The following is a 114,928-nucleotide window of genomic DNA, read 5'->3' on the forward strand; positions in this document are numbered from 1 at the left end:
CCGGAAGCTCATAGCCACGCTGAATCAGCTCATCAAGCATGGCATTGATGAGATCGACTCGCTGCTCAAGAACTACAGCGCAGTCACGTGCGATCTGCTCAGTGACCGCTAGCCCGTCGCTGCTGTAGAAGGGGGTAACCTGCAGGTACTGCCGTACCGCTGCTTGGTGCCGGTAAAGGGTGCGGGGATTGCTATAGCGTGGAGCTATTCGTGCGCCGTAGCGGAGGCATTGCCGGACATGACTGATGAGTTCCTGAGGAAGCTCCTCGAACGGAACGAAATAGTGCAGCTGCTGAAACACCTTTAACTGGATTGCCAGCCCAATCGAGAGCGCTGGACTCTTAGCGGTGTTGTTGACCCATTCGATCTCTGAATCAGACAGGGAATAGCTTCGATGAAGCTCCTTGGCCGGTAGCTGACTGGGCAAGATAGGGTAGGCTGTTCTTTCCACCGATGCCATTGAACACATCCCCCAAGCGAGGCAAAAGCATCAGCATAGACGGCTAGCCAGACGGTGGATGACCAGCAAGCCACGGCCTCTCGAATAACCTTTTAAATCATATATTTACAGAACGAATGTCCTAATTTTTGCCTTATCTCGGCATAACCCCAGATACACCCACGGCCAGCAGTACCGACAACCAGAAAACCGCACCCAGCACAGGCTGCTGTCGCGCGCGCGCAAACCAGAATCGCCAGAGCACCGGATTGGCCTCCGGCGGGCTTGGCTCAATTGGCGGTGGGGCCATGGGTAACCACTCCAAGCAACAATAATTTTGTGGCAAATTCCGCTACGCTAAGGCACAGAGCAAGCCGCTGCCTGATTTACCAGGCCTTTTGGCGAATGCACTACTGCAATGGGCAACAGAGCGGCAGATTGCTGTGGCAGCAAAAGCCTCTAGAAAGCCGCGAGCCACCCTGCCCGGCTTCCGCCATTCAACCAGGTGCCCCGAACGAGGCTACAGCAGTTGACTCCCGGTTACTTCCTGGCTTCGGTGTCCGGTGTTGCAGATCGGCTTAGAAACGCCTGGGTCAACTCCGGAAGATGCTCGCGTAGCCAATCTGCCATGGCTATTTCCTCCGGCAGAATCTGCTCGCACACCTCTTGGGTTTGCGTATCACCCACCTGTTTGGCTGCTTCGATCAGAATGGTATAGGAGGCAATCTCGAGATTTTCGAATACATAGCCACTCATCGCACCCTTTACCACTTCATCTGTCATCATCATGCCACCCATTGCCTGACCGAAGGCCATTAACTTGCCGGTCATATCCTTCAGCGTTGACGGCCTTGCGCCCAGCCGATTCAGACAAGCTTCGAGCAACCTGCGCTGCCCCTGCGTCTCGGTAATGTGTTGCTCGATACGCCTTTTCAGCTTCGGGTAGTGCTCCAACCGCTTGGCCTGCGCTTCAAGCATTTGTTCGGCTTGCTGCTCCATTGCATGGGCATCGCGGAGCCAATCCAGCAGGTGTTCCTCAGCTTTGGTCATGGCGCACCTCCAATAAGTAAGCATTCATCTCTTGGAGGCAAGCAAAAAAATAGAAGTTCAGAGTTTCTCTTGTGGCTGTCGGGCCAACCTCAGATCGCCGTTGCAGCGGCTGGCAAGGTGTCGGGGCGCGGCGTGAAATAGTTGAAACTTCGCGCCGGAACGAAAGCTCAACCGTTCGACGCTGACGACTTTTTGCCGGCATCGCCTTCTACACGACTGATGAGGATCTCGATCATGTTCGTACACAACAAGCGATTGCAATATACCGTTCGGGTGGCTGGTCCCAATCCGGGCTTGGCGAATCTTCTATTGGAGCAGTTTGGCGGCCCGCAGGGCGAACTTGCCGCTGCCATGCGCTATTTCACCCAGGGGCTTGCCGAACTGGACCCCGGCCGTAAGGACCTGTTGATGGATATCGCTACCGAGGAACTCAGCCATCTGGAGATTATTGGCTCGATCGTTGGCATGCTCAACCGCGGCGCCAAAGGCAAATTGGCCGAAGCGGCGGAAGAAGAAGCGGACCTGTATCGCTCTCTTACCGGCGCGGGTAACGACTCCCACATCACCTCCCTGCTCTACGGTGGCGGACCGGCCCTGGTGAACTCCGCCGGCGTACCCTGGACTGCCGCCTACGTCGACAGCATTGGCGAGCCAACGGCCGATCTGCGCTCCAACATCGCCGCCGAGGCGCGGGCCAAGATCGTATACGAACGCTTGATCAATGTGACCGACGACCCTGGTATCCGCGACGCGCTGCAGTTTTTGATGACGCGCGAGTTGGCGCACCAGGTTTCCTTCGAGAAAGCGCTGCACTCAATCCAGCCCAACTTCCCACAGGGCAAGCTGCCGGGTAACCCAAAATACACCCGCACCTACTTCAACCTGTCGCAGGGCGACGAGCCCGCGCCCCGAGGCCCCTGGAACCAAGGTGACGGCTGGGACTACGTGGCTGATCCGCAGCCGGCTATAGATGGCGGCGACGGTTCAGCGTCGGTCGAGCTGCCCAGCGAAGATGAAAACGTGGTACAGGCTCTCAAGCAGCGCACTGCATCCGACCCGGATAGCAACCCCTTGACTGGCGCAGATCTGGGTTCCGGTATGGCCGAGCAAAAGAAGTAACTGTTTGACCTGCGTAAAGCGGAGGGCCAAGGAGGCCCTCCGTCGGCGCGAGTATCCTGAGCATCAGCCAGCCGCGCTTTGTTGTATCCAGTCGCCAAAGGGGTCGTCAATCTGCTCCCAATGTTGCTGACCCAGCTGCATTTCCAGCTCAGTTAGCAGGCAGGCTTCGAGCTCACGGTGTATGCGAGGGATGTCCATGCCCTGGCCAATGAATACCAGCTCCTGACGGCAATCGCCGGCCTGCGGATCCCAGTGCTTCATTATTTCCTGTAGGGTTTCAGCATCCTGGGGCCACTGCTTGCGATCGACGAAGCGCCACCAGCGGCCAGCCAGCCCATAGCGCATCAGGCTTCCGGCCTGCGACCAGCTGCCGGCGACTGTCCATTGGCTGGCCAGCCAGAAGAAGCCTTTTGAGCGCAGCAGCCTGCCGTTACCCCATTCACTGCTGATGAAGTGGTGAAAGCGCTGCGGATGAAAAGGTCTTTGCGCACGATAGACTGTGGAGGCGATACCGTACTCCTCCGTCTCCGGTACGTGCTCTCCGCGCAGTTCCTGTAGCCAGCCGGGCGCCTGGGCAGCGCGGTCAAAATCGAAGCGATGGGTGTCGAGTATCTCGTTCAGCGCTACTTCGCCCATCACCATGGGAATGATGTTGGCGTGGCGGTTCAGGCCGCGCAAGATGGCGGTCAGCTCTTCACGCGCAGCGCTTGAGATCAGATCCGCCTTGCTGATCAGCAGGACGTCGGCAAATTCCACCTGCTCGACCAATAGATCGGTGATCGATCGCTCGTCATCCTCGCCCAGGGTCTCTCCCCTGCTCTGCAGGCTTTCCGAGCGCTGATAGTCCTCCAGAAAGCTCAATCCGTCGACCACGGTCACCATGGTATCGAGCCGGGCGATATCTGCCAGAGCGGTGCCATCTTCATCGCGAAAGGTGAAGGTCTCGGCTACCGGCAGCGGTTCGGAGATGCCGGTGGATTCGATCAGCAGATAATCAAAACGGCCGTCCTTTGCCAGGCGCCCCACTTCTTCGAGCAGATCTTCGCGCAGCGTGCAGCAAATGCAGCCGTTGCTCATCTCCACCAGCTTTTCTTCGGCACGGTTGAGGCTCACATCGCGCTGCACCTCACTACCATCGATGTTGATCTCGCTCATATCGTTGACGATGACCGCAACCTTCAGGCCATCGCGGTTTTTCAATATCTGGTTGAGCAAGGTACTTTTGCCGGCGCCGAGAAAGCCGGATAAAACGGTTACGGGAAGACGGTCAGTCATCAGAATAATCCAGGAGAATCGTTATTGGCTTGATTAAGAGTTATAACATAACATTAAGTGGTTGTTAATGCTTCTGCTGGTGTAGCTCGCGAATGCCGCGAAGCTTCCGCGCAGGAAGATCGCGCACTTGACCGCAGCCAGACCTCTGGGTTACTAGAGAGTCCGCCCGCTTCACAACAACAAGGAAGGCCGATGTACAGCGTTGACGATATTTCCCTGCAAAACTGGCAGATCACCGACTTGCAAACCCGCGTAGCGACGCTCGGCCAGGGCCCGGTTGCGCTGTTCATTCATGGCTGGCCTGAGTGCTGGTATTCCTGGCGCCAACAGATGGTGGCTGTGGCCAATCTGGGCTACACCGCAGTTGCCCCGGACATGCCCGGCTTCGGCGAAACCCAAGCGCTGCCTGCTATCGATGACTATAACGTGGAGCGAATCTGCGCCTTCATGCTGGGGCTGGTCCAACGCGCCAGCGGCGGCAAACCTGTGTTGCTGGTTGGCCATGACTGGGGCGCCATCAACTGCTGGCAGTTCACGCAGCGACATCCGCAGTACGTGGCACGGCTGATCAACATGAGTGTGCCGCTGCGCCCGGTAGCCGATGTGCCGCCGATCGAGTTTTTGCGCGGCTACTTCGGTGAGAACTTTTTCTATCAGATCTACTTTCAGGAGCCAGGCCAGGCCGAAGCCGAGTTCGATGCCAACCCAGAGGGAATCTTGCGGGCGCTATGCTGCTCGCCAGATACTCCGCGCGACCCTCCCCTGCTGGGACGCTCGACGCACGAGGGCGGCGGCTGGATCGACCGTCTGGGCAAACCGCAAGTGCAGCCGCAGTGGCTGTCCGACGAAGACCTGGCCTATTACGTCAATGCCTACCGGCACAGCGGTTTCGCTGGCGGCATCAACTATTACCGCAATCTGGACAGGAACTGGCAGCTGATGCTGCCCTACCGGGATACCGTTATCGGTTGCCCGGTACTCTTCATTGTCGGCACCGGCGACAGCACTATACAGGGAGCCAGTGAGGAGAAACTGCGCGCCATGATGAGTGACCGCGTGCCGCATCTGCAGATCGAGATGCTGCAGGGCAAGGGGCACTGGATCCAAAGTGAAGCAACCGAGGAAGTAAACGCATTGCTGCGAGCCTTTCTGGCTGAATAGCCGTTGCGCACATGACAGGGTCCCGAAGTCCGGGGCCCTGTCATGTGCAACAGTAATTCAGAGCGCGGCGAATAGCGCCTGCGCGGGCAATAGCCGAAAGTCTATCGACATCATGAGGCTTAGCGCGGTGATCGCGATGATCGAGAAGCCGAACAGCTTGCGCGCCCATATCTGATCATCTACTTGCCGTCGATAACCCGAGAGTGCTATTACCAGCCACCAGATGCTCACCAGCAGCGCAATCAGCAGATAGCCGTAACCGGTAAAGCCTGACACTGCCAGCATCAGCGCTGCGGCCGCAAAAGCAATGATGTACCAGACGATATGCTGCTTGGCGACGCGGATGCCTTCCTTGACTGGCAAGACCGGAATCCCGGCGGCGCTGTAGTCATCAAAGCGAAAGATGGCAATGGCGTAGGAGTGCGGCATCTGCCACAGGCAGAAAATCAGCAACAGCAAGGCGGCGCCGGTATCGAACTGCCCGGTTACCGCACAATAGCCCACCACCGGCGGCATGGCACCGGACAGGCTACCCACCAGCGTGCCGTACACCGAGCTGCGCTTGAGCCACAGGCTGTAAAACCCGACATAGATGACAAAGCCGACCGCCGCCAGCGCGGTAGCCAACGGGTTGGTGAACCACCACAGCATGCCGAAGCCGGCAAAGCCCAGGACCGCGCCATGGGTCAGCGCGGCCAACAGCGAAATTTGCCCGGTCACCAGTACCCTGCCCCGGGTACGCTGCATGTGGCGATCGATATCGCGGTCAATGCAATTGTTCATCACGCAACCGCTGGCCACCACCAGCGACAGCCCGATCACGGTAGCCAGCAACAGCACCGGATCGATCTGCCCCTGGGCGGCAAGAAAGTAGCCCCCGGCGACCGCGATGAGGTTGCCGAAAATGATGCCGGGTTTGGTGATCAGCAGGTAGCGTTTCAGCTTCACTTGAACATCCACGGCATCATCAGCATATCGGCATTGACCATGATCCAGATGGCCAGACCCACCAGCATGATGATGATCAGTACGGTGAACAGAAAAGCCACCAGATTCCAGCGACCCTCGGACGAGGTGTTCATGTGTAGAAAGCACACCAGGTGTACCACCACCTGCACCACGCCCATCGCGAGCATGCTGATCAGCGCGGTCTCGCGGCTGAAGTTGCCGCTCATCACCATGGCGAAGGGGATCACCGTGAGGATCACCGACAGCACAAAACCTATCGCGTAAGAGCCGTAGCTGCCGTGACCGGCACCGGCGTCAGTAGATGCATGGCTCATGCGGCCACCCCCATCAGGTAAACAATGGTAAATACGCAAATCCAGACGATGTCGAGGAAGTGCCAGAACAGACTCAGACACATCAGACGCGTATTGTTCTGCGCGGTCAGACCGCGCGTACTGATTTGCGCCATCAGCACCAGCATCCACACCAGACCGGCGGTTACGTGCAGGCCGTGCATACCCACCAGCGTAAAGAAGGAGGACAGAAAGGCACTGCGATCAGGCCCGAAACCCTCGACGATCAGGTGATGGAACTCATTGATCTCCATGCCGATGAAACCGGCACCCAGCACAAAGGTCGCCGCCAGCCAGCCCAGCGCCTGACGCTTGGCACCGCGGTGCGCCGCCAACATCGAGAAACCGTAGGTGCAGCTACTGACCAACAGCAGAAAGGTTTCGCCCAGCACGTAGGGCAGTTCAAAAATCTCCTTACCGCTGGGCCCACCAGCGGTGTGATTGACCAACACCGCATAGGTTGCGAAAACGCTGGCGAAGAGGATGCAGTCGGTCATCAGGTACAGCCAGAAACCGAATACGGTATTGCCGCCGCTGTCGTGCGCGTGTTCATGGTCATGCGCTGCGGCGTGATAGGAATGCATAACGTCCGTCGTCATGGATTAAACCTGCTCTGCAAGTGAATGAGTGGACTGGGCACGGTGGTGGGCGGCAAAGCGTGCATGGTGGCGATTTTCGATGCGCTCGATTTCTTCCGGCTGCACGTAATAGTCCACATCCTGGTTGTAGCTGCGCAGTACAAAGGCCACGACCATGCCGATAAAGCTGAGGCCGGCCATCCACCAGATATGCCAGACCATGGCAAAGCCGAAGACCGCACCCAACAGCCCGATCACCACGCCAGCAGCGGTGTTCTTTGGCATGTGAATAGGGCTGAAGGTGTCCGGGCGGTCGTACGCGGTGCCCTCTTCCTTCATCGCGTAGAAAGCGTCGATGCTGTGCACAGTGGGAAGTTCGGCAAAGTTGTAGAACGGTGGTGGCGAACTGGTCGACCACTCCAGTGTACGGCCGCCCCAGGGGTCGCCGGTCAGGTCGCGCAGTTGCTCGCGATTCTTGAAGCTGACGATCAACTGGGCGATCTGGAAGCCAATGCCACAGAGAATCAGCGCAGCGCCGCAGAATGCAACGATCAGGTAGGGCTGCCACAGGGGGTTGTCGTAGTGATTCAAGCGGCGCGTCATGCCCATGAAGCCCAATACATAGAGCGGCATGAAGGCGACAAAGAAGCCACTGAACCAGCACCAGAAGGCGCCCTTGCCCAAGCGTTCGTCGAGCTTGAAGCCAAAGGCCTTGGGGAACCAGAACGTGAGGCCGGCCAGGTAACCGAATACCGCACCGCCAATAATGGTGTTATGGAAGTGCGCGATCAGAAACAGGCTGTTGTGCAGCACATAGTCGGCGCCGGGCACCGCCAGCAGCACGCCGGTCATTCCACCAATGGTGAAGGTGATCATGAAGCCCAGGGTCCAGAGCACCGGGGTGGTGAACTGCACGCGGCCGCGGAACATGGTGAACAACCAGCTGAACAGCTTAACCCCGGTGGGCACCGAGATGATCATGGTCGCCACACCGAAGAAGGCGTTGACGTTGGCACCTGAGCCCATGGTGAAGAAGTGATGCAACCAGACCACAAAGCCCAGCAGGGTAATGGCGCCGCTGGCCCAGACCATTGAGGTATAACCAAACAGCTTCTTGCCTGAAAACGTGGATATCACCTCAGAAAATATACCGAACGCTGGCAGAATCAGGATGTACACCTCGGGGTGACCCCAGGCCCAGAACAGGTTGATGTACATCATGGCGTTGCCGCCAAGCTCGTTGGTAAAAAAATGCATGTCCAGATAGCGATCCAGCGTCAGCAACCCCAGGGTTGCGGTGAGGATCGGAAAGGACGCCACAATCAGAATATTGGTAAAGGTGCAGGCCCAGGTAAAGATCGGCATCTTCATCAACGTCATGCCGGGCGTGCGCATCTTGAACACGGTCACCAGGAAGTTGACACCGGTCAGCAGCGTGCCCAGCCCGGATAACTGCAAGGCCCAGATGTAATAGTCGACCCCCACGCCCGGACTGTAGCCAAGCTCGGCCAGCGGCGGATAGGCCACCCAGCCGGTGCGCGCGAACTCCCCTACTCCCAGCGACACGTTGACCAGAATCGCACCGGCAGCAAACAGCCAGAAGCTCAGCGAGTTGAGGAACGGAAAGGCCACATCGCGGGCGCCGATCTGCAAGGGTACCGCAATGTTCATCAGGCCGACCATGAACGGCATGGCCATGAAGATGATCATGATCACACCGTGGGCGGTGAAGATCTGATCGTAATGTTCCGGCGGCAGAAAGCCCTGGGAGGCGCCTTCAGCCATGGCGAGCTGGCCGCGCATCATGATGGCGTCGGCAAAGCCGCGCAGCAGCATGATGAGCGCGACCAGAATGTACATCACGCCAATCTTCTTGTGGTCGACCGAGGTCAGCCATTCAGTCCACAGATAGCCCCACTGGCGGTAGTAGGTAATGGCAGCCGCCACCGCCAACCCCAGTACCGCCACCACGGCAAGCGTGACCATGATGATGGGTTCGTGAAAGGGCACAGCGTCCAGAGTAAGTTTGCCGAACATCTTAATGAGACTCCTCGGTATGGGCATGCATGGTCATGCCGGCCATGGCCGCATCAGCGTGCGCAGGATGCTGCATTGCGTGATGTCCGCCGTGGGCGTACTGCATGAGAATGTGCTGATAGAGCGTGGGGCTGACACTGCCGAAATAGCGCACCGGGTTGGCCGTGCTGGGCTCAGCCAGCGCCGGATAGGTGGCGACATCGAGAGATTCGGGCGTAGCGCGGACCTTGGCGATCCAGTCCTTGAAGCCCTGTTCCGAGGTGGCAATGGCCTGGAACTTCATATCGGAAAAGCCTTCGCCGCTGAGGTTTGCCGAGATGCCATCGTAGCTGCCCTCATGGTTGGCAATCAGGTGCAGCTTGGTCTGCATGCCGGCCATCGAGTAGATCTGGCTACCCAGCTGCGGAATGAAAAAGGAGTTCATTGCCGACTGCGAGGTGATTTTGAAATTGACCGGTGTGTCCGTCGGAAAGGCAATCTCGTTGACCGTGGCAATGCCCTGCTCGGGGTAGATGAACAGCCATTTCCAGTCCAGCGACACCACCTGAATCTCAATGGGCTTGACGTCGGAGTCGAGCGGCCGATAAGGGTCCAGCTCGTGGGTGCTGGTCCAGGTAATGGTGCCGAGTATGGCGACGATGACGCAGGGCACCAGCCAGACCACCAGTTCAATACGGTTGGAGTGTGCCCAGTCCGGCCGGTAGGTCGCGGCGGTATTGCTGGCGCGATATTTCCAGGCGAATGCCAGGGTCATCACTATCACTGGAATGACCACGATCAGCATCAGCAGCGTAGCGGTGATGATCAGCGACTTCTCGTCCATGCCGATCTGGCCCTTGGGGTCCAGTAGCACCATCTTGCAACCGCCCAGTAGCAGCAAGGGTAGCCAGGTCAGTTTTTTCAGGTATCCAGAGAACTGCTCTATTTTCATGTTGCGGCCTTGTTGAATGAACTGACGCCGCGCCGCGAGCCGGGCGACGGCGCCGATATATCGCCCGCTGCTATCGGACGATGCTTGAAAGGATCCGCCGTAAAATCCAGGCGCGCCGGAATACGCGACTATCGCTACGGCGACATCGATTCGTCTGCTGTTGGAATCTTTGTTAGTCAGCATGAATACTGCTGCGCACTGTCCTGACGGGCGCTCGTCACTAACGGTTTGGCGGGAGCAGCATTGCTGCCACGCGGTGGACCAGTCGGCCCGCATACAGGAGTACAATCTGTTGCGGTCAGCATCCCTTTGGCTTGGCGCCAGGCTGACTCAAGGCGAAGTTATTACAAGATATTTCACGAATTACTGCAAACTCAAGAAGGCTCTGAGATGGGCTTTTCAACCCGTCAGCCGGGGCTTCTCGGGGTCAGGCGGCAGCGCTGCCAGGCAACCCCGCCCCGCGTAAAAGCGCCGAATTTGCTGGTCTGCAGCCATGCACAAGGCGAAGAGGAAATGTACTGGACCCGCCCGCGACATCGTGCGACCACATGTCGCGTCGGTATTCGGCACATAAGGTGGTTTATTGATCCAGATCACAACCTGTACAGGCGCAAACTGCTAAAGCTGCCCGCAGGCGAGGCCTGTTGGGCTCGGCAATTGCAAACTCCACTTTGAGGTAGCAGAGGTATTTATGGTCGATGCAGCACCACCGCTCTTTGGCACGGCCGACGCGTCCTATCGGGCCGCCGGGGAGCTGGCAGGGATTCGCCGTCTGGTAGCCGATTTCTATCAGATCATGGATAGCTGGCCGCAGGCGGCCACGATCAGAAGCATGCACAAGCCCGACCTCAGCAGTTCTGAAGACAAGCTTGCCTGTTTCCTGTCGGGCTGGCTGGGTGGACCGCGTCTGTATCAGGAACGCTACGGCTCGATCAGCATTCCCGGTTTCCATGCGCAATGGCCGGTCGACATCCACGCGCGAGATGCGTGGCTGGGCTGCATGCAACAAGCAATCGAGCGACAGCCCTACAGCGTGGAGTTCAAGCGCTATTTGCTGGCACAGCTGAGCATCCCCGCCAACCGGGTGGTCCAGGCCAGTCAGGCGCGCCAACAGGCGGCGCAGTAGCTATGAGTGGTTATGCTGCGGTTAAAGCGGCTTGTGCCAGAACAGGGCCTTGCCCATTGCCGGGTCGAGCTCATAAGGCGCAAAACCGAGCGCGCGATAAGCTGACTGCGCCAGTGTATTGCCTTCCAGTACCTCCAGGGTGAGTTTGGCGCAGCCGCGTTCAAGCGCCTGAGCCGCGACGGCTTCGAGCATGCGTCGGCTAACGCCGCAGCCACGCCATTGGCCCTCGACAATTACGTCATGAATATTCAACAAAGGGCGGCAATCAAATGTAGAAAAGCCTTCAAAACAATTCACCAGCCCGATGTATTCGTTGTCTTTTTTAGCCAGTATCCCAAGATAGTCCGAGCGCTTTGCGAGCGCGTCAGGCAAGGCTTCACGCACTTCTTCGGTCAATGCTTCAGCGCCGCCCATGGGATCTAGCGCGTAGCTGTTGAGCAACGTCACCAGGGCCATTCGATGCTCGGAAACGGTCAGATCAATCGATACTATCTCTATGTTTTCTATCACTATTTACTCCTGTCCGGCTTGCAGCTGTGCTTTCAGGCCGCTCAATTGCTGGTTGCCCGGCGATAACACCAGACCCGCCTGTATCACTTCAAGTGCCTTGCCACGCTGCCCCACGGAATTCAGTGCTACTGCGAATACGTAGCGATAGCGCTGGTTGCCCGGCTCTAGCGCCACGGCCTTGCCCAACGGCGCCAGCGCCTGTTCTACCTGTTTTTGCCGCACCTGCAGCAACCCGAGACTGAAATGCACCGAAGCAGCCTGCGGAATACGCTGCAGTGCGGTAGCCAGCAGCCTTTGTGCTTCAGGATCGCGCAGCGAGGAGCGATACAAATCGGCAAGGTTGATGTACGCCGCCTCAAAATAGGGATCAAGCTGCAGCGCCTGCCGATAGCTCTCCTCGGCCAAGGCTATCTCGTTGCGCGCCTGGTGGTAGCTCGCCAGGTTGAGCAACGCCGATGGGTTGTCAGCATTGCTCTTCTGCACCGCAAGATATTCATCGAGCACCTGCTGCAACAAGGCGCGTTTGTCTTCCGGTGCCTGCTCGGGCGGTATGTCCAGTAACTGCCCCACTGCCTGTATGCGCACGCTGCGAATGGGATCATTCAGTAGCGGTGAGGCCAGTTGCCAGCGGGTGATCGGCGGCAAGGGCGTTATCGCTTCCAGCGCGCCCAGTCGCACCTGTGGGCTGTCGTCGCGCAGCGCCAAGGCGATATCGCCGAGCACTTCCGGCTGCGGCCAGTTCTGCAGCAGACTGGCGGCAGTGGCGCGGGCAATCGCCGGCTGAGACTCGTTGCTCAGCAGATCCAGCAGCGCCTGGGGTGATTGCAGAGTGCCGTTGCGCGCGTCATGCAGGGTCTGGGCATATTGCTGGTGTCCCTGCGGCACATGGCCGTACCACTTTTCCACCTGGTCGGCAGCCCATTGCGCGCTCTGGTCTTCATGGCAGCCGTTGCAGGCGTTGGGCACACCCAGGGTTACGCTCTGGTCCGGGCGTGGAATGCGCAGGCTATGGTCGCGCCGCGGATCGACGCCCATGTAGGTGGTGGCCGGCATATGGCAATCCACACACTGTGAACCGACAGTGGTCTCATGGAAATGATGTTTCGGCGTTTGATACTGGTCGGCCACGTGGCACTGCAGACACACGCCGTTGCCTGGGGCGCGCAGCTCCAGACTGTGGGGGTCGTGACAATCGCTGCAGGTCACACCGGCATCGTACATCTTGCTCTGAACGAATGAGCCGTGCACAAAAACCTCGTCCTGAATCTGCCCGTCGGCGTGATACAAACCCTGGTCCAGATTGGCGAGCAGATAGCTTTCCACCAGTTGCTGCGCCGGTGTGTTGTCATCAAACAGCTGGGCGCGGCGTGAGTGGCAGCCTGCGCAGGCCTGAATCTCCGTCTCGGCGGTCTTGGCCACGCTGCGTTCGGGCTGTCGCGTTTGCGGACTGAGTTGCCAGATAGCGTTGCGGCGCTCGTCGAAATTCAGCGTCAGCCCCTTGCGGCTTAGCTGTTCGGCGCTGAGCCCGCCAGCATCGGCGGCCCATTTCAGATGCAAGGAACCGGGTCCGTGGCAAGCCTCACAGGCGACGTCGATATCGTCCCATTGTGTGTTGTAACTGGTGCTGACCGGATCGTAATTGCGCTGCAAGTTGGTGGAATGGCATTCGGCGCAAGTCAGGTTCCAGTTGAAGTGGCGCCCGGTCCAGTGGAACGCCTTGTCGGCTTCATCGCCGTTGAATTCGGGATTGAGCTGAAACCAGCGCTGCCCCCCCTCCTCCTTTGGACGCGCGTCCCAGGCGACGCTGAACGCCTGATAGCGCCCGCCGGGCAAGGCCAGCAGATACTGCTGCAACGGGTAAACGCCAAAGGTATAGCGAGCAATGTAATCCTGATAAGCGCCCTGATCATCGGCGGTACTGACCATGAAATCAGCGCCACGACGAAAGAACCTGGTGGTCACGCCACCGAACTCGAACACGGCATCATCGAAATCGCCCAGCACGCTGTTTTCGGTGCTTTCCTGCATGGCCAGGTCATGGTGCGAGCCAGTAAAGCGCTCGGCCTGCTCGGCATGACAACCTACGCAGTTCTGCATACCGATAAACTCTGCGGTGGGCTCGTTCTGCTCTGCCGCCGCTGGCTGCGGCATGGCTGAAAGCTTGGCTGGATCGGGAGCGGCAGCAGCGGGCGATACTTCACTGCGCTGGGTGGCAGGGTTTGCGCTTTGCTGAGTCCACCACCAACCTGCCACTGCAACCAGCAGCAAGCCAAACGCAAGCACCAGATAAAGGCCGCTGGTCCTCCGCCTGACAGGATCAGCTTGCGTTCTCTTGCCAGTCTCGTCGTTGCGTGTTGCTTTATTGTTCTGCTTGCTGGGCATTGCTTGTTATACCTTGTTTCGTCCTGAACCAAATTCCGCGTCGCGCTGATGATGCTTCAATCTGGCCTGCTGAGCCGCGTGCCCAAAGTGTGGCTCTGCCCCGGCTGAATTTGCCGAGCATCCGGGCCGGCATTGGCTGCTTCTATGCACAACATTCCCAGATACCCCTCTGCCGGGAACTCGCTCAGACGCAGGCTTTTCGCTTGCCAGGGGTTCCATACCACCACTGACTCGCTGCCGCGGCGCTCGACAACCACCGGGTAACGCGAGTCATGCAGCCGAACTGACGCTGCGTGGCCATGGTAGATACGGTCAAGCTCGCCAGTAAAGTCTATATCGCCGGTCTGACTCTTTTGCTTCCAGCCATCGACTGCATCAATGTAAGCGGCTTGATCCAACCCGCTGATGCGCACCCGGTGAATATCACTCACCGGCAGGTAAGTATGTAGCGCCTGGGTCAGTCTCATCGGCTGCTGGCCCGCGTTGGTGGTAGTCAGTCGCACATCAATTGCCGAATTCAGGCGGTACTCCACATGGACCTGCCAGGGCTCATCAGGCAGTGCCTCGGCAATCCGTTCAGGCGGCAGGTCAAATCGCAGGTAAACGCCCTGCTCGTCCTCGGTTGCCGCGGTCAATTGCCAGAGCAAGCGCCGGGCGATGCCATGCGCGCCAGTTGGACGATCGCCACCAAACCAGGGCCAGCACAGCGGAATGCCACCGCGCAGCGCCTTGCCGGGAAGTTGCGGATCATCCGGGCTGACCCACAGCAGAGGCCGTTGCCCGGCAGGAACACACTGCAGCAGGTGGGCTCCCTCCAGGGCTATGCGCGCCTCCACAGCCGGGTGTTGGATATCAATGAAGGCCTTGCCAGCGGGGTTGGAAGTGTGGCGCATGCAATCAGGCAACACAGTCGACATGATGGAAATCCCTGGTCCAAAAAAGCGACGTTAACACGCCGGAAGCGACAGTAGTTCGACGCGGTTGCGGCCCGCCCCTTTGGCGCGATAGGCGGCCTTGTCGGCCTGCGACATCAGTTGTTCAAGGCTCGCCTGCCCATTGTCTGAAGCCGTCACGCCAAAACTGCAACTAACGCTGATATGCTTGCCCTGATGCACGATATCCAGCTGCGCTATAGCCTGCCGCATGCGCTCGGCCATTCGGCACGCTGCCTCAGCATTGGCTCCGGGTAGTAATAGCGCAAATTCTTCACCGCCGATACGCGCCAGCGTATCACCGGCGCGCACTTGCGCGCTGGCTGCCTGAGCCAGATGCCTGAGCACGATATCGCCGCCGGCATGCCCATGATTATCATTGATGCTTTTGAAATGATCGGCATCAAACACCACTACCGCAACCGCGTGCTGCAGCCGGTTCGCCTGCGCCACTGCGCTGTGGCCCGCAGCAATAAACGCCCGGCGGTTGAACAGGCCCGTGAGCTCATCCTGGTGTGCCAGTTCCTCAGCGCGGCGCTTGGCGGCCTTGAGCTCGGCTTGCGTGTCCTTGAGCTCGGTTATGTCGGTGGCGATCTCCATCCGTACGAGCCGCCCATCCGGCCACTGGATGGCCTGATCCCGGCACTGGTACCAGCGCTGGGTTACGGTATTGCGAAATTCCCAGACATGAACCCCCGCCGCAGCGCCCCCGGCGTCCAGCAGTCTGGCGTTGGTGCAGAAGCTGCAAGGACCGGTCTGTCCCTGCTGCAGCACCTGCCAACACTTGCGCTTGTTCGGTACGCCCCAGTACTGCCTGCCGTAGGCATTGAGGAATATCAATTCGTGAGTCTGCATGTCAGCGACATAGACAAGTGCATCCAGGCTATCGAGAACGGTATCTACGGCCTGCTGACTGACCGGCTGAGTTTGCTCACCGGGGGTGATATTGAACGGCATGGTACACCTGTTGCGCGTGGCCTGGTTCGGCGTGTCGCAACATCCAGCCGGATAGCCGCGCTTCGCCCACAGGGTTGCTTGCATTATCGGCCTTGCGGCAGATAGCTTGAAGGTAGATTTTCGTCGATGTGTTGGCTTCGCTGGCCTGGCGATATATGACATCATGTTGCAGTTATACACCCATTCTATTCGTCGCCAGGGGAGCTCCGTCACGTTCCATACGTGCAGAGCTGAGAATCCGTTGCTCATTGAGCACTAAACCCTGGAACCTGATCCGGATAATACCGGCGGAGGAAGCGCGACATGTCTTACCTGAGTCTGGCCGCCGTCGTGGCGGCGTTGTTGCTGTTCGTCTGGGTCGGCCTGCGCGCAAGGCGGCCGGAGAGCGGCCTGGATGACTATATTACGGCCCGCAACAGTCAAGGGGCGCAGGCCCTGGGGCTGTCATTTCTGGCTTCGGGAATGGGTGGCTGGATACTCTTCGCGCCGCCGGAAGTAGGTGCTCTGGTCGGGCCTGTGGGTCTGGCCGGCTATGCGCTAGGCGCCGCCCTGCCCTTTATCGTTCTGGCGTTCTGCGGCCCGGCGATTCGCCGCGCGTTACCGCAAGGTCGCAGTATTGGCGAGTTTGCCCAGAGTTGCTTTGGTGGTGGCGTGCGCCGCTGGGTAGCGCTGATCTCACTGTTGTACATGAGTTGCTTTCTGATCGCCGAATTGACTGCCATTGGCGCTATCACCAGTATGCTTTCGGACATCAACCCCGCACAGGTGATTGTCGGTGTGGCATTGGCCACCCTGGCTTACACCGTAGGCGGCGGACTGCGTGCCAGTCTGGTGACCGACCGTTGGCAGGCATGGTTGCTATTGGGACTGATTTTTCTGGTGGGTTATGTGGCGCTGCAGCGATTGCCCGAGATGGATGTCAGCGCTCCCGTTCCTGGAATTCCTACCGACGCGGCCTTCGGGGTCGCGTTGACACTGGTCATCGCGGTGACGGCCGCCAACCTGTTTCATCAGGGTTACTGGCAGCGGGTCTGGGCGGCGCAGGACGCTGGCGCACTGGGCAAGGGCGCTCTGCTGGGCGGCGCGGTCACAGTGTTGGTGGTTGCCATGGTGGGCGGCATGGCGATATTGACGGTCATGAGCGGCGCGGACATAGGCTCGCCGCCCATTCCCTTTTTCGCCATGTTGAACAATGCACCGGCTTGGCTCAACCTGCTGGCCCTGCTGCTGGCCATGACCTTGGTCGCTTCGTCGGTAGACACGCTGCAGAACGCCATTGCTTCACTGGCGGTAACCGAGAAAAAAGGCTTGTCGCTGACAGCTGCGCGCGTGTTTACGGTGCTCTTGATGGTGCCGGTGGTACTGATCGCCTTGCAGGGGATCTCGGTGCTGCGCCTGTTTCTGATTGCAGACCTGCTGTGCGCAACGGCGGTAGTGCCGGTGCTGATGGGGTTGTGGTCGAGGATGACGCCGGCTGCGGCTATCGCCGGAGCTCTGGCGGGCCTGATAGGTGCTCTGCTGCCCGGTTGGTTCAGTACTGGCAGTTTGTTGCAGGGACTGTTGATTGCCAGCTTTCCCGGCGGGGTGCCCAGCCTGGGGCCATTTTTGGGCGCTTTGCTGGCCTCGGCTCTGGTGAGTCTGGCGGTCGCCTTGCTGATACCGCGCAATCAGCAGCTGCATTCAACTGGCTGATTTGCCAGGCCGTGGCATGAGCCACGGCCTGGGCGAGCATGTGTCAGCCAGTCATTTTCAACCCTAACACTCCCAAGGTTATCAGGCCCAGACTGGCAAGGCGCAGCAGGCTCATGCTGTCTCCCAACAGCAGCCCCAGCACGGCAGTACCGAGCATGCCGATGCCGACCCATACGGCGTAGGCCGTGCTCATTGGCAGTGTTTTCATCGCCACGCCCAGCAGTGCAAAGCTGATCAGTAGCGCGCTCAAGGTCAGCAGGCTTGGCCACAGACGACTAAAGCCGTCGGTGTACTTCAGACCCACGGCCCAGCCAACCTCGAAAATACCCGCCAAAAACAGAATAACCCAGGCCATGACTAGCCCCCTTCTTGCTGGCGGGGTCGTCCCCGATAACGGAAGTGGGCAGCAGGGTCGTCCCTGCCGGGTAACGCCTGCAGCCTAGCACGCGGCCAAGCCGAGGTGAACGTGCAGCCGGATTAGCGCGTGGTCAACCGTCTCAACTTGCCACCGTGGCCGGCATCACTTGGCGGATATCGATACTGCCGAGGCAACCCTTGCTTCGCTTGGCGGTTCAATCAGCCAGAGTACAAACAACGCCAGGGCAGGCATTGCGGCGCCTATGAGCGCAGCCACGAGCCAACCACCGTGGGTATAACCCCAGACTCCCACTACGCTGCCGATGGCTCCGCCGATGAAAAAAGTCGCCATATACAGGCCGTTCAGGCGACTGCGCAAATCGGCACTCAGGCCGTAGATCGCACGTTGCCCCAATACCACATTGCCAGAGACGCCAAAGTCGAGCAGCACGGCAGCGGCCACCAGTACGGCGAGGGACGCGGTTGAACCCAGGGGCAGCACCAAGGTAGCGAGGACGGAAAAAATTGCCAGCAACATGGCTGCGATAGTGGCCACCCGGGTCCACCCGGCATCCGCCACGCGGCCCGCCAGAGGGGCTGATATCGCACCCGCCACCCCGGCGAGCGCAAAGAGCGCGATATCCGATTGCGACAGGTTGAAAGCCGGCCCAGCCAGCACCAAGGGTGTGGTTGTCCAGAAGAGACTGAAAGCGCCAAACATCATCGCCTGATAGAACGCGCGGCGCTGCAGCACCGGGGTGCTGAGCGCCAGGGTGCCCATTGAGCGCAGAAGCTCAGCATAACTCAAGACTGAACTGGGCCTGCGCACCGGCAACATCCAGCGCATGGCGAGCCCCAGCACGCCCATCACTGCAGCGGAGAATATAAAGACCGCGTGCCAGTCATACAGCTCGGCCAGGAAACTGGCGACGGGTCGCGACAACATGATGCCAAACATCAAGCCGCTCATCACGTTGCCCACCACCTTGCCGCGGGTCTGTTCGCTGGCCAGGTGCGCTGCCAGCGGCACTATTACCTGTACCGCTACCGCACCGACACCAATCAACACTGACGCGGCAAGAAAGATCAGCGCGCTGTTGGCCAGCGCAGCTCCGATCACTGCCACTACGGTCAAGACAAGCATAATAAGGATCAGCTTGCGATTCTCGATCAGATCAGCCAGTGGCACAACCAACAACAGACCGAGGACATAACCGATCTGCGTCAGGGTGACTATCAGCCCGGCTGACTCCGGCGCCATGCCCAGCGCCTGGCTGATCGGACCAGCCAGAGGCTGTGAGTAATAAAGGTTGGCTACCAGGAAGCCACAACACAAAGCCAGGAAAAAAGTCATCCCGGCAGAGATGTGACGTTCAAATTGCGGCAAAGACATGCGGGCTCCTGAAAAGCGATAACCAATAAAGAGGCCTATTAACGCATAGTTGTTCGATATTAGCCGAACTAATATAGCAAGGCAGGGTGCAAATATTGCTTACCGGCGGGGAACACACCGGGCGCTGCGGGCCTATCAAACTGCGAGAGAACAACAGCCAGGGATCATCCCATACTCATCTTGAGAGCTGTCATTTTCTGCTCGTCGCTGAGGCTGTCATCGTCCAGCGCCTTGGCGAGACTCATGTAGGCGCTGGTCAGCGCGCTCATCAGACCACTGATCTGCTGTTGCAACTGTCGAAGCTGATCAGGGTCCGCGTTCGGCCCTTGCAGCGCCGCCAACTCTGCCTGTTTCTCGGCGATCTGCGCTCTGAGTTCACGTATCTGTTCCAGCAGTTTGCGGATATGCGTGGGTAGGTCGGCGGATTCGGTTTGAGCGCTTTCGGCACTGCTTTGCGCACGCGAAGAAAGGGTCACCACTATACCCTCAGCAGCCTCGCGCACGCTCGGCGGCGACTCCCCGACTGGCGGCGACTGGGGCGCGGCCACGGCTGGCTGTCGAGACGCCACCATTGCAGGCACGGAAGTGGAGTCGATGCGCATAACAGCAACCAGAAAGTGGGTTTATGCGTTTGTATCGGCCTGTTGGCGCAGTACTTGAGCCAAGGTAGTTTTGACGCCTCCCGCCAGAACCCTTATATTGCTGCCCGCTGTGCAAAACAGCTTCGTTCTCGGGGCGGGGTGCAATTCCCCACCGGCGGTGATGGGACCAGGTCCCCAGCCCGCGAGCGCTCAGGCGGCTGTTTCTGCGCCTGAGGTCCAGCAGATCTGGTGAGACTCCAGAGCCGACGGTGATAGTCCGGATAAGAGAGAACGCGTCAGTAGCGGTGGCAATGCGTTGATTCGCGTGGCCCTGCCCTGCCCGTTCGCCCTGATTCACCTTTGTCCAGGATGTAACTGATGAATCAGAGCTCGACGAATTTCACTTTTGACCGCCGCAATCAGCGGGTGGCCTTTATCCATGCCTCCTGGCACGCAGAGATCGTCCTGCGTTGCCTGGAAGGTTTCAAGAATCAGTGGCAGCAGCGTGGCTACGATCTCGAGCAGATCGACGTCATTGCGGTTCCTGGCGCTTACGAGATCCCGTTGCAAGCCAAGCTGATGGCAAAAAGCGGCCGTTATAGCGCCATTGCCTGTAGTGGCCTGGTGGTGGACGGCGGTATTTACCGGCACGACTTTGTCGCCAATGCCGTCATCTCCGGATTGATGCAGGTACAGCTGGAAACGGAAGTGCCCGTACTGACGGCGGTGCTCACCCCACATCATTTCCATGAGCATGATGAGCACCAGCAATATTACAGCCGTCACTTCGTGCAGAAAGGCGAAGAGCTGGCCGCTGCCGCAGACGGCGCCATAGCGCTCACATTGGCAAACAAGGCCGCCTGACTGTCAGCCTGCCGGTATCAGCTGCCTTCGATACGAAAGCCCACTTTCAGCACGACCTGATAGTGGGCGACCTTGCCGTCGACCACATGCCCCCGGGTTTCCGATACCTCGAACCACTCAACGTGCTTGACGTTCTTGCTGCACTCGGCAATGGCCACCTGAATGGCATCATCGATGCTTTTGGCGGATGAGCCTACCACTTCGACTTTCTTGTATACGTGATGGTTTGACATTGCATTCTCCATTTGGCTTGTGTGTCCACAGTACGGCTGACAGTTGCCAACGCCGAGGGTTCAGCCGGATTCTTTTCAGTGTAGAGCAACTACCGGCAGCCGCGCGTTGCAATATGTGGCGTGAGCCCTATAATCTCAAATGCAAATCAGTATCATTAATTGACACACTTGACTAACACAGGGAGTACTACATGGCCGTGCGTTTTCCTCTGCAGGCGCTTGCGCTGGCAATATCAACCACTTTTCTTCTCAGCGCGTGCAGCGACGAGGAAAAATCTGCTCAGTCCGCTGCTCCGGAACAGAACGCCGCGGCCCCTGAAGTGGCTGAAACCGCTCCAGCCTCTGACGAAGCCGCGCCCAGTAGCGACGTTTCTGCGGTAGCCCCTGAAGCCGTAGTAAGTCATTACGCTGACCTGGCTCACGCCACCTATGAAGATGCGCTCAACACTGCCAAGGCACTGGATGAAGCTGTCGACGCCTTGATTGCCAACCCCACGACAGAAACGCTGGAAGCTGCCAAGCAAGCCTGGCTCGCCGCGCGCGTACCCTATCAGCAGTCCGAAGTCTTCCGCTTTGGCAACGCAGTAGTGGACGACTGGGAAGGCCAGCTCAACGCCTGGCCGCTGGACGAAGGTCTGATCGACTACGTCAAGACAGACGGTTACCAGCACGCCCTGGGCAACGATGGCGCCAATGCCAACATTATCGCCAGCACCGAGCTGACGATCGGCGGCGAAACCATGGACCTCAGTACCCTCACTCCCGAGCTGCTTGCCAGCCTGAACGAAGTGGGTGGCTCTGAGGCCAACGTTGCAACCGGCTATCACGCCATCGAATTTCTGCTCTGGGGCCAGGACCTGAATGGCTTTGAAGCGGGTGCTGGCGAACGTCCGGCTACCGACTACGCCAAAGGTGACGACTGCACCAACGGCCATTGTGACCGCCGTGCAGCCTACCTGGATGCGGTTACCGATCTGCTGGTAACCGATCTGCAGTGGATGGTCGGGCAATGGGCGGCCGACACTGAAGGCAATTATCGCGCCGAGTTCGTTGCAATGGAGCCGCAATCGGCCTACCAGAAAATGCTCTTCGGCATGGGTTCGCTGTCGCTGGGTGAGCTGGCTGGTGAGCGCATGAAGGTGGCGCTGGAAGCCAACTCCTATGAAGACGAGCACGATTGCTTCAGCGACAACACGCACAACTCGCATTATTACAACGCCCAGGGCATCATGAATGTCTATACCGGCACCTACCAGCGCGCCGACGGCAGCGAACTGGATGGCCCTTCCCTGTCTGATCTGGTGGCGGCGCAAAATCCCGAGCTGAACAACACCCTTATAGCGCAGCTGGATGCCAGCATGGCCGCCTTGGGTGAAATGAAGAGTACTGCCGAAGCCGCGGAAAACCCCGTCAAATTCGACATGATGATTGCGCCCGACAATGCTGAAGGTGCGCAAACCATCAACAACGCCATCGCGGCGCTGGTTGAGCAAACCGGTTCCATCGAGCAAGTCGCAGCAACAGTGGGTGTCGATTCCCTCAAGCCCGACGACGCTGGCCACAACTTCTAAGCCAAATGTCGTAACAATAAAAGCCGGTGGTGCGGGCGTTCCGCTACCACCGGCTTTTTTGAGTGAGTATGATTATCCCTCGCAGTTGCTCCTCTAGCACACGGTAAATAGGTTCTATGTCCTGCCTCCCTGTACGTATCACTAAATTGCTTGCTCCGCTAACGCTATTCTCTGGTGTGGCCTTCGGCGCACAGTCCGCGCCACCGTTGCAGGAAACGCCGATGAGCGGCGGCGCCGGCAGCGTGACGCAGCACGATCACAACGCGTTCTCCCTGCCGCAGGGCAATCTGCCCATCACCAAACGCCTGGACTTCAGCGTAGGTAACAGCTTTTTCCGCAACCCGTGGGTGGTGGCGCCAGCCAGTACCGACGCACGTGACGGCCTGGGCCCCTTGTTCAATACCAATTCCTGCCAGGGCTGCCACATCAAGGACGGCCGGGGCCATGCCCCGCCGTCAGTGGATGAGCCGTCCGTTTCGCTGTTCCTGCGTCTGGCAGTACCGGCCGACGCGGAGCGCGACGCCGCCATACTGGAACGGCACGGCTTTGTGCCAGCGCCGGTCTATGGCAGTCAGTTGCAGACCTCTGCCATACCCGGTATGCAGCCCGAAGCGAACATGATTGTTGAGTGGCAGCCGGTTGAACAGAAACTTGGCGACGGCACCGTCGTCGAGCTACGCCAACCGATCTACCACATAGAGTCGCCGAACTACGGGCCACTACCGGAAGATCTGTTGATTTCACCGCGGGTTGCGCCACCCATGATAGGGCTCGGGCTGCTGGAATCCATTGCCGAGGCCGATATTCTCAGCCGAGAGGACGCTACCGACGAAGACGGCGACGGCATTTCAGGGCGCGCCAATCGCGTCTGGGATATACCCAAGCAGGCTACAGTCGTGGGCCGCTTTGGCTGGAAGGCTGCCGAACCCACGGTATTGCAGCAAGCCATGGCGGCTTTCGCTGGCGACATGGGACTGACCTCCGAGCTGTTTCCCGGTACCGATTGTACCGTTGAACAGAAATGCGACGCCTTCCCCAACGGCGGCGCACCCGAGGTCAGCGACAAGGTGGCCAACTTCATCGAATTCTATTCCACCAGTCTTGCAGTGCCGACGCGGCGCGATATGGATGTGCCTGAAGTACAACAAGGCGCAAAGCTGTTCAACCAGCTCGGCTGTGCCAGCTGCCACACGCCCACCCATACTACGGCCAAGGTGGAACGTGAAGATCTCAGTGAACAAGTTATCTGGCCCTATACCGACCTTCTGCTGCACGACATGGGGCCCGGGCTGGCCGACGGCCGTGACGAATTCATGGCTGACGGCAACGAATGGCGCACACCGCCGCTCTGGGGTATCGGTCTGGCGCAACAGGTCAACCCGAGTGCCGGCTTCCTCCACGATGGCCGCGCCCGCACGCTGGAAGAAGCCATTCTGTGGCACGCCGGTGAGGCCGAAGCTGCGGCAGACCAGTATCGATTGCTGCCGGCGCCTGAACGCGCGGCCCTGCAGCGTTTTCTGAACTCTCTTTGAGCGAGAAACTAATCATGACCCTACTCCCCCGTATCGGCTGCTGTGCGCTGTTGGCCTTGGCAGGCATCGGCAGCGCCCACGCGGAAACACCACGCGCGGCTTGGCACGCGCAGATCGGCCACGGTTACAGTCAGTTGGCCGACGCCACCGACGCGCTACAGAAATCCGCTGCGGATTATTGCGCAACGCCAGCTCCAGCCAGTCTGCAGCAATTGCAGGAAAACTGGCTTGCCGCCTTCAGCGCCTGGCAGGCGGTTCGCTTCGTCAGCTTTGGCCCTATCGAAGAAAATACTCGCGCCTGGAAATTTCAGTTCTGGCCCGACCCCAAGAACCTGACCGCCAGCAAGGTGAATTACTGGCTCAATGGTAAAAAGCCCATCAGCAGCGAAGCCATAGGCAAGGACAGCGTGGCAGTTCAGGGGTTTCCCGCCGTCGAGTATCTGCTTTACGACGAAGATATGCGCGACACCGAGCAGGCCCTGCCAGCAGCGCGCAGTTGCGCCCTGCTGAATGCCATCAGCGACAATCTGGCAGCCAACGCCAGCGCGCTCAACAGCGATTGGAGCGCCCTGCAGGAGCGTTATCTCAGTGTTGATAACTACAACAACGGAACCTTGCAGGCGGCAATGCAGGCCCTGGAACTGCTGGCTGATTGGCGCTTGGCAGGCCCCATGGGTGAGCGCGGCAACGGCAAGCCCAACCCCTATGTAGCTGACGCCTGGCGCAGTGGCCAGTCGCTCAATACGGTAGAAGCGTCGCTTCAGGGACTGGCTAGCTACTTCGTGCCCGGCCTGAATTTGCTGCTGGCCGAGCATGACCAGAGCGCCCTGGCGGAGCAGTTCAGCCAGCAACTGAACAAGACCCTTGCGCATTTCGAGCAACTACCCGCCGATATTGCCCCGCTGATGGAGACCGAAGCCGGCCGCAAGAGTCTCAAGGCACTGCTGGATGACGTCAACGCGACCAGGGCAATGCTGGTCGGCCCGGTTGCCGAGGCGGTTGGCGTGGTTCGGGGCTTCAACTCGAGTGATGGAGACTGAACCGTGATGAATCGACGCCAACTTCTGCGCGCTGGCCTTGCCAGTGCCGCCCTGTTGGGGCTCAGTGGCTGTGCCGCGCGAAAACTGGACAGCGGTTCCACGGCCCTGCAACTGCTCAGTGCAGTGGATGATGACCAGGGTCAGCACTACATCACCGCAGTGAGTAAGACCGGCGAGCAAGCCTTCATGGTGCCGGTGAATGAACGCTGCCATGGTGGCTGCGCGCAACCGCACGGTGACCACGTAGTGATCTTCGCCCGGCGGCCGGGGCGGCAAATGCACGTGATCGATACGCGTCGCGGCAAACTGGAACACAGCATCGATGCCGGCGATGGCTTCCACTATTACGGCCACGGCGTATACAGCCCCGACGCCCGTTACCTGTATGTCACCATGAACCGCTACGGTGACGCGGCGGGTCTGATTCGCGTGTATGACGCCCTGCATGGCTATCGCGTCCTGCAGGATTATCCGCTGCACGGCATCGGACCGCATGAGCTGCGTCTGCACCCTGATGGGCAAACGCTGGTCATCGCTCTGGGCGGTATTGAGACCCATCCCGATTATGATCGCCTGAAGCTGAATATCGCCAGCATGCAGCCCGCGCTGTTGCTGATGAACCGTCACAACGGCGAGATTACCCAGCGCTTTGAGCCATCACACCACCAGCTCAGCTGCCGCCACCTTGACGTCAGCCCGGAAGGAATAGTGATTGCCGGTTACCAATATGAAGGGCCGGAATGGGATACGCCACCGCTGATCGCCCGACTGGACACCCGCGACATGCAGTTCAGCGAGCTGGACTTGCCGCTGGAAGAGGTCATGGGGCTGAAGAACTACACCGCCAGCATCGCCGTTAGTCCCACCAGCCCCTACACCGTGGTAACCGCCCCGCGCGGCCATCGCGCGGTGATCATCAATCACCACACCGGCGAACTGGTGCGGCGCGTTGCGGTCACTGATGTGGCCGGCGCCCTGCCCTACGGCGACGACGGTTTTCTGGTCTCTTCCGGCATGGGCGGCCTGTTCCTGCTGAATGCGCACAGCAGCGAAGCCAGACCCCATGGCGAATACGCCGTACACTGGGATAATCATCTGACGCCAGGCGTCATCCGGTACGCCTGAACGGACTCGCGCGCGGCGCAGCCATTGCGACGCGCGCGAGTATCATCAGCCCGACTGATTCAGCGCCTTGACCGGCGCGGCAAGGCCCAGGAAATCAAGGCCGCCAGCATTACCAGGCCGCTGGAGACCCACAAGCAAGCCGGCAGGCCATAGGCCTGATAGACCCACCCGGACAACAGCGTTCCCAGCAATCTGCCCATGGCATTGGACATGTAGTAGAAACCGACATCCAGAGATACGCCGTCGGCTTTGGCGTTGCTGACAATCAGGTAGCTGTGCAGCGATGAGTTGACCGCAAACACCACGCCAAACAACATCAGCCCAACCAGCAACATCGGCTGTACCTGCCAGCCGGTTGCGAGGGCTATAGCGATGGCCGCCGGAATGCCGGCCAGCAACGTTGCCCAAAACGCAGCAGCGCGCCCATCAGGCACCTGACCATCCGCGCGCCGGGTAATGCTCGGCGCTATTGACTGCACCATTCCGTAGCCAATCACCCAGGCCGCCAGAAAGCCTCCAACCAGCCAGAAATCCCAACCGAATACACTACTGAGGTACACCGGTAACGCCACGACAAACCAGACATCGCGCGCGCCGAACAGAAACAGTCGCGCAGCGGACAGTACATTGATCGTCCGACTCTTTGACAGCATGTCGCGAAATTTCGGCTTGGCGCTGGCCTTGCCCAGATCCTTCTTCAGCAAGACCAGGCTGGCGACCCAGACCAGCGCCAACGCAGCCGCCATGGCCAGCACCGCGCCGGCAAAGCCCAGCAACGCCAGCAATGCGCCGCCCAGAAAAAAGCCCACGCCCTTGAGTGCATTCTTGGAGCCGGTGAGAATCGCCACCCACTTGTACAAGGTACCCTGTTCGCCTTCAGCTACCAAAAGCTTGATCGAGCTTTTGGCGCTCATCTTGTTCAGGTCCTTGGCGATACCCGATAACGCCTGTGCGGCCATTACCCAGGGCACGGTCAAAAAGGCCGCCGGCAGGGTCAGCATGAGCAACGCCGCCACCTGTATGCCCAGACCTATGTTCATGGTGCGATTCAGGCCGATGCGCGCGCCCAGATAGCCGCCCACCAGGTTGGTGACCACGCCGAATATTTCGTAAAACAGAAACAGCGCCGCAATCTGCAGCGGCGTGTAACCCAGGCTGTGAAAGTGCAGCACCACCAACATGCGCAAGGCGCCGTCGGTGAGTGTAAAGGCCCAGTAGTTTCCCGTGACCACCAGGTACTGACGCACCTGGGGTGGTAGCGCAGACAAAGCCCGCATGCTGTGCTCCTCAGCCGGCGTGGCCAACCAGTCTGGCCAGCTCGACAGCACGGTTGGCGTAGCCCCATTCGTTGTCGTACCAGGCATAGATCTTCACCTGGGTCTGGTTGACCACCATGGTCGACAAGGCGTCGACAATCGAGGAGCGCGGGTCGCTACGGTAGTCGATGGATACCAACGGGCGCTCTTCATAGCCCAGGATATCCTTCAGCGGACCGCTCGCCGCAGCCTTGAAGAGTGCGTTGACCTCATCCACGGTAGTGCTGCGCTCAACCTCGAACACGCAATCGGTCAGGGAAGCATTGGCCAGCGGCACACGCACCGCGTGACCGTTCAGCTTGCCACGCAGCTCGGGGAAGATCTCGGCGATGGCGGTTGCCGAGCCGGTGGACGTCGGGATCAGACTCATGCCGCAGGCGCGCGCCCGGCGCAGATCCTTGTGCGGCTGATCGAGAATGCTCTGGGTATTGGTCAGGTCGTGAATAGTGGTAATGGAACCGTGGCGAATCCCCAGGGCTTCATGAATGACCTTGACCACCGGCGCCAGGCAATTGGTGGTGCACGAAGCGGCAGTGACAATGCGGTGCTGAGCCGGGTCGAACAATTGCTGGTTCACGCCCATAACCACATTCAGTACGCCCGGCTCTTTCACCGGTGCACAGACCACCACCCGTTTCACGCCCTGATCCAGATAGCCTTGCAGCAGGCTGGTGGTTTTCATCTTGCCGCTGGCCTCGATCACCAGATCACAGCCGCGCCAGTCGGTCTCGGCAATCGCCCTGTTGGCGCTGAGCCGCAACCGCTTCCCCTCGATCAGGATATTGCCGTCGTCGCTACTCGCCTCATGCTGCCAGCGACCATGTACAGAATCGAAATTGAGCAGATGTGCGTGAGTCGCCGCATCGCCAGCAGGATCGTTCACCTGCACAAACTCCAGTTCCGGCCAGTCCCAGGCTGCGCGCAAAGCCAGACGGCCAATACGGCCGAATCCATTGATGCCCACTTTGATAGTCATATCCGAATACTCAGGTCAGGTTAAGGTGAATAAAGCTTATGAAACCCACTCAGATGGATGCCTGGTTAACGCGTCGAGACAGCTCATCGGCCGACTCCTTGCGCTCCGAATAACGGTCAACCAGATATTCCGACTGCTCGCGCAGCAGCAAGGTGAACTTGATCAGCTCCTCCATCACGTCCACCACCCGATCATAGTAGGGCGAAGGTTTCATTCGTCCGCCCGCGTCGAACTCGAGAAAGGCCTTGGGCACCGACGACTGATTGGGGATGGTGAACATGCGCATCCAGCGGCCCAGCACGCGCAGTTGGTTAACCACGTTGAACGACTGCGAGCCTCCGCACACCTGCATGACCGCCAGCGTTTTCCCCTGGGTCGGGCGAACAGCGCCAATCGACAGCGGTACCCAGTCTATCTGCGCCTTGAACACCGCCGTCATGGCGCCGTGACGCTCCGGAGAACACCACACCTGGCCCTCCGACCATTGCATCAGCTCGCGCAGCTCCTGCACTTTCGGATGGTCCGCGGGTGCGTCATCCGGCAGCGGCAGTCCGGCGGGATGATAGATGCGCGTTTCCGCGCCCAACCCTTGCAGCAAGCGCGCCGCCTCTTCCGTCAACAACCGGCTGAAGGACAGCGGCCGATTGGAGCCATAGAGCAGCAGGATGCGTGGTTTGTGAGTCAAGGATGGGGCATTGCCAAAGTGCCTGGCGCTTGGTGCTTCGAGCAGATCGGCTTGCAGATTGGGGGTGCTATTCTCTTTCATGATTCCTGCTCCTGGGTAACTCCGGCCGGGCGGCCACCGAACCAGCGCTCGCGTAGCCACAACGCGACGCCAACCAGTGAAATCAGCACCGGCACCTCCACCAGTGGGCCTATCACAGTGGCGAAAGCCACGGGTGAAGCCAGGCCAAAGGTGGCGATGGCAACGGCTATGGCCAGTTCGAAATTGTTGCTGGCGGCGGTAAAGGCCAGCGCCGTGGTGCGCGGATAGTCAGCCCCCAGGAACCTGCCCATCCAGAAACTGATAAAGAACATCACCACAAAATAGATGGTCAGCGGAATGGCAATGCGCAGCACATCGAGCGGCAATTCGAGCACTCGGTCGCCCTTGAGACTGAACATGGCGACTATGGTCAACAGCAGTGCAACCAGGGTCAAAGGGCTGATGCGGGGAATAAAATACTGGTTATACCACCGCTCGCCCTTGCGGCTGATGAGCACTCTGCGGGTCAGAAAGCCCGCCAGAAAAGGCACCCCCAGATAGATCAATACCGACTCGGCGATACTGAGAAAACTCACATCGATCACGCTACCCTGCAAACCGAAAAGCGGTGGCAAAAAGCCCAGAAAGAACCAGGCATAGAGACTGAAAAACAGAATCTGGAAAATACTGTTGAACGCCACCAGACCGGCCACGTACTGGTTGTTGCCTCCAGCAATCTGGTTCCACACCAGCACCATGGCTATGCAGCGGGCCAGACCAATCAGAATAAGCCCCGTCATGTACTCTGGATGATCGCGCAGAAATACCACCGCCAACGCAAACATCAGCACCGGGCCTATTACCCAGTTCTGCACCAACGACAGGGTCAGGATGCGCTTATCCTTGAACACCTCGGGCAACTGTTCGTATTTCACCCGTGCCAGGGGTGGATACATCATCACGATCAGGCCGATAGCAATCGGCAGATTGGTGGTCCCCACCGAGAGCCCGTCAAGCCATAGCGGCAGGCCCTCAAACAGGCTACCCAGGCCTATGCCAAGGGCCATGGCGAGGAATATCCATACCGTCAGGTAACGGTCAAGAAAGGAAAGGCGTCCCGCTTTCATCACAGTTCCTCCGTGCCAATGGTGCCAATGCGGACCATCTCGGCTTTGAGCTGGTCGGTGCCAAGCTGATCAAAGGGCAGAAGCAGAAAGGCTTGTATTCGCGCCCTGATCTGCGCCAAGGTTACGGCGAAGGCGGCCTCCATCGCTGCCTCGCTACCGCGGCATTCAGACGGATCGGCCAAACCCCAATGCGCTTTGATTGCCCTGCCGAAAAACACCGGACACGCCTCGCCTGCGGCCTTGTCACACACGGTGATGACAAAGTCCGGCGCCAGGTGATCGTAAGCCTCGCTAGGTTCGCTCTTCAGGTCCACGGTGGAAATACCAGCCCTCTCCAGCATTTTCAGACTCATCGGGTGCACCTGCCCTTTTGGATGACTACCCGCGCTGTAGGCGGTCATCCCGGCCGGAGCGAGATGGTTGAACACGGCTTCGCAGAGGATGCTTCGGCAGCTATTGGCGGTACAGAGAAAAAGTACTTTCATTGGCCTGTTCTCTATCAGTTCAAACTGGCATTCAGCAGCAGGTCGCCAGCCGTTCCGGACGATCGCCCATAACACCAAGACGCTTGAGATCGGGGCTGAGCCAATGCCGATTGGCAGCCATGGTGGTGTGCAGGATGTCAACCACCCAGTCCGGTAGATGGGGGTGCAAGCGATAGTAAACCCACTGCCCCTGACGCCGATCTTCCAGCAGACCGCAGTTGCGCAATTGTGCCAGGTGTCGGGAGATCTTGGGCTGACTTTGCTCGAGCGCACAGGTGAGCTCGCACACACAAAGCTCCTTTTCATTTGCAATCAGCAACATCAGCCGCACGCGAGTGTCGTCGGCGAGGCACTTGAATACGGCTGTGGGTGTCAGGTGATGGGTCATGAAGGTCTCGAATGTTGCCGGCGCGCGGTGTTGGTTCTGGTCACGCCCTGAGACAGCAGTATATACGCAAAAACGCATATGAGAGGATGAAACTTTTGTTACGTGCGAAATTTCAGCGCTGTAACAGGTGAAAAAATGGTTAATTACGGCAAAAAAACGGCAAAATAGCTACTTTCAGCGTCCATTTCAGCCAGCGCAAAACATATGAATTTAAAGATATAACCTGCCAGATGTTATTGCCGGAGCCGTCCCTATTGTCAGGTGGCTCAAGCAAGTCGAGCCACTGCGCAGATGCGAAAACGGGCAGCTGAGCTGCCCGTTTTTCATTAAAACTGCACTGGTCTTTCAGCGGCTGGCCACCATGCGTTCAATGCACTGACGCGACTCTTCCGGCAGATTGGTAAAGTGGAGCCCGGTCCAGTACTGCTGGCCACTGATACTCTCACGGTTCCACAGACTTTCTGCGTCGAGCAGAAACTCGGTCATGCCGTTGAGCGTCATCGGCAGATTGACTTGCAGTGCAAAGGAGCGGAACAGATCCAGCGGGCGCTCGCTAAGCAGCATCAGACCCTCTGCGTGCAAGTCCACAACCCGTCCCAGATGGTCTCCGGTATCCAAATCGAAAACTTCAAGGCTCGTGCTCACTGAGTGGCGCTCCAGTCGTCTGCGTTCTTTTGATTTTTGTTCGTCTACCACGGCAGGCACCCTCGGCCACCAGACTGTTTGTGTACCCAGAGTGTGGGCCAAATTCATGCTGGCGAACAGCCATCTTCAGTTGAGATTTGTATAGCAATCGACATTTTCAGCATCTTTCGCAGCTGACAATGGGCTTCCTGAGGCGGGGGAATACCGCCAACCTGCCCTACCCAGGGCAGCAGGATGAGGTTAGGCTTGTTTGGCTGCCAATCACAAGGACCTGCCATGTCATTTCAGAAAATTTTAGCCTCGCTCATCCTCTCCTGCCTGATACCACTGGCAAATGCGCACGAGTTCGACGTCGGCGCGCTGCACATAGATCATCCCTGGGCTCGCGCTCTGCCACCGGTAGCAGAGACCGGCGCGGCTTATCTGACCATCATCAATCGTGGCGAGCAGGCCGATACCTTGCTGGCCGCCACGACGCCGGTTGCCGATAAGGTGGAAATTCACGAGCATCTGCATGAACAAGGTCTGATGAAGATGCAGCAGGTAGAAGAGGTTTCTATTGCTCCCGGAGCAAGGCTGGCCTTTCAGCCCGGCGAATATCACTTGATGTTGTTCAACCTGAAACAGCCGCTGAATGCCGGCTCGGAGTTTCCGTTAACCCTGCGTTTTGCCGAGGCGGGTGCAGTAGAGGTCATGGTCAAAGTGCAGGCCGAGGAGCCAGCAGACGCCACTGACGATCCCCACTCGCATCATTGATCGGGATCGCGTGGTTCTCGGTCGAGCAGGTGAAAGCGCGGCAGCTCCAGATGCCAGCGTATGGCAGCCAGGCGAATCGCCAGCACAGCGGCCATGGCGATGGCGGAGGCCAGATCGGTCACCAGGTTGATGCGCTCCAGGGCAATATAGATCAAGGCGCCGGCAATACAGGCGGTAGCGTAGATTTCCCGGTGAAAAATCAGCGGTATCTCGTTGCAGATGATATCGCGCATCACCCCGCCGGCGACTCCCGTCATCACGCCCATGATGACTGCGGCGCTGACCGGCACTTCGTGCGCTAGCGCGACTTGGGTACCCAGCACGGTAAAGACCGCCAGGCCTACCGCATCGGCAATCAACAAACCGCGCTCGTTGATCGGTTGCGTGAAGCGAACCCAGAGAACTGTGCCAACGGCGGCGAGACTGGCAACCAGAATATACAGATCATTGCCAATCCAGCTGACCGGATGACGGCCCAGAATGACGTCGCGCAGCGTGCCTCCCCCGAGCGACGTCACTATCGCGATAACCAGCACGCCGAACAGGTCCATGGATTTGCGCCCGGCCATCAGCGCGCCGGTGATGGCAAACACCGCGACGCCGAACAGATCGAACGCATAAAACCAGCTCATGTAATGACTCCGCAGCGGACCGCGATCAGTCCTCGCGGGTGGGGGTGCGCATGGTAACAAACTCCTCCGCCGCCGTGGGGTGAATCCCCAGCGTGGCATCGAACATCGCCTTGGTCGCGCCCGCCTTTATCGCTACAGCCAGGCCCTGCAACATTTCGCCAACGTCCGGACCAATGAGGTGAATACCCAGCACGCGGTCGCTGTCCTTGTCGACCACCAGCTTCATGAAGCTCTGCTCACTGCGTCCGGCCAGCGTATTGCGCATCACCCGAAAACGGCTTTCAAAAATACGCAGCTTGTGGCCCTTGGCTCTAGCGCTTTCCTCGGTCATGCCCAGCGTCGCGATGTTGGGAATACAGAATACCGCAGTCGGGATATCGTTATAGTCGACCGGTACGTAGTCTTCCGGCTTGTACAGCCGCCGCGCCAATGCCATGCCTTCAGCGAGGGCAACCGGCGTCAGCTGCAAGGTGTCGGTGACGTCGCCAATCGCATAGATCGAGGGCTCGCTGGTCTGGTAGTGTTCGTCGACCGCGATGAAGCCCTTTTCATCCAGTTTGACCCTGGTGTTTTCCAGGCCCAGGCCATCCAGATGCGGCCGGCGGCCGGTGGCGTATAGCACCAGATCGGTCTCCAGCGTCTCGCCGTTGTTCAGCGTGACCCGCAAACTGCCATCGGCGTGTTTGTCTATACGCTCTACATCGGCATTGAAGGTCAGCTGCAACCCCTTGGCGTTCAGCGTATGCGCCATATGTTCGCGCACGCCCTGGTCAAAACCGCGAAGGAAAAGATCGCCACGGTAAAGCAGACGAGACTCGCAGCCCAGCCCTTCGAAGATGCAGGCAAATTCCACCGCAATATAACCGCCGCCAACCACCAGGGTGCGTTTTGGCAGCGCCTCCAGGAAAAAGGCTTCATTTGAGCTGATCACGTGTTCGCGGCCCGGAAAATCCGGAATAAAGGGCCAGCCGCCGGTGGCTATGACAATACGCTCGGCGCTGTAGGTCTTATCACCTACTACCACGTGATGGGCGTCCTGCAGGCGGGCGCGGCCGTTGATCAGCGTTGCCCCGGCAGCGGTCAGCAAGTTGTGATAGATGCCGTTGAGGCGGGTTATTTCCTGGTTCTTGTTCTGCAACAGCCGTGACCAGTTGAAGCTTGGATCGGAAATATCCCAGCCATAGCCCTGCGCATCGCTGATGTCTTCGGCAAAATGCGCCGCGTAGGCAAACAGCTTTTTCGGCACGCAGCCAACATTGACGCAGGTACCGCCCAGATAACGGTCTTCGGCCACGGCGACTCTCGCGCCAAAGTCTGCTGCCATGCGACTGGCACGCACGCCACCGGAACCTGCGCCTATGACAAAGAGGTCAAAATCGTAGTTGGACATAGGAACCTTGCTGCTGAAAAGTGAAGGCCTCAGCATACCGCAAAGCTCCGCCCCAAGGCAGTCCGAGCGCTGACTAAACCACCCGACGCAACTCGGCCACAGCACTCTGGGTAGAGCCGCGCCCTACCCCCACATACTTCAGGCCCGAGCGCGCGACCACGGTCGGGTCGTACTGGTTACGTCCATCAAGCAACAAGGGATGGCGCAGCAAAGCATGCATCCGGGCAAAGTCGGGCTGACGGAATTGCTTCCACTCGGTCATCAGAACCAGCGCATCGGCGTCATGCAAAGCCGCGTAGGGCTCATCCACCAACTGCAGCTGACCTGCCAGGCAGGCTTGCGCATAACAGGCCTGAATATTGCCGTTGGCAATAGGATCGAAGGCACGAATGTGGGCACCTGCGGCCAGCAGTGATTCGATCAGCACTCGACTGGGGGCATCCCGGACGTCATCCGTGCCCGGCTTGAAGGCCAGCCCCCAGATGGCAATGGTGCGTTTGCTCAGATCAGCGCCAAGTTGCTCCTGCAGATTGCGCATCGCCCAGCCCTTCTGCTGCTGATTGCGTGCTTCTACCGCCTCCAGAATGGGCATGCGCGCATTCCCGATTGCGGCCATGCGCAACATGGCGCGGATGTCCTTGGGGAAACAGGACCCGCCATAACCACAGCCGGCGTAGAGGAAATGATGCCCGATACGCTGATCGGCCCCGATTCCCTTGCGCACCTGCTCTACATCCACGGCAAAGTGCTCGCAGAACGCTGCCATTTCATTCATGAAGGAAATCTTGGTAGCCAGAAAAGCATTGGCTGCGTATTTAGTCATTTCCGCGGCGCGGCGCGGCATGAACATGATGCGATCGTGGTTACGCACAAAAGGCTCGTACAACTGGTGCAAAATGCGCTGCGCCAGCGCATCCTCAGTGCCGATTATGATGCGATCAGGACGCATGAAATCGTTCAGGGCATCGCCTTCCTTGAGAAACTCCGGGTTGCTGACCACCCGGTGTTGCCAGGGCATCTGCCGCCGCGCACAGGCCTGATCCAGAATACCTTGCACCCGGCATGCGGTGCCTACTGGCGCGGTTGATTTGCATACCACGATAGTCGGACGTACAAGCTCGCGGCTCAATTCTGCTGCCACCGCCAGTATTTGCGAGACGTCAGCCGAGCCGTCGTCAGCTGAGGGGGTGCCCACGGCAATGAACACCAGATCAGCCTGACCTACCACTGCCTTGAGATCGCTGGCAAAGCGCAACCGAGCGCCAGCCAGATTGCTCTGCAACAGGGCTTCGATTCCCGGTTCAAAGATAGGTGAACGGCCTTGCTGCAATAGCTGTATTCGCTCCGCACTGCTATCCACGCATGTGACGCTGTTGCCCATTTCGGCAAAACAGACCGCCGTAACCAATCCAACATAGCCGCAGCCAATGACGCAAATCTGCATGATGTGCTCTCCTTGAGTGAACACATCCGATTGCGCCACCTCTGGATGACCTGCAGATGACGCATAGATGAATGCTTCATGACCTACGCAGCCGCTATGCCCCGGGCGCACATACCGCTACTATTGGGGCCACCGGCAAACACCGTCGTTCTCTCGAACTCAAAAAAGTAACGAGCATGGCAACTGCAAGCCCCAGCGGATCGCACTGGATAGTGCAATTGAACCACCGCAACCGCTCTGCGTCCTTTTTTGCGCTCTTTGCAGCGCTGGGAATTCATTTACATGCACTCGGCCACGGGTGGTCGATGGTATTTCTGCTTGCCCTGCAGTTCCTGCTTTACCCACAGCTGCTATACTGGCGCGCGATCCGCTCCCCTCAACCCTTGGCTACCGAACTCAATCATCTGTTGCTCGATGCCCTGCTGTTTGGCGCCTGGGCCAGTTGGATGGGGTTTCCCCTGTGGCTCAGCTTCACCATGTTCATTGGCGTGTGCATCAACCTGATGGTTTTTCGCGGTCCGCGGGGCCTGGCACAGGCGTTGGTGGCGCTCTCGCTCGGCGCAGCGCCAATCTGGCTGTTCGGCGATGGGCGCCTGTAGCTGGAAACCAATTCGCTATCGACCTTTCTCAGTATTGCAGCCCTGACCCTCTATCTGCTGATGGTGGGCAACGTAGCCTATACCCGCAACATCCGCGTTCGAGAGGCGCGCGAGTTACTGCGCGTCAGCCAGAGCGCACTACAGGACGCCAACCGCGAACTGCAATTGCAGCTGGACGAGATCAGTCAGTTACAGACCCAGCTCAAACAGCAGGCAGACAGCGATCCGCTGACCGGGGCCTACAATCGTCGCTACTTCGACGTCAGCATCAATCGAGAACTCAGCCAGTGCGATCGAAAAAATCAGCCTCTGAGTCTGATACTGGTCGATATCGACCATTTCAAAGCCATCAATGACGGCTTTGGCCATCAAGCGGGGGATCAGATACTGATTGCGCTTGCCGACATCCTGCGCCTCAACTCCCGAGCCAGCGACATCGTTTGCCGTTATGGTGGTGAAGAGTTTCTGATTGCCTTGCCCAACACCGACCTGGATACCGCAGTACAGCGAGCAGAACAATATCGCTGTGCTTTCGCCGACGGCGAGGTGTCATGGCAACAGCATCGTTTGCAGAGCACTATTTCTCTCGGTATCGCCTGCTACCCGGACCAGGCCGCAGAGGTGGATTCCCTGTTGCGCTGCGCCGACCTGGCCATGTATCGGGCCAAGCGCGATGGGCGCAATCGTAGCGTTGCTTATAGCCCCGAGCTGCAGGAACACAGCCCTGTCAGGCCTGTGACAAACAGATAGCAGCCCCTGGCCCGACAGTCAGGTCAGGTGCAGCAGCTTGGGGATATGGTAGAAGACCAGACCTAGCATACAGGCCGCCCCAACCCAGAGAAGCGCGATGCCCAGGCCGTCCTCACGCCGGGAAAAGCCCGCACAAATGAACAGCACTCCGGTTAGAAAAATGGCCAGACTGGCCCAGAACAGCTCGTGCTGCATAGCTTTACTCCCTTAAAAAGAGCCCACGGTGCACGCCCAGTATAGGGCGAAAAGGCGCGCAGCACCGCGCACACAGCCGATTGCGCCGCATCCTGTATTCACCCATGCAGCCGGCGCCAACATCCTGCCCGAGATCAATAGTCGGATCATTTTCCGGCAACAGGGGTCATAAAAATCACTATGACAAGCAACAGGGTGCACCCATGTCCAAGAAAAAAATGTTCGAATGCGCATCTGAATGGCTCGCCGAAAAGGCCGGTAGCGCCACCACCTTTACGGTCGCCATTGCCGGTATCGCCGTGTGGGCAGCAACCGGGCCACTATGGGGCTTCAATGACACCTGGCAGTTGATCATCAACACCAGCACGACCATCATCACCTTTCTCATGGTGTTTCTGATCCAGAATACGCAGAACCGCGATACCGACGAGATACATATCAAGCTGGACGCTCTGCTGCATGCAACCAAAGGCGCACATGACAACCTGTTAGCGCTGGAAGATCGGAATGCGAAGGAACTCAAGGCGCTCAGAAGGAAGTACGCCGAGCTGGGGCGCAAGACTCAGACGCAACCATGACCGAGGCGCAGGAAAATGCGCTGCCGGAGGACGGGCAACTTCGATTTTGCGGCGCAGGTATGAAATGTGCTGACTAACAGAAACCCGCATGCTAATTGGTGCCCGGAGCCGGGGTCGAACCGGCACGATCTAACGATCGAGGGATTTTAAGTCCCTTGCGTCTACCAATTTCGCCATCCGGGCTAGCGATAGCACTTAAGACAATTACGTAAAGATGGAGGCCGAGGTCGGAATCGAACCGGCGTACACGGATTTGCAATCCGCTGCATGACCACTCTGCCACCCGGCCTCAAAAGGGGACTATCACGCTGTGGGGTGACGTCAGCGCAACATTGAATCTGGAGCGGGAAACGAGACTCGAACTCGCGACCCCGACCTTGGCAAGGTCGTGCTCTACCAACTGAGCTATTCCCGCAATATACATCTACTTCATCTGACCCACCGGGTCGCGAGACCTCGCGAGGCTATGCGCCCCACCCCGACCTCGGAAGGTCGTGCTCTACCAACTGAGCTATTCCCGCAATATACATCTACTTCATCTGACCCATCGGGTCGCGAGACCTCGCGAGGCTATGCGCCCCACCCCGACCTCGGAAGGTCGTGCTCTGCCCACTGAGCTAATCCCGCAATTTGCTTCTATAACTGTTCAACTTGAGAAGTGCAACATCACCCAGGGCAAATGCGCTTCCAGCGTTGGAACGGCGCTCATTCTATCTCGCTGCGCCACCCTGTCAAGTCATTGATTCAAAAAAACTTATTTGTTGCTATTTTGATCAGCATCCGGGCGCAAGTGCGGCCAGGCGGCCTTCAGATAGACAATCATCGACCACAGCGTCAGGGCGGCGGACATGGCCAGCAGCACGTAACCCAGTATTACCCATCCGGTCAGCAGCGGTGGATTCGCCAGTAGCACGACCAGGGCGACCATCTGCAGCGCGGTCTTGTACTTGCCCAGTTGCGATACTGCCACCTGAGCGCGAGCGCCCATTTCGGCCATCCATTCGCGCAGCGCAGAGATGACCAGTTCCCGGCCGATGATGATCGCCGCCGGCGCCGTCACCCAGAAGTTGGCGTGATGCTGTACCAGCAATACCAGGGCAATCACTACCATCAACTTGTCGGCTACCGGATCAAGAAAGGCGCCAAAGGGTGTGCTTTGATGCAGCTTGCGCGCCAGGTAGCCATCCAGCCAGTCCGTCACCGCAGCCAGCGTGAAGATCAGCGCGGCTGCTACGTAGCTCCAGTGATAAGGCATATAAAACAGCAGAATGAAAATCGGGATCAGCCCGACGCGAATGACAGTAAGGATATTCGGAATATTCATGTGTTTGCGGCCTCGTCTAAGCGGGCATTCTAGTCGCTATGCAAGGCCGCATAAATCTGTTCCGCAAGTTTTTTGCTGACACCGGGCACTTTGGCGACTTCTGCGGCGCTTGCGCGCTTGAGTTCCTGTAGACCACCAAAATGTTTAAGTAGCTCACGTCGGCGTTTGGGACCTACTCCGGCAATCCCCTCAAGCGATGAGGTGGTGCGAGCCTTGCCGCGCCGCGCACGGTGGCCGGTGATGGCAAAGCGGTGCGCTTCGTCACGAATATGCTGAATCAGGTGCAGGGCTGGCGAGTGTCCAGGCAGCACCAGCTCGTTGTGGGGATCATTCAGATAGAGTGTTTCCATGCCGGCCTTGCGGGTGACGCCCTTGGCTACGCCCAGCAGCGTCAGGTCGTGAATGGCCAGCTCTTGCATGACTTCCAGCGCCATTTTCATCTGGCCCTTACCGCCGTCCACCAGGAGGATATCGGGCATCTTGCCCTCCCCATCCTTGATGCGCCCAAAACGTCGGGTCAGCGCCTGACGCATGGCGGCGTAGTCATCCCCAGCGGTAACCCCTTCGATATTGAAGCGGCGGTAATCGCTTTTCAGCGGTCCCTCTGGGCCGAACACCACACAGGAGGCAACCGTGGCCTCGCCACTGGAATGGCTGATGTCGTAGCACTCGAGGCGGGTGGGCACCTCGTCCAGGTCCAGTGCTTCCTGTAACGATTCGAAGCGTGCCTGAATATGCTGCCGGTTAGCCAGGAGGCTGGCGAGCGATTGCTGCGCGTTGCTCTCGGCCAGAGTCAGCCAGCGCTTGCGGTTACCGCGCACGCGATGACTGATAACCAGATTGCAACCGCGCGCCTGGCTCAGCGCCTGCGCGATGACGGCAAAGTCCTCGTGCTCGGCATTGACGATGATCTCTGGCGGCACTTCCCGCTCTGCTGCGCCCAGATAGTACTGCGGCAAGAAGGCGGCCAGCACCTCGCCCGCGCTTTGCTCGATCGGCACGCGCGGGAAGTGGTTTTTGGTACCTAGGACCCTGCCCTGGCGCACCATGACAACATGCACGCAGGCGCCGCCGGGCGTGACCTGGGCGGCAACTATGTCCACATCGCCCTGCTCGGTGTCCATGCTCTGCTGATCCTGCACGCGGCGCAGCAGCGCAATCTGGTCGCGCAATTCAGCAGCGCGCTCGAAGTTGAGCGCCATCGATGCCTGCTCCATGGCCTCGTTCAGCTCGGTGGCCAGGGTATTGCTGCGTCCTTCGAGAAACATGACTGAATGTCGCACGTCCTCGGCGTACTCCGCCTGATCCACCAGGCCCACACAGGGCGCCTTGCAGCGCTTTATCTGATACTGCAGACAGGGGCGCGTGCGATTGCGGTAATAGCTGTCTTCGCATTGCCGCACCATGAAGGCTTTCTGCAGGAGGGCCAGACTTTCTCGAATGGCGCCAGCGCTGGGATAGGGGCCGAAGTAGCGACCTTTCGCGCGCTTGGTGCCGCGGTGCAGACCCAGGCGGGGAAAGTCATCGTTGCTGGAGAGAAACACGTAGGGGTAGGACTTGTCGTCGCGCAGCAGAATATTGTACGGCGGCCGACTGGCCTTGATCAGACTCTGCTCCAGCAGCAGCGCCTCGGTCTCGTTGGCGGTAATGGTGGTATCTATCTGCGCGATACGAGCGACCAACGCCTCGGTCTTGGGGCTGAGGCCGGTTTTGCGGAAGTAGCTCGCCAGACGCTTTTTCAGGCTCTTGGCCTTGCCCACGTACAGCAGCTCGCCCTGGGCGTCGAACATGCGATACACGCCGGGCTTGTTGCTGGCCGCAGCCAGAAAGGCCTTGGGGTCAAAAACGGGGTTGGTCATGCTCACTGTTGCGAGGTATCTACCATACCATTGCGCACCGCAAGCAAGGTCAGTTCCACGTCACTGGTAACGCCCAGCTTCTCGAAAATGCGGTAACGATAGGTGTTCACGGTCTTGGGGCTGAGGCAAAGCTTGTCGGAAATGCTGTTGACCTTCTCGCAGCCTACAATCATCAGGGCAATCTGGATTTCGCGCTCCGACAGGCAATCGAATGGTGATTCGCCACCGGGGTTCAAATGCTTGAGCACCAGTAGTTGCGCGATGTTGGGGCTGATGTAGCGCTGCCCCGAGTGCACCTGCTTGATGGCAGCAACCATTTCTTCCAGCGCAGCGCCCTTGGTCACATAACCGGCAGCGCCGGCCTGCATCAAACGGGACGGGAATGGCTCTTCATTGCAGACGGTCACCGCGATAACTTTGATGTGCTTGTCGTGCTGCACCAGTTTGCGGGTGGCCTCAAGGCCACCAATGCCCGGCATACGCACGTCCATCAGTACCACGTCCGGGCGTAGCGAGCGGCCCAGAGTCACCGCAGTTTCGCCGCTGTCGGCTTCGCCAACCACGGTAAGGCCGGGCACGTCACCCAGCATCCGACTGATGCCCATGCGAACCAGGTCATGGTCATCAACCACCAGTACCTTGATCAAGTCCCACCCCTTGCGCAGAAAACCGTACGTTATTATTCCACCGAATTGTGACGGTGGCGGCATCCTAGCTCGTTGCCTTTTCTATAGTCAGTAGGCGTTGGAGATGTTGCTTTGAACGGCACAATCAAAAAGCTGTCCGAACGCGTCTGCAGCCGCCACAATAGCAAAATGGCCGGGCAGATGAAATGACTAGAGTGCCCAGGTCGCGCCGCTGGCGAGCGCCCATACTTAGGTAGCATGGGCAGCTTGCAGGCGGCGCGGCACACTGGCGAATAACCACAAGGTTGGCCGAGATGACCCGAGAAGACCGCTTTGCGCAGGCGGGCAAAGCCGCCATCATGCAGAATATTCAGGGCACCATCAGCTTTCTGCTGGCTTATCCGCCGTTCAATCAGATGGAGCAAGCCCACCTTGCCTGGCTGGTGGAACACGCCCAGCTGCGCTTCTATGCCGCAGGCGAACAGATACTGCATCCTCAGGACGGGCCGGCTCAGCGTTTCTTTATCGTCAAGCAGGGTCTGATTCGCGGCGAGCGCTTGATTGCCGGCCAGGCCAAGCCCGATACCACTTTCGAAATCAGTGCTGGCGAGTGCTTTCCCCTGGCGGCCCTGATCGGCGAGCGCGCCACCCGCACTATCCATCTGGCTGGCGAAGATACTTTTTGCCTGACGATTGATCGCGAGCACTTCGTCAGCCTGTTTCGCCGTTCTCTGCCGTTTCGTGACTTTGCCCTACGCGGCGTCAGCAGCTTGCTGGATCAGGTCAACCATCAAGCGCAACAGCAGGCCAGTGAAAGCCTGGGCTCACACTACTCATTGGATGCTCGCCTGAGCGAACTGAGCGACCGTCAACCGGTAACCTGCTCTCCCGTCACGCCCATTCGCGCAGCCGTGCGGCTGATGCACGAAGCCAGCGTGGGCAGTATCGTGATTACCGACCCGCAGCAGACCCCACTAGGCATATTTACCCTGCGCGACTTGCGCGGTCTTATTGCCATTGCCGAAACCGATCTCGAGCAGCCCATCAGCCAGGTAATGATCACCAACCCCAGTCATCTGCCCTCCTCAGCCAGCGCCTTTGACGCCGCCATCGCCATGACCGGGCAGCACATAGCTCACATTTGTCTGGTGGACCGGGGCCGGCTCACCGGCGTGGTCTCCGAGCGGGATCTGTTTTCGCTGCAGCGCGTCGACCTGGTGCACATCGCCCGCGCGCTGCGCGAGGCACCGGAGCTGGAAGCCCTGGTCGCCCTGCGCCGGGATATACGCCGGCTGGTCGACAGCATGCTTGCGCACGGCGCATCCTCCACCCAGGTGACGCGCATTATCACCCTGTTGAACGATCACAGCGTATGCCGTGCCATCGAGTTGTGCATAGCCGAAATGGGCGATCCCGGCATGCCGTTCAGCTGGCTGTGCTTTGGCAGCGAGGGCCGGCAAGAGCAAACCCTGCATACCGATCAGGACAACGGCATCCTGTTCAATGCACAGACGCCGGCGCAGGCCGAAGAAACCCGCCGGCGCTTGCTGCCCCTGGCGCGACGCATCAATCAGGCGCTGGCTGACTGCGGCTTTACCCTGTGCAAGGGCAACATCATGGCTGGCAATCCCGAGCTTTGCCTGTCCACCAGCGAGTGGGCCGAACGCTTCGGCAAGATGATTGCCAGCACCACGCCGAAAAACCTGCTGGCCTCCTCCATCTACTTTGATTTTCGCGTGGTCTGGGGTGTCGCCTCGGCAGCGCAGAGGATGTTCGACTCGGTGTTGCAACGGATCGCCGGCAACACCCTTTTCCAACAGCAAATGGCGCAGAACGCCTTGCTGCACCGTCCGCCCATTGGCCGCCTGCGCGAATTCATTCTGGCGCGCAGCGGCAACGATAAAGACACCCTTGATCTCAAGGTGCAAGGCCTGGGCCCCTTTGTCGATGGCGCACGGCTCCTGGCACTGTCCAACGGCATCACCAGCAGTAACACCCTTGTACGTCTGCAGGCGTTGCGTGACGCCAGGCTGATTGAACCGCTGGACGCCGACGCCTATGTCGAGGCGTACCAGTTCATTCAACTGATACGCATGCAGCAACATCAGCTGCAGGATCGTGAGGGCCGGGCGCTGAGCAACCGCATAGATCCTGATCAGTTGAACCACCTGGACAGGCGCATCCTGCGCGAGTCCTTTCGCCAGGCAAAACGTTTGCAAGCCAGTCTGGCACTGAGATACAACCTGTGAACCCGTTGCACTGGCTGCCCAAGCGCAGAGCGGAGCGGCTGAGCGAACCGCAGCGGCAACGGTGCTTCAACCTGCCCAAGGCGCAGTTACTTGATGGCAGGGCGTTGGACGCCACGCGGCTGGTCGTGGTTGACCTTGAAACCAGCGGCCTGAATGTGCACCGCGATCGCATCCTGTCGGTGGGCGCCGTGGTAATCGAGGACCGCTGCATAGATCTCGGCAGTCAATTCGAATGCACGCTCTATCGCGACGATCACCAGGTCACCGAATCGGTACTTATCCATGGCATCGCGCCCAGCGCCATCGCCCAGGGAATGGACGCCGCGGACGCGCTGCTGGATTTCATGGAGTTCGCTGGAGAGTGCGTGTTTCTTGCCTTCCACGCTCCCTTCGATCAGCGCATGCTGCTGCGAGGGCTGCGCCAGGATCTGGGCTACCGGTTACGCCACCGCTTTATCGACGTGGCCGAACTCGCCCCCATGCTCTGCCCAGAAGCCAAGCTGCCGCACGGCAGTCTGGATGAGTGGCAGCAATACTTTGGTTTGCGCAACAGCCAAAGACACAACGCCGCTGCTGATGCGCTGGCTACGGCAGAAATCATGCTGATACTGCTGGCCAAAGCAAAAGCCCAGGGGCTGGTGAGTCTCGCAGAGGTCAAGAGCCGTTTGGGACAGTGGCGCAGACTGCGACGTGCGCGAGTTGGCAGCTTTTGATTGAACTTCGCCTTTTATCCGCAAACTAAGCTGATAAGTCCGAATTTAACCGCCATTGTGTCCAATTCATGCCCGTCAAGTCTGGCACGAAAAGACAATGCCTGTTAAGTTGCGCGCCCTCAATTACAACTCACCGCGCTGGAGTACCGCCCTGATGAGAAAACACGCCTGGCTAAAGGCCCCCCTTGCTGTTGCGATCTGCACTCTCACCCAACCCGTTCTGGCCAACGGCCTGTCAATCAATGAGCAGAGCGCCAGTGGCATGGGCACCGGTTTCGCCGGTCGGGCGTCCTCAGCGGAAGATGCCAGCACGTTATTTGGCAACCCCGCCGGCATGTCGAAACTTGACCGCGCAGAAGTCAGCGGTGGCTTTGCAGTGATCAAGGCCGACACCGATATCAGTAATGCCAGCGGCACCTTCCCTGGCAGTAATGAGGGTGACATGGTCCCGCTCGCGGCCGTACCCTTCGGTTATTACGTCACACCGCTGAACGAAGATTGGCACTTTGGCTTGGGCATCTATGCTCCATTCGGGGTGATAAGCGATTATGAAGACAGCTTTCAAGGCCGCTATCATGGCGTTTATAGCAAGGTACAGGTTGTCAGCCTGCAGCCTACGCTGAGCTACCGCGTGAATGATCGGGTCGCCGTTGGCTTTGGCCCGACCATCAACAAGATTGACGGCAAACTCACCAGCGCGGTACCCAACGCCCTGGCCCCCGGTGTAGGCCCGGATACCAACGTCAACATCAAGGGTGATGACGTCGGCTATGGCTTCAATGCTGGCGTACTGGTGGACGTCACTGACTCGTTAGCCTGGGGGCTGACCTACCACTCCAAGGTCGATTACACCCTTGAAGGCCGCACCCGCGTCAGCAACGCACCGGTAATCCCGTTACCCGGAGTGCCTGATCTGAACGGCAGCTATGACGCCAGCCTCGACTTTACCTCGCCAGAGTCAGTGGATACCTCGATCACTTATCAGCTGAACAACCTGTGGACCCTTTACGCTGGTGCCACCTGGACGCGTTGGAGTCAGTTGCAGCAAATCACAGTTGAAAACAGCGGCGTCCCTGCGCTCTATGCCAGCCAGCTGGGCACCGTGACCGAAGAACTGAAATGGAAGGATATCTGGTCATTTGCGGTAGGTGCGTCCTATCAGGTCAACCCCAGCTGGGTGCTGCGTGCCGGCTTTACTGTTGACCCATCACCCACCGATGACAACGACCGCACCGCGCGCATCCCCGTCTCTGACCGCAAGATCTTCTCGCTTGGCGCCGGGTGGGATGTCAACCAGGATATGACGCTGGATATGGCCTATTCCTACCTGCATGAAAGCAAGGGTGAGGTCAATTATGACGAGGCGCCCACCTACAATGCCGAGTATCAAAACAGCGCTCACGGCTTGTCAGCCCAGTTGACCTATCGTTTCTGATAGCCAGTTGCAGTAGCACGCCGTAAAAAAACGCCCCGAACCAGTCGGGGCGTTTTCGTCACATTGCTGACAAGCTTATTGCCTAATGATCGATAGCGGCTCCGGCACCACGGGGTACGCGGATATCTTCAATCATGTGCTGGATGTGCTCCGGCGGTGCCTTGGTGAAGGATGCAACCGCCACCGAGGCAATGAAGTTGAAGACCATGCCCAGGGTACCAATGCCCTCAGGTGACACACCAAACCACCAATGCTCAGCGGTGTTCAGTTCAGGGCTGATGAACTTGAAGAACACGATGTAGCTGAAAGTGAACGTCAGACCCACCGCCATGCCGGCGATGGCGCCTTCCTTGTTCATCTTCTTGGAGAAAATCCCCATGACGATGACCGGGAAGAACGACGCTGCCGCCAGGCCGAAGGCAAAGGCCACCACCTGAGCCACGAAGCCCGGCGGGTAGATCCCGAACAGACCGGCAATCGCAATCGCCACCCCTGCCGCTACCCGAGCCGCCAGCAGTTCATTCTTCTCGGTGATGTTGGGTGCGATGTTGCTCTTCAGCAGGTCATGCGATATCGAAGTAGAGATGACCAACAGCAAGCCCGCTGCAGTAGAGAGCGCCGCAGCCAGACCACCGGCCGCAATCAAGGCAATAACCCAGCCTGGCAGACCGGCAATTTCCGGATTCGCCAGTACCATGATGTCGCGGTCTACGTACAACTCGGTTGCCGCGTCCGTAGGTGCATTGCTGAGCAGACGCTCGCCACTGGCACCGCGCTCACCGGTATAGCTTGGGCTGCCGGCAAAGGGCGCACCCGGGCCATACTGAATAACGCCGTCGTTGTTCTTGTCCTGCCAGGCGATAAGGCCCGCGTTTTCCCACGTCTGCAGCCAGGCGGGCACCTCTTCGTACTGCGCATCAACCACGGTATTCAGCAGGTTGGTACGGGCAAAAGCGGCAACAGCCGGTGCTGTAGTGTAGAGAATCGCAATGAAGAGCAGTGCATAACCTGCTGATTTCCTTGCATCCCGTACGGTAGGAGTGGTGAAGAAACGAACAATTACGTGGGGCAAGCCTGCCGTACCCACCATCAACGCCATGGTGATAAAGAACACATCAGTGGTCGACTTGGAACCGTCGGTATAGGCCCCGAACCCCAACTCGGCACCTATCCCATCAAGCCGCTCAATGACCGACTGCCCGGTGCCTATCACCTCACTACCGAAGCCGAGTTGCGGAATCGGGTTGCCAGTGATCAGAATCGAGATGTAGATGGCCGGCACCATGTAGGCAAAGATCATCACGCAATACTGCGCCACCTGGGTATAGGTGATGCCCTTCATGCCGCCCAGAACCGCGTAGAAGAACACGATAGCCATGCCGATAACCACACCGGTGGCAATGTCGACTTCCAGGTAACGTGAGAACACGATACCCACGCCACGCATCTGGCCAGCCACATAGGTAAAGGAGATGAAGATCACGCAGATCACCGCCACTACACGTGCAGTCTGGGAGTAGTAACGCTCACCAACGAAATCCGGCACGGTGAACTTGCCGAACTTGCGCAGATAGGGTGCCAGACACATCGCCAGCAACACGTAGCCACCCGTCCAGCCCATCAGGTAGACGCTGCCGTCGTACCCGGCGAAGGCGATAATCCCGGCCATGGAGATGAAGGATGCGGCAGACATCCAGTCAGCGCCGGTGGCCATACCATTGGCAATCGGGTGTACACCTTTGCTCGCGACATAGTACTCGCTGGTACTGCCGGCGCGAGACCAGATCGCGATCCCTATGTAGAGCGCGAAGGTCGCCCCTACAAAAAGATAAATCAGAGTTTGGGTATCCATTGCAGGACTCCTGTTCTTATTCTTCGTGGACGTCGTATTTGCGATCGAGCTTGTTCATCTTCCAGACGTACAGGAAGATGAGCACCACGAAGGCATAGATGGAGCCCTGCTGGGCAAACCAGAACCCGAGCGGGAAGCCAAAGAACTGGATGGTGTTGAGTTGATCGACGAACAGAATGCCGGCACCGAAGGATACCGCGAACCAGATGACCAGCAAGATCATCATGAACCGCAGGTTTTCCCGCCAGTAGCCGCGCGCTGCGTCTTCTTTTGACAAGGACATAACCGTCTCCAATTTTTGTTGTTATTGCATTGAACAAGGTAGCACCCGGCCCGGCAGCAAGAGACTAAGACTTTGGTAGAGTGCCGTGGCTCAGCCATGCAAAAAAGCTCGATCAGAAATAAGAAAACCCGCACAAGCCATTGATAAAAAAGGCTTGTGCGGGTTTTTATGACTTACCGGTTTGCGCCGTTAGACTAAAGCCTCATGCGCCCGCCGCTCAGTCCGCGAGGGTATTGCCGTTGGCTTCTATCACCTGCTGGTGGGAGTAGTCGGCGCGCAACGGCGGGCTGACCGTATTGATTTTCAGCAGGTAGTCCACCAGGCTCTGGGTATACAGGAGGAAGGTATTGGTCGAGCGACCATCTGCGCTCACCTCGCCCAGGGTGCTATAGCCGTCGCGGCCTTCGGCGATAAAGTCATTGGTGACCATCACATAGTTGCGCGCTGGCTCGATAGCCACCCAGTTGCCCGCCCCGTCACGTACCTGCACATTGCTGAAGCGAGTGCCCTTGGGTTGTGACATGTCCAGATCCCAGCGCAAACCCGCCGCGTAGGGCTGAGAGCCGGTAGACTCAGCAGCGTCCAGATGGTTGCTCACCGCATCTTCCAGCGCATTCACTACTTCCTCGCCGGTGATATCCAACTCGACCAGCACGTTGGTGAACGGCAACAGCGTGAAGGCCGTGTTGTAGCTGATGTCGCCAGCAGCTACCGGTACGCGCACACCACCGGCGTTCTGCAGCGAAAAGTCAGCGCGCAGGCTGGCATCCAGGAAAGCCTCGGCCACCAGTTGCGCGGCATCGCTACCCTTGGCCAGCAAATTGGCGTTCTCGCAACCGGCTACGCCGGCACTGCGGTTGGTGGTCTCGCCTGGCACCCGCACCAGGCAAAATGCCTCATTGGCAAAGCCGATCACTTCAGCCTTCTTCTCGTCAATCTGGCTCTTGAAGGTGTTCAGCACCGCTTCAGCATTGGCATCGGGCGTGGCCACGACGACCTGCGGCAGGTCATCCAGCAGCGCCAGCAGATCGGCCTTCTCATCTTCACTTACGGGTACAAAGGCATCCGCTCCGTCGGATTTCTCGAAGCTGTCGCCGATCACCAGAGATGCCTGTCCGGCGCAACTTTCCACTACGCCAGCGGCATCAAACTTCACTTGCATCAGACCGAACACCTTGGAGTACTCCCAGGCCTGACCGATACAGACCTTGTTGCCGTCCAGGTTCGTGACTTCGGTTGGGTACGGGCCGGATGAGGCATAACCCACTGATTCGAAATCACCCAACAGGCTATGCGAATCGCCACCGATAATCACGTCAACCCCGGACAGGTCAGCCGCCAGCGCCTTGTCGTTCTCGTAACCCTGGTGGGTCAGCAGGATGATGTGCTCAACGCCTTGCTCTTTCAGATTGTCTATCGCCTCCTGCGCAGCCTGTTTTTCATCCAGGAATAGCGTGGTCTCCAGCGGGCGTGACGAATTTTCCGTCTTGCCCTTGATGTCGATGCCCACGATACCTACCTGGCGGCCATCGACCTCCTTGATGATATAGGGCTTGATGTAGTCGTCCTGGGCAACCGGTGCCAGCGGCGTGCCGACAGCGGGTTTGACGTTGGCCGCCAGCACTGGCGTGGCGCAGTCATCGGTAGCCAGGGCATCGAGAAAGACCTTCAGACCGGCATCGCTGTCATCAAACTCGTGATTGCCCAGGGCAAAGGCGTCAAAACAGACGGTATTCATCATCTGCGCATCGGCTTCGCCCTGGTAGAAGGTGTAATACAGAGTGCCGGTGATGGCATCACCGGCGTGCAGCTTGATCAGGTTGGGTAGTTGCGCCTCAGCTTCTGCAAACAGCGTGGTGAGACGGGAAAAGCCGCCGAGATCTACCCGTACTGCCTCCCCGCCCAATTGCATGCTGGTGCCACTGAAGGCCTCCAGTTGCGAGTGCTGGTCGTTGATATGGGCGATGTTGATCTCAAGGCCGGCTTCGCCAGCTGCATCATCGTTATCGTCGTCGCTATCGCTGTTACAGCCAACCAGCGCCAATGAGAGCATGGCGCCCAACAGGCTTTTACGGGGTAGATCCAGCATGACGTACATCCTGTGTTTTGTCAGAAGATCAAAACACCCTAGTCAGCTGCTGTTACTCACCCATGGCCGTTTCATGACACTGCGATGAAACGGCCATGGGTCGTAGCCTCATGCCCTATTTCGGCAATGCGTAGGCGATTATCGAGTCCCCGGCCTTGGTCCCGGTGGAGCCATGGCCGCCAGCCACTACCACCAGATACTGACGGCCGTCCGCACCCAGGTAGGTGGACGGCGTGGCCTGACCACCGGCTGGCAGGCGCGCCTTCCAGCGCACCTCACCAGTGCGCAGATCGTAACCACGCACGTAATAGTCCAGAGTCCCGCTGAGGAAGGCCACCCCGCCCCGCGTGACTATCGGCCCGCCAATCCCGGGCACGCCCATCTCGAATGGCAGCGGCACGGGCGCGAGGTCACGCACCGTACCGTTGACCCGCTGATAACGCGTCTCGCCGGTCGTCAGGTCCACCCCGGCGACGTAGCCCCAGGGTGGCTGCTGGCAGGGCAAGCCGATGGGAGACATGAAGGGACTCATGCTGGTGGCATAGGGCGCGCCGAAATTTTCGTTGATGATCGGCTGGCCATCGCGGGTAACAAAACGGCTGGTATCGTCGCCGCGCGGTGTGAGTGTGGAGGTGAAAGCCAGATACACCGGCATCGCGAACATGATCTGGCGGTCGGGGTCGATTGCCACCGAACCCCAGTTGAAGGTACCGAAGTTGCCGGGATACACCAGTGTCCCCTGCTCCGAGGGCGCAGTAAAGCGGCCCTCATAGTGCAGCTGGTGAAACTGGATACGACAGGCCAGTTGATCCAGCAAGGTCGCGCCCCACATGTCCTTGCCGCTCAGCGTGGGCGGATTGAACGAAATTGCCGAGACCGGCTGGGTCGGCGCGGTAAAATCGCCCTCGGCGGCGCCTTGGGGCACCGGCTCCTCGGTGACCGGCAATACCGGCTCGCCAGTCTGCCGATTCAGTACATACACTTCCCCCTGTTTTGTCGGCGCTACCAAGGCCGGTATGCGTTGCCCCTGAATGGTCAGGTCTACCAGGCTTGGCTGCGACGGCACGTCGTAATCCCACAGATCGTGATGCACCGTCTGGAACACCCAGGCCACCTCACCGGTACTGGCATGCAGCGCCAGAATGGACGACGAGTATTTTTCCACCGCGTCACTGCGGTTGCCGCCAAACTGGTCCGGCGATTGATTGCCCATGGGCAGATAGACAATATCCAGCTCGGGATCGTAGCTCGACACGCTCCAGGAATTCGGCGCGTTCTCCGAGTAGGTTTCACCTTCGGCGATAGGCGCGATGGCCTCCGGATTCTTGCTGTCGAAATTCCACACCAGCTCACCGGTATAGATATCAAAGGCCCGGATCACACCCGAAGGGGAAGTCGTCGCGGCATTGTCATTCACTGCGCCACCAACAATGATCACCTTGTCGGTTACCACCGGTGGCGAGGTGGAGTAATAGGAGCCAGGCGTCACATTGGGCATATTGGCCCAGAGGTTGATGGTACCGTCATCGCCGCCAAAACCGGGACAGATCTCCCCCGTCGCGGCGCTGATGGCAATCAGGCGCCCATCGGAAGTGGGCACAAAGAGTCGCTTGCGGCAGTCCCCGGTCACGTTGCGGTAACCCGTTTCGCGCCGCACCTGGGGGTTGGCATCGCCCGACACGGCCTGGCCAGCCGCAACATTCTGCGGCACGCCGGCCGCCTTGCTGGTAATCTCGGCCACACTCATCTGCAAGCGCTCGGCATTGCTCAGGCTGGGATTGGCGCTGGCCCGCTGGTTGGGCTGCGGCTCACTCAGCGGCTCGGCTGGCTGACGGGCCTCAGCGGTCTGCTCTGCTTCAGTGGCGTTTACCCCATCCTCTGCAGTCTGAACCGGGCTTTGAATCTCGGCTTCATCCGCCGCCAGAGCAGAGCCAGAGCCCGCGTCATGGTATGACACACCCCGGCAGGTCATGTGCTGGGTGGTCACTGTAGGGGGCTGTTTGAGCTGCGGGTCAAAGCGCCACAGCTCCTCGCCGGTGGTCGGGTTGAGCGTGATCACAGTACCGAAGGGAGTGCACAGGTGCATGCGCTCATCGATCACCAGGGGCGTCACCTCATAGGTGGTCTCGCCCGGATCATCGCCGTCGCGCACCTCACCGGTGTGGTAGCGCCAGACTTCCTGCAGTTCACCCAGATTATTCGGATTGATCTGCGTCAGCGGTGAGAACCGCTGTCCGGCGGCCGTACGGCCGTAGGCGTGCCATTCCCCCTCCGGCACAGGATCGGCAGCTACCTGTTCACTTGCAGCCGCCGCCATGCGTTCCTCGCTGAAGGTGCCCACTATGCCTTGAGGCTGCAGCAGGGCGTAACCCGCAACGCCCGCAGAAACCAGCAGCGCCAGACAGAGCATGCCGGTATAGGCAATATGGCTGGTCTGCGAGCGCAGGCTGCGGCGCACGGTGGGTATCAGCAACAGCAGGCCCAGCGCAATCAGCAAACCACCGCGCGGCGCCAGCGCCCACCAGTCAAAGCCGACCTCCCAGACCGACCAGCCCAGGGTCGCCAACAGGGCGATAGCGTAGAGCATGAGGCCCACCGCGTGGCGTGCCAACAGCAGTGCGCCGGATGCCAGCAACACCAGCCCCAGCAGCAGATAGAACCAGCTGCCGCCAAGGAACGCCAGCCAGGCGCCTCCCGCGGCCAGAGCCAGGCCACAGAGCAGTACCAGCAAAGCGATGATGGTGCGCAGCATAGTTCCTCCCGAATTTTGTACGCTGTCAGGTCTGTCAGTGTAGTAGATGCGCTAAGCTCTACCTTCTCATCGACTATAGCGAGACTGACATGTTCCGTTACAAATTCAAATCATGGGGTTGCTCAGCCATAGCCATTGCCCTGCTGGTGGGTCTCGTCACCGCACCGGCCAATGCCCTGTCGCTGTCCGATCTCAGCCAGGGCGACGCCAGTGCTGGCCTCAAGGACGCACTGGCTCAGGGTGCAGAGGTGGCGGTCAAGGAGCTGAGTGCGCCCGGAGGCTTCAGCAACAATCCCGACGTGCGCATCGAATTGCCCGGCAATCTCGGCAAAGCCTCCCGCGCCATGAAAATGATGGGTATGGGCGATCAGATCAGCCAATTGGAATCGAGCATGAATCAGGCCGCAGAGGCTGCTGTGCCACAAGCTCAGGCGTTGCTGGTGGATGCTATTGGCAAAATGAGCCTGCAGGATGCCAAAACAATCCTCAGTGGCTCCAACGACGCAGCCACGCGCTATCTGGAAACCAGCAGTCGCGAGCAGATTCGTGCGCTGTTTCTACCGGTAGTGAAGCAGGCTACCGACCAGGTGGGACTGGCGCAGCAATACAACAGCTTTGCCTCGCAGGCGGCTGTCTTCGGTGTGGTCGACAGCAAGGATGCCAATATCGAAGGCTACGTCACCGAACAGACGCTGGACGGGCTGTTTGAAATGATGGCGCAGCAGGAGGCCGACATTCGCAGCAATCCGGCGCAGGCAGCCACCAGCCTGGCGAAAAAGGTTTTCGGCAGCTTGTGACCTTGCCGCTGTGCCTGCTTGCCGCGCCGTCTGGTAATACGCTTTGCCAGTACGGCGCAGCGCGTCTCAGCCCCGCAGCAGTTGGGCCAGCGCCTCGGTCACCCGGCGCGTCATCTCGTAGGTAAAGTCATTGCTGGCCACCGGATGTGAGCCCAAACGCACCAGGCAGAGCTCCGCCCCCGGATTCACGTGCACCAGTTGCCCATGCACGCCCATGGCCTCGAACACCGCATCGGTGTTGTGCGAAACCCACCACTGGTTGTGGTACGAATAGCCCTCCATGCCCTTGCGACCAAAGCGCTCAAAGGCAGCCTTGTCGCCCCCGCGTTGAATTTCCCGGATGAGCTCGGCAGGCACTACCTGCTGGCCATTATAGCGGCCGTCCAGACGCAGCATTTCGGCAAAGCGTCCCAGATCGCGCAGGGTAGCGTTAAGACCGGCGCCGGCCCACTCGGTACCATTGCCGTCGAGCAGAATGTAGGCGTCCTGTTCCGCCCCCAGTTTGCACCAGATACGCTCGCTTATCTGTTGTGCCAGATCTTTCCCCGACACCCGTCGGATGATCCACCCCAGCACTTCGCTGTGCACGGTGCGATAGGCAAAATGCTCCCCGTGCGGACGGTCAGCGCCAATCGAGGGCAGGTACTGGTAAAGGCTGGCGGGGCCGGTCCATTGCGGTGACTGAGTGATACCTGCAGCCAGGCCGTAATGGATCACATCGGAAGTACCATCGGCGTAAACCTCTGAATACTTCACGTCAGCGGTCATGTCCAGCACCTGCTGCACGCTGGCGCCCGCCCAGCCGGAACCGGCCAGTTCCGGAATATGCTCTGTCACCTGCGACTGCGGATCGAGCTGACCTTCCAGCACCAGCATATGCGCGATCATGCCGGTAAAGGATTTGGTAACCGACCAGAGCATATGCGGGCTCTGGCTGTCGTGCAGATTGGGATAGGTCTCATAGATCACCTTTCCCTTGTGCACGATCAACAGGGCGTCAGCGTATGAACGATCGAGAAATTCACTGAAACCGATACGCGAGCCATCAACCAGCTCAATGGAAAGCGCATCAATGTCCGCCTGCCGGTCCGGACCGGAAGGCAGCTCAGTGGTCTGCACTGCCCCACGCGCGATCTGCCGCGACGGAATCAGCTCGCGCATATGCTGGAAGGCCCAGCGTAGCTTGGGATATTCAACCAGATAATTTGCGCGGGTTATTTGCTTGTCCGCCGGGGGCGGAAAGCCCTGCATGTAGGCCAGCTCGGCCAAGGGAATACTGGCCGAGTCTGGATAGCTGGGGGTACCTCTGGTGGTTTCCGGCTCTTCCGGAGCGCAGACAATACGGGCGTATTGCGCTGCAAAACCGACTGCGTTGAGCATGGTGAGCAAGTCCTGTCGTGAGTCGCTTGTTGTTGTGGGCACTGCTGACTCGACCCTAATCAGCACCCACAACCAATGCAAGCAACTCCGACAGACTCCGTCGAACGGATTAGCCCACCATAAGCGCAATGAATGCCGCCGCGCCTACTCCTCTTCTTTTACTCGTTTGGCAATCTCGCCAGCATCCACTTCATTGAGGTCTTCGCTTTCCACCGGCCCTTCCCACTTGTTGTGTGGCGACTCTTCATCGGGTCTGGGCTTGTGCGGCAGGTTGTTTTCACCGGGATGATTCTGGTCGTTCGACATAAGCACCTCCTGCGGGCCAGGAATGGGGCGGCCCTGTTGTTCTGATGCCAACGGGCGGCAGAGGTTCAAGGTGGCCGCGCCAGCGCCGCTTCACTGCGGCCTGTGCCTGCAACCTTTTGCAAAAAATGTTCGAACCTTTTGGTTTTCTCCCCGGTCGATTTTTCTATGAGGGCATCGCCCGCTTTTATTGCATACAACCCCGATTAATACGTTGATTACGCTCATGTCTTAGGGTGGAACAGCTGTGTTCCACACGCGAGGACGGAGAACCAGGAGAATGGCATGGGACACGCGGTAGCAACATTCAATAAGGCAAGCCTGCACACACAACCTCTGGAAAAGCCTCGTTTTTCCTCCAGAGATCATCACAAGATCCTGTTTGTGACTTCGGAGCTGAACGACCTCATCAAGGTCGGTGGCCTCGGGGATGTAGCCGCTGCCCTGCCGCGAGCACTCAATGCCTTTCACGATATGCGCGTGCTGATACCGGGGTACCGTCAGGTGCTGGAAAGCGGTTACCCCATTCGCGTGGTAGCTCACCTCAAGGGTCATGCCGCACTACCCAGCTGCCATATTGGCCGCATGGACATGCAGGACGGCCTGATCGTCTATGTGGTGCTCAACGACACCCTGTACAACCGCGAAGGCAATCCCTACGGCGATGCCGAAGGCCGAGACTGGCCGGACAACCATATTCGCTTTGCCCGTTTCGCGCTGGCGGCTGCACAACTGGCCGCCGGCGAAGGCAAGCTGGCCTGGGAGCCCGAGGTGGTTCACGCCAACGATTGGCCCAGCGGGCTGACACCGGCTTACATGAAATGGATGCAGTTGGCCACAGCCAGTGTATTTACCATCCACAACCTGGCGTATCAGGGGTTGTGCGATCCGCGCTGTCTGACCGAATTTGGCCTCCCCGACGACTACGGCAGCGCGGATGGGCTGGAATATTACGGGCAACTCTCACTACTCAAAGCCGGCATCAACTATGCCGACCGCGTCACCACGGTGAGCGAAACCTACGCCCAGGAAATCACCACGCCAGAACTCGGCTGTGGGCTGGAGGGACTGCTCGCGCTGAAGTCACGCCAGGGCCTGCTCAGCGGCATCGTCAATGGCATCAATGAAGATTTCAATCCGGCAACCGATCCGCATCTGCTGAGCCATTTCGATACCCGTCGCTGGCAGGGTCGCGCGAATAACGCCCGCCATGTCGAGGAGTATTTTGGCGTTGAGTCTGGTGACGGACCGTTATTCAGCGTTGTCTCCCGCCTGGTCCACCAGAAAGGTATAGACCTCACCCTTGAGGTGGCAGATCACCTGGTTAGCCAGGGCGGCCGCCTGGTAGTCCTCGGCCGCGGTGAGCGTCAACTGGAAGAGCGCATGAAAGCGCTGGAAGCTCGCTACCCGGGACGAATCGGCGTGCAGATCGACTTCACCGAGACCCTGGCCCGGCGCATTTTTGCCGGCAGTGATTTCCTGCTGATGCCCTCGGTATATGAACCCTGCGGGCTAAGCCAGATGTATGCACAATGCTTTGGCTCGCTGCCCATCGCCAGACGTACCGGCGGGCTGGCCGATACTATTGAAGACGGCGTGACTGGCATCCTCTTCAATAAGCTGGATCGAGAGGAGTATATCAACGCGCTGGACCGCGCCTTCGCCATCCATCGTCATCCGCCGCTGATGCGCGCCATGCGGCGCAAAGCCATGGCTACGCCAAACTACTGGCAGCAGGCGGTGCGCCCTTACGCGAGCCTTTATGACGCTCTGGTAGAACAGCGGAGCACGCTGAGCGGCGCACAGACCCTGGCGATGGTGCAGGCATGCCTGGGCTGAAGGCCAGCCACGGCGCGCAGCTGCTGGACCCCTGTCATACCCGCTTTCGCCTATGGGCGCCGGACGCACGGCAAGTGGACCTGCGGGTTGCCGGTGGTGGCCTGCATGCTTTGCAGCCTCAGGCTGATGGCTGGTTCGAAGCCACAGTGGCGGTGGGTGCCGGGGTGGAATACTGCTACCGCATCAATGATCGACTGGAGGTGCCGGACCCCGCCTCGCGCCAACAGCGCCGCGGCCCCCACAGCCCCAGCCTGGTGGTTGACCCGCAGTCCTACAGCTGGGACACGCCAGACTGGCAGGGCCGGCCGTGGGAAGAAACGGTCATCTATGAATTGCATGTAGGCGCGCTCGGCGGCTTCAGACAGGTGGAAGGCTGGCTGCCACATCTGCGCGAACTGGGCGTCACTGCCATCGAATTGATGCCACTGAACGAGGTACCTGGGGAGCGCAATTGGGGCTATGACGGAGTGTTGCCCTATGCACCCCAGTCCAGCTACGGCACCCCGGATGAACTCAAGCACCTGGTTGATCGCGCGCACGCCCTGGGCCTGATGGTGTTTATCGACGTGGTCTACAACCACTTTGGCCCCGATGGCAACTTCCTGGCTGAGTACGCCAGCGACTTTTTCCGCAACGATATCCCTACCCCTTGGGGCGCGGCGATAGATTTTCGCAAGCCGCAGGTACGCGACTTCTTTATCGAGAATGCGCTGATGTGGGTGCATGAGTACCGCGTTGATGGGCTGCGGCTGGATGCGGTGCACGCCATTGAGGATCGGAGCCTGCTGACTGAGCTGGCCGAACGGGTCAAGGCCAGCCTGAGCGAAGGTCGGCATCTGCATCTGATACTCGAGAACGAAGGCAACGATGCGCACCTGCTGGAACGGCACTACCGGGCTCAGTGGAACGATGACGGCCACAATGTGCTGCATCATTTGCTGACCGGTGAGCAGGACAGCTACTACGCCGACTTCGCCGCGAACGGCACGGAGAAACTGGCACGCTGCCTACGCGAAGGCTTCATCTACCAGGGTCAGGCCAATCGCCACGGTAAGGCCCGCGGCACGCCCAGTGCGCACCTTGACGCCACTCGCTTTGTGCTGTTTTTGCAGAACCACGATCAGATCGGCAATCGCGCCCTGGGTGAACGCCTGATCAACCTGACCGGCGAAGCCCAGCTCAAGGCTGCGGTCGCCTTGCTGGTACTCAGTCCCATGGTACCGCTGCTGTTCATGGGTGAAGAGTGGGGCTGCAGCCAGCCATTTTTGTTCTTCACTGATCACCATGGCGAGTTGGCTAGCGCAGTGCGTGAAGGCCGGCGCAACGAGTTTCGGGAATTTGCCGCTTTCGCCGACGAGCAACAACGCGAGCGGATCCCCGACCCCAATAGCCCGGAGACCTTCACCCAATCACAGCCCAATCTCGGCGAGCTGAACGAGCCCAGACACCGCGCCTGGCTGGAGTACTACCGGCACCTGCTCTCACTGCGTCACGGCCAACTGATCCCGCGCCTACCCGGAGCCCGCTCGCAGGGTGCGCAGGTACTGGGCCCCAAGGCGGTTTCCGCGCGCTGGCGCATGGCGGACGAGGCGCTGTGGCGTATCGATCTGAACCTGTCATCACAGCCTTGCGCCCTCCCCCCGTTGTCCGCCACAGCCGAAATAATCTTCACCGTCGGCTTGACGCTCGCCGACTCCCGTGAGCAGCGGCTGCCTGGCTGCAGCGCATTGATCAGCATGGATAAAAAGTTATGAACAACTCCCAATTGGCCCGGTTGGCCAGCACCGTTGGCCTGAGCGTCGACTGGACCGACGCGCACGGCAAGCCGCAAACCGTGGGCGATGCGGCGCTGCGCAAACTCCTGGCGGCGCTTGGCTATGCTGCTGAGACTGAGGCGGAGATCGGCGCCAGCCTTGAGCGCGCGACCATGGAGCGGGACCAGGCCATGGCTGGTCCGCTGATTACGTTGGTGGCCGGCCACCCCTGCCCGCTTGGCGACCGTTTTCATCGCTTCGCCCGCTGCGAAATCACCACCGAACAGGGCGAGCATATCGAGACCCAGTTGGACCACAAGGCCTGCCTGGTTCAGTCACTGCCCTACGGCTATCACCAGTTACGCATCGCCGACCAACAGCTGACGCTGGCAGTCACGCCTGCCAGCTGCCAGAGCGTAGACAGCCTCACCGGCGAAACCGAGGCACGCATCTGGGGCTTGAGCGCCCAGTTGTATTCACTTCGCCGCGAACACGACGGCGGCGTGGGCGACACCCTGGCGCTGCAGCAGCTGGCCGCCCGCGCCGCCAGCTACGGCGCAGACGCCCTGGCGATCAGCCCGGTGCACGCAATGTTTTCCGCCATGCCGGACCAGTACAGCCCCTACTCGCCATCGAGCCGCTCGCTGTTCAATGCGTTGCACAGCGCACCTGCACAGATACTCGGCGAGGACGCTGTGGAGCGGGCTGTGCTGGCGTGCAACCTGAGCGAGCAGCTGGCCTTGCTGGAATCCGCCCCCATGGTTGATTGGCCAGGCGTTAACGATGCGCGCCTGCGCCTGTTGCGCCGCCTGTATGACAACCTGCTGGCGGAGCAACCGTTACCGCTGCAGGATTTTCGGCGCTTCTGCCTCGAAGGCGGCAGTGCGCTGCATCAACACGCCTGTTTTGAAGCTCTGCACGCGCATATGCAGCAAGAGTTTGGCAGTAGCGATTGGCGCCAGTGGCCCGAGCCTTTCCGCGACCCCGCCAGTGCAACTGTGCAGCGCTTCGCCAGCGAGCACGAAGACCAAGTTGGCTTTCATCTGTTCTGCCAGTGGCTGATGGCCCGCTGCCTGGAGCAGACCCAGAACGCCAGCAAGGCCGCCGGCATGCGCGTGGGTCTGATTACCGACCTAGCCGTCGGCGCCGATCCCCGGGGCAGCATGGCCTGGTCGCGCCAGGGCGAATTGTTGAGTTCGGTGACTGTGGGCGCGCCACCGGACATTCTCAATACCCACGGCCAGAACTGGGGCGTCGCCGCGTTCTCACCGCGCGGGTTGCAGGCGCATGGCTACACCGCGTTCATCGAAATGTTGCAGGCCAACCTGGCCTACGCTGGTGGCGTGCGTATTGATCACGTGATGGGCTTGCAACGCCTGTGGGTTATCCCCGAAGGCGGCTCCCCGGCCGAGGGCGCTTACCTGAACTACCCGTTCGCCGATCTGATGCGATTGCTGGCGCTCGAGTCCTGGCGCAATCACGCGTTGATCATCGGTGAAGATCTGGGCACCGTCCCCGGCGGCCTGCGCGAAGCCCTTGCGGAAAACCGGCTGTTGGGCATGCGCGTGCTGCTGTTCGAGCAGGATGAGCAAGGGGAATTCATTCTTCCGGATCAGTGGCCCAGCGATGCGCTGGCGACCACCACCACCCACGATCTGCCCACCATCAATGGCTGGATGCAGGGTAACGACATCAGTTGGCGGCACCGTCTCGCGCAGCGCACCGACACCGAGGCCCGCGAGGACCTGCAGCACCGCACCTGCGAACGCAATGCCCTGAGCAAGGCGCTGAAAATCGCCGGGCAATGCACCGCAGACATTACCTCGCCGGAGAATCAATTGGAGGCCTGCATCGGCTTCCTTGGCTGCAGTCCTGCACCCCTGGTGATGCTGCCGTTGGAAGATGCCATGGGTTCGGAGGAACAGCCCAACCTGCCCGGCCCGCCTGGAGCTCATCCCAACTGGCGCAGACGGTGGGCCGAACCGGCGGCGCACATGCTCGAGATACCCGGCGTGCAGCGGCGCTTGCGCCGCCTGGCCCTGTCCCGCCAGGCAAGCCACACAAAGGCCGTCACCGGTCCCGAATTGCATACGGCTCCGGCCGCGCAGGAATGAGGGTTGCGCATGAATGAACTCAACGCCACGCTGAGGTTGCAATGCCACCCGGGGTTCACCCTGGACGATGCGGTTGCCCAGGTGAACTACTTCGCGCGCCTGGGTATTACCCATCTGTACCTGTCGCCCATTCTGCAGGCCCGTGCCGGCTCCACCCACGGCTACGATGTGGTGGACCCCACCCGGATCAGCGAGGAACTCGGCGGCGAAGCCGCCCTGCGCCGTCTGGTGGCAGCGCTGCGCGCCCGGCATATGGGGCTGATCCTCGACATAGTGCCCAACCACATGCACGTGGCCGACAGCGCCAATCAGTGGTGGCAGCATGTTCTTGAGTGGGGCCCGGACAGCCAGTGGGCCGGGTTCTTCGATATTGACTGGCAAAGCCCGGTCGCCGAGCTGCGCGGCAAGGTACTGGTACCGGTGCTCGATGGTGACCTTGTGCAGGTACTGCGAGCACAGCAGTTGCAGCTGCACTTCAGCCCCGGCGAGGGACGTTTTCATGCGCAGTACTTTGAGCACCACCTGCCACTCTACCCGGTTACCTATGCCCGCCTCCTGCAAGCCAGCGACGAGCCCCAGCTCAATCAGCTGGGCCAGTTGTTTGCCGCTCTGGAGCATCAATCAAATGTAGCGGCTGAAGCGGCGCGACTCAGTCAGGCGCTGGCCGAAGTCTGCAATCAGACCTTTGCATTGCAGGCAGTGGAACGCGTGCTGGCCACCTACAACGCCGATACCAGCGAAGCGAATGAGCAGATGCAGCGCCTGCTGGCGCACCAGCACTACTGGCTCACCGACTGGCGCCATGCGCAGAAAATGATCAACTGGCGGCGGTTTTTCGATATCAACCAGCTTGGTGCTTTGCGAGTGGAACGCGGCGACGTGTTTGAAGCCACGCACGCCAGGATTTTCGAGCTGGTAGAACAGGGGCTGATTGATGGGCTGCGGGTCGACCATATTGATGGTCTCGCGGACCCCGCACATTATTGCAGGCGGCTGCGTCGGCGGCTCGACCAGCTGCAGCAGAACCGACCTGCGGATCTGCCCTGGCATGGCATTCCCATCTATGTGGAAAAGATTCTGGCGGCAGATGAGCTCCTGCCCGCCGCCTGGCCAGTGGAAGGCACCACCGGCTACGAGTTCATGAATGAGGTCTCGCTGTTGTTGCACGATGCCCGTGGCGCATCGGTACTGCGCCAGCTGTGGCAGGACTGCACCGGGCGCTCGGGAGACTTTCTGCAGGAGGTGCGCACCGCGCGCGCATTCATTCTGGATACCGCCCTGCAAGCCGACTTCGACAAGGTAGCGCGTGGCTTGCTGCAATTGGCCAGACACAACTCCCTGCCGCCCGAACACGGTATGGAAGCCATTCGTCGCGTGCTCCGCGAGATATTGCTGCAGTTTCCGGTCTACCGGCTTTATGCCGGCAGCTGTGGTCGCTCGGGCGCAGACGAGGAAATCATGCGGCAAGTGGTGGAAGCCGCTGGCGCGGTACTGGCCGAATCGGACTGGCCATTGCTGGAGCAGATGGATGCCTGGCTCGGCGGGCAACCGCTGTATCAGCAGCCACCCGGCCCCCAGCGCCGCCTGCAGCGCGAGGTACTCACGCACTTCCATCAGCTCACCGCACCCTTGGCCGCCAAGGCCGTGGAAGACACTGCGCTGTACCGTCACGCCGTGTCGCTGTCGCGTAACGATGTGGGTTTCGACCCGGAGCATCTGGCCATGCCGGTGGCGCAGTTCCATGCGCACTGCCAGCGCCGCGCACGGCAGCACCCATTGTCCATGCTCACAACCGCGACGCACGACAACAAGCGCGGCGAAGACCTGCGGGCACGCCTGGCCGTCATCAGCGGCAGCGCTGACTGGTATGCCGGCAATATCAGAAGCTGGATGCAACTGGCGGCGCCCCTGCGGCGCCAGTGCGCAGAGCAACTGGCGCCCGCGCCGCATGACGAACTGGCGCTCTACCAGATGCTGCTTGGCGGCTGGCCATTGCAAGGCGAAGAGATGGATGAGTTTCTACCGCGCCTGCAGCAATGGCAACAGAAAGCCCTGCGTGAAGCCAAGCTGCAAAGCAGTTGGTGGCGACCTGACGAAGAATACGAGAATGCCTGCGCGGACTTCCTCGCAGCTCTACTGACCGACCCAGCCCATGCGCTGCTGCGCCAGTCGATCGAGAGCGCCGCCATGGCCATGGCGCCGGCGGGTGCGATCAATAGCCTCACGCAAACCCTGCTGCGGCTGACGACACCCGGCATTCCTGATCTGTATCAGGGCTGCGAGTTGTGGGACTTCAGTTTCGTCGACCCCGACAATCGCAGGCCGATCGACTTCAGCCGCAGAGCCTCCGCACTGGGGGGTGTTTATGATCCAGCAGCGCTGCTGCAGAACTGGCGCGACGGCCGCATCAAGCAGTGGGTTATCGCCACTGTACTGCAGCACCGTCTGGGCGGAGCCAGGCTGTATCGAGAAGGCAAATACCTGCCGCTGGCCGTGCATGGCGCCCAGGCTGAACATCTGATTGCCTTCGCGCGGGCGCGGGAGGGCGAATACGACGTGATAGTCGCACCACGCCTACCGCAGCCCTTGCTCGATGGTGCGCATGTTCCGCTCATTCCTGCCGCGTCATGGGGCGATACCTGGATAGAACTGCCGCCATGCCTGCCCCCAGACGCGCAGTTGCAGAGCCTGTTCTGCAATAGCGAATTTGCCGCAAAGCAAGGCCAATTGCCGGTGCAGGAGTTGCTTGCCCGGTTTCCTGTGCAGCTGCTTTGTCTCAATGGCTCATCCGCCCCACAGCACCCGCATGAGCATTCAACCCGAGAAAACCCACCGCAGGAGATAGTGCAATGAGCGATTACGATAACCGCGTACGCGAACTCGCGTATCAGATATGGGAAAGCGAGGGCAAACCCGAAGGACAGGGTGAGCGCCATTGGCAGATGGCGCGTGAACTCATGGATACCGCGCAGGACGGCGATTTGAACCCCACCCCGCCAACGCCTATTGCCAAGTCACGCGCGCGCAAGACAAACCCTGCGCCCAAGGCCGACGAAACCCAGCTGGAGAAGCCAGCGCTGCTGGGCAAGCCTCGGGCCGCCAGGAAGCCTGCCGAAAAGGCCCCAGCCGGCAGCGCAGAGACCGCCGCCAAACCCAGGGACAAGCCCACCGCCAAGCCGGCAGCAAAAACCGCCAGCAAAACACGCAAAGTCGTCACACCCAAAACTACTGCAACGCAGAAGGATAAGCCATGAGCGCAACGGGTAAGGCAAGCGCCAACCAGTCGGGACAACGCAAGTCCCGCGTGACCGAGGGACGACGTTTCCCCCTCGGCGCCACCTGGGATGGTCTGGGCGTCAACTTCGCTCTGTTCTCCGCACATGCCACGCGCGTGGAGCTCTGTCTGTTCGACAGCACTGGTGAGGTTGAGCTGGAGCGGATCACCTTACCCGAGCACACCAACGAGATCTGGCACGGCTACCTGCCCGATGCGCACCCGGGGCTGGTGTATGGATATCGCGTTTATGGCCCCTACGAACCCGAAGCTGGGCATCGTTTCAACCCCAACAAGCTATTGATTGATCCCTACGCCAAGCAACTGGTAGGTCAACTGCGCTGGTCGCCAGCGCTATTCGGTTACACCATAGGGTCGCCTGACGCCGACCTGAGTTTTGATGAACGCGACAGCGCCCCCTTCGTACCCAAGGCCAAGGTAATAGATCCAGCGTTCACCTGGCCGGAGCATAACCGGCCGCACACACCCTGGGCCGATACCGTGATCTACGAGGCACATTTGCGGGGCATCAGCATGCGCCATCCCGAGGTGCCCGAGGAGCTACGCGGGACCTGCGCTGGCCTGGTCAGCCCTGCCCTGCTGCAGCACATTCGTACCCTCGGGGTGTCCAGCGTCGAGCTGCTGCCGACTCACGCCTTTGTCGACGACCAGCACCTGCTTGAGCGCGACCTCAGCAATTACTGGGGTTACAACAGTATCGCTTTCTTTGCGCCCCATCCGGCCTATCTGGCCAGCGGCAAGGTAAACGAATTCAAGGAAATGGTGGCGCGGCTGCACGAGGCCAATCTGGAGGTCATCCTTGATGTGGTCTACAACCACACTGCAGAGGGCAATGAACTGGGCCCCACCCTCTCCATGCGCGGCATCGACAACACCAGCTATTACCGTCTGATGCCGGATGAACCGCGTTATTACATCAACGATTCAGGTACCGGCAACACCCTGGACATGGCGCATCCCTGCGTGCTGCAAATGGTCACCGATTCCTTGCGTTATTGGGGAACCGAGATGCAGGTCGATGGTTTTCGCTTTGACCTGGCGACCATACTGGGCCGCGCGGTCGATGGCTTTGACGAGCGCCACGCCTTTCTCGTGTCCTGCCGCCAGGATCCGGTATTGAGTCACCTGAAACTCATTGCCGAACCCTGGGATTGCGGCCCCGGTGGTTATCAAGTGGGCGGTTTTCCACCCGGCTGGTCGGAATGGAATGACCGCTTCCGCGACACACTGCGCGCCTACTGGCGTGGCGATGATGGGCAACTGCCCGAGCTCGCGCGTCGCCTGACGGCCTCGGGCGACATGTTCAATCAGCGGGGCCGCCGCCCCTACGCCTCGGTCAACTTCATTACCTCGCACGACGGTTATACCCTGCGCGATCTGGTCAGTTACGAAGACAAGCACAACGAAGCCAATGGCGAAGACAACCAGGATGGGCATGATCACAACCTCAGCTGCAACTACGGCGCAGAGGGCGAGACCGACGATCAGCCCATCCGCGAAACCCGTCTGCAGCAGATGCGCAATCTGCTTGGCAGTCTGCTGCTGTCACAGGGCACGCCCATGCTGCTGGCTGGCGACGAGTTCGGGCGCACCCAGGGCGGCAACAACAACGCCTACTGCCAGGATAACGAGATTGGCTGGATCGACTGGCAACTCTCCGATGAAGGCGTCAGCCTGCTGGCCTTTACCCGGCGGCTGCTGAGTCTGCGCCGTGCCTATCCAATGTTGCGCCGTGGGCGCTTCCTGGTCGGTGAATACAACGAAGAACTCGACGTGCTTGATGTGGCCTGGTTGAGACCCGATGGCGAGCCCATGCAGCCGGATAACTGGGATGACCCTAACGCCCGCACCCTGGGCGTACTGTTCGATGGTCGGGCCCAGCCCACAGGCCTGCCACGCAGCGGTGAAGACGCCACAGTGCTGCTGCTGTTCAACGCGCATGACGAGACCGTGGATTTCTATCTGCCGGAGGTGGCTGGCGGCCAGGAGTGGGCCTGCCTGCTGGATACCGCACGGCCTGAGTTGAGCCATGGTGAAGCGCACGCCCCTGCCACGATGTTTCCCCTGCCAGGGCGCAGCCTGCTGCTTTTCGAGCTACTGCGTGGGCAATCTTGAGCCGGCGATGGCAACGCGGAAAACAGACCCGAAAAAAGCCCTGAACTCCGGAAACAGCATCTCAGTCACATTTTTACGAGTATTACGCTCACACCTGTACCCGCCATATTCCACGGAGTAACCAATATGAAAATCAGTGAAATAATGACCACCGACGTAAAGACTACTACCGGCACGAATAGCATCCGCGAGGCCGCCATGATCATGGCCGAGATTGATACCGGCGCGGTGCTGGTGCAGGAAAACGAGCGCCTGATAGGCATGATCACTGATCGTGACATCACTGTCCGCGCCGTGGCCCAAGAGCTGGACAGCAACACACCGGTACGTGAAGTCATGTCGGACAATATCCGTTACTGCTTCGATGATGACGAAGTAGAGGTAGTGGCCAGCAACATGGCCGGTCTGGAGATGCGCCGTCTGCCGGTCCTCAACAGTGACAAGCGTCTGGTGGGGGTGGTCTCGCTGGGTAACATTGCCGCCAGCGGCGATCAGGACAGCGAGTCCACCCTTCTGGAAGGGGTCGCCAAACCGCATTGATCCGACTTCAGGCGAGGGCCGGTCGTACGATCAGCCGTGTCCTCTCCGCGGTCATTTAGAGGAACCCACCATGAAAGCTGTTGTATTTCACGACGTTGGCGACATCCGCCTGGAGGATGTCCCCAAACCGAACATCCAGGATCCCACCGACGCCATCATCCGCATCACTGCCTCCGCCATCTGCGGTACCGATCTGCATTTTGTGCGCGGCACCGTGGAAGGCGTTAACAAAGGGACCATTCTTGGTCACGAGGCGGTGGGCGTAGTGGAGCAACTTGGCGACGATGTGCGCAACCTGCAGATAGGCGACCGCGTTGTCGTGTGCTCGACCATCGCCTGCGGCAGCTGCTCTTACTGCCGCGCTGGCTATTACTCGCAATGCGATAACGCCAACCCCAACGGCAAGCGTGGCGGCACGGCGTTTTTCGGCGGGCCGCAGGGCAACGGTGGCTATGATGGGCTGCAGGCCGAATTCGCCCGAATACCCTTTGCCCATATTGGCCTGGTCAAACTGCCGGACACGGTCACCGACGATCAAGCCATTCTCATTTCCGATATTTTTCCCACCGGCTATTTTGGCGCCGATGCTGCCGAGATCAGCGACGGCGATACCGTCGCCGTATTCGGTTGCGGGCCGGTAGGTCTGTTTGCCATCGCCAGCGCCAAGCTGATGGGCGCGTCACGGGTATTTGCCGTTGACTGTCTGCCCGACCGGCTGGATATGGCACGGCGCCAGGGCGCAGAAACCGTCAACTTCGACCAGGAAGACCCCGTCGAGACGCTGGTGCGGCTGACCGGTGGCATTGGCGTGGATCGGGTGATCGATGCCGTGGGCGTAGACGCCGAACACAGTCACTCCGAGTTGCGCGGTCGCCCCTCGCGCAGCAGGGACGAGCAATGGCAGCCCGGTAATGCCCCTGCGCAAGCGCTTGAATGGGCAGTTCAGGCCTTGGCAAAAGCGGGCACTCTGTCGATCATCGGCGTCTACCCGCCGAACGCCGAGACCTTCCCGATCGGCAACGCCATGAACAAGAACCTGACCATCAACATGGGCAACTGCCCGCATCGCCGCTATGTGCCGCACCTGATCGACCTGGTGGTCAATGGCATGATCGAACCCACCAAAATCCTCAGCCAGGTAGAACCGCTGAGCGACGTCATCAGTGCCTTTGAAGCCTTTGATCGGCGTGATGCAGGCTGGGTAAAAGTAGAACTTGAGCCCCAGGCGTGAGTCAGAACATGGACAGTTAACGAATGAGTGAGCCCGCGAGTAGCTGGCGCGTAGGTCAAGAACGGGGGGTGGCACTCTGCGCTTTGCCCCTGCTGCGCCGCCGGACTGCCCGGGCCGTGGAACAGGGAGCAGGCATGGGTTTTTCGGACGATACCGCCACACACCAACAGCAGCGCAGCAAACCGCTACAACCGCCTAGCGAGACGGTGAAGTCACTGCGCATACTTACGGTCAATACCCACAAGGGCTTCAACTGGCTGAACCGGCGTTACATCCTGCCTGAACTCCGGGACGCTGTGCGCACCCTGTCGACCGATGTGGTCTTCCTGCAGGAGGTGCAAGGGGTACATGAAGGCCATGCCGCGCGCTTTCTCGACTGGGCCACAGCGCCGCAATATGAATTCCTCGCCGACAGCATGTGGGCAGATTATGCCTATGGCCGCAATGCGGTTTATCCAGAGGGCCACCATGGCAATGCGTTGCTGTCCAAGTTTCCTATCCTGCGTCACGAGAATCTCGACGTCTCGGTCAGTGGCCATGAAGAGCGCGGCCTGTTGCACTCGGTGCTTGATGTTCCCGGCCAACCCGAGGTGCATGCCATCTGTGTCCATCTTGGCCTGCACGAAAGTCATCGCACCGCGCAATTGAAACTGCTTTGCGAATTGCTTGAGCGTCTACCGCCGGAGGACCCGGTCATAGTCGCCGGCGACTTCAACGACTGGCGCCGCCGCGCCGACGCCCAGCTCAGTGACAGCGGCCTGCGAGAAGTCTTTGTCGAGGCGCAGGGCGAACCGGCACGCACCTTCCCCGCGCGCTGGCCGTTGCTCTGTCTGGACCGCGTCTATCTGCGCAATGCATCAGGCGTTGATGCGCACGCCCATGGGCGGCGGCCCTGGTCACATCTTTCGGATCACATCCCATTGTCTGTAGAGGTATTGCTATGAACCCGGTCTGGCGCGAAGGAAATGACGTAGAGCTGCTGATCAACGGTGAAGCCTTTTTTCCGGCGGTATTCGACGCCATTCGCCAGGCCCGGCAGGAGGTACTGCTGGAGACCTTCATCATCTTTGACGATGATGTCGGCCAGGAGCTCAAGAGCGCACTGATCGAGGCGGCGAGCAACGGTGCCCACGTAGAAGTGATGGTCGATGGTTACGGCACCGCAGAAATCAGCGACCACTACCTCGCAGAGCTGGCTGGCGCTGGCGTCACTGTGCACATGTTCGATCCGCGCCCGCGAATCATGGGCTACCGAACCAACCTGTTCCGACGACTGCACCGCAAGATAGTTGTCATCGATGGCACTGAAGCCTTCGTTGGCGGTATCAATTTCAGCTGCGAGCACCTGGCTGCCTATGGCCCCAAGACCAAGCAGGATTACGCCGTACGCGTGCGCGGCCCCGTCGTGGCCGATATCCATCAAACCAGCTCGGAGCTGTTCGATCAGGCACCCGGCAACGAAGCCCGTCTGAAAGTAGCGCCGCCGCGCCAGCATCGCCGCAGCGGTAGTGCCAATATTCAGTTGGCGGTCAGGGACAACGAGGACCACACCCGGGATATAGAAACCGAATATCTCAGGGCCATTCGTTCGGCCAGCCAGCGCATCGTGATCGCCAATGCCTATTTTTATCCCGGCTACCGTCTGCTGCGCGAGTTGCGCCGCGCCGCCCGCCGTGGCGTGAAAGTGACGCTGATCCTGCAGGGCGAACCCGATATGCCCTGGGTACGTGCCGCCGGGCAGCTGCTCTACGGCTACCTGATCAAGGATGGCATCGTGATCCACGAGTATTGCCGCCGCCCGCTGCATGGCAAGGTGGCGCTGGTCGATCGTGAATGGTCTACGGTGGGCTCCAGCAATCTTGATCCGTTAAGCCTGTCGCTCAATCTCGAAGCCAACCTGAACATCCGCGATGCGGCGTTCAACCAGCAGCTCTACGCGCATCTTGAAGAGCTGGCCGCTGCACAGTGCCAGGAAATCACCCAGGAAAAGGCGCTGCGCGGCTACTGGTGGCGTGCTCCGCTATCGTATCTGGGTTATCACTTCACCCGGCACTTCCCCTCGCTCGTGGGCTTTCTGCCCGCGCACACCCCGCGTCTGAAGCCGGCCTTGCCGCTGGAAGCCGAACGTGAAGGCGATCTGACCACGCTGGAGCTGGAGCAGGAGAAAACGCCATGACCGAGGCCGCGCAGCACAAGAGCCATGCCAAAGCCTGGAAACTGGCACGTCGCCTGCTGACATTGGCCTTTTTCATTCTGGTGCCCACCCTTCTGTACTTCCAGATGAAAGACCTGGATTGGGCTGAACTGCTCAGCTCATTGCGCGGTTTTCCTCCCACCACGCTCGCGCTCTGTGTACTGGTGGCCATCGCCAGCTACATCACCTATGCCAGCTACGACCTGCTGGGCCGACTTTACACCCGTCACAGCATTCCGGTCCTCAAGGTGCTGACCATCACCTTTGTGTGCTACGTCTTCACGCTGAACCTGAGCGCGCTGGTAGGCGGTATCGCATTGCGTTATCGCCTCTATTCCCGCGAGGGGCTTTCTACCGGGACTACCACCCGTATTCTCAGCCTGAGCCTGGTGACCAATTGGGGTGGTTACATGCTGCTGGCCGGTACCATCTTCGCCTTTGGCCTGCTGCACCTGCCCGAGAGCTGGAAGATCGGGGACACGGGCCTGCAGGTAGTGGGCGTGGCGATGCTGTTGCTTGGCCTCGCCTATCTGGCGGCGTGCGCCTTTTCAAAGCGGCGCAGCTGGCATCTGCGCGGCCACGAGATAGAGCTGCCGCCTTTTTGGCTAGCCTTGGCGCAGATGGGGCTGGGCGCACTGAATTGGGCCCTGATGGGTTTGCTGATTTACCTCCTGATGCCAGAAGACGCGTTTTACCCGACGATATTGGGAATCCTGCTGATCAGTAGCGTGGCAGGCGTAATCACCCACATACCAGGTGGTCTGGGGGTGCTCGAAGCCGTCTATATCGCACTGTTGCAGCACGAGTTTGCCAAGAGCGAAATATTGGCGGCGCTGATCGGTTACCGCGCCATTTACTTTCTCATGCCGCTGGCGGTGGCCGCCCTCACCTATCTGGTGCTGGAGCGCCGGGCCGCCAAGAACGGCGGCACCGAGCGGTCGAGCTCAGAGCCCGTGGGCCGGGCGGAGCAGCAGAGTTCCTAACGGCGGCAGGGTCAGTTCCAGCGACTGATCCTTGCCATGCGCAGCGGTGGGTTCGGAGCGCAGTGCGCCGCTGCTGCCCGCTCCCGATCCGCAGAAATTTTCCGCGTCGCTGTTGAGCAGCACATCCCAGCTGCCCGCGCGCGGTACCCCGATGCGATAACCTTCGCGCGGCAGCGGTGTGCAGTTATGCACCACCAGCAGTGGCGCACTCTTTTCCGAGCCGTGGCGCAACCAGGCAAATACGCTGTTGTCGTTGTCATCCCCAATCAGCCATTCAAAGCCATCGGCATAACTGTCTCGCTCGTGCAAGGCCGGCTCTTCGCGGTACAGGCGGTTCAGTTCGCAGACTAGATCGCGGATGGCTCGATGGTCGGCGTACTGCAGCAGATACCAGTCTAGCGACTGATCGTGGTCCCACTCACGCCACTGTCCAAACTCACACCCCATGAACAGCAGCTTCTTGCCTGGATGGGTCCACATCAGACTCAGATACTGTCGCAGGTTGGCAAACTGTTGCCAGCGATCACCGGGCATCTTGTCCAGCAATGCCCGTTTGCCATGCACCACTTCATCGTGGGAAATGGGCAGGATGAAATGCTCGGAAAAGGCGTAGTCCAGCCCGAAGGTAATCTGATTATGATGATAGCGACGGTTCAGCGGATCTTCGCTCACGTAGTTAAGCGAATCGTGCATCCAGCCCATGTTCCACTTGAAGGTAAAGCCCAGACCGCCCTCTTCCGCCGGTAGGCTCACACCCGGCCAGGCAGTGGATTCCTCGGCTATCATCAGGGCGCCGGGTACCTTCTCGCGCACCACGGAATTGAGGTGACGCAAAAAGTCGATGGCCTCCAGGTTTTCCCGTCCGCCATGGCGGTTGGGAATCCATTCGCCTTCCTTGCGTGAGTAATCGCGGTAGAGCATCGACGCCACGGCATCCACGCGCAGCCCATCAATATGGTAGGTCTGCAGCCAGTGCAACGCCGAGGAGAGCATGAAGCCATGCACCTCATGCCGGCCCAGGTTGTAAATGCAGGTGTTCCAATCCTGGTGATAGCCCTCGAAAGGATGGGCATATTCGTACAGGGCAGTGCCGTCAAACAATGCCAGCCCGTGCTCGTCATTGGGGAAATGCGCAGGAACCCAGTCCAGGATCACCCCAATTCCGGCCTGATGGCAGGCATCCACAAAGGCGGCAAAATCCGCGGGACTACCCAGGCGCGCGGTGGGCGCAAACTGCGATAGCGGCTGGTAGCCCCAGGAGCCGCCAAAGGGATGCTCCATGATCGGCATAAGCTCGATGTGGCTGAAGCCCAGCTCCTTGATGTAGGGGATAAGCTGATCGGCCAGCTCACGCCAGCTCAGTATGCCCTGGCTGTCATCGTCAGGGCGCCGCCAGGAGGCCGCATGCAATTCATAGATCGACAAGGGCGTACCATCGGCCTGAATGTTGGTGCGCCAGGCCAGCCAGGCATCATCGTGCCACTCCAGCTCCAGCGGCTCGGAGACCACCGACGCGGTGGCCGGCGGCATTTCCGTGCGCAGGGCATAGGGGTCCGCTTTCAGCGGCAGCAACCCGTGCTGCCCCAAAATCTCGTATTTATAGACTTCACCTGCCTGTAGCCCGGGGATAAAGAGTTCCCATACACCGGACGGTGAGTGCCGCCGCATCGGGTGCCGGCGCCCATCCCAGCTATTGAAACTACCCACCACAGAGACTCGCCGGGCGTTCGGCGCCCAGACCACAAAGCGCACACCCGCCACCTCTTCAGCCTTATCGCTGGCAGCAGCAGCGCGGCAGCGCCACAACTGCGCCCCGAATACCTTGCCCAGCTCCCTATGCTTGCCCTCGCTGAACAGGTGCAGATCCAGCTCACCCAGCTGCGGACCAAAGGCGTATGGGTCGGCCACTTCCTGCGTAGCGTCGGGCCAGTGTATGCGCAACCGATAGGCACCCAGGGTGGCGCAGCGGAGGCTGAAAAAGCCCGGCACAAGCTCGGTCATTTCACCCAACACCTCGCCAGTCTGCGCGTCTATGACCTCCACCGACCGGGCGCCTGGTTGAAAGCTGCGCACCACCAGGGCGCCTTGTTCCTGATGCGGACCTAGCACTTCGAAGGGCAACGCACATTCAGCGTTCAGCAATGCCGATATCTGTTCTAACGGAAGCTGGTCTTGTCTGGTTGAAAGCTGGTTCACAGAGTATCTCCTGGAGACTGAGGCGCGTTGCCGGTAGCGAGCGGCACACCGGCGAGTTCCAACAGCCCGCGCAGCGGCAATTCCACCCATTCCGGGCGGTAGGTGAGTTCGTAGCGAATTTCGTAGATGGCCTTTTCAAGCAAATAGAGCTGCAGGGTGCTCTGGGCTCCCGCTTCAGCCTGCCATTCATGCGCCACGCCGCTGGCCGCCTGGTTGTAGGCTGTGGTGAAGGCTTCGACCGACTGGCTCAGATATTGGGTAGTAAGCGCCTGGCTGGCGCGCGCCACTGCCTCGGGCTGTTCTTCGGCAGACAGGCTGTGCGCGGCCATGGCGGCAGCATAGGAGAATGACCGCAAGATACCTGCAACATCCTTGAAGGGACTGTGGCGCGCACGACGTTCCTCCAGTGAGCGACTGGGCTCACCCTCAAAGTCGACGAACACCGCGTCACCCTGGGCTACCAGCACTTGTCCCAGATGCAGGTCACCGTGCACGCGGGTCTGCAAGCCGCCTACGCTCTGCTGCGCCAAAGCGCTGATCTGCTTACAAAGGGCATCTTCGTTAAGCAACAGTTGCTCTGCCAGATGCACCGCTACACCGGGGATTTTATCCGTATGCGCGCTGAGCTCGGCGCAGGCTTGGCGCAGCTCGTCGGTAATGCGTGCACCCTGCTGCTGCGCCATCGCGCTGTTGGTGTGGCTGGTGGCAAAATCGGTATTGTCGCGAGGATCAGCAAGCAACAGATGCATCTGCCCCAGGCGGCGCCCCAGCACCTCGGCAAAGTCCTGCAACTCGGCCAGCGCGGTGTACTGATTTTCCAGTTCGGACACACCGCCGGCCACTTCATCACGGATGGCCCGCTCCAGGGTATCCAGCGTCCATTGCCAGGCATCGCCCTGGGCGTTGATGAACCCTTGCAGGATCATAAGTGTGGTCGGGGTGCCATCGGCAGCTTCGCGACGTACCTCGCCAAGAAAAGGTGCAACCTGACTGAACTCGCGTTCACTGAGATAGGCGCACATTTCCGCCTCCGGATGAACGCCGGGCTTGAGACGACGCAACACTTTCAACATCATGCTGTCGCCCAGCCGAATGGAGGTATTGCTCTGCTCGGCCGCGCTGGGTTCTACGCTGCCGCCATCACCTTCGGTGGGCCATTCCAGCAAACGGGCTGCTGGCAGAAAGTGCAGCATTTCGCCGCCCTCTTCATGTACCTCGGCCGCGCGCAGGCGCTGCAGCACACGTTGACTGAAGCCGGGCAAGGTGGTGGCGTCGGTCAGCAGGCCCACTTCCCGGCCCTTGCGCAAGCGCGCCATGGCCAGCGCCGTCTGCAGCGTGGCCAGGCGGCTGCCATCAGGTTCGCCCTCACGTTCGGGTAAAAAGGCCAGGGGCAACTGATAACAGGCGGTGCCCTCGCCTGCGCTTGGCAGTGTGATCTCCAGCAGTGCCAACAGATCTTCATCACCCTCGCCCGCCAGGGTCGTGATATGTCGCACCTGAACCTGCGCTGGTTCGCCCTCGCCGGCGAACCAGCGACGCCGTGCCAGATAGGCTGGCAGCAGCTCGCGGCCCAGGGTTTCACTGGGCGCCGGCCGTGCGAGTTCGGCCAGGTGCTGCTTGATTACCAAGGTGCGCAGCTCTGGCATGGGTTCCGGCGCGGGTGAGTGCCAGCCGGGCATCCTGCTGCTGTCTGCCAGTACAAACCAGAAGAAACCGTACGGCGGCAGGGTGAGCATATAATCCGGGGCGCCTATGGGCGCAAAGGAGCTGCCGCCAAGCATTTCAACCGGCACCCGTCCAACAAACTCGTTGAGGTCCAGCTCCACTGCTTGTGCCGCCCGCGAGAGGTTGGCAACACAGAGAATGGCCTCTTCCTGGCCATCGGCATCGGTAAACTCACGCAAATACGCCAGGATCCGCCGGTTGTTGGGCGCGAGCATGCGCAGGGTGCCGCGGCCAAAGGCCTTTTGCTGAGTGCGCACAGTCAGCATGCGCCGCGTCCAGTTGAGCAACGAATGCGGGTCACGCGCCTGGGCTTCCACGTTGATGGTCTGGTAGCCGTACAAGGGGTCCATGATCGGCGGCAGTACCAGACGGGCCGGATCGGCGGCGGAAAAGCCGCCGTTACGATCTACCGACCACTGCATGGGCGTGCGCACACCATCCCGGTCGCCCAGGAAGATGTTGTCCCCCATGCCCAGCTCATCGCCGTAGTACAGCGTCGGGGTGCCAGGCATGGACAACAACAGGCTGTTGAGCAGCTCGATACGCCGGCGGTCGCGCTCCATCAAGGGTGCCAGCCTGCGGCGAATGCCCAGATTGATGCGTGCGCGACGATCTGCAGCGTAGTAATTCCACAGGTAATCACGCTCGCGGTCACTGACCATCTCGAGCGTCAGTTCGTCATGGTTGCGCAGAAATATTGCCCATTGGCAGCCCTCGGGAATGTCGGGGGTCTGGCGCAGAATATCGGTGATCGGAAAGCGGTCTTCCTGGGCGATGGCCATGTACATCCGGGGCATCAGCGGGAAGTGAAACGCCATATGGCATTCATCGCCTTCGCCAAAGTACAGCTGGGTGTCTTCCGGCCATTGGTTGGCCTCCGCCAGCAGCATGCGGTCGGGATAGTGTTTATCCAGGTCGGCACGAATCGCCTTGAGCACCTCGTGGGTTTCCGGCAGGTTCTCGTTATTGGTGCCCTCGCGCTCCACCAGATACGGAATGGCGTCCAGACGCAGCCCGTCCACGCCCATATCCAGCCAATAGCGCATCACACCGAGTACGGCCTTGAGTACCTGCGGATTGTCAAAATTGAGATCAGGCTGGTGTGAATAGAAACGGTGCCAGAAGTACTGCTTGGCGACCGGATCCCAGGTCCAGTTGGACTTTTCGGTATCCAGAAAGATGATGCGCGTGCCCTGATAACTGTCATCGGTATCGGACCACACGTAGAAATTACGCGCCTTGGACCCCTTGGGCGCGTTACGCGCCCGCACAAACCAGGGGTGCTGATCAGAGGTATGGTTGATTACCAGCTCGGTAATCACCCGCAGGCCGCGCTGGTGCGCCGCCTTGATAAACCGCCGGACATCGGCCAGTGTTCCGTAATCGCTGTGCACGCCACGATAGGCAGCAATGTCATAGCCGTCATCCCGCCGTGGCGACGGGTAAAACGGCAGCAGCCAGATGGTGTTCACGCCTAGATCGGCGATGTAGTCCAGCTTCTTGATCAGACCGGGAAAATCGCCCACTCCGTCATTGTTGGAGTCAAAGAACGATTTTACGTGGACTTGATAAATAACCGCGTCCTTGTACCAGGCCGGGTCGCGCAGAAAACTCTGCTGGCTATCACTCATGCCGCTCTCCCTCGATTCTGCTTGCGCGCCAGATGCCGAATGGCTGATGCCAGGGCTCTATGCGCATCCATTGGGTTTTGCCGTGCCATTGCCAGGTATGGCCGGTCATCAGGTCTTCACCCTGGAGACTGGCGTCATCCCCGAGGCCGAACTCCCAGAGCGGCAATTCGAAATGCGCTTCCTGGGCGTTGTGCGGGTCCAGGCTGATAGCCACGAGCACAAAGTTGGACATATCCGGCGTGCGCTTGGCGAAATACACGATGTTGTCGTTCCAGCACAAAAAGGTCTGCAGGCCAAGGTGCGTCTGCAGCGCCGGGTTTTCACGGCGAATGCGATTGAGCTGGGCGATCTCGGCGTTGATGTTGCCGCTCTGCTGATAGTCGCGCGGCCTCAACTGGTATTTTTCCGAATCCAGGTATTCTTCCTTGCCGGGCACCGGCGCGGCCTCACACAGTTCGAAACCGGAGTACATGCCCCAGAGCCCTGACCCCATGGTCGCCAGCGCGGCGCGGATGAGAAAGCCGGCGCGCCCGGAGTCGTGTAGGTAGCGTGGATTGATATCCGGGGTATTGACGAAGAAGTTGGGCCGATAACAGTCGCGCCACGGCGGCTGGGTCAGCTCCATGAAATAGCTCTCTATCTCCTCCTTGGTATTGCGCCAGGTGAAATAGGTGTAGCTCTGGCTGAAGCCGACCTTGCCCAGTCGCGCCATCATCGCCGGCCGGGTAAAGGCTTCGGAGAGGAAGATGATCTCAGGATGCCGATGCCGCACATCGCCGATCAACCATTCCCAGAACGGCAGTGGCTTGGTGTGGGGGTTGTCGACGCGGAACAGGGTGACGCCCTGCTCTACCCAGAACAGCACCACGTCACGCAGCGCCAACCACAGGCCCGGAATGGCGTCCTCGTTGTAGAAAGCCACGTTGACGATGTCTTCGTACTTTTTCGGCGGGTTCTCGGCGTGGCGAATGCTGCCATCGGGCCGCCACTCGAACCAGCCGGGATGCTCTGCCAGCCAGGGGTGATCGGGCGAGCACTGAATGGCAAAATCCAGCGCCACTTCCAGGCCCTGAACCCTGGCTGCGCTGACCAGGCGGCGAAAGTCATCCAGGCTGCCCAGCTGCGGATGCACGGCATCGTGACCGCCCTCCGTCCCGCCAATGGCGTAGGGGCTGCCCGGATCCTCTGCATTGGCCTGCAAACTGTTGTTTCGCCCCTTGCGATGGGTCATCCCAATGGGGTGGATGGGCGGAAAATACAGCACATCGAAGCCCAGCGAGCGAATGCGCGGTAGCTGTTCGAGCACATCCAGAAAGGTGCCGTGGCGCTCCACAGAGCCCGTGGCAGAGCGTGGAAACAACTCGTACCAGCTGGCGAACTCGGCGAGTGAGCGCTCCACATCCAGCGGGTAGCGCGGAGTGCTCAGCAAATGCCGATGCTGCCCCAGTTCGCGCATGCGTTGCTGCGTCTCCCGAGACAGCAAGAGCGCCAGCTTTTCCTCATCCAGCTGTGACTCTTGCAATTGCCGCAGCACGTCCTGCAAGGCCGCATCGGCTGTACCCAGGGTCTGTTCGAGGGTGCGTTGCAACAGGAGTTCGCCCTCGCGCAGCTCCAGAACCAGTGGTTTTCCAGCGGCGAGCTTTTTCTGAACCTCGTCACAATAGGTGGCGTAATCATCGCGCCAAGCTTCTATTGCAAACTCCATGCGCCCGGGTTGCTCAGGCACCAGCTCCGCCTGCCAGCGATCATTCCCCAAAGGCTGCATAGGTGCGCTTTGCCAGAGGCCGTCGCTGCCTTCGCGCCACAACAGATTGGCGTCGAGCTTTTCATGCCCATCGGTGAAAATGACGGCGCTGACCACGCAGGGCTGACCCACCAGGGCCTTGGCGGCAAAGCGGCCAGCTTCCACTACGGGCTCGACTGCTTCGATGGCCACGCGCGTCAGCGCGACCGCCTCTTCTACCGCTGGGGGATAGTTCAGTTGCTCAGCAGACATGTGCTGGTCCTGTATGAGGTGTGATTACGGTCACCAGCGGCTCAGCCATTGACCACAGTGCCGCCATTAACATGAAGGATCTGTCCCGACACGTAGCTGGAATCGTTGCAGGCGAGGTAGACGTAGCTCGGCGCCAGTTCTGCCGGCTGTCCGGGCCGGCCCATGGGCGTGTTGCCACCAAATTCCGAGACCGTGTCAGCGGAGAAGGTCGAAGGAATCAGCGGTGTCCAGATCGGCCCTGGTGCTACGCCATTAACACGAATACCGCGCTCGGCCAGGTTGATGGCCAGCGAGCGGGTGAATGAGGTAATGGCGCCCTTTGTGGCGGAATAATCGAGCAGTACCGGGTTGCCCTTGTAGGCGGTTATCGAGGTGGTATTGATGATGGAGGCGCCCTTGGGTAGATGCGGCAACGCCGCCTTGGTCAGTTGGAACATGCCAAAAATGTTGGTGCGAAACGTTTTCTCCCACTGCGCCTGGGGGATGTCCTCCAACCGCTTCTGCGGATGTTGCTCGCCAGCGTTGTTCACCAATATGTCTATGCCCCCCCACTCTTGCAGCACGGTGGATATCACTTCGTGACAGAAGCTCTCTTCGGCGACGTCTCCGGCCATGCGCATGGCCGTACCCCCATGCTTGCGAATCTCGCTCAGGGTAAACTCGGCGTCTTCGTCGTTGGCCAGGTAGAGCACCGCCACCTTGGCGCCTTCCAGCGCGTAATAGAGCGCCACCGAACGGCCAATTCCGCTATCGGCGCCACTGACGATAGCCACCTTGCCTGCCAGCTTGCCCGCGGGGCGGTAGTCGTCGCGATAGAACTCGGGTGGTGGATCCATCCGTTTTTCCGAAGAGGGTTCCTGGTCCTGATGCTGCGCCGGCGGCGTCTTGTCACTCATGACGATCTCCTGCGTTAGTAGAGGATGGCGATGCAAGCCAGCAAGGCTCTTAAGAGATTGACCGACCAGTCGGAAGACGAGTTCAAGCAGTTTTTTACAGGCCTGTTATTCCACGAGACAATTACCCTGGCGCTTTTAATTCGAATTTGGTCTTAATAAAATTCATTGCAAAACGCACGAATTCCGACGAAAGGCGCCTTTTTAGACTAATTCGCTATAAATTGGCATTAGAAAAAACCAATAAAGTGCTTAGAAATGCCATTTTTCTGTCGCGTAGCACAATATTTTGTTTTCGCCTGACGATCTCACGATTTCTGCGGGCGGAATTTTGTTTCCAAACGTGCGGTCACTTTAAGGGTGATCAACCCCGCATGGAGATACCCTAGATGCAACGCGACCTCACCCCTTTCTGCAAGGCACTTCCCGAGTATCAGGTCAGCACCGAGCCACGCCCGGACGGCGAACAGTTGCTGATCCTGTGCGATGGTTCGGCGACGCCGATTTATCGCCGAGTAATGCATGCAGAGATGACTGACGAACAGTTGATCAGCCGGATAAAGCTGGATCTCTTTGCCATGGGGTATGCGGTAGAACATGACCCGGAGACCTTGCTGGACGAGGTCAAACAGCAGTCCTATACCACCGGTGAAATACATCGCACCCGCTGGGACAGGTTGTGGGAAGAGCGCAAGTTATCCACGCACCGCGGCCGTCCCCAGGGGCGCTAAGCTGACGAACGAAGCACGCGGCTGAGGCGTCGCGCACACTGAAGCCGTGTGCTGCCTCCGCGGTTGGCGTGATCAGGCAGAATTGACGAGATAGGTAAGGCAAAAGGCATGTCTTTTTGGGAAGCGATCTGGAACCACGCGGAGTTGCGCTTGCTGGTACGTGCCGTGGTGGTATTGCTGGTGGCAGGCGTGGCAGCACGCCTGGCCGCCAGATTGCTGGTAAGAGCCACCAGCGGCGTGAGCTTTGTACGTCAGTTGAGCAAGCAGCTGCAGCGCCCCATCAGTTGGATAGTGCCATTGGTGGCTCTGCAACTGGTATTGCGCGCCGCCGCCGATGACATTCCTCTGCTTGGCCCCGCGCGTCATCTTACAGCTCTGTTGCTCATCGCCCTGATTACCTGGGCCGCGACCCGAGTGGTGCGTGCGGTAGAGAAATTCATTGTGCTGCGTCACCCGGTCGATGTGGCCGATAACCTGCGCGCCCGCCGGGTGCAGACCCAGACCCGTGTACTGGTGCGCACCATGAACCTGTTTCTGGTGTTCTTTGGTATTGCGGCCATGCTCACCACTTTCCCCGGTGCCCGGCAAATCGGCACTGGCCTGATGGCGTCTGCCGGTGTCGCCGGCCTGGCCATCGGCTTTGCCGCGAAACCCGTGCTGGGCAACCTGATCGCCGGCATACAGATAGCCATGACTCAGCCCATCCGTTTGGATGACGTGGTCATCGTGGAAGGCGAATGGGGCCGCATCGAAGAGATTACGGGCACCTACGTGGTGGTGTGCATCTGGGATGAGCGCCGGCTGATAGTGCCGCTACAGTATTTCATCGAACAACCATTTCAGAACTGGACCCGGCAAACCAGCTCGATCCTGGGCTCGGTATTTCTCTGGACCGATTATTCCCTGCCGCTGGAGCCGTTGAAGCAGGAGCTCGCCCGCCTCTGTGAATCCGTGCCGGAGCTGTGGGATGGCCGGGTGCAGGTTCTGCAGGTGACCGACGCCACCGACAAGGTCATACAACTACGCGCGCTGGCCAGTTCGCGCAATTCGTCGCTTAACTGGGACTTGCGTTGCTTCCTGCGCGAACAATTGATCGCCTATATCAATCGCGAGCATCCCGAGTGCCTGCCGCGCACGCGCGCAACTGTCAGCAGCGCGACCACCCACGTGAGCGGCGAGCAGATCTGACCCACCACCCCATTGCCGCAAGCAGTCACATCCCCGCTTGCGGCCCTCGCTCAAGGCGCGTCTTCGTTCAGCCGCTCCCACATCTTCCTGGTGACTCGCTGGCGGTTGTGGTAATCGGCCCAAGGGTCATCCTGCAGCTCTTGCAGACGCTCTGGCAGGTTGCCGATATGCCACTGCGCCGCGCTGCGCAACTGCTTCAACTCGCCCCTGGCGATGGGCACCGATACTGCCAGTCCGGGGCGCGCTCTTACCGAGTAGGCTGCTACCGTGCTCGCCCCGCGCTGGTTGCGCAGATAATCGACGAATATTTTGCCGACCCTGTTCTTGGGCCCCATTTTATCTGCGAAGCGATCCGGTAGTTGCTCGGCCATGAAGCGCGAAATAGCCTTGGTAAAATTCTTGGCCGCGTCCCAGTCCAGGTGTCTGGCGACGGGAATGATGATATGAATGCCCTTGCCACCGCTGGTTTTCAGCCAGGCTTCCAGGCCCAACTCATCAAGCACCGAGAGCGTCAGACGCGTGGCTTCGAGCATGCTTGACCAGGGCAGCTTGGGGTCGGGATCGAGATCCAGTACCAGATGGTCAGGGCGGTCTATGCGATCATGCGTGGCGCCCCAGGTATGCAACTCGATGGCGCCCATCTGCACCGTACCCACCAGGGCTTCTATCGAATTGATCTCCATCAGGGGGGCGTGGTCAGGGTCAAGCGCCTGGTCCAGTTCGGTGAGATGGGGTATCTGCAAATGGCTGGCGTGACGCTGAAAGAACTGCTCGCCCTCAACGCCTTCAGGGGCGCGCAACAGCGACACTGGCCGGCCTTTCAGATGCGGTAGCACCCAATCAGCTATCGAGTCATAGAAAGCTGCCAGCTCCCCTTTGCGGTAGCCGCTGCGTGTGTCTATCACCCGGTCCGCATGGGATATCTGCACACCTGCCACCCTGTCCGGCGCAGCCGCGCCAGGCCCGCCATCACTGCTCTTTTGCGCCCTCCCCGCAGCCGCTTCTGGCGCTTGCAACTGCGCGGCAGCGGTTGGCTGTTCCTGGACGATGTCCTTGGCCGGCTTGTCGCTACGCAGGGCCAGAAACGCTGCCTGGCGCACCCGCTGCTGTTGCGTCCACTCAGCAAACTCTACCTCGCAGATCAACTCCGGCTTGATCCAGTTGACGGCCCCGGCCTGGGGAACGCCCTGGGTGCTGGTCAAGGCTGGGGTTTTGCGAGCAAGCTTCTTCATACGCTGGTGCAGCGCATCTAGAGTATCGTTATCGAAGCCGGTGCCCACCCGGCCTGCATAGCGCAGCTCATTACTGCCCACCGCCGTATGCACGCCCAACAGCAGCGCACCAAAACCCGTGCGGCTGCCCTTGGGCTCGGTGTAGCCCACCACCACAAACTCCTGGCGCAGCCGGCATTTGAGTTTGATCCAGTCGGGGCTGCGCCTGGATACGTACGGACTGCCGCGGCGTTTGCCGATCAGCCCTTCCAGCGCCATGCGACACGCGCTGGCGTAGAGATCATCGTGATGGGCTTCAAACTCGCTGGAGTAACGCAGCAGATCTTTCTCGTTGTCTTCCAGCGCGCCGCGCAGCGCTTCACGTCGGGCCTCGAGCGGCTCATCACGCAGGTCAACACCGTTGAGAAATGGCGCATCAAACAGATAGAACACGATGGACTGGTCACGCTCCTGGTCGAAGGCGTTCTGCAGCGCTTGAAAATCCGGCAAGCCCTCGTCGTTGAGCACCACCACTTCGCCATCCAGCCAGGAATCCTGTAACTGCAGTTCAGCGATGGCTTCAGCCTGGCTGGCCAACCGATCGGTCCAGTCGTTGCCATTGCGGGTAAACAGACGCACTTCGCCGCTACGTACCCGGGCGAGCACGCGGTAACCGTCAAACTTGATTTCATACAGCCAGTCGCCATTGGGGGGCGCGTCGGCCAAGGTGGCCAGTTGCGGTTTGAGCAGCTCGGGTATATCAGCTTTGGTGCGGCTGGCCCTTTTTTTCGCCGGCTGCTTCGTCGCCGCTCTGGTGCCTGCTTTGGGCTTGTCGGTTTTCGCTTTGGCGGAGGTTCGGGCCCTTGCCTTCCCGGCCGGTCCTGCCTTGGTCTCGGCATCCTGATCGAGCGGCAGCAGCTCGCCGGTAATCACACTTTCCGGGCGCTCGCTCAAGACGTCGAACTCGGCATGCTCGCGCGCGGCCTCATCCGCCTCCTTGATCAGCAGCCATTGCTCCTTGCTGCCACCCATGCGGGTACGCACCAGATTCCAGATGCCGGCGAGTTTGTCGCCCTGCAGCGCAAACTTGAGTTTGCCCTTGCGGTAGGACTCCTGCGGGTCGCCTACCGGCTGCCAGATACCGTGATCCCAGACAATCACATCACCGCCCCCATACTGGCCCTTCGGGATGCTGCCCTCGAAGTCGGCGTAACTCAGCGGGTGATCCTCCACATGCACGGCCAGGCGTTTCTCGCTGGGGTCAAGGCTGGGGCCCTTGGGCACCGCCCAGCTCTTCAAGGTGCCGCCCAGCTCCAGCCTGAAATCGTAGTGCAGATGGCTGGCATCGTGCTTTTGCACCACAAACTGCAACGCAGCGCTTTTGCCTGCCCGTTTTTTTGCACGCCTGTGCCTGGGCTCGCTGGTGATCTTGAAGTTGCGTTTGCTGTTGTATTCGCTATGAGTACTTGCCATCAGGCTGTCTCCGTTAGCAGTTCGCAGCGCTGTTGGCCGCTATTTACTCCCGGCCTTGCGGCCACCGTCTTCATCGCTGCTGTCAGCGCTTTTCGCGGAGCGACTCTTGCTGCGGCTAGTTTTGGCTTTCGTCGAACCGCCCTTGAGGCTCTGTTTCAGCAGCTCGGTCAGATCAACCACATCAGCGCTGCGCCGTCCTTCGTCCGCCTCGGGCGCAGAGACTTTCTTGAGCTTGCCTGATTTGGCCTTTTTCTCGACCAGGGCCATGATCTCGTCGACGAAGGTGTCCTGGTATTCATCTGGCGCCCAGTCTGCCTCCATGTCCGATACCAGCCGCTTGGCCATGTCGAGTTCCTTCTTGCTCAACTTGGGATCACGCACGCTGTCGTTCAGGTCCAGCCGATCCAGGCTGCGTACCTCGTCCGGCCAGCGCAGCAACACCACCACCAGAGCATCATCCAGCGGCATCAGCGCAGCGAGTCGCGCGCGCGTACGAATGACCACGTTGGCCAAGGCAACCCGGTCTGTCTGTACCAGGGTCTCGCGCAGCAGGGCATAGACCTTCTCACCGCGGCGTTCGGGATTGAGAAAATAAGGCTTGTGGATGTTCAGCAAGGGGATCTGCGAGCGTTCGACGAAGGCAAAGATATCCAGCGTCTGGGTGGCCTCCGGATGCGCCGCACTGATCTCCTCTTCGCTGAGTACCACGTAGCGGCCCTTTTCGTATTGCACGCCCTTGACCACATGCTTGGATTCGATTTCCTTGCCGGTACGCTTGTTGACTCTCTTGTAGCCAACCGGGTCCATGCTGCGCTCGTCCAGCCAGTCAAAGTCCACCCCGCCTGACCGCGTAGCGGATACGAGCGCGACGGGGATATGCACCAGACCAAAGCTGATAGCGCCCTTCCAGATTGCACGTGCCATTGTTCATCTCCGGACAGATCTCATGTCAGCTGTGACCTGTCGTCATTTAGCAAGGTTCAGACTAAAGCGCCCGTCAGCCGGGACCCGCGAACGCATGGCCAGCACGCAGCGAATATGCAAAACCGCGACAAAAAATCCTTGAACTCCCCTGCAACCCGTCACCTCTACCGTATTGCACGGCCCGCGCTGTGCACACCTGAAGAACGAGGAGACAAGAATGATGAACACCCAGATGAAACTTTTGAGCTCTGCGTTGTTTTCTGTGGCACTGGTCAGTGGCTTGCCGGCAGTTGCCAACGACACCGTCGAGCGTGAGGACGAGCGCACGACCGACAGTGCCATTCCGGCCGTGAAAAGCCCGAGCGAAAACCGGGCCACCGGTCGTGATACCGACGGCATGGGCAACCACCGCGATGACGCTATAGGATCCGAGCGCAACGACGCTCTGGACAACAACACCATCGAACGCGAGCGTGACGACCACGGGTCTACCGGACCATCTGGTTCAGCGGGCGGAAACAGTGGTGATGCTGCCGGTGGCGCTGGCGGCTCAGCACCCTGATCTGCGGCACTGCCTGCCGATTGCTGCCGCTGATTCATCCAAGGTCAGGGCAAGGCGCGAGTTGTATACACCCACGAGGAAAAATCCATGAATAGCAAGATAAAGCTCTTGAGTTCAGCGGTATTGTCTGCGGCATTGATGAGTGGTCTACCGCTGATTGCGCAAGCCCAGACCCAGGGTAGCGGGGCCACCGGCACCATGGGCACCGGCACCAACTCAGGCACCATGGGTACTGGTACTGGTACTGGTACTGATATGGGCACCGGAACAGGCATGAGCACCGATTCCGATACGGGTACGGGTATCGACATGGGGACCGGCACTGGCACTGGCACTGGTAGCAACGGTTCCGGAACAGATATGGGTACCGGATCTGACACCGGACCCGGCATGGGCACCGGGAATGGGGCTGGCCCCGGGACGGGGACAGGAACCGGTAGCAATGGCAGCATGGGTACCGGCACAGGCACAGGCTCCAACGGGAGCATGGGTACTGGTACTGGTACTGGCACTGGTACTGGTACTGGCACCGGGACGGGTACAGGCACCGGCGGTGCTACCGGCGGTTCCGGCGGCGGCGCCGGTGCTGGTGGCGCGCAGTAACCTGCGTCCGACCAGGCGCCGCCTCACCCGCGGCGCAGATCCATTCTCTCGATGAGCTGTAGCTCTGAATGCTGGCTAGAGCTCCGAGCAAGATTTCAACGGAGATGTCCACATGAAAAAACTACATATTGTTTGCGCCACAGCGGCCGCCATGCTGGTTGGCAGCTCGATGGTTTACGCAGCCGGCACCGAGTCCGACGATCAACCCCACGCACTCAGTGACGGCAATCGGCAAATGCAGTCCGAGGGCGCAGCCAACCCGCGAGCCATAGATACCGGCGAAGGCACCGACGCCATCGGCGACACCGAGATGGACTATGAAGAAGACGTTGACCTGGAAAGCTTCTTCGAAGAAGCAACGGCCAACAACCTCGCTGAAATCCAGGGCGCGAAGGCGGCCTTGAAGGAAGGCTCACCTGAGATTCGCGAGTTTGCGCAGAAGATGCTGGATGATCACACCGCGCTGAACGAAGAGCTGAAGACCCTGGCGAAAAAAATGGAAATCGAAGTATCCAGCGATCCTGGCCTGATCGACCAGGGCAAGCAATGGGTACTGGAGCGCCGCGACGGTGAATCCTTTGATGCGGCTTACCTGAACAGCCAGATCGCCGAACATCAGCAGACTATAGAGCTGTTCAACCGGGCGCAGAAAACCCGGGACCAGGAAGTGAGCGCGCTGGCAGAAAAAACCCTGCCCAAGCTCAAGGAGCACCTGGAGATGGCCAAGGAGCTGTCTCGCGAACGGGCCGAAGCTGAGCAGTAAGCGCCTCCGCTGCCCTGCGGGAATCCCGGTCTCTGGCCGGGTTCCCAGTATTTGACCAGGTTCCAGATCCTGCCGTTACCTTTACCCCCACCCTTCTGTGCCAAGCAATGCCAGGCGAGCCCTTCGGCAACGTCGAGGAGTCAGGCACTAGCCATCGCACAACTTTGCTCTGAACTCATGGCGACCAACGGGCGTCATAAAAAAGAGCGCACCCGGCTCCCGCTACCCCGGCTAGCCATTTCGCGACCTATAACGAAAAGCCGACGTATAACTAAAACAGAGGTGCGATACCTCTGGGTGAGGAAAAGATGACTACCATGCAGTCGCAGCCCAGGTTTGACGCTTATCAGGGCCCTGCCCACTTGCAACAACAGGGCGCCGTCAAGGCGTTGTATCAGGCCCTCATGCAACCCCAACCTCGGCTGAGCAGTGACACCCTGCTGCAGGCCAGGGATTTTCTCGATGAACAGTTGCAACACAGCTCCAGCCTTGAATGCGAGTTGCCGGAGGATCCGCAGAACCTGATGAACTGGGTACGCGATGGATCCGTGCGCACTACCGACGCGTACGCGCAGTATCTCGCCGACCGCCGCCAGGGTGAACCCAGACGCTATTTTCACAATCGCGCGCATGCCTTGTACTTCCTGCGCCACGTGGCCCCCACCAAGATGGTAGATGGGGCCTGGCTCTATGGTGTACTGCAACAATGGCAGCAACCTGCGCTGCGCCCGCTGGTGCGCACCTATCTGGAAGAGCTGGGCGATGGCGTGCCGGCGCAGAACCATGTGGTGCTTTATCAGCTGCTGCTCAGTAGCAACGATTGCGATGAACTGGGTGATATCGAAGACCGTTTCTACCACCAGGGCACGCTGCAATTGGCTCTCGGCCAGCTGGCAGCCGACTACCTGCCCGAGGTGCTGGGTTACAACCTGGGCTACGAACAATTGCCGCTGCATTTGCTGATCACCTGCTATGAACTCGCTGAGCTGGGCATCGACCCCTACTATTTTCAGCTGCATGTCACCATCGACAACAGCGGCACCGGCCATGCCCAGAAAGCTGTGCAAGCGGTGCTGGCCAACCTGCCGGTGGTGGGCGACACGCAGGAGTTCTACCGCCGCGTCTCACGCGGCTACCAGCTCAACGACCTGGGCGTAAGCTCCACTCAGGTGATCAATGAATTCAACCTGGATGAGCAGGTGGTCCAGATGCTCGAGCGTAAAGCCAACGTCGCCGGCATGGTGCATTCCGATTACTGCAGGATCGAAGGTCGCACGGTTAATCAGTGGCTGAGTGAGCCGGGGCAGATCCCGGCGTTTCTTGCCGCGTTGCAGACACGGGGCTGGATACGCCGTGACCAAGCCCCAGAGAACAGTCGCTTCTGGCACCTGGTCCAGGGTACGGGCGCGCCCATGTTTGGCGTGTTCAGCGGCTATGAACAGCAATTGCTGCATGACTGGATCGCCGGCAGCCAGGCACCAGAACCAAAACGGTACCGACGTCACCCACAGCTTGCCACTGACCCCAGTCTGCAGGAGGCCGATACCGCCGAATCCGCCGCCCTGGCCAAAGAGCTCAACGCCTTGCCGGAGCCGCAAAAGCAGGCGCGCCTGATCGAGCTGATGGCGCCAGCCACCCACTTCACTCCGGCCGGGCTGCACGCCACGCGCCAGTTTCAGGCGTATCTACGATGAGTTGTGTTAGCCCTTTACCCGCATTGCCCGTCCCTCTCTCTGCCGCCGAACTGGCGCAGGTCGAGCTGACCCATGAGCTGAAACGGCGTAATTATCGTTTTGTCACCTGTACCCCAGCCACCCACGCACGGGTGAATGCCCGCCCGGAAAATGCCCAGGCCAGCGATCTGGCCGGCGTATTTGGCTGGAGCCGTCCCTTCTCGCCTGAGCTGCTCGATCCCGCGCTGATTCGGCGCATGCAGGCGGCTGGGGTGTTGACCGTGGAGCAGGATCATTACCGCAGCACCATTCGCTGCTCCAGTGTGGGCGATCAGTTGCTGCTGCATTCCGATTACCCCACCGACGAACCCGATGCCGTATTTTTTGGGCCCGATAGCTACCGGTTCGTGCACGCCATTGAAGATTTCCTCAGGCCCGGCGGCATTGCCGCAGCGGGCCCACCCGTCTGGCGCGCGGCCGATATTGGCTGCGGCGCGGGACCGGGTGCGCTGAGCATTGCGCTGGCCCGGCCAGCCGCCGAAGTGCTGGCGTTGGATATAAACCCGCGTGCGCTCAGTCTCAGCTGCATCAACGCAGCTGTGGCTGACGCCTGCAACATGCATGCGCTGCACAGCGACCTGTTGAATGACGTTGCTGGCGACTTCGACCTGATTGTCGCCAACCCACCCTACATGGCAGATCCCCAATGTCGTGCCTACCGGCATGGTGGCGGGCAACTGGGATTGGGGCTGACCCAGGCCATAGTCGAAGCCGCCCTGCCACGCCTTACTGCCGGTGGCACCCTGTTGCTGTACAGCGGTGTAGCGATGACGGCGGCCGGCGATCCTTTCCGGCCCTGGTTGCAACAGCAACTGGACGACAGCCAGTACAGCTGGCACTACCAGGAAATTGACCCCGACGTTTTCGGTGAAGAACTGCTGGAGCCTGGCTATCGCGAAGTAGAGCGTATTGCCGCCGTGCTGCTGCGGGTGACCCGCAAAATACACCCCGCAGCGGATATAACGGCCCGGGCCTAGCATTAGGTTTGCCTCGCCGCGCCAGACCTGGCTAGCTGGGATTTGCCTGTCTAGCGCTAGCCGGCCAGTGCTCAGAGGCTATGTCGGGTAGCTATCTCAAGGGCCGTCAAAATGGCCAGCAGCGCCAACCATACCAGACCACCGAGAGCAAACAGCCGGTGCATGTGATCGGCACGGCGCAGGCGCATCTGCACCCCGGCTATCACCGCAACCATAACCAGTGCACAGCCAATGCTGACAAAGTGCTGGGTGGTGCCCGTCATCCAGTGCGCCAGGGCCAGACTCAGCCCCAACAGCAGCAGCAACGACAGCCAGGTCAGCCACGCGCGTCCCTGCTTCATCTCAGGTCCGCAGCAGGTACAAAAGGGTGAACATGAGAATCCAGACAATATCGATAAAGGCCCAGTACATGCCGAGCATGATGGTCTGACGCTGGAGCCGTCCGGGTGAACGCCAGCGCCACACTCTGGCCGCAATGACGCTCACCAGTACCAGCCCCACCGACAGATGCAGGGCGTGCAAGCCGGTAAACACGTAGTAGAAATTGAAAAACAGCTCGGCAATATCCGCCTGCTCACCCGGATATCGGAACGTCAGTCCCCATATCGGCATCAGGTTGTCACTGTACTCCTTGTGCCACTCTGTGCCCTTGATGAACAGGAAGAGGAGTCCCGCCGCGACCACAGCCACCAGCAACGCGAATGCCAGTTTGCGTCGACGCTCCGTTACTGCCTGCTCGGCCAGCACCATGAGCAATCCGCTGGTCAGCAGGATGGCCGTATTCAGCGCGCCCAGCAGCAGATCCAGATGGCTCGCGGCTTCGGCAAACTCCACCGGATAGCGCCAGCGGTACATCACAAAGGAAAGGAACAGGCCGCCGAAAAGCAGCAATTCGGTGCTGAGAAATATCCACAGGCCCAGCAGTGCAGCATGCTTCTGCTGGCGCCGATCTTCGAACTGCTGTGCGACGGGATCGTCTATACAGTCATCTGTAGGCATAGGGCTTGTTGTGGACATCTGGCGGTGTGTCAAAGTTATGGGTTGGTGGTGGCGATCCAGTGCGCCATTCCAGCCCGGTAGCGCCCCAGGGATTGGGGCCGGCGCGACGCCCGCGCACTAACGAGTAGCTCAAATACACGAGTGGCAGCAAGTAACCCATCGCTAGTACACCGCTACCGGTCGTCGACAAAACATGCAGTACCTGAAAGGCCTCAGGGTATTCGTGATACCGCCGCGGCATGCCGCCATAGCCCAGCAGAAACTGCGGATAAAACGTCAGATTGAAACCGATAAACAGTGCCAGCGCTGCCACTTTGGACCACACCTGGGAGTATAGGCGGCCGGTCAGTTTCGGCCACCAGAAATGCAGCCCGCCCAGGTAAGCGGTTACCGCGCCGCCCACCATGATGTAGTGGAAGTGGGCGGTCACAAAATAGGTGTCGTGAAGGTGCACATCCAGCGCCAGGGCAGCGAGAAATATGCCGGTCAAACCGCCGATGGTAAAGAGGCCGAGGAACGATAGTGCATAGATCATGGGAGCGGTCAGGCGCACGTCGCCGCGAAACAGGGTGGCGGTCCAGTTCAAGGTCTTGATGGCCGACGGCACCGCCACCAGAAAGCTGAACAGTGAAAACAATATGCCCGCATACAGGCTCTGCCCGGAGACGAACATGTGGTGCCCCCAGACCACAAACCCAAAGAGCGCTATGGCAATGATGGACACCACCATGCCCTTGTAGCCGAAGATGGGGTTGCGGGCAAAACAGGCCACTATCTCGGACACCACCCCCATCGCCGGCAATATCATGATGTACACCGCCGGATGCGAATAGAACCAGAACAGATGCTGGAACAGCAGCGGATCGCCGCCCAGCGCCGGATCGAATATGCCTATGCCAAGGCTGCGTTCAACAGCGATCAGCAGCAATGTGATCGAAAGCACCGGGGTGGCCAGTACCATGATCATGCCGGTGGCGTAGTTGGCCCAGACGAACAGCGGCAGGCGGAACCAGTTGAGCCCCGGCACGCGCATGGTGTGCGTGGTAACAATGAAATTCAGCCCGGTCAGAATGGATGAAAAACCCACCACAAAGACGCCCACCGCTGCAGCCAGCACCGCCGAGTTGGAGAACAGGCTGGCGTAGGGGGTGTAGAAGGTCCAACCGGTATCTACCCCACCGGCGATCACCGCTGCCAGGGTAAACAGCCCGCCCAGGGTGTAGATGTACCAGGACAATAAATTCAACCGCGGAAAGGCCATGTCCCGCGCGCCTACCATCATCGGCAACAGAAAGTTGCCCAAGGTCGCCGGGATGGAGGGGATCAGAAAGAACCACACCATGACGATGCCGTGCAGTGAGAACAGCCGGTTGTACATCCCCGCGCTGAACAGATCACCCGCCGGGGTAATCAGCTCCAGGCGCATCAATAGCGCAGCAACGCCACCGAGGAAAAAGAAGGCCGTTATGGAGAGTGCATAGAGCCAGGCAATGCGTTTGTGATCACGGGTACAGAACCAGCCCCGCAGCGTCCAGTCGGCATGCAGATAACTCGGTGATGCCGGCTTCTGCGGCAGGCTCAGGTCGGGCTCTTTCATTCGGCCTCCGTTGCAGACTCACGCCGCCAGTCACCCGCCTTGAGCGAGCGCAGATAGGCAATGAGCTGAATGATTTCACTTTCCGATATCTGCCCGGCGTAGCTGGGCATGATGGGTTGAAAGCCGGCGACCACATGCTTTTGCGGCGCCACTATGGCGTCGTGCAGATAGGCCTCATCGGCAACCAGGGTGCTGCCATCGGCCAACGGCACTACCCGGCCATAGATGCCATCAAGCGCCGGCGCCGGGGCCTGCGGCGCGGTGCGGTGGCAGCCGCTACAGCCATAACTGGAAAACAGCGCCTTGCCCTCCTCGGCCGGCCCGGCCTCGCTGCCGTTGCGCCTGAGCCAGGCCTGGTAATCATCAGGCGGCATGAGGATTACCCGGCCGCGCATGCGCGAATGGGCATCACCGCAGAACTCGGCGCAGAACAATCGATACTCGCCCGCCTTGCTGGCGGTAAAATATGCGCTGGTATACATGCCTGGTACCGCATCGCGCTTGAGCCGTAGCGCCGGCACCGACAGGCTGTGAATCACATCTTCGGAGGTCAGGCGCAGCCGAATGCGCTCACCAATGGGCGCGTGCAAGGTGTTTATCTCCCGCGTGCCGTCGGGGTGATAGACCTTCCACATCCATTGTTTGCCAACCACATTGATGGTCAGATCAGCTGGGCTGTCGCGATACAGCTGCAGATACAGCTGCCCGGCCCAGGCAAAGACGCCGAAGAAAAACAGCAGCAAGCCGCAAGCAAAGACAATTTCGATACGGTGGCTGGTACGCTCGGCAACCGCCGGTCCGCGGGGTCTTCGGCTGTGGTGGTGATAACGCCAGGTGAAGCCCACAATCAGCCCAACCAGCACCAGTACCAGCACGCCGGATAATCCCATCAACGCGTAATACAGATGATCCACCTCGGCCGCGTGCGCCGAGGCCTGCTCGGGAATCAGCCGAAAGCCTACATCGGCATCGACAATGGCCGGGCTATTTTCCGTCATCGTCTTTGCGCCTCCGCATCCAGCAGAACAGCAAGCCCATGGCCAGCAGAAACACCAACCCGGCACCTTGCAGCAGGCGCATGACCACCAGGTTGTAGCGGCCGCTCTCAGCATCAAAGCGATAACAGCGCAGTACCAGTTGATCGACCACCCCGCCCAGCTTGCCCTGCCCTGCATCGAGCAGCGCCAGACGCAGGTCGGGCGCGCTGGGCTCCAGGCTGAACACGTACCGGTTGATCACTCCGCCTGGCGATATCACCACAAAGCCCGCCGGGTGCGCGTAGCTGTCGCGCACCGCATCGTAGGCATAACGAAAGCCCACCGCCTCGCTCAGCGCGGTTATCGCTTCGGCGTCAGCGGTCAGCAGGTGCCAATTTGCAAAATCGACGGGATGCAGACGAGCCAGGCGCTGTAGCGTTTTCTGTGCGATAGCCGGGGTTTCCCGCGGATCGATGCTGACAGCGATTACCTGGTAATCCTCTGCAGCAAAAGGCAGCTGCTGGATGGTGGCAGCCAGATTATCGAGCAACATGAAACAGAGATTGGGGCATTCATACCACGACATCACCAATACTGTGGGGTGGTCCGCCGTCAGGGCAGCGAGGGTAACCGGCTCGCCGCGCTGATTGCGAAACGGTAACTGCCCTGGTAGCAGTTCACCCACCCGCTGCTCGTAGGCCACGGCTTGCAGGTTCTGCTGTGACGACGTCGCCGCAGCTGCCACGGCACTGTTTAGTGCAACCAAGAGCCCGAGCAGTATCAGCAAAGGCGCAACGTTACGGCTCATGGTGCTTGCTCCTGCGCAGCGGGCTGTTGCGCCTCGGCTTCCAGAGTCCGCTGCCCCGACTCCCTCATTTGCGGCAGACCGCGCTCTACCAGCCGTTGCATGGCCTGCGCTATGGGTATGTGTACCACCCCCTGTTGGCGATTCACCCAACCATAGTCATCCAGACGCGCGGCGGGAGTGCCTGCTGCCGGTTCCTGTATGCCCGCTGCGGGTTCATCTGCGCCGGCTTGCGGTTGCGGCGTGGCAGCCTGGCCCCAGTTGCTCGAGTGCGTCTCGCCTTGCGCTGGCCTGGTTATACTGACCGCGTTCGGCTCCAGCACCTGCCATACCGCAGCACTTGCCACACACACCAGCAGCAGCGCGCCCGACATGATCAGCCACAATCTCAGCACCGGCAGCTTATCCACCTCATACTTGCGCGGCTGCTCAGTCATGGCTTTGCTCACTGTTTCCGGTGTTGCCACTGTGCCAGGACCAAGGCGCCAGCAACCACGCCCGATAGACGGCTCCGAGCACGCCAAGCAGAACTACGCTCGCCACCGCTGTCGCGAGCAACTCAGCCCCATCAACAGAAAAAGACGGCAGTACCAACCAACACACATGCAAGGCGTGGCCCAGTAAACAGAGCGCGGCCAACAGGTACAATGCGCGGCGACTCTGCTTGACACGCGACCACAACAAGGCCGCCGCTGGCAGCAAACAAAACAGCGCCGGCGCTGCGAAACTGAGCCACTGCCAAGGGCTTGCCCGGCGCTGTACAAACCATCGCACCTCATCCGGCAGATTGCCCGACCAGATGATGATGTACTGCGCGAAACTCACAAAGGCCCAGCCCAGCAACGCCGCCAGCCAGAGATTGCCGAGATCCTCCTGCACCTTGACAGGCAAGCCATCTGGCGAGCCATGCAACGCCAGCAGCAGCCCAGCGGCCATGGCAGCACCAGCCACGCTCATGCAGAAAATAAGTCCAAAAATATCGGAATAGAATTCAGGGCTGAGCGACATCATCCAATCCACCGAAAAGAAGCTCAGGGTGAGCACCCAGAGGATCAGGCCGCCAGCCGACATGGCAGCGCTACGGCTGTAAGCGCGGCGTGTTAACCACCAGGCGAGCGAGCTCCACACCAGCAGATAGAACAGGCTGCGCACAACAAAGAAGGGCTGGTTCAGGTAGAGCTGTTTTTGCAGCACCGTCTCAGACAGCTCGCCATCGGGCTGCGCCCAGGGAAACAACAGCCCCATTGCCGCCAGCAGCGGCAGCAGACTCAGAATAAACACCGGCATGCTACCAACCAGCGCCAGCCAGACCGCTCTGCTCTGTTCCCCCCAGCGCCCACCGGTAAGGTTGTGCGTCAGCAATACCGCCAGCGCGCCCATCGGCAGACAGCCCCAGATGAGCGTCGCGCTCAGCCAGGCGCGCAGCAGCAATTGCAGCCCGCCCAGTGCCAGAACCAGCGCCAGCATTACCAGCAACGCCAGGGTAAGGAGCGCGGCGGCATGACGGCTGCGCGACTTCATTGAGTGGCCTCCTGCTCAACCGCTGGCATGAGCGTATCCAGCGCCGCACGCTGCTGCGGCGTGAGGTCAGCCACGCCTGCGTGCTGCGACAGCTGCAAGGCGCGCACATAGGCGGCAATGGCCCAGCGGTCATCCGGGGCAACCCGCGCAGCATAGGAATACATGATGCCGTAGCCATCGGTAATCACGCTGTAGATATGCCCGAGCGCAGCCTGCCGCAAGCGGTCGCTGTGATAGGACGGCGGCGCCGGGAAGCCATGCTGCACTACGCTGCCATCTCCGGCCCCGGTATCGCCGTGGCAGGGAGCGCAGAACACCTGATATTGCTGCCGACCGCGTTGCAGCAGCGGCAGGGTCAGGGTCAGCGGCATGGGCAGGGTCTGCGCGGTGTGCCCTTGGCTAACGAGCAAAGGTGCGCCACGGGCCACAGTACCTGTGACCGGCAGGCGCGCCGATTGCAGATTAGGCCAGTTGGGCGCCTCTTCATAAGCCTCGTAGCGCGGCTGATCGTCCATGTCCTGATTGCATGCCAACAACAGCAAACACCCAACGGGCAAAAGCCAACGTATCGCTTTCATCCTGGCAGCTCCCGTACCTGTTGCGCGCCATGGCGTTGCAGCAGAGCGACTATGCTGCTGGCATCAGTCTGCGCCTGCTCTGGCACCAGCAGAAAGAAAGCCGCGCTGGAAGCACTGTCGAAATCCGGATCGTTGAAGACGGCGTGGTACGGGCGTGGCAAGCCATTGCCCAGCAGCATGCCCAGGACCGCAGCCAGCACTGCACAGACTATTCCCACGGCAAAACTCACCGGAACAAAGGCCGGCCAACTGGCCAGCGGCTTACCGCCTACGAAATAGGGATATGCCAGCACGGCAGAGAACCACTGCAACCAGCAAGCGGCGGCTGCGCCCGCCAGCCCTGCAATCAGAGACATAGGGCCAATGCGCCGTTCGCGAAAGCCCAGGGCCGCTGCCAGGCCCGGTACGGCAAAAGGTGCGTAGGCATCCAGCTCTGCGTAACCGGCGGCGCTTGCACCCCGCGCGGCCGACAGCAAGGCTTCGGCGCTGGCAAAACGTGCCAGATGGCCACAGCTAGCGCTCATGCTGCCTCCTGCGGTGAATCTGTTTGCGCATGTCGTGCATCGACACCAGCGGCGCAATGCGCACAAAGATCAGCAGCACCAGGGTGAAGAGCCCCAGCGTGCCGGCATAAATTGCCCAGTCCCAGGTGGTCGGCCAAATGCTGTCCCATGCCGAAGGCATGAAGTCTGCATGGGTGCTGGTGTAAACTATCTGGAAGCGCTCCAGCCACATACCCAGATTACCGATCACCCCAAGACTGAAGAGTGCCCAGGGCAACCGGCGAACACTGCTGAACCAGAGCAATTGCGCGGCCATCACATTGCACAGGATCATGCCCCACCATACCGGCGCGTAAGGTCCGCTCCAGCGGTCAAGGTAGACCGCGCGGTAGAACTCATCGGCCGAATACCAGGCGGTGAACATTTCCTGCAGGTAGGCGTAATCCACCACCAGGGCAAACACCAGCATCATGCGGCCCAGATAATCAAGATGCGTCCGCGTGATCAGATCCTGCAAGCCGAACAGCGAACGCATGCTGACCGCCAGCATGGCAACGGTAGCAAAGCCTGAAAACAGGGCGCCGGCCACAAAGTACGGCGGGAAGATGGTGAAGTGAAAGCCGGGGACTATCGACACCGCCAGATCCAGCGACAGGATGCCGGTGACCGAGAACACTATCGGCGCCGCCAACGCTGCCATGATCCGGTTGGCCCGCTCGTAACGCGCCCAGTGAATGGCCGAGCTGCGCCAGCCCAGCGCCAGCACTGCGTAGATCAGCTGCACCGCACGCGTTCTGGCACGGTCACGTAGCGTGGCAAAATCCGGCAACAGGCTCAGATAGAGAAAGCAGAAGGTAAATACCAGGTAACCGGCAATCGCAAAGAAGTCCCACACCAGTGGGCTGCGCCACTGCGGCCAGAGATCCATGCTGTCGGGGTATGGCAACAGGTAATAGGCCAGCCAGGGGCGGCCAAGATGCAGAAAAGGGTAAATACCTGCGCAGATGATGGCGACCATCGCCATGGCTTCGGCCAGCCGGTTGATGGACGCGCGCCAGGGCTGGCGCGTGAGCAGCAGCACTGCAGAAATCAGCGTGCCGGCGTGGGCAATGCCAATCCACCAGATGGTGTTGACGATGGGCATGCCCCAGGCCACCGGAATATTTATCCCGAACAGCCCTACCCCGGCGCTGAACACGGCGCCCAGGCCCGCCAGCAGCATCAGCGTCAGCAGGCCGGAGATAACCAGCGCGAGCTTCCAGGCACGGGGCGATGGCTGGTTAAGCACCAGATCCGATATTCGCCGGGAGATGTCCGCATGGGTCAGGTCGGGCGGTATCAACGGCTGCTTGTCCAGGCTCAAGCGCCCTCCCCGCCATTGCGGCCTTTGCTGGTAGCTGCCTTGTCGGACGCCAGTTGCGGGTGAGGATTCTTCAGCCCGGCCAGATAGGTGGTGCGGGGCCGCGTGTTGAGGTGCGCCAGCATGGCGTAATTCAGCGGGTGCGCCTTGAGCTGGCTTACCTTGCTTTGGGGGTCGGCCACATCACCAAAGACGATGGCCCGGGTTGGGCAGGCTTGCTGGCAGGCAGTTTGCGGCTCGCCATCGTGCAACGGCCGCCCCTGGGCATCGGCATCCTGCCGCGCGCGGGAGATGCGCTGGACGCAGTAGGTGCACTTCTCCATCACGCCCCGGGAGCGTACTGTCACATCCGGGTTCTGCACCGCCGGATGCGCGGGGTACGGGGCGTCGGCTGCGGTGTATTCAAACCAATTGAAACGTCGCACCTTGTAGGGACAGTTCTGCGAGCAATAGCGCGTGCCCACGCAGCGCTGGTAAACCATCTGATTGAGCCCATCACTGGAGTGCTGAGTGGCCCCCACCGGGCAAACGTACTCGCAGGGCGCGTTTTCACAGTGCATGCAGGGCACCGGTTGGAATACGGTTGTGGGGTTGTCCAGCGGTCCGGCAAAATACCGATCTACGCGAATCCAGTGCATGTCGTGTCCGCGCGCCACCTCCTCCGCGCCCACTACCGGAATATTGTTCTCGGCCTGGCAGGCAGTGACGCACGCATTGCAACCGATGCAGGCGGATAGATCTATGCTCATGCCCCAGGCTTGCTCAGCATCCGCCGCCCTGGGCGCCGCGTTATGCACCTGCGGTGAAGGCTCCTGGTATAGCGAGATCAACTGCTCCTGCCGCTGCGCAAAGTCGGGCTCTTGCTGATAGTGCTGCCAGGTACTGGCGCGCACCAAGTCGCGCCCTTCCATGGCATGGTGTGCCTGGGTTGCAGCGAGCTGGCTATGCCGCTCCGTTGGTTGCAGGCTGACCGCCGCAGCCCAGGGCGTCTTGCAGGACTGCAGCGCGTAGGCATCGCTGCCACTGCCCTCGGCAACGCCGCCGGCCTGGGTGCGGCCATGCCCCAGCGCCAAACCAATGGTGTTGTGCGGCTGGCCGGGCAAGATAAACACCGGCACCTCCAGGTTGCGCCCGTTGCTGCTCAAGCTGACCCGTTGCCCATCCGCCAGCGCCAGACGCTCGGCCAGCGCCGGGCTGATCAGCGCCGCGTTATGCCAGGTTAGGGTGGTGAGCGGTCTGGGCATTTCCTGTAACCAGGCGTTGTTGGCAAAGCGGCCATCCCAGATGGCGGCATCCGGCATCAAGCGCAGCTCCAGCTCACCGGGTTGGGCTTCGATCGCAGGCAGCAGCTCGCCCTGCCAGTCGGCTCGCACTGTCACAGCGACCGCAGCCGGCCGCGAATCGCGGATCACGCCATCATGCAGGCTTTGCTGCCAGAAGCGCTCGAAATCCGCACCGGCATAAGCGCCGCGCCAATAGCGGATGAGCAACTGCCGAGCGTCCAGCTCCTGACCCTGCGAAATGGCAGCCAGCACCTGCAATAGCGTCTTGCCGCCGTGCAAGGGCAGAATCAGCGGCTGCACCAGGCTTTGGCTGCCATCGTAAGCCGCCGCATCGCCCCAGGTTTCGAGAAAATGCGTGGCGGGCAGGTGCCAATGCGACAGGTTGGCGGTTTCATCGCAATACTCGCCCCAATGCGCTCGCCAGGCTACACGCTGATAGGCGGCGGCAAAATTCAGATCGGCCGGCGCCGTCTGAATCGGGTTGCTGTCCAGTACCAGCAACGAATCCACCTCCTGCGCATGGATGGCCTCGACCAGTTGGGCCAGACCTTCAGCTTGGGCCGGGACCGCCACAGGTTCTATCCAGTCGAGCGTGTTTCCCACGGCGCCCAGTTGGTGATTGATGGCCTGGGCAATCAGGTGCACCGCTGTCGATTGCTGATCACCCGGCACGACTACTGCGCCACCTGCCACGCTGCGCAGATCCTGCGCCATGGCCTGCACCACATCATCTGCCAGCACCTTTTGTGCTGGTGGAGCTACTGCCACATCAAGCGCCATTGCCAACTGTCGCGCTGCGGCTTCCACCTGCTGCCAGGCCAGCGGATAGCGATGATCCGATGCGCCTCCGGTCACGCTGAAGACGGACTCAAGGGCGTACAGCCGGCACTGCGGCGCCTGCTGCGCGCTGGGCCGGCGCCGCGCCGTCAGATCACGGGCGTAGCGCAGAAAGCCCGGCTGCGACTGCATGAAGTCGGCATCGAGCGATACCACCACGGCGGCCTGATCAAACTGATAGCGCGGCTCCAGCGCGCGGCCAAACAGCGCCCGGCTGGCGGCGAAAACAGCCTCGCGCCCGATCGGCTCGTGCACGAACCAGCGAGCCAGAGGCCAACGCTCACGCATGGCCTGCATCTGCTGCCCGGCGCTGGGTGAGGTAATGTTTGCGGTCAGAAAGCACAAGCCTGCGCCCTGATTCGCATCCCAGGTTCGCCGGCGCTGGTGAAGGTCCGTCAGCCACGCCGGGAAGGTACTGACCACGCCCTCATGACGCACCGCTGCCGAGCGATCCGGGTCGTAGAGTGCCAATACACTGGCCTGCGAAATGGCATCGCAAGCGCCTAGCGTGGCCGGGTGTTGCGGATTGCCTTCGAGCTTGACCGGCCTGCCCTCCACACTTTCGGCCAGCAGCCCTTGCGCGTAGCCCCCCAGAGTAAAACTGGTGGCGTAGTATTCCGGCTGCCCCGGCACCAGATGCTCTGGCATATTCACGTAAGGCACTATGTGCTCCGCCGGCTGGCGTGAGCAGCCAGCCAGCCCTGCCATGGCGACACTGGCGCCCAGTAGTTTAAGCAGGTTGCGCCTGCTGATGCCCGGCGGCAGAGCACCCGCACCGCCCTGCTCGTGGGTTTCGCCAGCGGCAGGCTGCGCCAGCTCGGCCAGGCTCTGCCAATAGCCTGAGCCCTCGCGGGCGCTCAACTGGCGCAGCAAGTTGTAGTCTGGGGTGCTCATCGGTGGCATGTCATACAGTCAGTCATACGTTTGGGGTGAATGTCGTATTTATTCAGTAGCGCCTGTGTGGCAGCGCTGGAGCCGGTTGCGCGGGCAATGCCCATCACCGTAATCTGGCTGATCTCGCGCAGTTGCGGGCCGGGGTTGCGATGGCATTCCAGGCACCAACGCATGCTCAGCGGTTTGGCCTGGCGCATGAGTGGCATGCGATCCACCCGCCCGTGGCAGGATTCGCAACCCACCCCATTGTTCACATGCGCCTGATGGCTGAAATACACATGGTCCGGCAGGTCATGCACCCGTACCCAGGCCAGCGGCTGTTCATCGGTAAAGCTCTTGCGCACCGGGGCGAGCACGTCGGCCGAGGTGTACAGCTGCGAGTGGCAGGTCATGCAGGTGGCGGTATCCGGCATGCCGGCAAAAGGCGAGCGCGTAAAACTGGTATGGCAGTAGCCGCACTGAATCCCCAATTCGCCAACATGGTGCTGGTGACTGAAGGGAACCGGTTGCTGGGCAATACGCGACTCTCCCGTAGAGTAAGGCGAGCTGTTCAACATGAAAGCCACCGCAGCGCCTGCCAGCACCAACGCGCAGATGGCGGCGAGCAGCATCTGCGTCTTGCCATTGGTGCTGGGTTTGAACAGCTGAGGCACCTCAGGCTCCCTTGGCTTATCGGTTGCTGCTGTGATCTGTCATCAGGGCGGCGGTGCTTCGCCCGTCTTGCGGTACGAGAGCAGGTCCGGCGCATCCTCGGGTACCGGATTGGCCTTGAGATCGGCAATCAGCGCCTTCATCTCGGCAATTTCTTCTACCTGCGCCTTGATAATCCCGTCTGCCAGTTCACGCACACGCGGATCGCGAATATGCGCCCGCTCACTGGTCATGATGGCAATGGAATGGTGCGGAATCATCGCGCTCATGTAGCTCACATCGTCCACCGTCTCCTGGCTACGGACCAGCCATAACGAACCGGCAAACAGAATCAGGCACACCCCCAGAGTGGCCATATTCAGCGCCTTGTTGGCATACATCGACCACATGAAAAGCATCATCACCATGCCCATGGTGGCGCCCATCAAGAGCGCCATCCAGGTGCGCGTCTGGCTGAAGGTAGCGTGCTCCACCGCGTAGGTATTGAGATACATCAGAGCGAACATGACCACCGTGGAGGTGACAATCATGCTGAAGAACCGTGTGTAAGACATGCGCCCTCCTACTTGATCAGCATCCAGATGGCCATGCCGACCATCATGAGATTTTCCGTCAGGGAGATGAAACCCAGCGGCACGTTGCTGTCGCCGCCCACGCAGGCGCACTTGAGCTCACGTTTGTCGATATACACCGCCTTGAACACCGAGATGGCGCCAATGGTACCGATGATCAGCGCCACCGGGATGGCCAGCCACAGCAGCGCCCCGGCAATCATCAGTATGCCGGCCAGTGCTTCACCAAAGGGGTAGAGAAAGGCATAACGCACCCAGCGCTGCGCCAGCAGGTCGTAGCCCAGAAACATGTTCGAGAAGCTTTCCAGGTCGCGCAGCTTGAGGATCGCCAGCACGCACATGGAGATGGCCACAAACCATTCCACCGCGCGCAGGGTAAACAGGCTATCGAACGCCGCCCAACTGAAGCCCAGCGCCATCAGGGCCGCCGTGGCAAAAACCGCAATCACCGGCTGATAGGTGACTTCGTCCGGATCCTTTACCGACTTGCCGAAGTAGCGGCGCAAATCATCGTAGCCACCCACCCGCTCATCACCGATAAAGGTTTGCGGGGTAGTATCCACGTTGTGCTTTTCTTTGAAAGCGTCGGTCTCGTCGCGGGTTTTCAGCCAGTGGTCTTCCACCCGAAAGCCTTCGCGTTGGAGCAGGTCGCGTGATTTGAGCCCGAAAGGGCAAATGTGATCTTTCATCACCATGCGGTAGAGTTTTGCGTCGCGTTGCGGCTCCGTCATCACTTCACCTTTGTCGTGTTGGTTGTGGGCAAAATTGGTGCTTGCTGTGGTCGTACGCGTGCCAAGGCTTCCTTGAACACTGAGCAGCATCCTCTGGCAGTGGCGCTACCTGAGCGCCTGGCCGGGATGGAACCCGGCCGTCTCAGGGAAAAATCACCCTATCCCCGATCCACCGCGCTCCGGCTCAAAACACCGCGCTCCGAGTCAAAACACTGCGCTCTTCCTGGGAAGGTCGTGTGCCATCTCGACCAGCTGCGAAGCAGCCCGGCCCCACGTGAGCAGCCAGATGTATCTAAAAATGTCGACAGCCCTGCTGGCGGGATCGTTCCATCGTTCTTGCAGGCCTGCAACGAGGACTCGCTCCCTCCTGACTAGACGGGACTGGAAAGAACCGCAAAGGACTGAACGGGACTGGAGGGTTAGGTCGGTACTGCGAGGATCGACAGGTATTGGAAGCGCTTGGGACTACCCCGGACGCCGTGATGGTATGGAAAGGTTGAGTGCCCGCTGGATCACAGCGTCACTCCCCACCAGGCTAGCCAATTTGCGTAGACAGCTTGTGCACTGCCGCAATCTCGCCACTCCAGATCATCTCGTAGTGCGCCGTCTGCACTACAGAGCTCACCTGCCTGGGCGTAAACAGCCCCCAGCACACCCCATCGGGCTGGCGTACCGAGTGATAACGCAGGCCCACGGCAGCAGTCATGAGCGCTTCTCGGCCGAGCCTGCGTGAGGCGCTGTAATCATCAGGGGCGTAGATTGCATCGCTGCGCGCGATGGTCAGTGCATCCAGCGCGCCGCCTTCATTGAAGCGCGTGGTCAAACCACGGAACACAAAGCGCTCGTAGCGTAGATCCGGCACCTGGCACCAATACACCTGTTGGTGGTAACGCACCTCAGCCAGGGCCGTATCCATGCTGTCGGCCAGGTACAACACACCAAAGGAGCCATCGCTGAAACGCGAGCCATCCGGGTTCACATGGGTAAAGGGCGCGGCTGCGTAGGAGCAACCGGGAATGCCGAAGGGAATATCCTGGCGCGGGATCATCTCCAGCCGCCCGGCCTGATTGGCCAGCCGTGGATTGGTCAGCGCCTGCAAGGCGTAGAGCTCTTCAAACTCGTCGGCGCTGGCCACATCATCAAAGATCGCGATGGGCGGGAATTTCGAATTTACCAGCCGATAGCCACGTAGATCCGCCGCTGGCAGCGCCGGCAGGGTTTGCGCCTTTACCACTGGCTGCCACGCAACACATCAATGCGCCGGAAGGTTTCATACACCGCCACTATATCGCCGCTGCCCATCACCTCGAGCGGCGAACGGCCGAGAAAGAAGGGATTGTGGTTGGGCATGCGCATGAAGCCGTAAAGGTTCTCTGGATTGTCGAACACGGTGCGCAGGGCGGCATGTATGTTCAGCACAAAGCTGACACGGGTCAGTTGATCACGGTCCAGGTTGATCGCCGTAAGGCCATCCTTGCGCTTGGCGCGGGCGTACGTGCTGTGCGAGACACGCAATATCGCTTCGCCCTGCTCGCCCGTCGCACCCCACTTGTCGAGAATGGCAACGGCAGCGCGCAGACCGGTAGCAGAGGTGGTCTTTTCAGGAGCGGCGGCGGTCAGAGTAAGCATGGTGAAGAATCCATGTAGATATGTACCCACAGATACTAGACCCAGAATACTGTATTTGCAAATACAGTAGGCCGCAAGCCCGCTGCCCTTCTAACGCGCGCTCACTCGCCGGGGCGCCGCCATAGGCTCGCCAGCCAGGGCTGCTGATCACGCGGCAAACCGGCCGGTCGATAATAATGCTCCAGCTCGACAAACCCCGCCGCCTGCAACAGCGCTTGCCAGGTTTCCAGCCGATAATAGGCGCCGTAACGATCGCCACTCCAGCCCTCCTGATCGTCACCGCGGGGGTTGGAACTGAGCAGCACCCCGCCCGGCTTGAGACAGCCATGCAACTGACGCAAGGCGCCGGGCAAGGCGCGGCTGGGGATATGGAACAGCGCCGCATTGGCAAACACCCCGTCAAACCGCTGCATCGGCAAGTCGAGCGCCAGAAAATCCTGCAGCCAGACCTCGCAGCCGCTATCGGCGCGCGCCATCTGCACAAAGCGTTCGCAGCCATCCAGCCCCACTGCCACATGGCCCAGCGCGGTAAAGGCCTGCAGATCGCGCCCGGGGCCGCAGCCCACATCCAGAATGTGCCAGGGCGCTGGCGATTCAATGTGCCGCAACAGCGCATTGATGTTCTGGCTCACATCGTGGCCCCGCGTGCCCTCGCGAAAGCCTTCGGCATTCTGCTCGTAATGGGCCAGCGTCTGGCGCGTCGCCTGCACCCATTCTGTGGCGGGCTCCAGTAACTGCGCCCTACCCAACAGCATCAGGGTGCGTTCGTCAGGTTGGCCGCTGTAGAAGGCCCTCAAGACATCGGTAAAAATGCTTTGCTCGGGCGCAGCCACGGCAAACAAGGTCATGCTGGAGCGCAGCTTGAGGTCGTCCGGCGAACCCAGGATCTGCCGGGCCGAAAGCTCGCGCCACTCAAGTAACGCCTGGGCGCACAAGATCAATCGCGGCCCCAGCACCGGGTGCTCCAGATAAGCACGCGCCTGGTCCAGATCGGCAATGGCGTAGCGCTGCGCCATCGCGCTATGCCCCAGACCGTTCAACTGCGGGAATATGAACCACATCCAGTGCGACGTCTTGCGACCTGCCCTCAGCTCAGCCAAGGCGGTGGTGTAGGTATCGGCCTGAGCCTCGATAAAAGGTTGCAGGTGATAGGGATCAGACATGCTTGCCGGCTCCGTGCAAGGGTTATTCACTGTGAGGGTCGAAGGCGCGCATGTTCCGCAGCAGTCTGACCCCGTGCTGATAAATCCGTTAACAAAAGGTTGCCCGGTGGCCGCGAAAGCCACAAGCAAAATGAAAGCTGATGGTTTATAAACAATGAAAAAAGAGCGCCGCTGCCCTCATCGAGAGTCACCATGCCTGACAACAGCAGAACGGACCGCATGAAGATCGACGTTGCCCAGCTCACCATCGGCATGTACGTAACCGAGCTGGACCGCCCCTGGACCGAAACAAGCTTTCTGTTTCAGGGCTTCCGTATTCGTCAGCAGCAGGAAATCCGCCTACTGCAGCAGGTATGCAAACACGTCTGGGTAGACTCTCGGCGCAGCGTTGGCGCAAAGCAGCAAGTCATCGAAAACCACGCCCAGTCCCCTGAACTGCAACCCATAGTCGCCAAGATTGAGTTCAACCAGGAAGTGGAGCAAGCCTCGCCGGTCTGGCACAAGGCGCATGAGGAGTCGCTGCGCATTCTCGAAGCGGTCAAGCTGGGCCAGGAGCTGGACGTTGCTGCGGTCAAGGCGGTGGTCAGCGAATGCGTTCAGAGCATCTTGCGCAACCCCGCTGCCATGCTCTGGCTGGCGCGCATCAAGAACAGCGACTACTACACCGCCGAGCATTCCTTGCGGGTATCCATTCTGGCCATCGCCCTGGGCAGAGAGCTTGGTCTGGCCGAGTATCAGCTGGAGCAGATCGGCGTGTGCGGCATGCTGCACGATGTCGGCAAGATCAAGGTACCCAACGAGATCCTCAACAAGCCCGGCGCACTCACCGCAGAAGAACTGCGCATCATGCAGAGCCATGCCAACGAAGGGCGGCGGCTGTTGATGGGTAATCAGCAGGTCACGCCTGCCACCGTGGATGTCGCCTACTCACACCACGAGCGCCTGGATGGCAAAGGCTATCCGCGCGGGCTGGATGCCAGACGCATCCCCTACTTTGCCAAGATCATCGCGGTGGTCGACGCCTACGACGCCATCAACAGCGACCGCGTATACAGCAAGGGCAAGTCCAGCCTGGAGTCGCTGAGAATTCTGCTGGAGGCGGTAAACAGCCATTTTGATGAAGAAATAGTGGGCCACTTTGTGCGCCTGATCGGCATCTACCCCGCCGGTGAGATTGTTGAACTCAGCAACGGCGAGGTCGGCATCATCATCGGCTGCTCGCCCACCAGCAAACTCAAACCCAAGGTCATGCGCGTGCTGGATGCCAACAAGCGGCCCTGCAGAGAACAGGTGGTCGACCTGGCCACCACCACGGTCGATGCCGAAGGCAAGCCTTTGCGCGTCAAGGACGTGCACGGCAGCGGCGCCTTCGGTATTGATATTGAGGCCTACCGACGCAAGGGGCTGCAGATTCCAGCGCACGTGTGAGCCGCCATTGCAGCGCAGGCAGGCAAGATTCAGGCAGGCTCCGCTACCGGCGCGTGCCGGGCTACCAGCTCAGCCACCCAATCGATGAACACCCGCAGCTTGCGGCTGATGTGCCGGTTGGGAGGGTAAGCTACATAGAGCGGCATCGGCTCAAGCGCCCAATCCTCGAACAGCCGCACCAATTCCCCGCTCGCCTCATGCGCGGCACTCATGTAAGTGGGTAACCAGAGAATGCCCAGCCCGGCCAATCCCGCCGCCAGATAGGCATTGCCGTCGTCCACCGCCAGCTGATACTGCCCCTTTATATGCAGGCGTTCCTGGTCTTTCTGCATGGCGTAGGGCACGGCACGGCCCGTACGCGCCCAGAGAAAACCGACAGTACGATGCGCAGTGTTTTCCAGCTCCAGCGGATGCGCTGGCCGGCCCAGCCGCTCAAGGTAGGCAGGCGCGGCAAATACACCCAGCTGGAGATCACCCACGCGGCGCGCCATCAGCGAGAGATCGCGCAGCTCACCGCCGCGCACCACACAATCGACGTTCTCATCGATGATATCGACAATACGATCACTCACCCCCAGATCGATCTGAATGTCCGGGGAGCGCGCGTAGAACTCCGGCAGCGCCGGCACCAGTATCATGCGCGCCAACGGGCTGGGGACGTCTACCCGCAACCTGCCGCGCGGCACAGCCGAGGCGCCGGACAAGCTGCTTTCCGCATCCTGCATCTGCGCCAGCAGCTCAATCACCCGCTCGTAGTAGAGCGCGCCATCGGCTGTCACATTGACCTTGCGCGTAGTGCGGTTGAGCAGCTTTACCCGCAGCCGCGCCTCCAACTGCTGAATCAGCTGGGTGACCGTGGTCTTGCTCATGTGCAGCGTTTCCGCGGCCTTGGTAAAGCTACCGGCCTCTACCACTCGGGCAAACGCCTGCATCGCATCAAATCGGTCCATCGTCCCGCCTCGCCCGGATTGTTTGGAAAACCCAAACAGTGCTGGCTACTGTTGCGCGTTTATCGCCGGTGCACAAGCGCCTAGAGTCTCTTCATCGGGCTCACGCAGCCCTGCGCAAACCAATGAAGAGGTAGTTATGAGCACACGCGACGTAGTCTTCCCCGCCGGGCGCCATGCCCTGTACGAGCAACACCACTACTCACCGGCCATCCGCTCCAACGGCTTTCTGTTCGTCTCCGGGCAGGTGGGCAGCAAGGCCGACGGCAGTCCCGAGCCAGATTTGCTGGACCAGGTAGCCCTGGCCTTCAAGAACCTGAATGGCATCCTGGACGCCGCCGGCAGCAGCTTTGACGATGTGGTAGACGTCACCGTGTTTATTGTCGACCCGCAGTCGCGCTTCGAAAGCATCTGGCCGACGGTGGTAAAGAACCACTGGGGCGCAGCGCCCTACCCCAACATCACCTGCGTGGGCGTCACCTGGCTGGCCGGGTTCGACTTTGAGATCAAGGTGATTGCCAAGCTGCCGGAGGCGTGAGCCCGCGTGTTGCGCCAGCCTGCCGATTGATCGCCGCCACCACCGCATTGGCAGAACAGACTGCCGACTCCAGTAGCGGTACCCCCTGATAGGCCCAGGAACCACAGAAAAAGACCCTGCGCCCCGGCTCGCGGTGCCACTGCTCAAGCGCTTGATGAACCTGGGCGGTGCCGGCGTGAACCACGGCGCGCTCCAAGGGCACACGGGCAAGTACGGTAGCGGCGGCTGGCTCAAACAGCGGGTTCCAGGTCTGAAATAGTGGCGCGCTGTTGCTCAGCGTGGGCTCTACCCGGTTGATCCAGACGGTAAACATGGGCTTGTGCAACGCCCGATCCATCTGAAAGTTCAGCGCCTTCCAGTCCGCCTGCTTCGCCGGCATGAAACGCGGGTCCTGATGTACCCAAAGCTCGCCGGCATCAAAGCGAATGTTGTCCAGCACGCTGCGTTCATGGGCAAACTGCGCGCCATCCAGAAAGTCCAATTGATTGGCCTGGACTGCAACAATCACCCGGTCAAACACGCCGCCCTCGCCTCGCTGGTTGAACACTTGAACGCCTTCCGCGCACTGCCTGAGCTGCACCACAGGGCTACCGGCGTACAGCGGCAGACCCCTCGCCAGCGCGGTAACCAACGCCGAGGTGCCACCGGTTAGCCGATACAACTCCGCGCCATGCAGAATATCCTGCAGCATGGCGAGCAGCTGCACGGCCGGCCAGCTCAGCAGATGCCGTTCTTCGCAGGTGCAGATGGTGGTCAGGATGGGCAGCACCAGACCGCGCCAGAACAGCGGGTCGAACGCATGTTGCTGTAAAAACTCGCCCAGGGTTGCGTCGCCACCCTGCAGTGCAATCTCGCGGGACACGCGTCGCAGCTGCAACATGCCGCGCCCGATGCGCAGCGCGCGGGTGTTCAGATAACGCCAGGAACCCACAAAGGGCCAACCCAACACCGGCAGCTCGCCCGCCCGAAACCAGGTATGGCCGCCAAGCCAGCTGCAGGAAACCAGGGTGCGCAGCGCAAAGGTATCGACCCCCACCTCGGCGGCCAGCTGCAGCACACTCGGCCAGGCATCGCGGCTCATTACGCGCAGGGGCACATCCACCACCCCGCCCCCCGTCGTTAGAGCATGGGCGTCCATGCCATGGCCGGCGCTGGCTTCAAACACAGTGACCCCATGGCCGGCGCACCGCGCCCGATAGGCTGCTGCCAGCCCGGCCATGCCGCTGCCAACCACTGCGATGGAATAGCTCATTTATCGGGCTCTTGTTGGGCTTCTATTGTGCGCACAAGGGCAAAGAGTAACAGCTAAAAAGCCGCGCGTTCATCTGCGCGCAGCCACCAGTCGCTGGGCGCGCTAGCCGCGCAGTGGCAGCGCCACACCAATGGCGATAAAAGCGGCACCACAACAATGATTGAAGCGACGCCCGACCCTCGCCAACCAAATGCTGATGCGACTCGCCAGGCTGGCCACCAGCAGCTCGGTGCTGAACTCGATCACGGCAAAAGTGCCCGCCAGCACGGCAAACTGGAGCAACAGGCTACGCGAGGGATCAATAAACTGCGGCAGAAAGGCAACAAAGAACAGAATCACCTTGGGGTTGCTGATGGCAGACAGCAAGCCCTGTCGAAACAGCCAACTGCCGGGCTTGGCCACCACCACCGCATCGGGAGCGGGCACGCCTAGGGGCGGCGAGCGCCAGATCTGAATACCCAGCCACACCAGATACGCACCCCCCACCCATTTCAGTACGCTCAACCAGAACAGCGATGCCTTGAGCAAGGCCCCAATGCCAAAGAGTGACAAGGCGATAACCAGGACGAAACCAACGCAGCCGCCAACGATGGTGTAAAGCGTCATACGGTGACCATACAGAGCGCCATGGGTCAGCGCCAACAAGCCATTCGGGCCCGGCGACAGAGACAAGCCTATGACCGCCAGCACGTAAACCAACCAGGTTTCAAGTTGCATGTGCAGGCTTCATGTGAGGGTTACATATGTGGGTTGCATGGCAGCGATACTACTCCGATACAGTGGTTCTGCCATTCAAGCCTGCGGTATATGCCAGGCAACGCCCCTGGCCTGTCGCCAACGGCTTGGCCTGAGTAAATCCATGTAAAGTTACATCTAAAACGCAGTTTTTACGTTCACTTTGCTGTCATATGAATAATCCCCGCGCTGCAGGATGCATCCGACGCTGGAATGAATGCGATCTGCCCAAGCGAGACAATCCAATGAACATTCTTCGTAGTGTCGCCCTTGCGGGCATTTCAACCCTGTTGCTAAGTGGCTGCGCCAACGAGCTCTATGCTAGCCCGTACGGCTCTGCGCACCAGCAGTATGCGCAGGTATACCAGGCACAGCCGCGGGTGATCATCGTACAGCCCAACCGGCAAACCTATGGCCAGTCGTCGCGCCTCTATGGCCAGCAAGGCCAGGTACAGCAATACAACTATTACCCCGGCCTACAGCAGCAGCCGAGACAGCAGCAGTGGTCGCAGCCATACCGCTACCCCCAATATGGCCAGCAACCGCGGTACGACCGGCACAACAACTACGACCAGCCGCGTGACCGCTGGCCGCAGCACCAGCGCCCCAGTCAGCAGCAAAACAACCAATATCAACGGCCGGACTACCGCGCGCAACAACAGCGGTACAAGGAACAACGTGACTACCAGCGCGAGATGCGAAATCGCAACCTCGACCGCATGCTGCGCAACGCCAGGCCACAGCAGTATCAACAGCGCACACCGCCTGATCAGCACCGCAACTACGGCGGCGGTATTCGCCAGCAACGTTAAGAGCGCGACTGATCGGAAGCTCCAAAGACCGGCGCCAGATGACGGCTACGCCTGGAGGCTAGCCTCCCCAACCAGCTTTCATGCGCGCAAAAAAAGAGGGCGCCATGCGCCCTCTGGGTAGTTACTTATGGCGTGTTCGGTTTCTCAAGCGTTAACCTGTCTATCCACCATATCCGTGCCCAGCCGGCGCCAGGTCAGCAGGAAGCACAGAGCGCTGGTGATATACAAGCAGGCCATTATGACCATGGCAGTTTGCAGGCTTTGCGCGTAAACCTGGCCACAGACGTCTTGCAGGTTCTGGCTCAGCTCACCAACCACAGCGGGATGACACTGATTGCGCGCCAGCTCGCCAGCCGCGACCCCAAGCTCGGCAATGCCGGATTTGAAGAAGATGTCGGAGACGGCGCCAATAAACAGCGGGCCGAAGCCGTAACCAATCAGGTTGACCAGAAGCAGCATCACGGCCGTGGCCATTGCGCGCACACGCATGCTGACCACACCCTGGCCGATCGTGTACTGCGCGGCCAGATAGCCGTACTTCACGAAGCCGCCGATCACCAGGCCGATTGCAGCGTAAAGCAGGTTATCGGTGGTGAAGGCGTAAATGTAAAAGGGAATCGCCAGTGTCAGGCCCACCGCCGGTACCCAGGCGATAGCACCCGGATGCTTCTTGTAAATCCGGGTCGCTAGCCAACCGGTGGCGAAGGTGCCTACCGCGGCAGACAGCGCTACCGGCGTATTGATCCAGATCGCCGCCTGCCCGGCAGTAATTTCGTAGGTGCGGACCAGAAAGATCGACTGGAACGAGGAGATACCGTAACCGCAGAACGCGGCGATGGTAGCGCCAGCGGTCATCAGCCAGAAAGCAGGCTTGCCCATCAACTCGTGGATAGCCTCGCCGAGACTAGCGCGCTCTTTCTTCTCGGCTTGCTGCGGATCGGTATAGCCGCGCGGCGGCTCCTTGACCGTGAATTTGAAAACAATGGCGACCAGCAAGCCCGGCAAACCAACGACGAAAAAGGCAGTGCGCCAGTCGAAGTTGTCGGTAACCCAGCCACCAATCAGGTTGGCGAACATGGTGCCGAGTGTCACGCCCATGGCGTAAAAACCCAGCGCCTGGGATCGTTCACGGGGAATGAAATAGTCCGCGATCAGCGAGTTGGCCGGCGGTGTACAGCCCGCCTCGCCAATGCCTACACCAACGCGGCACATCAGCAGAATCCAGAACGCGCCTATGGTCATGGAGCCGATGGTGACTTCCGTTGCCAAGCCGCAGGCTGCGGTCATCAGCGACCACAGGGCCACGCAGATGGTCATGATCCATACGCGATTGGCAACATCGGCAAAGCGTGCAAGCGGGATGCCCACGGCTGTGTAGAGCAAGGCGAAACCGAAGCCGGTGAGAAGGCCAAATTGCGTGTCGGTGATGCCGAGGTCCGGCACCAGATCGGGACCGACGACCGCTAGCAGGGCGCGGTCGACAAAATTCAGGATGTAGATAAGGGTCAGTGCCAAGAGCACATAATTGCGGTACGCCTTTGACCCGTAACCGACCAGGTGGCCCTGGGCACCCCCTTCTCCGCCAACAATGGCTCCCATGGATAACTCCCCTCTAAGTACATTGTTATTAGTAGACGCGGGCCGCAACCACACGCTGATATTATTCGCTTACGAGCTCCACCAGCATATCGACATAGTGGAGCCGGCGCCGCACAGAATTGTTGTCTCTTTGTGACAGGTGAGATCATCGCAACGGTTGGCATGACGGCGTAGCAGCGGAGTGGCCTGGCCTGTGCGAGACGAGCAGCTATGGTGTGAGCTGAGACCAATCCATGAGGTAAATGGCTGGGTATCAGCGGTGCAGCGCGCCAGTGAAGGTTAGCCTAGACCATATGGCACGATGCCAACGTCAGACATGTGCTCACTTGACCTAAATCTCCCTTTAGAGCTAATGGAGTACCTGCTAACTGGCGCCAGCGCGAATACGCAAATGAAAATTGGTTGAACAAGCTTTTCGAGAAGTTAATGAACCACTAAGCACCAGCGAAGACTGTGTCGCGCTAGTGAATAGTTTATTGGCTCGGGTTCTACCCCACTGATGCGGAGGTGATTTTTTTCCGGTACTCAGTAGCCCCGCCTCGAAAGCCATGATGCCAACATCTCAGGCAACATCGGCCTGGCGATATGATAACCCTGCCCTTCATGGCACCCCCAACCTTGCAACAGCTCAAGCGTCGGTGCGTCTTCGATGCCTTCAGCCACAACGAGATAGTTCAGACGCGAAGCCAACTCGATAATGGCCTTAACCAGCCGCCGATTCTTTTCATCAGAATGCAGTTTAGACATGAAAGATCGGTCTATTTTGACTGTCGTAGCCGGGAGATCGCGTAGATAAGCCCAGTTGCTATAGCCACTGCCAAAGTCGTCGATCGCGATGTCTACCTCCAGCGCACTGATTCGACTGAGTTGCTCGCGTACAACCTGAGGCTTGTTTATCAGTGCCGTTTCAGTGAACTCGAGCTCAATGTTGTCAGCCTTGATGCGCTTCTGTTCGATCAAGCTAGCAAGTTCATCGGCGAAAGCGCTGCTTTCCAGGTCAATCGCCGAGAT

General features: G+C 59.9%; 102 protein-coding genes, 3 tRNA genes, 1 pseudogene and 1 riboswitch (1 of these 107 cut by a window edge). Of the genes and pseudogenes, 38 read left to right on the forward strand and 68 right to left on the reverse strand.

The genetic code is table 11. The features are described from left to right. Together V7756_RS02810 and V7756_RS02815 are read right to left on the reverse strand one after the other, a co-directional pair. The coding region (locus V7756_RS02810) for a DUF4158 domain-containing protein (protein ID WP_335608646.1) at positions 1-460 on the reverse strand (460 nt) is incomplete at its 3' end. A 519-nt stretch (positions 461-979) separates the two neighbouring features. Then, positions 980-1,489 carry a ferritin-like domain-containing protein gene (locus tag V7756_RS02815; protein WP_335608647.1) on the reverse strand — a complete coding sequence of 170 codons (510 nt, stop codon included), beginning with the start codon at positions 1,487-1,489 and terminating at the stop codon, positions 980-982. A 234-nt stretch (positions 1,490-1,723) separates the two neighbouring features. On the opposite strand from V7756_RS02815, the gene V7756_RS02820 reads away from it, so the two are divergent. Then, positions 1,724-2,608: a manganese catalase family protein gene (locus V7756_RS02820; RefSeq protein WP_335608648.1), complete on the forward strand. Its 885-nt coding sequence runs from the start codon at positions 1,724-1,726 to the stop codon at positions 2,606-2,608. Between the two features lie 63 nt (positions 2,609-2,671). On the opposite strand, the gene zigA is transcribed toward V7756_RS02820, so the two are convergent. Continuing rightward, on the reverse strand, positions 2,672-3,883 hold the full coding sequence (gene zigA, locus V7756_RS02825; protein ID WP_335608649.1) for a zinc metallochaperone GTPase ZigA: 1,212 nt from the start codon (positions 3,881-3,883) through the stop codon (positions 2,672-2,674). 192 nt (positions 3,884-4,075) lie between these two features. Between zigA and V7756_RS02830 the strand changes: the two genes are divergently transcribed. Beyond that, a complete protein-coding gene (locus V7756_RS02830; RefSeq protein ID WP_335608650.1) occupies positions 4,076-5,044 on the forward strand; it encodes an alpha/beta fold hydrolase in 969 nt (322 codons plus the stop codon). 57 nt (positions 5,045-5,101) lie between these two features. On the opposite strand, the gene cyoE is transcribed toward V7756_RS02830, so the two are convergent. From cyoE to cyoA, 5 genes are read right to left on the reverse strand one after another with little or no spacing between them, the layout of a single operon-like run. Further along, entirely contained in the window at positions 5,102-5,992 is an 891-nt protein-coding gene (gene cyoE / locus V7756_RS02835) for a heme o synthase (protein ID WP_335608651.1), read from the reverse strand. Continuing rightward, positions 5,989-6,327, reverse strand: coding sequence for a cytochrome o ubiquinol oxidase subunit IV (locus V7756_RS02840; RefSeq protein WP_335608652.1), 339 nt, complete (start codon positions 6,325-6,327; stop codon positions 5,989-5,991). The genes cyoE and V7756_RS02840 overlap by 4 nt, the downstream gene beginning before the upstream one ends. Then, entirely contained in the window at positions 6,324-6,944 is a 621-nt protein-coding gene (locus tag V7756_RS02845) for a cytochrome o ubiquinol oxidase subunit III (protein ID WP_335608653.1), read from the reverse strand. Before V7756_RS02845 ends, V7756_RS02840 begins: the two co-directional genes overlap by 4 nt. Before the next feature lie 3 nt (positions 6,945-6,947). Next, positions 6,948-8,960 (reverse strand): cytochrome o ubiquinol oxidase subunit I, encoded by a 2,013-nt coding sequence (gene cyoB / locus V7756_RS02850; protein ID WP_335608654.1) that lies wholly within the window; start codon positions 8,958-8,960, stop codon positions 6,948-6,950. A 1-nt stretch (position 8,961) separates the two neighbouring features. After that, positions 8,962-9,891 carry a ubiquinol oxidase subunit II gene (gene cyoA, locus V7756_RS02855; RefSeq protein ID WP_442908950.1) on the reverse strand — a complete coding sequence of 310 codons (930 nt, stop codon included), beginning with the start codon at positions 9,889-9,891 and terminating at the stop codon, positions 8,962-8,964. 691 nt (positions 9,892-10,582) lie between these two features. Between cyoA and V7756_RS02860 the strand changes: the two genes are divergently transcribed. Next, positions 10,583-11,017 carry a group II truncated hemoglobin gene (locus tag V7756_RS02860; RefSeq protein ID WP_335608655.1) on the forward strand — a complete coding sequence of 145 codons (435 nt, stop codon included), beginning with the start codon at positions 10,583-10,585 and terminating at the stop codon, positions 11,015-11,017. A 21-nt stretch (positions 11,018-11,038) separates the two neighbouring features. Here V7756_RS02860 and V7756_RS02865 read toward each other — a convergent pair whose 3' ends face one another. The 4 genes from V7756_RS02865 to V7756_RS02880 form a co-directional block, all read right to left on the reverse strand. Next, positions 11,039-11,524, reverse strand: coding sequence for a GNAT family N-acetyltransferase (locus V7756_RS02865; protein ID WP_442908951.1), 486 nt, complete (start codon positions 11,522-11,524; stop codon positions 11,039-11,041). 6 nt (positions 11,525-11,530) lie between these two features. Beyond that, entirely contained in the window at positions 11,531-13,678 is a 2,148-nt protein-coding gene (locus V7756_RS02870; protein WP_335608656.1) for an ammonia-forming cytochrome c nitrite reductase subunit c552, read from the reverse strand. A gap of 287 nt (positions 13,679-13,965) precedes the next feature. Beyond that, positions 13,966-14,826, reverse strand: coding sequence for a D-hexose-6-phosphate mutarotase (locus V7756_RS02875; protein ID WP_335608657.1), 861 nt, complete (start codon positions 14,824-14,826; stop codon positions 13,966-13,968). Between the two features lie 30 nt (positions 14,827-14,856). Then, the gene (locus tag V7756_RS02880) at positions 14,857-15,798 is read right to left on the reverse strand and encodes a GGDEF domain-containing protein (RefSeq protein WP_335608658.1); all 942 of its coding nucleotides are present in this window, start codon (positions 15,796-15,798) and stop codon (positions 14,857-14,859) included. A gap of 303 nt (positions 15,799-16,101) precedes the next feature. Between V7756_RS02880 and V7756_RS02885 the strand changes: the two genes are divergently transcribed. Then, complete coding sequence (locus V7756_RS02885) at positions 16,102-17,490, forward strand: sodium:solute symporter family transporter (RefSeq protein ID WP_335608659.1); 1,389 nt, start codon at positions 16,102-16,104, stop codon at positions 17,488-17,490. A 43-nt stretch (positions 17,491-17,533) separates the two neighbouring features. Here V7756_RS02885 and sugE read toward each other — a convergent pair whose 3' ends face one another. The 3 genes from sugE to V7756_RS02900 form a co-directional block, all read right to left on the reverse strand. Further along, positions 17,534-17,845 carry a quaternary ammonium compound efflux SMR transporter SugE gene (sugE, locus tag V7756_RS02890; protein WP_335608660.1) on the reverse strand — a complete coding sequence of 104 codons (312 nt, stop codon included), beginning with the start codon at positions 17,843-17,845 and terminating at the stop codon, positions 17,534-17,536. Between the two features lie 165 nt (positions 17,846-18,010). Further along, positions 18,011-19,240, reverse strand: a complete 1,230-nt coding sequence (locus V7756_RS02895) for an MFS transporter (protein WP_335608661.1) — start codon at positions 19,238-19,240, stop codon at positions 18,011-18,013. Positions 19,241-19,404: 164 nt separating this feature from the next. After that, entirely contained in the window at positions 19,405-19,842 is a 438-nt protein-coding gene (locus V7756_RS02900) for a hypothetical protein (protein ID WP_335608662.1), read from the reverse strand. A 120-nt stretch (positions 19,843-19,962) separates the two neighbouring features. Beyond that, positions 19,963-20,118, forward strand: a riboswitch (FMN riboswitch). 81 nt (positions 20,119-20,199) lie between these two features. Here V7756_RS02900 and V7756_RS02905 point away from each other — a divergent pair. After that, positions 20,200-20,685 carry a 6,7-dimethyl-8-ribityllumazine synthase gene (locus tag V7756_RS02905; protein WP_335608663.1) on the forward strand — a complete coding sequence of 162 codons (486 nt, stop codon included), beginning with the start codon at positions 20,200-20,202 and terminating at the stop codon, positions 20,683-20,685. Between the two features lie 17 nt (positions 20,686-20,702). Here V7756_RS02905 and V7756_RS02910 read toward each other — a convergent pair whose 3' ends face one another. Continuing rightward, entirely contained in the window at positions 20,703-20,918 is a 216-nt protein-coding gene (locus V7756_RS02910) for a dodecin (RefSeq protein WP_335608664.1), read from the reverse strand. Positions 20,919-21,109: 191 nt separating this feature from the next. Between V7756_RS02910 and V7756_RS02915 the strand changes: the two genes are divergently transcribed. The 4 genes from V7756_RS02915 (at position 21,110) to V7756_RS02930 (ending at position 26,186) form a co-directional block, all read left to right on the forward strand. Further along, positions 21,110-22,489: an imelysin family protein gene (locus V7756_RS02915; RefSeq protein ID WP_335608665.1), complete on the forward strand. Its 1,380-nt coding sequence runs from the start codon at positions 21,110-21,112 to the stop codon at positions 22,487-22,489. Positions 22,490-22,605: 116 nt separating this feature from the next. Then, a complete protein-coding gene (locus V7756_RS02920; RefSeq protein WP_335608666.1) occupies positions 22,606-24,021 on the forward strand; it encodes a di-heme oxidoreductase family protein in 1,416 nt (471 codons plus the stop codon). Between the two features lie 14 nt (positions 24,022-24,035). Then, positions 24,036-25,061: an imelysin family protein gene (locus tag V7756_RS02925; RefSeq protein ID WP_335608667.1), complete on the forward strand. Its 1,026-nt coding sequence runs from the start codon at positions 24,036-24,038 to the stop codon at positions 25,059-25,061. A gap of 6 nt (positions 25,062-25,067) precedes the next feature. Then, positions 25,068-26,186, forward strand: coding sequence for a DUF1513 domain-containing protein (locus tag V7756_RS02930; RefSeq protein ID WP_335608668.1), 1,119 nt, complete (start codon positions 25,068-25,070; stop codon positions 26,184-26,186). Between the two features lie 59 nt (positions 26,187-26,245). On the opposite strand, the gene arsJ is transcribed toward V7756_RS02930, so the two are convergent. From arsJ to V7756_RS02965, 7 genes are all read right to left on the reverse strand, one after another. Then, entirely contained in the window at positions 26,246-27,463 is a 1,218-nt protein-coding gene (gene arsJ / locus V7756_RS02935) for an organoarsenical effux MFS transporter ArsJ (RefSeq protein ID WP_335608669.1), read from the reverse strand. 10 nt (positions 27,464-27,473) lie between these two features. After that, complete coding sequence (locus V7756_RS02940; RefSeq protein ID WP_335608670.1) at positions 27,474-28,478, reverse strand: ArsJ-associated glyceraldehyde-3-phosphate dehydrogenase; 1,005 nt, start codon at positions 28,476-28,478, stop codon at positions 27,474-27,476. Positions 28,479-28,527: 49 nt separating this feature from the next. Further along, positions 28,528-29,244 (reverse strand): arsenical resistance protein ArsH, encoded by a 717-nt coding sequence (gene arsH, locus V7756_RS02945; RefSeq protein ID WP_335608671.1) that lies wholly within the window; start codon positions 29,242-29,244, stop codon positions 28,528-28,530. Beyond that, positions 29,241-30,311, reverse strand: coding sequence for an ACR3 family arsenite efflux transporter (gene arsB, locus V7756_RS02950; RefSeq protein ID WP_335608672.1), 1,071 nt, complete (start codon positions 30,309-30,311; stop codon positions 29,241-29,243). Before arsB ends, arsH begins: the two co-directional genes overlap by 4 nt. Beyond that, on the reverse strand, positions 30,311-30,796 hold the full coding sequence (locus V7756_RS02955; protein ID WP_335608673.1) for an arsenate reductase ArsC: 486 nt from the start codon (positions 30,794-30,796) through the stop codon (positions 30,311-30,313). The genes arsB and V7756_RS02955 overlap by 1 nt, the downstream gene beginning before the upstream one ends. Positions 30,797-30,827: 31 nt before the next feature. Then, positions 30,828-31,184, reverse strand: coding sequence for a metalloregulator ArsR/SmtB family transcription factor (locus V7756_RS02960; protein WP_335608674.1), 357 nt, complete (start codon positions 31,182-31,184; stop codon positions 30,828-30,830). A 345-nt stretch (positions 31,185-31,529) separates the two neighbouring features. Then, positions 31,530-31,937, reverse strand: a complete 408-nt coding sequence (locus V7756_RS02965) for a PilZ domain-containing protein (RefSeq protein WP_335608675.1) — start codon at positions 31,935-31,937, stop codon at positions 31,530-31,532. Positions 31,938-32,105: 168 nt separating this feature from the next. On the opposite strand from V7756_RS02965, the gene V7756_RS02970 reads away from it, so the two are divergent. Continuing rightward, the gene (locus V7756_RS02970) at positions 32,106-32,585 is read left to right on the forward strand and encodes a copper chaperone PCu(A)C (RefSeq protein ID WP_335608676.1); all 480 of its coding nucleotides are present in this window, start codon (positions 32,106-32,108) and stop codon (positions 32,583-32,585) included. On the opposite strand, the gene V7756_RS02975 is transcribed toward V7756_RS02970, so the two are convergent. From V7756_RS02975 to V7756_RS02985, 3 genes are all read right to left on the reverse strand, one after another. Further along, positions 32,579-33,217: a trimeric intracellular cation channel family protein gene (locus V7756_RS02975; RefSeq protein WP_335608677.1), complete on the reverse strand. Its 639-nt coding sequence runs from the start codon at positions 33,215-33,217 to the stop codon at positions 32,579-32,581. The two genes, V7756_RS02970 and V7756_RS02975, sit on opposite strands and share 7 nt — an antisense overlap. 25 nt (positions 33,218-33,242) lie before the next feature. Continuing rightward, positions 33,243-34,607, reverse strand: coding sequence for a glutathione-disulfide reductase (gorA, locus tag V7756_RS02980; protein WP_335608678.1), 1,365 nt, complete (start codon positions 34,605-34,607; stop codon positions 33,243-33,245). A 73-nt stretch (positions 34,608-34,680) separates the two neighbouring features. Further along, entirely contained in the window at positions 34,681-36,051 is a 1,371-nt protein-coding gene (locus V7756_RS02985; protein WP_335608679.1) for a UDP-glucose dehydrogenase family protein, read from the reverse strand. 176 nt (positions 36,052-36,227) lie between these two features. Between V7756_RS02985 and V7756_RS02990 the strand changes: the two genes are divergently transcribed. Further along, positions 36,228-36,650, forward strand: a complete 423-nt coding sequence (locus tag V7756_RS02990; RefSeq protein ID WP_335608680.1) for an MASE2 domain-containing protein — start codon at positions 36,228-36,230, stop codon at positions 36,648-36,650. A 60-nt stretch (positions 36,651-36,710) separates the two neighbouring features. Then, on the forward strand, positions 36,711-37,400 hold the full coding sequence (locus V7756_RS02995) for a GGDEF domain-containing protein (RefSeq protein ID WP_335608681.1): 690 nt from the start codon (positions 36,711-36,713) through the stop codon (positions 37,398-37,400). A gap of 18 nt (positions 37,401-37,418) precedes the next feature. Here V7756_RS02995 and V7756_RS03000 read toward each other — a convergent pair whose 3' ends face one another. After that, positions 37,419-37,595, reverse strand: coding sequence for a hypothetical protein (locus V7756_RS03000; RefSeq protein WP_335608682.1), 177 nt, complete (start codon positions 37,593-37,595; stop codon positions 37,419-37,421). 203 nt (positions 37,596-37,798) lie between these two features. On the opposite strand from V7756_RS03000, the gene V7756_RS03005 reads away from it, so the two are divergent. Next, positions 37,799-38,173: a low affinity iron permease family protein gene (locus V7756_RS03005; protein WP_335608683.1), complete on the forward strand. Its 375-nt coding sequence runs from the start codon at positions 37,799-37,801 to the stop codon at positions 38,171-38,173. Positions 38,174-38,269: 96 nt separating this feature from the next. Here the strand turns inward: V7756_RS03005 and V7756_RS03010 are convergent. The 6 genes from V7756_RS03010 to uvrY all read right to left on the reverse strand — a co-directional run bounded on the left by V7756_RS03010 (position 38,270) and on the right by uvrY (position 42,003). Next, positions 38,270-38,356 (reverse strand) — tRNA-Leu (locus tag V7756_RS03010). Between the two features lie 32 nt (positions 38,357-38,388). Continuing rightward, a tRNA-Cys gene (locus V7756_RS03015) sits at positions 38,389-38,462 on the reverse strand. Positions 38,463-38,512: 50 nt separating this feature from the next. Next, positions 38,513-38,588: transfer RNA gene (locus V7756_RS03020), tRNA-Gly, on the reverse strand. A 339-nt stretch (positions 38,589-38,927) separates the two neighbouring features. Continuing rightward, positions 38,928-39,497, reverse strand: coding sequence for a CDP-diacylglycerol--glycerol-3-phosphate 3-phosphatidyltransferase (gene pgsA, locus V7756_RS03025; protein WP_335608684.1), 570 nt, complete (start codon positions 39,495-39,497; stop codon positions 38,928-38,930). A 29-nt stretch (positions 39,498-39,526) separates the two neighbouring features. Continuing rightward, a complete protein-coding gene (uvrC, locus tag V7756_RS03030) occupies positions 39,527-41,356 on the reverse strand; it encodes an excinuclease ABC subunit UvrC (RefSeq protein ID WP_335608685.1) in 1,830 nt (609 codons plus the stop codon). Between the two features lie 2 nt (positions 41,357-41,358). After that, on the reverse strand, positions 41,359-42,003 hold the full coding sequence (gene uvrY, locus V7756_RS03035; RefSeq protein WP_335608686.1) for a UvrY/SirA/GacA family response regulator transcription factor: 645 nt from the start codon (positions 42,001-42,003) through the stop codon (positions 41,359-41,361). A gap of 293 nt (positions 42,004-42,296) precedes the next feature. Here uvrY and V7756_RS03040 point away from each other — a divergent pair, with 293 nt between their 5' ends. The 3 genes from V7756_RS03040 to V7756_RS03050 all read left to right on the forward strand — a co-directional run bounded on the left by V7756_RS03040 (position 42,297) and on the right by V7756_RS03050 (position 46,379). After that, positions 42,297-44,231 carry a DUF294 nucleotidyltransferase-like domain-containing protein gene (locus tag V7756_RS03040; RefSeq protein WP_335608687.1) on the forward strand — a complete coding sequence of 645 codons (1,935 nt, stop codon included), beginning with the start codon at positions 42,297-42,299 and terminating at the stop codon, positions 44,229-44,231. Beyond that, the gene (locus V7756_RS03045; protein WP_335608688.1) at positions 44,228-44,944 is read left to right on the forward strand and encodes a 3'-5' exonuclease; all 717 of its coding nucleotides are present in this window, start codon (positions 44,228-44,230) and stop codon (positions 44,942-44,944) included. Before V7756_RS03040 ends, V7756_RS03045 begins: the two co-directional genes overlap by 4 nt. A gap of 154 nt (positions 44,945-45,098) precedes the next feature. Further along, positions 45,099-46,379, forward strand: a complete 1,281-nt coding sequence (locus tag V7756_RS03050; protein ID WP_335608689.1) for an OmpP1/FadL family transporter — start codon at positions 45,099-45,101, stop codon at positions 46,377-46,379. 82 nt (positions 46,380-46,461) lie between these two features. Here the strand turns inward: V7756_RS03050 and V7756_RS03055 are convergent, their stop codons facing one another. The 4 genes from V7756_RS03055 to V7756_RS03070 form a co-directional block, all read right to left on the reverse strand. Continuing rightward, entirely contained in the window at positions 46,462-48,231 is a 1,770-nt protein-coding gene (locus V7756_RS03055) for a sodium:solute symporter family protein (protein ID WP_335608690.1), read from the reverse strand. Between the two features lie 16 nt (positions 48,232-48,247). Further along, positions 48,248-48,514, reverse strand: a complete 267-nt coding sequence (locus V7756_RS03060; RefSeq protein ID WP_335608691.1) for a DUF4212 domain-containing protein — start codon at positions 48,512-48,514, stop codon at positions 48,248-48,250. 217 nt (positions 48,515-48,731) lie between these two features. Continuing rightward, the gene (locus V7756_RS03065; RefSeq protein ID WP_335608692.1) at positions 48,732-50,603 is read right to left on the reverse strand and encodes a bifunctional metallophosphatase/5'-nucleotidase; all 1,872 of its coding nucleotides are present in this window, start codon (positions 50,601-50,603) and stop codon (positions 48,732-48,734) included. A 115-nt stretch (positions 50,604-50,718) separates the two neighbouring features. After that, positions 50,719-53,355, reverse strand: a complete 2,637-nt coding sequence (locus V7756_RS03070; RefSeq protein WP_335608693.1) for a membrane-bound PQQ-dependent dehydrogenase, glucose/quinate/shikimate family — start codon at positions 53,353-53,355, stop codon at positions 50,719-50,721. Between the two features lie 89 nt (positions 53,356-53,444). Between V7756_RS03070 and V7756_RS03075 the strand changes: the two genes are divergently transcribed. Then, a complete protein-coding gene (locus V7756_RS03075) occupies positions 53,445-54,152 on the forward strand; it encodes a DUF4197 domain-containing protein (protein WP_335608694.1) in 708 nt (235 codons plus the stop codon). Positions 54,153-54,218: 66 nt separating this feature from the next. Here V7756_RS03075 and V7756_RS03080 read toward each other — a convergent pair whose 3' ends face one another. Continuing rightward, entirely contained in the window at positions 54,219-55,532 is a 1,314-nt protein-coding gene (locus V7756_RS03080) for a serine hydrolase domain-containing protein (RefSeq protein WP_335608695.1), read from the reverse strand. A gap of 144 nt (positions 55,533-55,676) precedes the next feature. Beyond that, positions 55,677-55,838, reverse strand: a complete 162-nt coding sequence (locus V7756_RS03085; protein ID WP_335608696.1) for a hypothetical protein — start codon at positions 55,836-55,838, stop codon at positions 55,677-55,679. Between the two features lie 282 nt (positions 55,839-56,120). On the opposite strand from V7756_RS03085, the gene glgA reads away from it, so the two are divergent. From glgA to V7756_RS03140, 11 genes are all read left to right on the forward strand, one after another. Then, entirely contained in the window at positions 56,121-57,674 is a 1,554-nt protein-coding gene (gene glgA / locus V7756_RS03090; RefSeq protein ID WP_335608697.1) for a glycogen synthase GlgA, read from the forward strand. After that, positions 57,662-59,428 (forward strand): malto-oligosyltrehalose trehalohydrolase, encoded by a 1,767-nt coding sequence (gene treZ, locus V7756_RS03095; protein ID WP_335608698.1) that lies wholly within the window; start codon positions 57,662-57,664, stop codon positions 59,426-59,428. The genes glgA and treZ overlap by 13 nt, the downstream gene beginning before the upstream one ends. Beyond that, the gene (gene malQ / locus V7756_RS03100; RefSeq protein ID WP_335608699.1) at positions 59,425-61,542 is read left to right on the forward strand and encodes a 4-alpha-glucanotransferase; all 2,118 of its coding nucleotides are present in this window, start codon (positions 59,425-59,427) and stop codon (positions 61,540-61,542) included. Before treZ ends, malQ begins: the two co-directional genes overlap by 4 nt. Before the next feature lie 9 nt (positions 61,543-61,551). Beyond that, positions 61,552-64,395, forward strand: a complete 2,844-nt coding sequence (treY, locus tag V7756_RS03105; RefSeq protein ID WP_335608700.1) for a malto-oligosyltrehalose synthase — start codon at positions 61,552-61,554, stop codon at positions 64,393-64,395. Then, complete coding sequence (locus V7756_RS03110; RefSeq protein ID WP_335608701.1) at positions 64,392-64,796, forward strand: DUF2934 domain-containing protein; 405 nt, start codon at positions 64,392-64,394, stop codon at positions 64,794-64,796. Before treY ends, V7756_RS03110 begins: the two co-directional genes overlap by 4 nt. Beyond that, the gene (gene glgX / locus V7756_RS03115) at positions 64,793-66,952 is read left to right on the forward strand and encodes a glycogen debranching protein GlgX (protein WP_335608702.1); all 2,160 of its coding nucleotides are present in this window, start codon (positions 64,793-64,795) and stop codon (positions 66,950-66,952) included. The genes V7756_RS03110 and glgX overlap by 4 nt, the downstream gene beginning before the upstream one ends. Before the next feature lie 126 nt (positions 66,953-67,078). Next, the gene (locus V7756_RS03120; protein WP_335608703.1) at positions 67,079-67,492 is read left to right on the forward strand and encodes a CBS domain-containing protein; all 414 of its coding nucleotides are present in this window, start codon (positions 67,079-67,081) and stop codon (positions 67,490-67,492) included. Positions 67,493-67,562: 70 nt separating this feature from the next. Further along, on the forward strand, positions 67,563-68,723 hold the full coding sequence (locus tag V7756_RS03125) for a zinc-dependent alcohol dehydrogenase (RefSeq protein WP_335608704.1): 1,161 nt from the start codon (positions 67,563-67,565) through the stop codon (positions 68,721-68,723). 134 nt (positions 68,724-68,857) lie between these two features. Further along, positions 68,858-69,667 (forward strand): endonuclease/exonuclease/phosphatase family protein, encoded by an 810-nt coding sequence (locus V7756_RS03130; protein ID WP_335608705.1) that lies wholly within the window; start codon positions 68,858-68,860, stop codon positions 69,665-69,667. Next, positions 69,664-70,899, forward strand: a complete 1,236-nt coding sequence (gene clsB, locus V7756_RS03135; protein WP_335608706.1) for a cardiolipin synthase ClsB — start codon at positions 69,664-69,666, stop codon at positions 70,897-70,899. The genes V7756_RS03130 and clsB overlap by 4 nt, the downstream gene beginning before the upstream one ends. Further along, positions 70,896-71,900, forward strand: coding sequence for a lysylphosphatidylglycerol synthase domain-containing protein (locus V7756_RS03140; RefSeq protein WP_335608707.1), 1,005 nt, complete (start codon positions 70,896-70,898; stop codon positions 71,898-71,900). Before clsB ends, V7756_RS03140 begins: the two co-directional genes overlap by 4 nt. Here the strand turns inward: V7756_RS03140 and glgB are convergent. From glgB to V7756_RS03160, 4 genes are read right to left on the reverse strand one after another with little or no spacing between them, the layout of a single operon-like run. Next, positions 71,862-74,096, reverse strand: a complete 2,235-nt coding sequence (gene glgB, locus V7756_RS03145) for a 1,4-alpha-glucan branching protein GlgB (protein WP_335608708.1) — start codon at positions 74,094-74,096, stop codon at positions 71,862-71,864. The genes V7756_RS03140 and glgB overlap by 39 nt on opposite strands. Further along, positions 74,093-77,452, reverse strand: a complete 3,360-nt coding sequence (treS, locus tag V7756_RS03150; protein WP_335608709.1) for a maltose alpha-D-glucosyltransferase — start codon at positions 77,450-77,452, stop codon at positions 74,093-74,095. The genes glgB and treS overlap by 4 nt, the downstream gene beginning before the upstream one ends. Then, a complete protein-coding gene (locus V7756_RS03155) occupies positions 77,445-79,448 on the reverse strand; it encodes an alpha-1,4-glucan--maltose-1-phosphate maltosyltransferase (RefSeq protein ID WP_335608710.1) in 2,004 nt (667 codons plus the stop codon). Before V7756_RS03155 ends, treS begins: the two co-directional genes overlap by 8 nt. 41 nt (positions 79,449-79,489) lie before the next feature. Then, positions 79,490-80,344, reverse strand: coding sequence for an SDR family oxidoreductase (locus V7756_RS03160; protein ID WP_335608711.1), 855 nt, complete (start codon positions 80,342-80,344; stop codon positions 79,490-79,492). A gap of 386 nt (positions 80,345-80,730) precedes the next feature. Here V7756_RS03160 and V7756_RS03165 point away from each other — a divergent pair, with 386 nt between their 5' ends. Together V7756_RS03165 and V7756_RS03170 are read left to right on the forward strand one after the other, a co-directional pair. Continuing rightward, entirely contained in the window at positions 80,731-81,072 is a 342-nt protein-coding gene (locus tag V7756_RS03165) for a DUF3509 domain-containing protein (RefSeq protein ID WP_335608712.1), read from the forward strand. 108 nt (positions 81,073-81,180) lie between these two features. Continuing rightward, entirely contained in the window at positions 81,181-82,260 is a 1,080-nt protein-coding gene (locus V7756_RS03170; protein ID WP_335608713.1) for a mechanosensitive ion channel family protein, read from the forward strand. 50 nt (positions 82,261-82,310) lie between these two features. Here the strand turns inward: V7756_RS03170 and ligD are convergent, their stop codons facing one another. Together ligD and ku are read right to left on the reverse strand one after the other, a co-directional pair. Further along, positions 82,311-84,944 (reverse strand): DNA ligase D, encoded by a 2,634-nt coding sequence (ligD, locus tag V7756_RS03175; protein WP_335608714.1) that lies wholly within the window; start codon positions 84,942-84,944, stop codon positions 82,311-82,313. Between the two features lie 39 nt (positions 84,945-84,983). After that, entirely contained in the window at positions 84,984-85,868 is an 885-nt protein-coding gene (gene ku / locus V7756_RS03180) for a non-homologous end joining protein Ku (RefSeq protein ID WP_335608715.1), read from the reverse strand. A 217-nt stretch (positions 85,869-86,085) separates the two neighbouring features. Between ku and V7756_RS03185 the strand changes: the two genes are divergently transcribed. The 5 genes from V7756_RS03185 (at position 86,086) to V7756_RS03205 (ending at position 90,506) form a co-directional block, all read left to right on the forward strand. After that, the gene (locus V7756_RS03185) at positions 86,086-86,430 is read left to right on the forward strand and encodes a hypothetical protein (RefSeq protein ID WP_335608716.1); all 345 of its coding nucleotides are present in this window, start codon (positions 86,086-86,088) and stop codon (positions 86,428-86,430) included. Positions 86,431-86,517: 87 nt separating this feature from the next. Continuing rightward, positions 86,518-87,033 carry a hypothetical protein gene (locus V7756_RS03190; protein WP_335608717.1) on the forward strand — a complete coding sequence of 172 codons (516 nt, stop codon included), beginning with the start codon at positions 86,518-86,520 and terminating at the stop codon, positions 87,031-87,033. 112 nt (positions 87,034-87,145) lie between these two features. Beyond that, positions 87,146-87,796, forward strand: a complete 651-nt coding sequence (locus V7756_RS03195; protein ID WP_335608718.1) for a DUF4142 domain-containing protein — start codon at positions 87,146-87,148, stop codon at positions 87,794-87,796. Between the two features lie 317 nt (positions 87,797-88,113). Then, positions 88,114-89,490, forward strand: coding sequence for an iron-containing redox enzyme family protein (locus V7756_RS03200; RefSeq protein ID WP_335608719.1), 1,377 nt, complete (start codon positions 88,114-88,116; stop codon positions 89,488-89,490). Continuing rightward, the gene (locus V7756_RS03205; protein ID WP_335608720.1) at positions 89,487-90,506 is read left to right on the forward strand and encodes a class I SAM-dependent methyltransferase; all 1,020 of its coding nucleotides are present in this window, start codon (positions 89,487-89,489) and stop codon (positions 90,504-90,506) included. The genes V7756_RS03200 and V7756_RS03205 overlap by 4 nt, the downstream gene beginning before the upstream one ends. Positions 90,507-90,577: 71 nt before the next feature. Here the strand turns inward: V7756_RS03205 and V7756_RS03210 are convergent, their stop codons facing one another. The 18 genes and pseudogenes from V7756_RS03210 to V7756_RS03295 form a co-directional block, all read right to left on the reverse strand. Further along, positions 90,578-90,847 carry a hypothetical protein gene (locus V7756_RS03210; RefSeq protein WP_335608721.1) on the reverse strand — a complete coding sequence of 90 codons (270 nt, stop codon included), beginning with the start codon at positions 90,845-90,847 and terminating at the stop codon, positions 90,578-90,580. Position 90,848: 1 nt separating this feature from the next. Then, entirely contained in the window at positions 90,849-91,505 is a 657-nt protein-coding gene (locus V7756_RS03215; protein WP_335608722.1) for a cytochrome c oxidase subunit 3, read from the reverse strand. Beyond that, positions 91,492-93,102 carry a cytochrome c oxidase subunit I gene (locus tag V7756_RS03220; protein WP_335608723.1) on the reverse strand — a complete coding sequence of 537 codons (1,611 nt, stop codon included), beginning with the start codon at positions 93,100-93,102 and terminating at the stop codon, positions 91,492-91,494. The genes V7756_RS03215 and V7756_RS03220 overlap by 14 nt, the downstream gene beginning before the upstream one ends. After that, positions 93,099-94,100, reverse strand: coding sequence for a cytochrome c oxidase subunit II (gene coxB, locus V7756_RS03225; RefSeq protein WP_335608724.1), 1,002 nt, complete (start codon positions 94,098-94,100; stop codon positions 93,099-93,101). The genes V7756_RS03220 and coxB overlap by 4 nt, the downstream gene beginning before the upstream one ends. After that, entirely contained in the window at positions 94,087-94,887 is an 801-nt protein-coding gene (locus V7756_RS03230) for an SCO family protein (protein ID WP_335608725.1), read from the reverse strand. Before V7756_RS03230 ends, coxB begins: the two co-directional genes overlap by 14 nt. Then, entirely contained in the window at positions 94,884-95,321 is a 438-nt protein-coding gene (locus V7756_RS03235; RefSeq protein ID WP_335608726.1) for a hypothetical protein, read from the reverse strand. Before V7756_RS03235 ends, V7756_RS03230 begins: the two co-directional genes overlap by 4 nt. Further along, complete coding sequence (locus V7756_RS03240; RefSeq protein ID WP_335608727.1) at positions 95,314-96,405, reverse strand: hypothetical protein; 1,092 nt, start codon at positions 96,403-96,405, stop codon at positions 95,314-95,316. Before V7756_RS03240 ends, V7756_RS03235 begins: the two co-directional genes overlap by 8 nt. Further along, positions 96,402-96,983: a c-type cytochrome gene (locus V7756_RS03245; protein WP_335608728.1), complete on the reverse strand. Its 582-nt coding sequence runs from the start codon at positions 96,981-96,983 to the stop codon at positions 96,402-96,404. The genes V7756_RS03240 and V7756_RS03245 overlap by 4 nt, the downstream gene beginning before the upstream one ends. Beyond that, the gene (locus tag V7756_RS03250; RefSeq protein ID WP_335608729.1) at positions 96,980-97,507 is read right to left on the reverse strand and encodes a DUF3341 domain-containing protein; all 528 of its coding nucleotides are present in this window, start codon (positions 97,505-97,507) and stop codon (positions 96,980-96,982) included. The genes V7756_RS03245 and V7756_RS03250 overlap by 4 nt, the downstream gene beginning before the upstream one ends. Beyond that, positions 97,497-98,849, reverse strand: coding sequence for an NrfD/PsrC family molybdoenzyme membrane anchor subunit (nrfD, locus tag V7756_RS03255; protein ID WP_335608730.1), 1,353 nt, complete (start codon positions 98,847-98,849; stop codon positions 97,497-97,499). Before nrfD ends, V7756_RS03250 begins: the two co-directional genes overlap by 11 nt. Then, positions 98,846-101,860, reverse strand: a complete 3,015-nt coding sequence (locus V7756_RS03260; RefSeq protein ID WP_335608731.1) for a 4Fe-4S dicluster domain-containing protein — start codon at positions 101,858-101,860, stop codon at positions 98,846-98,848. The genes nrfD and V7756_RS03260 overlap by 4 nt, the downstream gene beginning before the upstream one ends. Next, the gene (locus V7756_RS03265; RefSeq protein ID WP_335608732.1) at positions 101,857-102,513 is read right to left on the reverse strand and encodes a cytochrome c3 family protein; all 657 of its coding nucleotides are present in this window, start codon (positions 102,511-102,513) and stop codon (positions 101,857-101,859) included. The genes V7756_RS03260 and V7756_RS03265 overlap by 4 nt, the downstream gene beginning before the upstream one ends. A gap of 42 nt (positions 102,514-102,555) precedes the next feature. Next, positions 102,556-103,065 (reverse strand): DUF305 domain-containing protein, encoded by a 510-nt coding sequence (locus tag V7756_RS03270; RefSeq protein ID WP_335608733.1) that lies wholly within the window; start codon positions 103,063-103,065, stop codon positions 102,556-102,558. An 8-nt stretch (positions 103,066-103,073) separates the two neighbouring features. After that, complete coding sequence (locus V7756_RS03275) at positions 103,074-103,814, reverse strand: glutaredoxin (RefSeq protein WP_335608734.1); 741 nt, start codon at positions 103,812-103,814, stop codon at positions 103,074-103,076. Between the two features lie 535 nt (positions 103,815-104,349). Next, on the reverse strand, positions 104,350-105,048 hold the full coding sequence (locus tag V7756_RS03280; RefSeq protein ID WP_335608735.1) for an RES family NAD+ phosphorylase: 699 nt from the start codon (positions 105,046-105,048) through the stop codon (positions 104,350-104,352). After that, on the reverse strand, positions 105,042-105,443 hold the full coding sequence (locus V7756_RS03285; RefSeq protein WP_335608736.1) for an antitoxin Xre/MbcA/ParS toxin-binding domain-containing protein: 402 nt from the start codon (positions 105,441-105,443) through the stop codon (positions 105,042-105,044). The genes V7756_RS03280 and V7756_RS03285 overlap by 7 nt, the downstream gene beginning before the upstream one ends. A 101-nt stretch (positions 105,444-105,544) precedes the next feature. Beyond that, positions 105,545-106,198 (reverse strand): class I SAM-dependent methyltransferase, encoded by a 654-nt coding sequence (locus V7756_RS03290; protein WP_335608947.1) that lies wholly within the window; start codon positions 106,196-106,198, stop codon positions 105,545-105,547. Positions 106,199-106,201: 3 nt separating this feature from the next. Continuing rightward, positions 106,202-106,606 (reverse strand): annotated as a pseudogene (locus tag V7756_RS03295) (DUF1810 domain-containing protein); the annotation flags it as partial. A gap of 192 nt (positions 106,607-106,798) precedes the next feature. On the opposite strand from V7756_RS03295, the gene V7756_RS03300 reads away from it, so the two are divergent. Continuing rightward, entirely contained in the window at positions 106,799-108,034 is a 1,236-nt protein-coding gene (locus V7756_RS03300) for an HD-GYP domain-containing protein (protein WP_335608737.1), read from the forward strand. Positions 108,035-108,063: 29 nt separating this feature from the next. On the opposite strand, the gene V7756_RS03305 is transcribed toward V7756_RS03300, so the two are convergent. Then, on the reverse strand, positions 108,064-108,984 hold the full coding sequence (locus V7756_RS03305) for a LysR family transcriptional regulator (protein WP_335608738.1): 921 nt from the start codon (positions 108,982-108,984) through the stop codon (positions 108,064-108,066). Between the two features lie 136 nt (positions 108,985-109,120). On the opposite strand from V7756_RS03305, the gene V7756_RS03310 reads away from it, so the two are divergent. Continuing rightward, entirely contained in the window at positions 109,121-109,519 is a 399-nt protein-coding gene (locus V7756_RS03310; RefSeq protein ID WP_335608739.1) for a RidA family protein, read from the forward strand. On the opposite strand, the gene V7756_RS03315 is transcribed toward V7756_RS03310, so the two are convergent. Next, entirely contained in the window at positions 109,488-110,771 is a 1,284-nt protein-coding gene (locus V7756_RS03315; RefSeq protein WP_335608740.1) for an FAD-dependent oxidoreductase, read from the reverse strand. The two genes, V7756_RS03310 and V7756_RS03315, sit on opposite strands and share 32 nt — an antisense overlap. Before the next feature lie 102 nt (positions 110,772-110,873). Then, positions 110,874-111,488, reverse strand: a complete 615-nt coding sequence (locus V7756_RS03320) for a LysE family translocator (RefSeq protein ID WP_335608741.1) — start codon at positions 111,486-111,488, stop codon at positions 110,874-110,876. A gap of 263 nt (positions 111,489-111,751) precedes the next feature. Between V7756_RS03320 and V7756_RS03325 the strand changes: the two genes are divergently transcribed. Then, positions 111,752-112,318 carry a hypothetical protein gene (locus V7756_RS03325; protein WP_335608742.1) on the forward strand — a complete coding sequence of 189 codons (567 nt, stop codon included), beginning with the start codon at positions 111,752-111,754 and terminating at the stop codon, positions 112,316-112,318. Between the two features lie 144 nt (positions 112,319-112,462). On the opposite strand, the gene V7756_RS03330 is transcribed toward V7756_RS03325, so the two are convergent. Both V7756_RS03330 and V7756_RS03335 read right to left on the reverse strand, forming a co-directional pair. Further along, a complete protein-coding gene (locus V7756_RS03330; RefSeq protein ID WP_335608743.1) occupies positions 112,463-113,917 on the reverse strand; it encodes a spinster family MFS transporter in 1,455 nt (484 codons plus the stop codon). Positions 113,918-114,442: 525 nt separating this feature from the next. Further along, positions 114,443-114,928, reverse strand: partial view of a putative bifunctional diguanylate cyclase/phosphodiesterase gene (locus tag V7756_RS03335; RefSeq protein ID WP_335608744.1) — the end only. It continues 1,293 nt past the right edge of the window; 486 of the gene's 1,779 nt are visible here — the last part of the coding sequence; its start codon lies off the right edge, out of view — the gene reads right to left on this strand; it ends in the stop codon at positions 114,443-114,445.

Source organism: Halopseudomonas sp. (assembly GCF_036961105.1).
In the GTDB taxonomy this organism is placed as follows: domain Bacteria; phylum Pseudomonadota; class Gammaproteobacteria; order Pseudomonadales; family Pseudomonadaceae; genus Halopseudomonas.

What these genes read in the sequence shown, in the direction of transcription:
- V7756_RS02925 (WP_335608667.1), top strand. Translation starts at nt 24,036, where the DNA reads ATGACCCTACTCCCCCGTATCGGCTGCTGTGCGCTGTTGGCCTTGGCA.
- V7756_RS02930 (WP_335608668.1), top strand. Translation starts at nt 25,068, where the DNA reads ATGAATCGACGCCAACTTCTGCGCGCTGGCCTTGCCAGTGCCGCCCTG.
- V7756_RS03110 (WP_335608701.1), top strand. Translation starts at nt 64,392, where the DNA reads ATGAGCGATTACGATAACCGCGTACGCGAACTCGCGTATCAGATATGG.
- V7756_RS03130 (WP_335608705.1), top strand. Translation starts at nt 68,858, where the DNA reads ATGGGTTTTTCGGACGATACCGCCACACACCAACAGCAGCGCAGCAAA.
- V7756_RS03080 (WP_335608695.1), bottom strand. Translation starts at nt 55,532, where the DNA reads ATGCTCAACGCAGTCGGTTTTGCAGCGCAATACGCCCGTATTGTCTGC.
- glgX (WP_335608702.1), top strand. Translation starts at nt 64,793, where the DNA reads ATGAGCGCAACGGGTAAGGCAAGCGCCAACCAGTCGGGACAACGCAAG.
- V7756_RS02895 (WP_335608661.1), bottom strand. Translation starts at nt 19,240, where the DNA reads ATGTCTTTGCCGCAATTTGAACGTCACATCTCTGCCGGGATGACTTTT.
- V7756_RS03070 (WP_335608693.1), bottom strand. Translation starts at nt 53,355, where the DNA reads ATGCTGCGCACCATCATCGCTTTGCTGGTACTGCTCTGTGGCCTGGCT.
- V7756_RS03055 (WP_335608690.1), bottom strand. Translation starts at nt 48,231, where the DNA reads ATGGATACCCAAACTCTGATTTATCTTTTTGTAGGGGCGACCTTCGCG.
- coxB (WP_335608724.1), bottom strand. Translation starts at nt 94,100, where the DNA reads ATGACGGAAAATAGCCCGGCCATTGTCGATGCCGATGTAGGCTTTCGG.
- V7756_RS03325 (WP_335608742.1), top strand. Translation starts at nt 111,752, where the DNA reads ATGAACATTCTTCGTAGTGTCGCCCTTGCGGGCATTTCAACCCTGTTG.
- V7756_RS03240 (WP_335608727.1), bottom strand. Translation starts at nt 96,405, where the DNA reads ATGAAGTCGCGCAGCCGTCATGCCGCCGCGCTCCTTACCCTGGCGTTG.
- pgsA (WP_335608684.1), bottom strand. Translation starts at nt 39,497, where the DNA reads ATGAATATTCCGAATATCCTTACTGTCATTCGCGTCGGGCTGATCCCG.
- V7756_RS03050 (WP_335608689.1), top strand. Translation starts at nt 45,099, where the DNA reads ATGAGAAAACACGCCTGGCTAAAGGCCCCCCTTGCTGTTGCGATCTGC.
- V7756_RS02860 (WP_335608655.1), top strand. Translation starts at nt 10,583, where the DNA reads ATGGTCGATGCAGCACCACCGCTCTTTGGCACGGCCGACGCGTCCTAT.
- V7756_RS02990 (WP_335608680.1), top strand. Translation starts at nt 36,228, where the DNA reads ATGGCAACTGCAAGCCCCAGCGGATCGCACTGGATAGTGCAATTGAAC.
- V7756_RS03250 (WP_335608729.1), bottom strand. Translation starts at nt 97,507, where the DNA reads ATGAGCGCTAGCTGTGGCCATCTGGCACGTTTTGCCAGCGCCGAAGCC.
- V7756_RS02840 (WP_335608652.1), bottom strand. Translation starts at nt 6,327, where the DNA reads ATGAGCCATGCATCTACTGACGCCGGTGCCGGTCACGGCAGCTACGGC.
- zigA (WP_335608649.1), bottom strand. Translation starts at nt 3,883, where the DNA reads ATGACTGACCGTCTTCCCGTAACCGTTTTATCCGGCTTTCTCGGCGCC.
- V7756_RS02815 (WP_335608647.1), bottom strand. Translation starts at nt 1,489, where the DNA reads ATGACCAAAGCTGAGGAACACCTGCTGGATTGGCTCCGCGATGCCCAT.
- V7756_RS03285 (WP_335608736.1), bottom strand. Translation starts at nt 105,443, where the DNA reads ATGCTTACTCTGACCGCCGCCGCTCCTGAAAAGACCACCTCTGCTACC.
- V7756_RS03160 (WP_335608711.1), bottom strand. Translation starts at nt 80,344, where the DNA reads ATGAGTGACAAGACGCCGCCGGCGCAGCATCAGGACCAGGAACCCTCT.
- V7756_RS03315 (WP_335608740.1), bottom strand. Translation starts at nt 110,771, where the DNA reads ATGAGCTATTCCATCGCAGTGGTTGGCAGCGGCATGGCCGGGCTGGCA.
- V7756_RS03190 (WP_335608717.1), top strand. Translation starts at nt 86,518, where the DNA reads ATGAATAGCAAGATAAAGCTCTTGAGTTCAGCGGTATTGTCTGCGGCA.
- V7756_RS03245 (WP_335608728.1), bottom strand. Translation starts at nt 96,983, where the DNA reads ATGAAAGCGATACGTTGGCTTTTGCCCGTTGGGTGTTTGCTGTTGTTG.
- V7756_RS03085 (WP_335608696.1), bottom strand. Translation starts at nt 55,838, where the DNA reads ATGTCGAACGACCAGAATCATCCCGGTGAAAACAACCTGCCGCACAAG.
- V7756_RS02995 (WP_335608681.1), top strand. Translation starts at nt 36,711, where the DNA reads ATGGTGGGCAACGTAGCCTATACCCGCAACATCCGCGTTCGAGAGGCG.
- arsJ (WP_335608669.1), bottom strand. Translation starts at nt 27,463, where the DNA reads ATGCGGGCTTTGTCTGCGCTACCACCCCAGGTGCGTCAGTACCTGGTG.
- V7756_RS03120 (WP_335608703.1), top strand. Translation starts at nt 67,079, where the DNA reads ATGAAAATCAGTGAAATAATGACCACCGACGTAAAGACTACTACCGGC.
- treS (WP_335608709.1), bottom strand. Translation starts at nt 77,452, where the DNA reads ATGAGTGATAGCCAGCAGAGTTTTCTGCGCGACCCGGCCTGGTACAAG.
- V7756_RS02955 (WP_335608673.1), bottom strand. Translation starts at nt 30,796, where the DNA reads ATGAAAGTACTTTTTCTCTGTACCGCCAATAGCTGCCGAAGCATCCTC.
- uvrC (WP_335608685.1), bottom strand. Translation starts at nt 41,356, where the DNA reads ATGACCAACCCCGTTTTTGACCCCAAGGCCTTTCTGGCTGCGGCCAGC.
- V7756_RS02915 (WP_335608665.1), top strand. Translation starts at nt 21,110, where the DNA reads ATGGCCGTGCGTTTTCCTCTGCAGGCGCTTGCGCTGGCAATATCAACC.
- arsB (WP_335608672.1), bottom strand. Translation starts at nt 30,311, where the DNA reads ATGAAAGCGGGACGCCTTTCCTTTCTTGACCGTTACCTGACGGTATGG.
- V7756_RS03205 (WP_335608720.1), top strand. Translation starts at nt 89,487, where the DNA reads ATGAGTTGTGTTAGCCCTTTACCCGCATTGCCCGTCCCTCTCTCTGCC.
- V7756_RS03275 (WP_335608734.1), bottom strand. Translation starts at nt 103,814, where the DNA reads ATGACGGAGCCGCAACGCGACGCAAAACTCTACCGCATGGTGATGAAA.
- V7756_RS02960 (WP_335608674.1), bottom strand. Translation starts at nt 31,184, where the DNA reads ATGACCCATCACCTGACACCCACAGCCGTATTCAAGTGCCTCGCCGAC.
- V7756_RS03200 (WP_335608719.1), top strand. Translation starts at nt 88,114, where the DNA reads ATGCAGTCGCAGCCCAGGTTTGACGCTTATCAGGGCCCTGCCCACTTG.
- cyoA (WP_442908950.1), bottom strand. Translation starts at nt 9,891, where the DNA reads ATGAAAATAGAGCAGTTCTCTGGATACCTGAAAAAACTGACCTGGCTA.
- gorA (WP_335608678.1), bottom strand. Translation starts at nt 34,607, where the DNA reads ATGTCCAACTACGATTTTGACCTCTTTGTCATAGGCGCAGGTTCCGGT.
- V7756_RS03260 (WP_335608731.1), bottom strand. Translation starts at nt 101,860, where the DNA reads ATGAGCACCCCAGACTACAACTTGCTGCGCCAGTTGAGCGCCCGCGAG.
- V7756_RS03220 (WP_335608723.1), bottom strand. Translation starts at nt 93,102, where the DNA reads ATGAAAGAGCCCGACCTGAGCCTGCCGCAGAAGCCGGCATCACCGAGT.
- V7756_RS03185 (WP_335608716.1), top strand. Translation starts at nt 86,086, where the DNA reads ATGATGAACACCCAGATGAAACTTTTGAGCTCTGCGTTGTTTTCTGTG.
- V7756_RS03000 (WP_335608682.1), bottom strand. Translation starts at nt 37,595, where the DNA reads ATGCAGCACGAGCTGTTCTGGGCCAGTCTGGCCATTTTTCTAACCGGA.
- V7756_RS02905 (WP_335608663.1), top strand. Translation starts at nt 20,200, where the DNA reads ATGAATCAGAGCTCGACGAATTTCACTTTTGACCGCCGCAATCAGCGG.
- V7756_RS03330 (WP_335608743.1), bottom strand. Translation starts at nt 113,917, where the DNA reads ATGGGAGCCATTGTTGGCGGAGAAGGGGGTGCCCAGGGCCACCTGGTC.
- V7756_RS02830 (WP_335608650.1), top strand. Translation starts at nt 4,076, where the DNA reads ATGTACAGCGTTGACGATATTTCCCTGCAAAACTGGCAGATCACCGAC.
- V7756_RS03305 (WP_335608738.1), bottom strand. Translation starts at nt 108,984, where the DNA reads ATGGACCGATTTGATGCGATGCAGGCGTTTGCCCGAGTGGTAGAGGCC.
- V7756_RS03320 (WP_335608741.1), bottom strand. Translation starts at nt 111,488, where the DNA reads ATGCAACTTGAAACCTGGTTGGTTTACGTGCTGGCGGTCATAGGCTTG.
- V7756_RS03235 (WP_335608726.1), bottom strand. Translation starts at nt 95,321, where the DNA reads ATGACTGAGCAGCCGCGCAAGTATGAGGTGGATAAGCTGCCGGTGCTG.
- V7756_RS03300 (WP_335608737.1), top strand. Translation starts at nt 106,799, where the DNA reads ATGCCTGACAACAGCAGAACGGACCGCATGAAGATCGACGTTGCCCAG.
- V7756_RS03170 (WP_335608713.1), top strand. Translation starts at nt 81,181, where the DNA reads ATGTCTTTTTGGGAAGCGATCTGGAACCACGCGGAGTTGCGCTTGCTG.
- V7756_RS03125 (WP_335608704.1), top strand. Translation starts at nt 67,563, where the DNA reads ATGAAAGCTGTTGTATTTCACGACGTTGGCGACATCCGCCTGGAGGAT.
- V7756_RS02880 (WP_335608658.1), bottom strand. Translation starts at nt 15,798, where the DNA reads ATGCCGTTCAATATCACCCCCGGTGAGCAAACTCAGCCGGTCAGTCAG.
- V7756_RS02870 (WP_335608656.1), bottom strand. Translation starts at nt 13,678, where the DNA reads ATGCCGCAGCCAGCGGCGGCAGAGCAGAACGAGCCCACCGCAGAGTTT.
- V7756_RS03210 (WP_335608721.1), bottom strand. Translation starts at nt 90,847, where the DNA reads ATGAAGCAGGGACGCGCGTGGCTGACCTGGCTGTCGTTGCTGCTGCTG.
- V7756_RS03040 (WP_335608687.1), top strand. Translation starts at nt 42,297, where the DNA reads ATGACCCGAGAAGACCGCTTTGCGCAGGCGGGCAAAGCCGCCATCATG.
- sugE (WP_335608660.1), bottom strand. Translation starts at nt 17,845, where the DNA reads ATGGCCTGGGTTATTCTGTTTTTGGCGGGTATTTTCGAGGTTGGCTGG.
- V7756_RS02970 (WP_335608676.1), top strand. Translation starts at nt 32,106, where the DNA reads ATGTCATTTCAGAAAATTTTAGCCTCGCTCATCCTCTCCTGCCTGATA.
- V7756_RS02985 (WP_335608679.1), bottom strand. Translation starts at nt 36,051, where the DNA reads ATGCAGATTTGCGTCATTGGCTGCGGCTATGTTGGATTGGTTACGGCG.
- V7756_RS03230 (WP_335608725.1), bottom strand. Translation starts at nt 94,887, where the DNA reads ATGAGCCGTAACGTTGCGCCTTTGCTGATACTGCTCGGGCTCTTGGTT.
- V7756_RS03075 (WP_335608694.1), top strand. Translation starts at nt 53,445, where the DNA reads ATGTTCCGTTACAAATTCAAATCATGGGGTTGCTCAGCCATAGCCATT.
- V7756_RS03060 (WP_335608691.1), bottom strand. Translation starts at nt 48,514, where the DNA reads ATGTCCTTGTCAAAAGAAGACGCAGCGCGCGGCTACTGGCGGGAAAAC.
- V7756_RS02940 (WP_335608670.1), bottom strand. Translation starts at nt 28,478, where the DNA reads ATGACTATCAAAGTGGGCATCAATGGATTCGGCCGTATTGGCCGTCTG.
- V7756_RS03065 (WP_335608692.1), bottom strand. Translation starts at nt 50,603, where the DNA reads ATGCTGGATCTACCCCGTAAAAGCCTGTTGGGCGCCATGCTCTCATTG.
- V7756_RS03005 (WP_335608683.1), top strand. Translation starts at nt 37,799, where the DNA reads ATGTCCAAGAAAAAAATGTTCGAATGCGCATCTGAATGGCTCGCCGAA.
- arsH (WP_335608671.1), bottom strand. Translation starts at nt 29,244, where the DNA reads ATGAAAGAGAATAGCACCCCCAATCTGCAAGCCGATCTGCTCGAAGCA.
- V7756_RS03270 (WP_335608733.1), bottom strand. Translation starts at nt 103,065, where the DNA reads ATGTCTTACACACGGTTCTTCAGCATGATTGTCACCTCCACGGTGGTC.
- V7756_RS03140 (WP_335608707.1), top strand. Translation starts at nt 70,896, where the DNA reads ATGACCGAGGCCGCGCAGCACAAGAGCCATGCCAAAGCCTGGAAACTG.
- treZ (WP_335608698.1), top strand. Translation starts at nt 57,662, where the DNA reads ATGCCTGGGCTGAAGGCCAGCCACGGCGCGCAGCTGCTGGACCCCTGT.
- V7756_RS03310 (WP_335608739.1), top strand. Translation starts at nt 109,121, where the DNA reads ATGAGCACACGCGACGTAGTCTTCCCCGCCGGGCGCCATGCCCTGTAC.
- V7756_RS02920 (WP_335608666.1), top strand. Translation starts at nt 22,606, where the DNA reads ATGTCCTGCCTCCCTGTACGTATCACTAAATTGCTTGCTCCGCTAACG.
- clsB (WP_335608706.1), top strand. Translation starts at nt 69,664, where the DNA reads ATGAACCCGGTCTGGCGCGAAGGAAATGACGTAGAGCTGCTGATCAAC.
- V7756_RS03215 (WP_335608722.1), bottom strand. Translation starts at nt 91,505, where the DNA reads ATGCCTACAGATGACTGTATAGACGATCCCGTCGCACAGCAGTTCGAA.
- V7756_RS02965 (WP_335608675.1), bottom strand. Translation starts at nt 31,937, where the DNA reads ATGAATTTGGCCCACACTCTGGGTACACAAACAGTCTGGTGGCCGAGG.
- ku (WP_335608715.1), bottom strand. Translation starts at nt 85,868, where the DNA reads ATGGCACGTGCAATCTGGAAGGGCGCTATCAGCTTTGGTCTGGTGCAT.
- V7756_RS03290 (WP_335608947.1), bottom strand. Translation starts at nt 106,198, where the DNA reads ATGCTGTTGGGTAGGGCGCAGTTACTGGAGCCCGCCACAGAATGGGTG.
- ligD (WP_335608714.1), bottom strand. Translation starts at nt 84,944, where the DNA reads ATGGCAAGTACTCATAGCGAATACAACAGCAAACGCAACTTCAAGATC.
- V7756_RS03155 (WP_335608710.1), bottom strand. Translation starts at nt 79,448, where the DNA reads ATGTCTGCTGAGCAACTGAACTATCCCCCAGCGGTAGAAGAGGCGGTC.
- V7756_RS02975 (WP_335608677.1), bottom strand. Translation starts at nt 33,217, where the DNA reads ATGAGCTGGTTTTATGCGTTCGATCTGTTCGGCGTCGCGGTGTTTGCC.
- V7756_RS03195 (WP_335608718.1), top strand. Translation starts at nt 87,146, where the DNA reads ATGAAAAAACTACATATTGTTTGCGCCACAGCGGCCGCCATGCTGGTT.
- treY (WP_335608700.1), top strand. Translation starts at nt 61,552, where the DNA reads ATGAATGAACTCAACGCCACGCTGAGGTTGCAATGCCACCCGGGGTTC.
- cyoB (WP_335608654.1), bottom strand. Translation starts at nt 8,960, where the DNA reads ATGTTCGGCAAACTTACTCTGGACGCTGTGCCCTTTCACGAACCCATC.
- glgA (WP_335608697.1), top strand. Translation starts at nt 56,121, where the DNA reads ATGGGACACGCGGTAGCAACATTCAATAAGGCAAGCCTGCACACACAA.
- malQ (WP_335608699.1), top strand. Translation starts at nt 59,425, where the DNA reads ATGAACAACTCCCAATTGGCCCGGTTGGCCAGCACCGTTGGCCTGAGC.
- V7756_RS02845 (WP_335608653.1), bottom strand. Translation starts at nt 6,944, where the DNA reads ATGACGACGGACGTTATGCATTCCTATCACGCCGCAGCGCATGACCAT.
- V7756_RS02885 (WP_335608659.1), top strand. Translation starts at nt 16,102, where the DNA reads ATGTCTTACCTGAGTCTGGCCGCCGTCGTGGCGGCGTTGTTGCTGTTC.
- V7756_RS02910 (WP_335608664.1), bottom strand. Translation starts at nt 20,918, where the DNA reads ATGTCAAACCATCACGTATACAAGAAAGTCGAAGTGGTAGGCTCATCC.
- V7756_RS02820 (WP_335608648.1), top strand. Translation starts at nt 1,724, where the DNA reads ATGTTCGTACACAACAAGCGATTGCAATATACCGTTCGGGTGGCTGGT.
- V7756_RS02900 (WP_335608662.1), bottom strand. Translation starts at nt 19,842, where the DNA reads ATGCGCATCGACTCCACTTCCGTGCCTGCAATGGTGGCGTCTCGACAG.
- V7756_RS03165 (WP_335608712.1), top strand. Translation starts at nt 80,731, where the DNA reads ATGCAACGCGACCTCACCCCTTTCTGCAAGGCACTTCCCGAGTATCAG.
- V7756_RS02875 (WP_335608657.1), bottom strand. Translation starts at nt 14,826, where the DNA reads ATGTCGACTGTGTTGCCTGATTGCATGCGCCACACTTCCAACCCCGCT.